This window comes from Halomonas jincaotanensis, assembly GCF_018448785.1.
In the GTDB taxonomy this organism is placed as follows: Bacteria; Pseudomonadota; Gammaproteobacteria; order Pseudomonadales; family Halomonadaceae; genus Halomonas; species Halomonas jincaotanensis.
Genome location: NZ_JAHCLU010000018.1, coordinates 1 through 105,315 on the forward strand (window position 1 = coordinate 1; position 105,315 = coordinate 105,315).

Consider the following 105,315-nt stretch of genomic DNA (forward strand, 5'->3'; position numbering starts at 1 on the left):
CCAACAAGGAAAGGTCATGCGGGTCGGGGGGACAATCTGTTGTGATGATTTACGGACTTATAGCGCCGGCGTCGACAATTAGCCGTGACTCGCAGTGCGGCCATTACTCGCCGCACCGTCGTGACGCTATGCCCAACCGTCGATATGACCCAATGCCAGATCAACAACAATGCCGGTGGAGAAGCCTGGCTAGCCACCCTGGCAGTTTTCGAAGGCCAAGGTGAGCCTGGCGACGAGCTGCTGCGCAGCTTTGGTGAAAGCCAACTGCCATCGCTGACCTACCGCAACGACGACCGACCGGTACGTTACGAGGCACTAGGACGCTCAGGCGGCCACAACGGCACATTCCAACTATGCGGGCGACAGGATGAAGGTGCCAGCGTGATCGTCAACAATGTTGGACGGGTACGCGTAGAGTCTGAACGTCCAGAGTGCTAAGTTAAGTGCTACATAAGCGCAGGTCACACACACTTCTCTAAAGGAACTGCGTAGCCGCCTGCGAGAGTCGGCTCCTCCTCAAAACATCACATGTGAACTACGGATACCTTCCATGCTCGCTAAGAAAACATCTCATAACTAATGCTATCGCCACAGGGAAGGAACTCTACTGTAGACATTTTCAGTGTCGGTTGGGAATAACTCTTCGCGCGCTTCAGAATTCATGTTTATACCAATCAGTGAGTCCCTAACCACATCAATATTAAAGTAAACAGAGCCGTTGGCCCCGCCTCCATTAATAGTTAAATCAACTTCATTAATTTGCTTGGAAAAGTCAGGAACAGAGTTATTGCTATCATCAGATTTACTTGCATAATTGCCTACAATAAGAGTTCCATCAACATTCTCATTTCCACTCAGAGTAGTATCCAAGGCATTATCATCGATGTTCACGTACCCACCCCAAACAATCAAAACACCACAGAATTTTTTGTTATTGGCTGCACTAAATGTCTCCAGAACCGCGACCTGGCTCACACCCTGGTCGGTACAGTTAGCACTTCGATCAATCCACTCAATATTTGAATCATCTGTTACAACCGTGCCTGTAGAACCAGAAATGGAATTATAAAGCAACTCAAATTTATCTCTTGCTTCAGTATTCTCTAGACCTCCGTAGGTAACTCCACCATATAAATGAAGATTTTCGTAGCACTGACTTTTATCAGAAGAATATTCACAATCGTTAGGATCCCCCTCGTAAAAAAGCCCCTCCCCATTTATACCCCCATTAATCCCTGCATTAGCCGACTTGGGAAACCAGGAATTACCATTTACATCTTGAATTCCACCAAAAACGCTAAGCGCACGATTAAAACTAAAAGGACGAAAGTATTCCACAATCACAGGGTCGCCCTGAACTGAAACAACACCATCGCGAAATTGTGCGCCCATACCGACGACATACCGTGTATTGCTTTCGTCTTCTACAAAAACATATCCCCAACTTAGCTCATCGGAGACGCTGGATACTGACAAGCCCCCTTTGGCACTATCTTCACTACTTACACCATGAGTCGTCGAGGCAAAAGCATAGAATTTTTCCCAATTTGCAACCCACTCGGATTCATTGAGACTTCCTGAGATGTCGATATAGGTAACATTGCTATCTGATGAGGCTATTCTAGTTGCACCATAGGAAGCTGCTTCCTCTGCTGCCATCTGAGCTTCAACTGCTGCTTTATAATTTCCAGCCAGCCGCTCATCAATCTGCGAAGTCTGCATGCTTGACAGACCAACCATTAGCGAAACGGTCAATAGAGAAAGAACCACGACCAGCACAGCACCTTGTTGACGTTTCATCTTTCGCTCCCGGGAAGCTGGGCGGCTAACCAAGGCCACCAGCAACCATGATTAATTTGTTACGGCTGCCGTGCGGTTGACGGCAAAGAATTCCAGAATATCTGCTGTGCCACTGCCATCGGTTGGAACAAGACTAAAAGTGACCAACAATCCATAGTCGCCTTCAGCCGTTACCTCGAAACCATTATTGATGAAACCTCCCACTAACTCCTGCGCCCCGGTCGTACAATTACTATCAAGCTGAAGGTAATATTCAGTATCTCCATCTGCTAAAGTTCTTCCACCAAGACTATAGGTCTTATCAACATCATCACCTGGATCTATTGAGGCACAATCTCCACGATTAGTAACAACAAGTGTCAAGTCATAACTCGAACCGGAACTAGGGATTGTTTCATCCCACTTGGCACGCCTGATATCCCGAAGCAGAATATCAACGGCAAAGTTCACTGCCGTCTGCTTTTCGCTAAGTGTCTCGACTTGCCTATTCGTTTGAAAAACGGTAAGAAAAAGCTGGCCCGCACCTAAAATGATAATCAGGCCAATTACCATCGCCACCATTAGCTCGATAAGTGAGAAGCCGCTGTTACGCTTCATCATCATTCCTCTGGTAGCCTGACGGTATATGAGAATTTTTCAGTCGTATCTCCAAATCTTCTTTCTGTCCATATTACGGATATCTGAAACTCACAAACTAAAGAATCCGGCTGTGTAATTATAGAAGCATCACTGAAACCGGGGAGATAAACTAACCATTCGCCATGCCACTGAGCTTGAACTGAAGCAATGTCGCTTGATGGGCAAGCAAGGGCTCCTGCGGTGTCCGTGGCTGCTTTAGCCCATACCCTCTCCTGCGCATCCTGTGCAGCCAAGGAAGCAATCGAGCGCTGATAAGCCGCATGGGCGCCCTGAAGGGCCTCGAGTTGCATAGCCGCCACGCCCAACAGGCCGATGGAGAGCACCAGTAAAGCAACCAGTGCCTCAATTAAGGTAAAGCCACGCTGCCTTGAGAGCCCAAAAGTCATTATGAACCTCCTCGGACTCGCCCTAGGGAGCTAATATCGATAGTGCGACTACTCAATTCTGAATACGTATTACCAAGTGAAAGATTACACCCAGTGGCACAGGAACCTGTAGGCTTACCAAGAGAACCAAAGGTAACAGAAAACCCTTCAGATAATGAGGTACGAGCATCTCTACCGCTACGGTTGCGAAGTACACTACCGTCCGACACTTGATATATCCAGGGTTCGGATTGATTCACTGTAAACGTCACATCGGTGCGTTTTTTGATGGCCTCGCTTCTAGCATAATTAAGGCCTGAAAGTACTTCATTGTAATCAGCGGCTACTCGACTCACAGCCATCATGCGCTGGAAACTTGGAATGGCGGTGGTCATCAAGATAACGGCTACAGCAATGGTGACCAGAAGCTCGATAAGCGTAAAGCCTTTTTTTTTCATGGCATCACCAACATCCCGATGGCCCCCTGACGCCCTGACCATTGAGCGTTATATCGCCAGAGCAGCCATCATCACGGCTTGTAGTTGCGCTGATTATGTATCCAACCGTGCCGTCTACTGAATAGGAAATAGTGTAACTTCCATCGGGTGAGAGTGATGTAATAGAGCAGCCGTCATCACCGTCTTTTTTTTTCTTGTAGCTGTAGGTGCGTGTATAACAGCGCTCCAGCTCACCCGCGGCGATATTAAGCCCGGCATGCGCATCCGACCGAAGCGACCGCTCCACGTACCGCGTATAACTCGGATAGGCAATCGACGCCAGAATGCCAATGATAGCCACGGCGATCATCAGCTCGATCAGCGTAAAGCCGGCGGTGCGCCGAGGGCCGCCCTGGTTGCCTTGCCGTCGATGTCGGGGGCTCGTGAGAGTCACGCAGCGCCTCTCCTGTCGTAGAATTCTAATGCTCAGTATGTGGTAATTTTGTATTAGCTGCCAGTGTCAAGACCGAAAAATGCCGAGCACATGCCCGGCATTTTCTGACTACGTCCTGATGAGCGATGCCCGCCTTACGGGCTGAGACGCTGTCAGCCCCGTACGGTTAGTCGCTGGCGGTTACTCGCTAGCAATCACACGCTCGCGCAGTTCGCGCGGCATCGAGAAGGTGATCGTCTCGGCTCGGCCAGCGAGCTCTTCAGGTGCGGTGGCGCCCAGCTGTTGCAGACGTTCGATCACGCCTTGCACAAGCACCTCGGGGGCGCTGGCGCCGGCCGTCACGCCGATGGCGTTCACCTTGTCGAGCCAGGCGGGATCGATCTGCTCGGCATTGTCGATCAGATACGCGGCCGTGCCGACACGCTCGGAGAGTTCACGCAGGCGGTTGGAGTTGGAGCTGTTGGGGCTGCCGACGACCAGCAGCAAGTCGCTGCCCGCGGCCAGCTCGCGCACGGCGTCCTGACGGTTCTGCGTGGCGTAGCAGATATCGTCCTTGCGCGGCCCGTCGATCGCGGGGAACTTGGCGCGCAGGGCGTCGATCACCCGGGCGGTATCGTCCATCGACAGCGTGGTCTGGGTGACAAAGGCCAGCAGGTCGGGATTGTTGACCTCCAGACGCGCCACGTCGGCCTCGTCTTCCACCAGGTAGATCTGCCCCCCGTAGGACGTGTCGTAGCGGCCCATGGTGCCTTCAACCTCGGGATGACCTTCATGGCCGATCAGGATGCATTCCTGGCCGCGCCGCGCGTAGCGCAGCACCTCCATGTGCACCTTGGTGACCAGCGGGCAGGTGGCGTCGAACACGCGCAGGCCGCGCTGGTCGGCCTCCTCCTGCACGGCCCGCGAGACGCCGTGGGCGGAGAAGATCACGATCACGTCGTCGGGCACTTCGTGAAGCTCCTCGACGAAGACCGCGCCGCGCTCGCGCAGGGTATCGACCACGAAGCGGTTGTGGACCACCTCATGGCGCACGTAGATCGGCGGGCCGAAGACATCCAGCGCGCGATTGACGATCTCGATGGCGCGATCGACCCCGGCGCAGAAGCCCCGCGGGTTGGCCAGCTTGATTTGTATGGGGTCAGCTTGCATGGGCTCGGACTGCGTGGTGTCAGGTTTCATGAGGGCCTTGCCTTGATGCCGGCGCATCGGTGCGTTCGAAGAATCGGGATCGGCTCAGTGCGTCGTTGCCGGCTTCACGTCCAGCACTTCCACCTCGAAGGTCAGGGTACGCCCTGCGAGCGGATGGTTGAAGTCCACTTCCACCTGCTCACCGTCGATACGCTTGATCACGCCCGGCAGCTCGCCACCGCCGGCATCGGCGAACGACATCATCATGCCGACCTCGGGCGCTTCGCTCTCGAAGTCGTCGCGCTTGAGCAGTTGGATGTTTTGAGGGTTGTGCTGGCCGAAGGCGTGCTCGGGGGCAATCTCGAAGCTGCCGGCATAGCCAGCCTCCAGCCCCTTGAGCGGGTGTTCGAAGCCAGGCGGCAAGTTGCCGTCGCCCAGTTGAAAGCTGGCGGGCTTCTTGTCACGGGTGGAGTCCACCACGGTGCCGTCTTCCAGCTTGAGGGTGAAATGCAGGGTGATATCCATGCCCTCGTCGATGCGTAAGGCTTGATGGTTGGAATCGCTCATCGTGTGTCCTTGATCGTCTTGATCGTGTGTTGGCGCTGGCCGCGTGGCATCAGGCGAGATGTTTGCTTGGATATCTCCAGGCACTGCCGGTTCCTTATTGCGCCGTTCCTTACACGCGTCGCCGGGCCCGGCGCTTCTCGCCGATCACCGATTCCCAGATCAAACCGGCGGCGCCCAGGGTAATGCCGATATCCGCCACATTGAACGCCGGGTAGTACCAGCCGGCGGCGTGGAACGACAGGAAGTCCACGACATAGCCATGCACCAGGCGATCGTAGAGATTGCCCAGCGCCCCGCCGATGATCAGCGCCAGCGACACGGCCAGCAGCGTCTCGTCACGCTTGAGGCGGTGCATCCAGATCGTCAAACCAATGCTCGCGCCCACGGCAACCGTGGCGAAGAACCAGCGCTGCCAGCCGGGGTGACCGGCCAGGAAGCTGAAGGCCGCGCCGGTGTTGTGCAGCAGCGTCAGGTTGAAGAACGGCAGCACTTCCACCGGGCGGGCGTAGCTGAGCCAGGCACTGGCGGCGTATTTGGTGGCCAGGTCGAGCACGACGATCGCCACGGCCAGCCACAACCAGCGAAGCGGGCGCTGCATGGGCGGCACGGCAGACGAGGCCGAGTCGTGCCCGCCCGCGTCACGGCGCTTGGCCTCACGCGCGCTCTGCTGGCTGCCCCTTTCCTCATGCATAGTGACGCGTCTCGCCCGGGCCGTCCGGCAGGTTGCTGATACAGCGGCCGCAGAGGTCATCGTGCTCGGGGTGGGTTCCCACGTCCTCGCGGTGATGCCAGCAGCGCTCGCACTTTTGGTTCGGGCTTTCCGCCACGGCTACCTTCAGCCCCTCGAGCTCGGTCGGCTCGGCGTTAGTGGCACCGGGCTGTTTGCTATCGGACAGGGGTGCCAGGTGCACCTCGCTGGTCAGCATCACGAAGCGCAGCTCGTCACCCAGCTTGGCCAGGGTGGCACGCAGGTCGCCACTGACGAAGAGGGTAACCTCGGCGGCCAGACTGCCCTTGATGGTCTTGGCATTGCGGGCATCTTCCAGGCACTTGTTGACGGCCTGCTTGACCTCCAGCACCTGCTCCCAGAAGTCACGCCCCATCGCGGCGTCATCCGCCAGGGTGGCAAGCCCGGGGTAGTAGGTCTCGAGCAGCACGCTGTCGCGGCGCGTGCCGGGAATGTGTTCGTAAATTTCCTCGGCGGTAAAGGAGAGGATCGGCGCCACCCAGCGGCTAAGCGCCTCGACCACGTGATAGAGCGCGGTCTGGGCGCTGCGTCGTGCCAGGGAATCGGCCTGGGTGGTGTACTGGCGATCCTTGATCACATCCAGATAGAAGCCACCCAGCTCGCGGGCACAGAAGCCATGCACCTGCTGGTAGACGTCGAGGAAACGATACTCGTCATACGCCGTCTCGATGCGCGCCTGCAGCTGCGCAGCACGATCGACCACCCACTGGTCGAGGGCGAGCATGTCGTCGAAGGCTACCCGGTCGCGGTCCGGATCGAAGCCGGTCAGGTTGGCGAGCAAGAAGCGCGAGGTGTTGCGGATACGCCGGTAGACGTCGGCGGTGCGCTTGAGGATCTCGTCGGACACCGCCATCTCGCCGGAGTAGTCGGTAGAAGCCGCCCACAGGCGCAGGATGTCGGCGCCGAGCTTGTCCATCACTTCCTGTGGCGCCACCACGTTGCCCACCGACTTGGACATCTTGCGACCCTGGGCGTCGACGGTGAAGCCGTGCGTCAGCAGGTCGCGATACGGCGGATGGCCGTCGATGGCGCAGCCGGTCAGCAGCGAGGAATGAAACCAGCCACGGTGCTGGTCGGAGCCTTCCAGGTAGAGATCCGCGACCGGCCCCTGGTCATGACCATGAGGATGTGAGCCGCGCAGCACGTGGCGGTGCGTGGTGCCGGAGTCGAACCAGACGTCCAGGGTATCGGTGACCTTGTCGTAATCGGCGGCCTCCTCGCCCAGCAGCTCGGCCGGGTCGAGGCGGAACCAGGCGTCGATGCCCGCTTTCTCGACAAGCTTGGCGGCCTCTTCAATCAGCTCGAGGGTGCGCGGGTGCAGCTCACCGCTGGTCTTGTGCAGGAAGAAGGGAATTGGCACGCCCCAGTTACGCTGGCGCGAGATGCACCAGTCGGGGCGGTTGGCGATCATGCTGTGCAGCCGCGCCTTGCCCCAAGCGGGGGTGAATCGGGTGGCCTCGATGCCCTCGAGAGCCCGCTCGCGCAGGGTGCGCCCGTCCTTGTCCTTGAGGTCCATGCCCACGAACCATTGAGCAGTGGCGCGGTAGATCACCGGCGTCTTGTGGCGCCAGCAGTGCATGTAACTGTGGGTGATGGGCTGATGGACCATCAGCGCCCCAACCTCGCGCAGCTTGTCGACGATCTGGGGATTGGCCTTCCAGATCATCTGACCACCGAAGAACGGCAGCTCCTCGGCGTAGACGCCGTTGCCCTGCACGGGGCTCAGGATCTCGTCGAAGCTCATGCCGTGGGCGCGGCAGGTCACGAAGTCGTCGACGCCGTAGGCCGGCGCAGAGTGGACGATGCCGGTGCTGCCGACCTCGGATTCCACGTAGTCGGCGAGATACACCGGCGAGCGGCGATCATAAAACGGATGGCGGAATTCGATCAGGTTCAGCGCCTCGCCCTGGGCGGTGGCGATCACCTCGCCCTGCAGGCCGTAGCGCTCGAGGCAGCTCTCGACCAGCTCCTCGGCGAGCACCAGCCACCGCTCGCCGGTGTCGACCAGCGCGTAGGTGAACTCGGGGTGGACGTTGAGCGCCTGGTTGGCCGGGATGGTCCAGGGCGTGGTGGTCCAGATGACGATGGCGGCAGGCTTGCTGAGCTCGGCAAGACCAAAGGCGGCGGCCAGCTTGTTTTCATCGGCCGCCGGGAAGGCGACATCGATGGCATCGGACTTCTTGTCGGCATACTCCACCTCGGCCTCGGCCAGGGCCGAGCCGCAATCGAAGCACCAGTTGACCGGCTTCAGGCCCTTGAAGACATACCCCGCCTCGGCCATGTCGGCGAGCGCGCGGATCTCGCCGGCTTCGTTATCGAAGTCCATGGAACGGTAGGGATTGCCCCAGTCACCGATCACGCCCAGGCGCACGAAGTCGGACAGCTGCGCCTGGATCTGCTCGCCGGCGTATTCCCGGCACAGCTCGCGGGCCTTCTGCGGCGCCAGATGCTTGCCGTGAGTGGTCTCGACCTTGTGTTCGATGGGCAGGCCGTGGCAATCCCAGCCGGGAACGTAGGGCGCGTCGAAGCCGGCCAGGTTCTTCGACTTGACGATGATGTCCTTGAGGATCTTGTTGACGGCATGACCGATATGAATGCTGCCATTGGCATAGGGAGGGCCGTCGTGCAGCACGAACAGCTCCCGACCACGGCGCTCTTCACGCAGACGGTGGTAGAGGTCCAGCTGCTGCCACTGGGCCACGCGCTCGGGCTCGCGCTTGGGCAGCATGCCGCGCATCGGGAAATCGGTATCTGGCAGGTTCAGAGTGTGCTTGTAGTCGCTCATATCCTGGGGTCAGCCGTCGTCGTGGTCGGCGGGCTTGCCCGCCGAGGAATCGAAAGTCACGGCCTCGCGCGCCAACGGCGCCGATGCCAGAGGAAGAGAATAGTCGGTACCGTCGCCCGCCTGATCTACCGCGACAGGGTGTGCCGCATAATGTGCACCGGCAGCGGGGTGCTGTAGAAAGTAGGCTCGGGCGCGTGCCTGGTCGGCGCGGATCTGCGCCTTGAGCTCGTCGAATTGAGCGAACTTAACCTCGCCGCGCAGCTTGGCGCAGGGGAACACCGTGAGGCGCTCACCGTAGAGGTCACCGTCGAAATCGAAGAGGTGCACCTCGAGCACCGGCCGCTCGCTGCCTACCGTGGGGCGCCAGCCGATGTTGGCCACGCCAGGCAGGCAGCGCCCATCGGGGAGTTCGGTGACCACCGCATAGACGCCCTGCAGGGCCAGCGACAGGGCCGGCTGCGGCAGGTTGGCGGTAGGCACGCCGATGGTGCGACCAAGCTGCTGGTCCGGTACCACACGGCCATCCAGCCGGTAAGGGCGACCCAGCAGACGTGACGCGGCGGCGAAGTTGCCGCTCGCCAGCATGGTACGCACACGGCTGCTCGATACGCGCTCGTCGTCCAGCGTAAAGGTGCGGGTGTGCTCGACGTGAAATCCGCGCGCCTCGCCCACCTCGGTGAGCAGGTGGAAATCCCCGCGGCGGTCGCAGCCAAAGCGGAAGTCGTCGCCCACGACGAGATGCCGTACGCCCAGGCCGTCGATCAGCACCCGTTCGATGAACTCCAGCGCCGTCAGGCTTCGCAATGCCTCGTTGAAAGGCAGGCAGAGCACGCAGTCGACGCCGGCCTCGCCGAGCAGGCGCACCTTCTCGCGCAGTCGCGTCAGCCGGGGCGGCGCCTGGTCGCCGGCGAAGTATTCGCGGGGTTGCGGTTCGAACACCACTACCGTGACCGGCAGATGGAGCGCCGCGGACTGCTCCCGGCACTGCTCGAGGATCGCCTGGTGACCGCGATGGACGCCATCGAAGTTGCCGATGGTCGCCACACAGTCACGATGCTCGTCGCGCAGGTTGTGCAGTCCTCGAATCAATCGCATGCGCTCGCTGCCTGGCCGATGGTAAATCGTCGATTATAACGGACCCAGGGCCCCTTGACAGCCGACGCGGCGTGGTCATTCCCCGATGGTGGCCTATTCGTCATCCAATCACCTCAGCCTTTCATTCGAAAGTGCCGCAGGCGCACCCCGAAGGCCGCCAGCCAGGCGAAATAGACTAGCGCCCCTCCCACGACCAACGCCGAAAGCCAAGCGACGCGAGGCCCGACCTCCCAGCCGAGCCACGCCTGCCAGCCGGGGGCCAGCCACCACAGCCCCAGGCTCATCACCGTGCAGCCACCACCGAGCTGTATGGCATAGCGCCCCCAGCCGGGTTGGAAGACCAGGATGCCCTGCTTTTTCAGCAGCCAGCCCAGCAGGCCGGCATTCAGGAAGGCGGAAAGTGCCGTGGCCAGCGCCAGCCCGGCATGGGCCAGCGGCCAGATCAGAATCAGGTTGAACACCATGTTGGCGACCATGGCGATGATGCCGACCTTGACCGGGGTGGCGGTGTCCTGGCGAGCGAAAAAGCCCGGCGCCAGCACCTTGATCAGCATGAAGGCGACCAGGCCCAGGGCATAGGCACGCAGGCTCATGGCGGCCATGGCGATGTCGTGATCGGTCATCGCGCCATAGTGGAACAGGCTGATCAACAATGGCTCGGCCAGCACGGCCAGCGCCAGCGCCGCCGGCAGGCCCAGCAGCAGCACGGTGCGAATCGCCCAGTCGAGCATGGCGGCGAAGTGCTCGCGTGACTGCTCGGCGTGACACCGGGAGAGCGCGGGCAGGATCACCGTGGCGATGGCGATGCCGAACACCCCCAGCGGCAGCTCCACGAGACGGTCGGAATAATACAGCCAGGATACGCTGCCCGCGGCCAGCAGTGAGGCCAGCACCGTATCGAGCAGCAGGTTGATCTGGGAGACCGAGACGCCGAACAATGCCGGCACCATCAAGCGCAGAATGCGTCGCACGCCCGCGTTGGCGAAATCGGGCCAGGGCCGCGGCAACAGCCCGAGCCGCGCCAGAAACGGCACCTGAAAGGCCAGCTGGGCGACCCCGGCGATCAACACGCCCCAGGCTAGGCCCATGGCCGGCTCGCTCATCAGTGGCGTCAGCAGTACTGCGGCACCAATCAACGACAGGTTGAGCAGTACGGGCGTGAAGGCCGGCACGGCGAAGCGATTCCAGGTATTGAGCGTGCTGCCGGCGAAGGCGGTCAGCGAGATCAGCAGCAGATAGGGAAAGGTCAGCCGCAGCATGTCGGCGGTCATCGCCAGCTTTTCGGGGTCGCGCCCGAAGCCCGGCGCGAAGGCCCACACCAGCCAGGGCGAGGCGAGCATGGCGAGCGCGGTGATCAGCGCCAGCACCGCTGTCAGGCTGCCGGCTACCGCATCTAGCAGCTCACGCACCTCACGTTTCGAGCCGCGGGTGGCATATTCCGAGAGCACCGGCACGAAGGCCTGGTTGAAGGCGCCCTCGGCGAAGAGTCGGCGCAGGAAGTTGGGAATCTTGAAGGCAACGAAGAAGGCATCCGCCCCGTTGCCGGCCCCCAGCAAGGCCGCTATCACGACATCACGGGCGAGACCCATGACCCGCGAGAGCATGGTCATGGCGCCCACCACCAGCCCCGAGCGCATCAGGCCGCCGCGCTTGAGCGCGACGGCGCGGCCATCATCGACGGGGTCGGGTTGTGGAGTCACGGGATGATCGGTCACGACGCTCTTCCTTCTCCCCAGCCACGACGCCCCGTTCAGGGCCACCATGCTGGTCAGGCACAAAAAAACCGGCCTTAGCCGGTCTTTTGCGAGATGCCCTGAACATTCGGCTCAGGGAAACTCGAGGCGTCCGGCGTGCTCAGGCAGCCAGCGCCTTGACCCGCGCATTCAGGCGGCTCTTCAACCGCGCCGCCTTACGCTTGGACAGCACGTCCTTGTCGGCCATGCGGTCAATGATCGGCTGAGCCTTCTGGAAAGAGGTCATTGCCACGGCGTGGTCACCGCCCTCGATGGCCTTGAGCACACGCTTGACGTAAGTACGGACCATGCTGCGCTGGCTCGCCTTCAGGACACGACGGCCTTCTGACTGACGGGCGCGCTTGCGCGCTTGCTTGCTATTTGCCACTGACTGTCTCCTTGGAGAAAGTTGTCGCCGCCGGCATCAGGCGGCTTTTTGATAACGTTTTGATCCAACAGGGAAATGCAACACTCCCCGTCGGCCTGGCCATCTCGCCGACTGCATGATTCAAGGCAGTCGATTATGGGCCGTGTCTGAGAGGATGGCGCATCCTATCACAGCACCCGTGTGCTTGCCATAGCCGGGCGTGTGGCCTACAGGATGATCAGATTGTCGCGATGGATCAGCTCCGGGGATTCCATGTAGCCGAGGATGGCCTCGATACGGTGGCTCGGCTTACCCAGAATCTGCCTCGCATCATCGACCCCGTAATTGACCAGGCCCTTGGCGACACGATGCCCTTGCTCATCCACGCAGAGCACCATGTCACCCCTCACGAAGGTGCCCGCCGCCTGCCTGACACCCACCGGCAAGAGACTGGAGCCCTGACGGCGCAGCATTCCCACGGCACCATCGTCCAGCGTCAGGGTGCCGCGCACCTGCAGCTGGCCGGCCAGCCAGCGCTTGCGTGCCGCCATCGGCGCCTGCTCGGGCAGCAGCAGCGTACCCAGCGACTCGCCAGCCGCCAGGCGCGCGAGCACGGCCGACTGATGACCGCTGGCGATGACCGTGACCGCACCGGACCGGGCCGCGAGCTGGGCGGCCCGCACCTTGGTGGCCATGCCGCCACGCCCCAGTGACCCGCCTTCGCCGGCCACCGCGGCGAGCGACGGGTCGTCGGCACGGCCTTGCCGGATCAGGCGAGCCTCTGGATTGACGCGCGGGTCGGCATCGAAGAGGCCCTCCTGATCGGTAAGGATCACCAGCGCGTCGGCCTCCAGCAGGTTGGCGACCAGGGCGCCCAGGGTATCGTTGTCGCCGAAGCGGATCTCGTCGGTGACCACGGTGTCGTTCTCGTTGATCACCGGCACGACACGCAGGTCGACCAGGGTGCGTAACGCCGAGCGTGCGTTGAGGTAGCGCTTGCGGTTGGAGAGATCGTCGTGGGTCAGCAGCACCTGGGCGGTGAGAATACCGTGCCGTGCGAAATGGCCTTCGTAGCATTCGGTCAGGCTGTTCTGCCCCACCGCGGCGGCGGCCTGCAGCTCGTGCACCGCCGAGGGGCGCCGCTGCCAGCCCAGGCGCACCATGCCGGCAGCCACGGCACCGGACGAGACCAGCACCACCTCGATACCGCGCCGATGCAACTCGGCAATCTGATCGACCCAGTCGCCGATGGCGACGTCATCGAGCCCACGGCCATCGTTGGTCAGCAATGCACTGCCGATCTTCACCACCACACGACGCGCCCTCTTGAGCGCATCGCGACCGACCACCTGCTCGCTGCTCACTATCCTCACCCTCTGCTCAAGCGTTCGCGAAATTATCGGTCAAAGTCGACAGGCTTCTGGTATGGATTGACTAAGGAGAGTATTCGACCTCGACATCATAATCATCATCGTCGAAGTCGTCGTCATCGAAATCATCGCGCTTGCGCTTGCGGCCGAGACGCGCCTCGGTGCGCGCCACCGCTTCGTCTTCCATGCGGGCGCGCATTTCGCGAGCACGCTCGGCGGCTTCCTCGTCCTCGTTCTCCAACCGGCGCTGCTCGGTCAGCCAGCGGTAGGCGGCCTGCACCAGGGCGTCGGTACCCTCGTTTCCGATCGCCGAGATACGAAACACCGGCCCCTCCCAGCCAAGCCGGGAGACGATGGCGTCGGTGCGCGCCAGGCGCTCGTCCTCGGGCAGCAGATCGAGCTTATTGAGCACCAGCCAGCGTGGCAGTTCGGCCAGGGTCGGCGAGAACTCGCCCAACTCGTGGGCGATCGCCTCGGCGGCCTCGACGGGATCGGACTCATCGAAGGGCGCCACGTCGACGACATGAAAGAGCAACCGCGTGCGGGTCAGGTGCTTGAGAAAGCGCAACCCCAGGCCGGCGCCATCGGAGGCGCCCTCGATCAGCCCCGGCACGTCGGCCATCACGAAGTGCTCGTGCATGCCGAGCTTTACTACCCCCAGGTTGGGCACCAGGGTCGTGAAGGGGTAGTTGGCGACCTTGGGCTTGGCCGCGGAGACGGAGCGGATCAGCGTCGACTTGCCCGCATTGGGCATGCCCAGCAGGCCCACGTCGGCCATGACCTTCATCTCGAAGCGCAGGTTGCGGCGCTCGCCCTCGGTACCCGAGGTGGTGCGACGCGGCGCCCGATTGGTGGACGACTTGAAATGGATGTTGCCAAGCCCGCGGCGGCCGCCCTGGGCGACCAGCACTTCCTGGCCGATCTCGGTGACGTCGGCGATTACCTCGAGGGTGTCCTCGTCGATCACCGTGGTGCCCACCGGCACCTTGACGAGTAGGTCTTCGCCGGCCCTGCCGCTCATCTGGCGGCCCATGCCGGGCTGGCCGTTCCGGGCCTTGTAGAAGCGCTGGTATTTGAAGTCGATCAAGGTGTTGAGGGCGTCGTCACCGATCAGGTAGACGCAGCCGCCATGACCGCCATCGCCGCCATCGGGGCCACCCTTGGGCACGTACTTCTCGCGGCGGAAGCTCAGGCAGCCGTTGCCGCCGTTGCCTGCCTCCACGATGATCGAGGCTTCATCCACGAATTGCATCTGTCACTCTCCCGACGGCCATTTCCACCGTCATGATACAAGAAGGCCCCGCCGTGGCGGGGCCCTCCTGGACAAGCTCGGGCGGTCTCAGGCAGAGACGACGCTGACGAACTTGCGATTCTTCGGACCCTTGGTCTCGAACTTGATCACGCCTTCGTTCAGCGCGAACAAGGTGTGGTCGCGGCCGAGGCCAACGCCGGTGCCGGGGTGGAACTTGGTGCCACGCTGGCGCACGATTATATTGCCCGGCACGGCTGCCTGGCCACCAAAGAGCTTGACGCCAAGGCGTTTGGATTCGGAATCGCGACCGTTACGGGTAGAGCCCGCTGCCTTCTTGTGAGCCATTGCTAAGTCCTCGCTCGTTCAGGGGAACTGTCTCTTTGTCACTGACGCCAGCGGCGCAGCGCTTACGCAGAGATCCCGGTGATCTTGACTTCAGTGAACCACTGACGGTGGCCCTGACGCTTCATGTGGTGCTTGCGGCGACGAAACTTGATGATGGTCACCTTGTCGCCACGGCCATGGGAGACGACGTCAGCCGCCACCTTGGCACCGTCGACCAGCGGCGCGCCGATCTTGATGTCGTCGTCGTTACCGACCAGCAATACCTGGTCGAACTCGACGCTTTCACCGGTCGGGATTTCCAGCTTCTCGAGCTTGAGCGTCTGGCCTTCCTGAACGCGGTACTGCTTGCCACCGCTCTTGATAATTGCGTACATCGGTCTCTCCAGAACTCATCGAGATTGGCTCTTCATCGGCCTGCTGCGAGTGGCGCCCCTTTCGGCAACCATCTGACAGGGAGCGTGATGAGTGGGTCGCGGATTATAACCGCCGCCGCGCGCGCCTTCAACCTCAAAAGGCCAGGATGACTACGCGCTCAGAAGGCCCAGTCCTCATCCTCGGTGGCCACCGCCTTGCCGATCACATAGGACGAGCCGGAACCCGAAAAGAAATCGTGGTTTTCGTCGGCGCCCGGCGAAAGCGCGGCAAGAATCGTCGGATCGACGTCAGTGACGCTGCTCGGAAAGAGCGGCTCGTAGCCGAGATTCATCAGCGCCTTGTTGGCGTTGTAGTGCAGGAACGCCTTGACGTCCTCGGTCATTCCCAGCGCGTCATAGAGCGACTCGGCGTATTTCACCTCGTTGTCGTAGAGCTCGAGCATCAGGTCAAAAGCATAGTTCTTGACCGCCTGCTGACGCTCCGGCGATGCCTCGGCCAGCGCCAGCTGGAACTTGTAACCAATGTAGTAACCATGCACCGCCTCATCGCGGATGATCAGACGAATCAGGTCGGCGGTATTGGTCAGCTTGGCGTGACTCGCCCAGTGCATCGGCAGATAGAAGCCCGAGTAGAACAGGAACGACTCGAGAAACACGCTGGCGACCTTGCGCATCAGCGGGTCGTCGGCATGGTAGCGGTCGAGGATCAGCTCGGCCTTGGCCTGCAGCGGCGCGTTCTCCTCGCTCCAGCGAAAGGCATCGTCCACGTCGCGGGTCGTGCACAGCGTCGAGAAGATCGAACTGTAGGAGCGGGCGTGCACCGATTCCATGAAGGCGATATTGGTGTAAACCGCCTCTTCATGCTGGGTCCGGGCATCCTCGATCAGCACGGGGGCGCCGATGCTGCCCTGGATGGTATCGAGTAGCGTGAGGCCGGTGAACACACGAATGGTCAGCCGCTGCTCCTGGGGCGTCAACGTGTTCCAGGAGGGAATATCGTTGGACAGCGGCACCTTTTCCGGCAGCCAGAAATTACTGGTGAGGCGATTCCATACCTCCAGGTCCTTGTCGTCCTGTAGGCGATTCCAGTTGATGGCGGCGACGTGTGATAGACGGCGAGTGGTAGTGGTCATTTTCGACGAATTCCTTGGGTAGCCAGCAAATCTGCGAGCGGGATGCAGCGATTTGCTCTCATAGCGAGCAGGACACGCAGCCTTCGACCTCGGTGCCCTCCAGGGCCGCCTGACGCAGGCGGATGTAATAGAGCGTCTTGATGCCCTTGCGCCAGGCGTAGATCTGCGCACGATTGATGTCTCGCGTGGTGGCGGTGTCGGGGAAGAACAGCGTCAGCGACAACCCCTGGTCGACGTGTCGCGAGGCCTCGGCATAGGTGTCGATGATCTTCTCCGGGCCGATCTCGTAGGCATCCTGGTAGTACGCGAGGTTATCGTCGTTCAGGTACGGCGCGGGATAGTAGACACGACCAAGCTTGCCCTCCTTGCGGATCTCGATCTTGGCCGCCACCGGGTGGATGCTCGAGGTGGAGTGGTTGATATAGGAGATCGAGCCGGTGGGCGGCACCGCCTGCAGGTTGCGGTTGTAGAGGCCATGAGCCATCACCGAAGCCTTCAGGGCACGCCAGTCGTCCTGATCGGGAATGGCGATGCCGGCGCGCTCAAAGAGGCCACGCACCTTGTCGGTCCGCGGTGTCCACGCCTGCTCGGTGTATTGATCGAAGAACGTCCCACTGGCGTAGGTGGAATCGCCGAAACCGGCAAAGCTCTCGTCGCGCTCGATGGCCAGGCGGTTCGAAGCACGCAGCGCATGATAGGCCACGCAATAGAAGTACAGATTGGTGAAATCCAGCCCTTCCTCGGAACCGTAGAAAATGTGTTCGCGGGCCAGAAATCCGTGCAGGTTCATCTGTCCCAGACCGATGGCCCGCGACTGGGCATTGCCCGCGGCGATGGAGGGCACCGAGCTCAGGTTGCTCATCTCCGAGACGGCAGTGAGCCCGCGCACGGCGATCTCCACACTGGTGCCGATATCGCCGGCATCCATTACCTTGGCGATGTTCATCGACCCCAGGTTGCAGGAAATATCCTGGCCGATATGACGATAGCCGAGGTCTTCCTCATACGTGGTCGGCGTGTTGACCTGCAGGATCTCCGAGCACAGGTTGCTCATGTTGATGCGCCCGGCGATGGGATTGGCGCGGTTCACGGTGTCCTCGAACATCAGGTATGGGTAGCCGGACTCGAACTGCAACTCGGCCAGGGTCTGGAAGAACTCGCGGGCCTTGATCTTGGCCTTGCGGATCCGCCCATCGTCGACCATCTCGGCGTATTTCTCGGTCACGCTGATGTCGCCGAAGGGCATTCCGTAAACGCGCTCGACGTCGTAGGGCGAAAACAGATACATGTCCTCGTTGCGCTTGGCCAGCTTGAAGGTGATGTCGGGAATCGTCACGCCCAGCGAGAGGGTCTTGATGCGGATCTTCTCGTCGGCGTTCTCGCGCTTGGTATCGAGAAAACGCAGGATATCGGGGTGGTGGGCATTGAGATATACCGCACCGGCGCCCTGCCGTGCACCCAGTTGGTTGGCATACGAGAAGGCATCCTCGAGCAGCTTCATGATCGGGATGATGCCCGACGACTGGTTCTCGATGCGCTTGATCGGCGCCCCGGCCTCGCGGATGTTGCTGAGCAGGAAGGCTACCCCGCCGCCGCGCTTGGAGAGCTGCAGTGCCGAATTGATCGACCGCCCGATCGACTCCATGTTGTCCTCGATACGCAGCAGGAAGCACGACACCAACTCGCCACGCTGGCGCTTGCCGCAGTTGAGGAAGGTCGGGGTGGCGGGTTGAAAACGACCACTGATGATCTCGTCGACCAGTGCACGTGCCAGGGTTTCGTTGCCCCGGGCCAGATTCAGCGCCACCATGCAGACGCGATCCTCGTAGCGCTCCAGATAGCGCTTGGCATCGAAGGTCTTGAGCGTATAGCTGGTGTAATACTTGAAGGCCCCGAGAAAGCTCGGAAAGCGAAACTTGGCGGCGTAGGCCTGCTCGAAAAGCGACTTGAGGAAGTCCGGGGCGTACTGCGCCAGGACCTCGGCCTCGTAATACCCCTCCGCCACCAGATAGTCGAGCTTCTCCTCCAGCGAATGGAAGAAGACCGTGTTCTGGTTGACGTGCTGGAGGAAGTACTGACGCGCCGCCTCGCGATCCTTGTCGAGCTGAAGCTCACCCTCGGGTCCGTAAAGGTTGAGCATGGCGTTGAGCGCATGATAATCCAGCGTCTTGGCGCCATTTCCGTGAGGTGTCGCCGTCAGGCGTGGGGTATCCAGCATTTAGTCACTCCCTGATAAACAGTGGCCACGTCGTCGGGCGTACCGAAGAGCTCGAATCGGTGCAGCAACGGCACGTGGCATTTCTCGGCGATGATTCGGCCTGCAAGGCAATAGCCTGCACCGAAGTTGGTATTGCCAGCGGCGATGACCCCTCGCAACCGCTGACGATTTTGCTTGTCGTTGAGAAAGCGAATGACCGGGCCGGGCACTGCGCCTTTCACGCCACCGCCACCATAGGTCGGCGTGACCAGCACAAATGGGCTGTCGACCACCAGGCCGGACGCATCGCGGCTCAACGGGATCCGGCTGGCCGGCAACCCCAGCGCCTGCATGAAACGATGGGTATTGCCGGAACGGGTCGAGAAGTAGACCAGCCCGACACCCGCGCTACCGGGTGTGGGCAATGTCGCCGCTTGACTCATCCCAGCGCTCGGATACGATCCGGCCGGAATCCCGACCAGTGATCCTCTCCTGCCACTACCACCGGCAGCTGGCGATAGCCGAGGCGCTCGACAAACTCGCGGGCCACCGCATCAGCAGCGACATCGACAACCGTATAGTCGAGGCCCTGCTTTTCCAGCGCGCGGTAGGTCGCCGTGCACTGCACACAGGCGGGCTTGCTGTAGATTTCGATGGGCATGATTGATCCTCGCTCGGGGGCTGTAGAGAAGCGCTTTCCGGGGTGGCATGGCGCATCTGGCCAATCACGTCACTTCTCGTCTTGAATCTATATCTGGTAGGTTATCCAAGAATTACATCAATATCTAGTATTTAAATAGCGTTGACTTGCTTACTCCCAACAACGGCGACTGAGTGTCACATGAGGCTGAAACACGCCATGAAACGCCCCCTTCCGCCACCTTGCCTTGACGCCCACATGGGCGCCCCATAGCATGACCGGCAATTCATGGCCTTCCTTATTCCCAGTCGATATCGCCTCCATGCCCGCCAATGCTCCGCCGAAAGCCACTACGTCCCTGCCTATCCATGCGGTAGTTGCCGAGGACTTCGATGCCGTCAATCGGACCATTGCCGATCGACTCGCATCACGAATCCCACTCGTCGAAACCATCGGCCACTACATCATCGCCGGGGGCGGCAAGCGGTTGCGCCCGCTGTTGGTACTTCTGGCCGCGCGCGCGCTGGGTTACGAGGGCGACCGCCACATCACCCTGGCTACGCTGATCGAGTTCATGCACACCTCGACCCTGCTGCACGACGATGTGGTCGACGAATCGCATATGCGCCGGGGCAAATCCACCGCCAATGACGCCTGGGGCAATGCGCCCTCGGTGCTGGTAGGAGATTTCCTGTATTCGCGTTCGTTTCAGATGATGGTCGACATCGGCTCGATGCGGATCATGGAAGTGCTCTCCACCGCCACCTGCACCATCGCCGAGGGCGAAGTGCAGCAGCTGACCAATGTCGGTAATGCCGAGATCGGCGAAGCCGATTACTTCCAGACCATTCAGGGCAAGACCGCCATGCTCTTCGAGGCGGCATCACACAGCGGCGCTATCCTCGCGGAAGCCAGCCCGACACAGGAATCCGCCTTGCAATGCTACGGGCGTTACCTGGGCCTGGCGTTCCAGTTGATCGATGATCTGCTCGACTACGAGGGCGATGCCAACGCCATGGGCAAGAACGTCGGCGATGATCTCGCCGAGGGAAAACCGACCCTGCCGCTGATCCATGCCATCGCCACCGGCACCCCCGACCAGGCAGAACTTGTGCGTCAGGCGATTCGCCAAGGCGGCCTCGATCGTCTTGATGACGTTCTGGCGATCGTCCACGCGACCGGCGCTCTGGACTACACGCGCGCCAAGGCCGAGGAAATGTCCGGCAAGGCGCTGAGCCAGCTCGACGCCCTGCCCCCCAGCCCTTACCGCGACAGCATGGCCGAACTCACCCGCATGGCAGTCGATCGCGAAGCCTGAGCCGCTCGGCGAAAGGCTTGCAAAGCCGGTCACGCCGGGTATAATTCAGCCCCGTTGAGGCGCCAGCCCAACGCGTCGGAGTATAGCTCAGCTTGGTAGAGCGCTGCCTTCGGGAGGCAGAGGTCGTAGGTTCGAATCCTGCTACTCCGACCAGAAAACACTGAAAAAACGGTCACTTAGCTCATCGCAGCGGTGGCCGTTTTGCGTTGTCCGGATTCTAGGTTCCAAATAGGTTCCACGCGTCGAGAACAGGCAGAAACGTTAGGCTACCCGCTCTCCCCTATCCAGGAGTCGAGCCAACCAGCGCTCGTGGCCTGTTACCGCCTAGAGACCTGCTCGAGTGGAATGCGAAAAACCCACTTATAGGTCGCTGACACAACTGACAGAACCCAGTCTCGATGGTGAATGGAGCAGTTCCACCATCGTCACAGCTTCAAGGACCAGCGCTTCCTGGCTCGGGGCTGAAACTTCATCTGTTCCCGGGCATCGAGGCCAATCGCTGGAGAAGATCATGTAGCCTAATGGTGACGAACTTCGGTTAGCGATCATGCACCCAGGGAGGGGCGTCAGCTCAGTAGCTCCAGGGCCTCTTCATGGCTGAGCGATAGGTTGCCGGACAGCTCACGCTGCTCCTTCCATGCTTGGACAGAGACGTGCCGCCCGATCATCTCCAGGTTCTTCAGTTTATCGGGCCACTTGATCTTCTTGAGGAGGCCAACGACCTGACGCTCATCGCCAGAGCCTTCTGCCAATTCGGTTATATCAAAGCTAGTAATATAGGTCCGCCAGATCCTCGGCCACTTCCGCAGCGGCTTAACGCTACCGTCATCGTTGAGGATGTCAGCTACATCCATTGCATCAATTTCAGCCAGGCGCTGTAGCACGCGATCAGCGTCCATCTGAACCCGCTGACTACGCTCCACCTTGTACTGATCTATCAGTTGGCGAACCTGAGGTTTCTTGAGGAGATCAGCCCCGGTGCGATATGCCGTCTTGGGACTGTATCCGGCACGGATAGCGGCTTGGGTGGCATTTAGGTCAAGGATGTACTCCTCGACAAAACGGGACTGCTTCGGCGGGAGTGATTCATTGGGCATAAGGCGATCCTCTCGGATGGCATTTCTTCGATTATAATTCAATCAGCTAGCATTATGACAATGGGTCCTCTGTGATATGGCGCCGGTATCGCGGGTCGAACTGACCTGAAACGCAGATTCGGTGAGCCTACTTCACACAGCCATCTAATGTAGGCTCTAGCCGGAATCTTCTCCCGCCTATCGGGATCAGCTCGAAACGAGGGGCCTACCTCTTGGCCAGTCGATGTTGAAATATCGCTCCAGCCAGCGCCGAATCCTGGGCGATCCGCTGTCGCAGAATTCGGTGCACTGGCTCCAGAAGCCGGGCGTAAGCCGGATGGTTTCCCATGGGCCTTCCATCTCCACCTCGACAGTCAACCAGCCCCGGCATAAGCGCTTGAAGTGCAGCAGACGTCTTGAGGGCGACACCGAGTGCGGCGCGGTCATGGCCAGCTTCAATTCGCGGTGCTGGCGGTCGATGCCGACCTGGACGAAGGACGCACCTCACTTCCCCTCGGGGTGCTTATTTTTCATCCAGCCCGGCACGACGGACGACAGCGCCTCGGAATAGGTTGTGGGCAGCAACGCACCTGCCGGCGTTAGCCGGGGGCCGTCGGCCGGTGAGGAATGCCAGAGAAGGATGGTCAAGCGGAGAAAGTGGCGTTCGGCGGCACGGTCAGGCAGGGCGGTATTTCAGAAAGATGTGACTCCGATGTTGCGCGCCTGGAGCCGAATTTAGACTGGATCCCATGGTTTCCAACGCGCTGCGGTGCAGTCCATCACCCAGGAAAAACCGCTGGACATGAGTAAAGAGGGCACCTACTTTAATTATGTATTCATAAGCTCCCGAGAGGTTGTTAGACATGAACGCGCGCAGGACGTTCCTCGCAGGCGCAGTGCTTGCCTGCATCGTGGCAGTCGGGTCGGCATCGCCGGCCTTTGCCTATCCCGACCGTCCGATCCAGGTGATCGTGCCCTATCCCGCCGGTGGAGGCACCGACATCGTCGCGCGCACGCTGGCCGCGGAGATAGAGAAGGAGCTCGACACTCCCATCAACGTCATCAATCGCGGCGGTGGCGGCGGCATCGTCGGTTCGAACGCGATCGCACGCGCACAGCCTGACGGTTACACAATCGGCCTCGTGGCGAGCGACATCAGCCTCTACGAGCCGCAGGGCCTCGCCGACATCAGCTACGAGGACCTCACAGCGATCGGCCAGACCAACGCGCTCGCCTCCAGCATCACGGTCATCGCGGATTCTCCATACCAGACGGTCGGCGACCTACTGACCGCGATCAAGGAGAACCCGGGCGAGCTGAAGGGCACCGGCGCGCCGCAGAATGCCAACTGGCATGTCGGCTTCCTCGGCCTGATGATGGACCAGGGTATCGACCCGAACACCGTGATCTGGGTTCCGACTCAGGGCGGCACTGCCGGCCATCTCGACGTCGCGGCCGGCAACTCGACCTTCTCTACCGCCTCGCTTGCCGAGGCGCGGGCGCTGATCGAGAGCGGCAAGCTGCGCGCCCTCGCGGTGATGGCAGACGAGCCAATCGGCATCTTCCCCGACGTCCCGACGCTGAAGCAGGAGGGTATCGACTACACGTTCGGCCTGTGGCACGGAGTCGTCGCACCGGCCGGCCTGCCAGACGAGGAGCGCCAGATCCTACTCGATGCCGTGGAGAATGCGGTCAACAGCGAGTCTTTCCGCAACACGCTGACGGAGCGTGGCTTTACCATCGTGTGGCGCCCGGGCGACGAGTTCCGCGACTTTATGAAGTCCGATTACGAAGCCGCGCAGAAGATCTTCGGCGACAACTGAGCTGACGGATGGAAAACCGGCATGCGTATAGGCGACGGATTGATGGGTATCCTGGTGACCGCATTGGGAATCGCCATTTTCTGGTACGCGAGCGGTTTTCCGAACACCTCCGGCAGTTATTACGGGCCGGCATTTGTTCCGCAGATCATCGGCATCGGTCTGGTGATCTGTGGCGTGATCCTTACGCTTCGCGGGCTTTGCGCCCGCGAGGCTGGATCCTTCGGGTTCAGCCTCGACTACCCCTTCGACCAACCGCGCGCTGCACCCGCGATCGGCCTGGTCCTGGCGGCCATACTGGCCTTCGTCTTCCTGGGTGAGGCGCTGGGCTTCCAGATCATCACCTTCGCCACCTTGCTCATTGCCTTCATCTGGACGCGGGGCGGCCTCGTCTTCTGTGCATCGCTGGCACTGGGGCTGACGGTCGCTTTCGACCTGATATTCCGGGTGATGCTGAAGGTTCCAGTGCCGTCCGGGCCGCTTATTGAGCTGATCTACTGATGGGCGCAGATCTCCTCGCCGGGCTCGCCATCGTTGCCGAGCCGAGCGTCCTCCTGACCATCATCGCCAGCGCGATGTTCGGCTTCGTGGTCGGCGCGTTGCCCGGCCTTACGGCCACCATGGCGGTGGCGCTTCTGGTCCCGGTCACCTTTCTGCTTCACCCGGTCGCCGCGATCGCCTCGATCGTCTCGGCCTCGGCTATGTCAATCTTCGCGGGCGACATTCCCGGCGCCCTCCTTCGTATGCCCGGCACGCCGGCCTCGGCCGCTTACATGGAGGAAGCCTATGCGCTGACGCGCAAGGGCGAGGCAGGATTTGTCATCGCTACGAGCGCAACGACGGCAGCGATCGGCGGGATCTTCGGCACGGCCGCGCTGATCCTCGCTTCGCCCGCGCTCGCTGACATGGCGCTTCAGTTCTCGAGCTTCGAGTTCTTCTGGCTCGGTTGCCTTGGCCTTAGCTGTGCCGTCTTCGTGTCCGGAGACGACGTGCCCAAGGGCTTGATCGCGCTGCTGATCGGCCTCCTGATCTCGACCGTCGGCATGGACTACGGTACCGCCTATCCGCGCTTCACCTTCGGCAGCAACGAGCTGATGGACGGCGTGTCGTTCATCCCGGCGCTGATCGGCATGTTCGCGCTGCCGGAGATCGTGCGGTCCCTCTCCTCGACGAAGACGATCGATGACGTTCCGCAACTCGGCAGCAAGGAGTCCTGGAGCAAGGTGCGCGTCGCCCTCCGCAAGTACTGGACCGGCGCCTTGCGCGGCAGCTCGCTCGGCACGGTGATCGGTGCACTGCCGGGGGCCGGCGCCGACATCGCCTCGTGGATCTCCTTCGCCGTTGCGAAGCGCTTCTCCAAGGAGCCGAAGAAATGGGGCACAGGCCACATCGAGGGCATCGTCAGCGCCGGCGCGTCCAACAATGCGGCACTGGCGAGCGCGTGGATTCCCGCCCTCGTTTTCGCGATTCCCGGCGACACGATCACCGCCATCGCGATCGGTGTGCTTTACATGCAGGGCATGAACCCCGGCCCGACCATCTTCATCAACAATGCGGACATGGTCTATGCGGTGTTCATTGTCTTCCTCATCGCGAACTTGCTGCTGGTTCCGTTCGGCTGGGCCGCGATGCGCGTGGCCGGGACCATTCTGCGCATCCCCCAGGGCCTGATCGCGCCGACACTCCTGGTCATGGCCTCGATCGGTGCCTTCGCGATCAACAACGACATGTTTGGCCTGCTCGTCATGCTGGCGCTGGGAGTCCTCGCGTTCCTAATGAATGGCGCCGGATTGCCGCTCGCGCCTACGGTGCTCGGCATCGTGCTCGGCCAGATCGTTGAGAAGAACCTGATTCAGTCGCTCATCAGCACGCAGGGCGACGTGTTCGCATTCTTCGAGCGTCCGCTCTCAGCCTTTCTCGGTGTGCTCACCATCCTTGTCTGGACAGTGCCTCTGGTGCGTTTCGCCTATGGGAGGTTCCGCCCGAAGGTCCGGTGAGGTCTCCCCGACCGTCCAGACGCTATAACCTAAGAATCAAGGGTTTCTGATGAACCACCACACTTATTTTTCCGCTGGGCGGGAGCCAGTCGACACCTGCATCGTCGGGACCGGGGACTTCGGACGCAGCTTCCTCGCGCAGGGGCGGCGAGTGCCGCTGATGCGCTGCCGGATCGCGATCGATCTCGACGCCTCGCGTGCAGCGGCCACGATGCACGCCGTCGGCATCGACGAGACGCAGATCCGCATCTGCGCCGATTCCTCGGAAGCGAAAGCCGCCTGGAAAGAAGGTGCCTACATTGCCGCCGACGATCTCGCCACCGTGATCAACCTCCCTTTCCAGGTGCTGGTGGAGGCGACCGGCCACCCCGAGGGCGGCGCGCGCTACTGCCGCATGGCGATCGAGGCGGGGCGTCACGTCGCGCTAGTCTCCAAAGAGGTAGACAGCGTCGTGGGGCCTGGTCTCGACGCCATGGCGCGCCGCCACGGCCGTGTCGTCACGCCCGTCGACGGCGATCAGCCGAGCCTGTTGATCGGCCTCGTCACCTGGGCCGAGACGCTCGGCCTCGAGATCCTCTCGGCCGGCAAGTCCAGCGAATACGACTACGTCTACGATCCCGCGACCGAGACCATCGCCAGCAACGGTCGCGACTATGACGTGACCGGCTTCTCAGCCATTGATAGGCTCGGGGACCGCGACGCCGCCGAGATCGCCGCCCGGCGATCGGAGATCGCTTCGGCCCTCTCCCAGCGCATTCCACCAGATGCCTGCGAATTGACGCTCTCCGCCAACGGCGTTGGATTCGGTGCCGACAAGCCGATGCTGCACGCGCCGATCGCTCGGATCGACGAAGTGCCGAGCTTCCTCTCCCCGAAATCCGACGGAGGGCTGCTGTCCTCGACGCCGGTGCTCGACGTCTTCCACTGTCTGCGCGGCAAGGACGAGATCAGCTTCGCCGGCGGCGTTTTCGTGGTCGTGCGCTGCAACGACCAGGCCACCTGGGCGATGCTGCAGGGCAAGGGCCATGTGCTGAGCCGCAACGGCAGGACGGCGATGCTCTACCTGCCGCGCCATCTCCTAGGGCTGGAGGCGGCGACGAGCATTCTCGAGGCCGCTCTACACGGCGTCTCGACCGGGGCCACCGAGCCGCGGCATCACACCGATCTCGTCGCCTGCGCCGACATCGACCTCGAAGCCGGCACCATTCTCCAGATGGGTGGTCACCACCACGAGATCCCTGGCGTTTCGACCAGGATGGTGCCCGCGGGTCCGATCGCGCCAGAGTCGCCGGTACCGTTCTACCTCGCCGCGCATCGCAAACTCGTCCGTCCGGTCGGAAAAGGCGACTTCATCGTTCTCGCCGACCTCGAGATCGATCCGGGCTCAGAGCTTCTCAGGCTCAGACAGGCGCAGGATGCACATTTTTTCGGTGAACAAGCGCAGTGAGGGAGAAAAGCGTGAACGGGGAAGGCCCATACCCGTTCCCCGCTCTCGGAAAGTTCGACCTTAGTGACTATTAGGATGCTTCCTGTCGGTGGTTACTTTCCTGATACCTTAGCCTGGAAGCGCTCCCTCCCCGCCAACAATTTCAGTATCAACAGCGCAAACTGCCTTCCCGTCTCCTCGTCCTCCAGCAATGGCATGGAGAGCTTCTCGTGGTCGCTCATGGCGTCGAGCACGGCGTCGGTGACCCGCTTGGGGCACAGGCCGTGCATCACCTGATCCTCGTTGTGGCTTTGGACCTGGGCCATTACCGCCTCGTCGCGCTGGATCCGGTCGGCGATGCCGTTGGCGAAGTGCAGCTTGTCACCGTCGCTGACTTCGGCGCCGTAGAGGTCGTTGAGCTTGTCCATCGATGAGATGTTCGTGCGCTTCGATGGCTTTGAGGCCGGCCCGCTGCTCGAGCACGCCCGCGCGCTGCATCACCAGGTGCGCCAGTACACCGGCATTCCGGTCTGCGTGGTGGTGGCCCCCACGCGCACCCTGGCCAAGCTCGCTAATCGCGCCGCGAAGAAAATCCCCGGCTACCAGGGCGTCTGCGTGCTCCACCCCGGTAGCCCGGAGACCCACAGCCTCCTGCAGCGCACCGCGTTGGGCGATGTCTGGGGCGTCGGTCGTCGCCTGGTCGAAAAGCTCGCCCTGAGGGATGTCCGCACGGCGTGGGATCTCGCCCAGCAGGATCATAAACAGATCAAGCGGCGATTCAGCACCACGCTCGAGCGCACCGTGCTTGAGCTCCAGGGCATCGCCGCCATCGACATGAACGATAACGACGCACCCCGCCAGCGCATCATGACCAGTCGATCGTTCGGCAAGCTCACCGGCGACCTGGTCGAGATCGGCGAAGCGATCCGTCAGCACGCCCAACGCAGTGCCGAAAAGCTCCGCCAGCAAGACAGCCTGACCCGAGCGGTCTACGTGTTCCTCAAGACCAACCCGCACCGCCCCGACCTGCTGCAATACTCCCCTAGCGCCGTGGTCGAGCTGGAACGCCCCACCGATGACAGCCGCGAGATCCTCCACGCCGCCAGCCGCACCCTGCAGGCCATCTATCGGCCTAAGTATCGCTTCATGAAAGCCGGCGTGATGCTGATCGACCTCGTCGACGCCAACCGGCAGCAGCTCTCGCTGCTCGATTCGGCACAAAGCGAGGCTGAGCGCGAGCGCAGCGCCAAGCTGATGGCCGCGATGGACGACCTGAATCAGAAGATGGGACGCGGTACCGTCACGCTGGGTCGGCCCAGCCCCCGTGCCGCCTGGCACCTGCGCTGCGCGAACCGCACGCCACGCTGGACGACGCGGTGGAGTGAGCTAGCCAACGTCAAAGCGCGATAGCAACAGGAGAGCAAAATAGAAACGAGAAAGCCCAACCTTCACAGGTTGGGCTTTTGCCTTCTCTTCCATGATGGCTTCTCACGAACATCCTGTCCGCGCGTCCTTGTGTGCAGTGAGCGTCCGTGCTCGATCTTCCCTGATGAGCCCTCCATGGCTCTATGGATTCAACGTAACAGCTCTCAAAAGATTCATAATTAATGCACATTAATTACGCGTGTAGGAAATTGCCGATAGAAAGATGGAGTCATTGGCCATACCAGAGGCTCATGCAGGATTGATCAGCGCCGCATCCTCGTCATTCCCCGACCGGTTCACGCGAGTGCTTACCGGCCAGTGCGTGATCAGCCCGGCATCCAGATGATGCACCACGCTGCGTATTGTCTCGCGGTCGGTCAGGTCGGGGTCGAGCCACGGCTCGAGGCTCTCAGCATCCAAAGCCAGCGGCATGCGCGAGTGGACCTCCTTGGCAGACCCGCGCCGGCTCGGTGATGATCGCGCAGCCCGGCGTGCCATCCGCCCGCTCGGCCCAGATCCCCGCCAGCCAGAGCGGCTCGCGATCCTCGCAGAATAGACATGATGGATTGACCTGCCCCTCCTCAACGTCGTGGGTTACGTTGAGGTTGAGGCACCAACACAGAGCCACTATTGAGGGAGGCAGGTCATGAAACAGTCTAACGCAACTCAGCAAACCATTGTGGAACGCACTGTCGCCGAGCGGCTCAACGCCGCCAGCGACGTTCCATGCCGCCTATATCGGGCTAGATGTCCACAAGGCGAGCATCTCCGTCTCCATCGCCGAGGCGGGGCGGCATGAGCCCGAGTTCCGTGGCGAGATCCCCAACGCGCCCAAGGCCATCGACACGCTGATTCGCCAACTGAGCGAGCGCTTCGACGGGCAGCCTCTGCTGTTCAACTACGAGGCGGGCCCCTGCGGTTATGGGGTCTATCACCAGGTCCAGGCCGGTGGCCATGATTGTGAGGTCGTCGCCCCCACCTTGATCCCCCAGCGGGCCGGGGATCGCGTCAAGACCGACCGCCGTGATGCGCAGAGGCTGGCCCGTCTGTTGCGTTCCGGCGAGCTGACGCCGGTGTGGGTGCCTACCCCGGAGCAGGAGGCGATCCGCGACCTGACACGGGCCCGTGAGGACATGAAGGCCATCGAGCTCAAGGCGCGACAGCGGCTGAGCGCCTTCTTGATGCGACATGGCAAGGTCCATGGCGGCAAGAGCAAGTGGGGCCAGGCTCACTTCCGCTGGCTGGAGACCGTCCGCTTCGACACCCCCGGTTCTCATTCTGATTGTCGCTGGCTTCTCATCCAGATTGACGCGCTACAGACGCCAGGGTGGCATCACCAGGACCGGCAACGCCCATGTGCGACGCGTGCTGGTGGAGGCCGCCTGGCGCTACCGCTTCCCGGCGCGCAAGACGCGCACCATTCAGCGGCGGGCGGAGAAGACCTCGCCAGCGGTGCAGGCCATCGCCTGGGAGGCCCAGAAGCGCCTGTGCGGGCGTTACCGCCGACTGGCCGCCACCGGCAAGGTCAAGCAACAGGTCATCACGGCCGTGGCGCGGGAGTCGGCCGGCTTCCTGTGGGCGATTGCCTGCGAGGCCATGGGCAAACCGCACGGCAGCCGGGCAACCGCATGACAGTGGCGTCCCAGTGCCTACGGGTCAGGGAGCGTTGGGCCGGTGGGAGAACCCCTGACCTCCCGATGAGGTCCCTGCCTTGCAAGGCAGGGTAACCCTCGCTTATAGACCAGGGCAGCTCCGCGACGAAGTGATGACAGGTCGGTACCCAACCCACGAATACCAGAGAGATCCACCGTCGCTGATCGCCCCTCGCTTCCTGGCCCGTAGGTATTGAGGACAACCGCATGCACCCGAGCCAACCGAACCCTTGACAGGTCAATCCATACCAGCGGGAGGTGGCCACTTTTTCCACGGTGGCGTTGATCGGCTGCAGCGCCTTCTCCCTCACCCAGTGCGGCCGATAGCCCCACCACTGCTCATCCATCACCAGCGGCGCCTTCGATACGAGATTTCTCCTGAGAGGGAGACAAACTCGGCAATTTGGACTTCCGCCAATGCCTGAGCGGGCGGGCGCACGTTCTGACCTGTGTCATTAGATCCAGCCGCCTTGCTGGTCGCCTGTGTCAGGGTAGCAAGGCCTGACCTCAAGACGTCACTGGGCTGTTGCCTTACCAGCATAGAGGGACTACAGCAGGACGCTACAGGATACTGACAACGGCTGGTCTCTCATCAAAGACAGCGTGTCGCCGCCGCAAGCCCTTGACGGCCCGCCATGGTGATCGCCAGGTTAAGCCGCCTTGAAGCAGTTTCGGATCCTTCATTGGAGTTCCTGCCGGGGCATCTTCGGTGAGGTGTCGCCATCCCCCCTTCGGGGTGCCGCGGCTTAAGTGTCGTCTCACCCCCATCGAAGGCGCAGCGCTTTCCTCATACCCCGGCTCCTGGAATGTTGCACTGCACAAATTTTCCTGGTAGTGTGCACGTCATCAGGGCGGGGATCTCCCGTTCGTTCAGAACCTTGGAGGTTCTCACCATGACCAACGCATTTGATACCAAGCAGATCACCGAGCAGTTTGAATCCATGTTCTTCGCGCCGGCTCGTGCCTACGCTGAGCTTTCCGTGGACTACACCGAGAAGCTGGTCAACGCCCAGCTCGACGCTGGCAAGGCGTACTCCGACACCAGCCTGGCGCAGCTGCGCAACCTCATGAACGTCAAGGATGCCGAAGGCCTCTGCGACTACATGGAAGGCCAGCAGCAAGTCGCCAAGGACCTGACCGAGCGCCTGAAAGGCGATGCCGAGAAGGTCGTGGCCCTGCAGCAGGACTTCGCCAAGGACAGCCAGAGGCTGACCGAAGAGAACGTCAAGCAGAGCCAGAAGCTTGTCGAAGAAAACGTCGAGAAGACCCAGAAGGCTGCCGAGAGCAAGGCCAAGCAGGCGACTGATACCAGCGCCAAGACTGCCAAGTCTGCCTGATCCAGGCGCCGGCCATGCCGGAGCACTGACAGGGTAAACCCAAGGGCCGCCGATCATTGATCGGCGGCCCTTGTTGTGGGGAAACAGTTTGTTGGTGAACGCAAACGGGTAGTGAAAACAAATGACTCGATTACGCGTGTGGTTCAGCTAACTTCAAAAGCCGGTAGGGCATGGCATCGTCGGTGTTCTCGCGCTCCCAACAGCAGGCGCCGTAAAACGCTTGGCCGGAAAGTACCTGCTGAAGCGCTCGATGAACGACTATCCTTGGCACTATAAGCCAGTATTGCGACGACCCCTTGACCCTTAGCAACGTGGAGCCTTCACAGTGGCCGAACAGAACAGCGTGATCGCCTTCTATGACGAACGAATGCTGGCCCATGAACCGGATATCGAGGTGCCCTTCCTGCCGGGGCGCATGGACAAGCGAATCCGCTCGCTTCTGTCTGGGCTGGGGGTGCCCTGGACGTATCCCGAACACCCCGCCCGGCTCACCGCCATCCGGCACCTGCTGGAACTCGAACCGGTCCCCGGGGTGACCTTCGAGACCGGCAGGCCGGCAACTCGCGAGCAGCTAGGGCGCGTCCACACCAACTCCTACCTGGACAGCATTTACCAGCTGCGCGGAGAGAACGCCTGGCTGGACGAAGATACCACGGCAGTATCACCCGGTAGCGTCGATGCCGCCGAAGTGGCCGCCGGCACGGCGATCGCCGCCGTCGAGGCGGTGGTAGAGGGGCGAGCCGAGAGCAGCTTCGCGCTGGTAAGGCCCCCCGGCCACCACGCCGAACCGGTGCGCGCCCGCGGCTTCTGCTTGTTCAACAACGTGGCGGTGGCTGCCGCCCATGCCCAGGCGGCGCTGGGCTGCCAGCGGGTCATGATCGTCGATTGGGATGCCCATCACGGCAACGGCACCCAGGACATCTTCTGGGCGGATCCGGATGTGCTGTTCTTCGATATACACCGTGCCGCTCCCTTCTATCCCGGCACAGGGAGTCTCGCGGAGGTCGGGGTGGGCCTCGGGGATGGCGCCATCGTCAATGTTCCCCTGCCTGCCGATGCCGACGACGCCGCCTATCTCAAGGCATTCCGCGAGATCCTGGTACCGGCGGCCCAGTGGTTCCGCCCCGATCTTATCCTGGTCTCGACAGGATTCGATCCCCACACCCATGACCTGGCGCTAAATGTCTCCTATGACGGCTTTGCCGCCATGACTGGCATCCTGCAGCGCCTGGCACGCCAGCAGTGCGGGGGCAGGCTGGTCTTCGTGCTGGAAGGCGGCTACAACTTGATATCGCTGTCGCACGGCGTCAGGTCGGTGCTCCAGGTGCTGGCCGGCGACGAGCCACCGGAACCCGGCCTGCGCGGCCTTGCCGAGGTGGAGGCCGCGCAGGCCTTCTATCGCGGTGCCTTCGTCACCGAACCGGAAGCGTCGGCTGCTCCGCCCGACGCCGGTCAGGAGGGGCAATAAAGCCCGATGCCGAGATATGGCGTCCAGGCTGCTCGGGCGGTGGGTGATGTTCCCATTAGGGAGGAGCATGTGATGGGCGTAACACTGAAGAACATCACCCGCGAGAACTTCGAGGACGTCATTGCGCTGGAGGTAGCGACATCACAGCGTGACTATGTCGCTGACAATCTGTACTCCATTGCCGAATCGAGCTTCCATCCGACCTATCAGTCTCGCGCCATCTATTGCGACGGGGAAGCGGTCGGCTTTCTCATGTACGAATCCTTCCACCACGACGACCGGCCGCCTGCCTACAACATCTTCCGTCTCATGGTCGATAGACGCCATCAGGGAAGAGGCATCGGGCACAGGGCCATGCAGTGCGTGCTGGACGAGATTAGGGCACAGGGCCCCTTCGAGAGGATCGCGATCTGCTATGTGTCCACCAACCAGGTCGCCCGGGACTTCTACTCCAGTCTCGGCTTCCAGGAGACGGCGCTGAGCGAGGAAACCGGCGAGGTCATCGCCGAGATCCGGGGGTGACGAGGGACGCCTCCTGCACACCCGGGGTAGCCGGGAGGGGCGGGAGGTCTCGCGAAGGAAGTCGAGGCCAAGCACTGGCAGCACGGTGCGGATCTGCTCCACGAAGAAGGCCATGTCGGCGCGATCCGACTCGGGCAGGTTGATGTAGTCGTGGGCGGTGCCGTTAATCAGCTTGCAGCGGCCGACCTGGCCGGCATTCTGAATCAGCAGGCTCTCCAGATACTTCACATGGGCCTTGGTGAGGTTCTGGTCCTTGCTGGTGATCAGGCAGACTTTCTCCCAGAAGTCCTTGCCGTCCCCAGAACCCGAAACAGCTTCGGGGCGGTTGTGCTGCTTGAGGCGGGTGCCGACATCGTCACTATCGTCGATATAGACCAGCGGGCGAAGGCTGTTCTCGGGGTCGGGGCCGACCAGGAAATAGATCCCGGTACGCCCACACTCTGGGCGCTGCACCAACTCGCTGAGCTTACTGCGCGGCCCGGTGAGCACATGCCCCGTCCAGTTCATGATCTCAGCGGTAAGCAAGCCATTGGGTGTGCCGTCCACCAGAAAGAGCCGGATGCTGCGTCCCTGACTCATACCGCCTCCGTTTGGGTTGCCTCGTTGGCGACAGACACTCCTACCGGAGGCAGCCAGCCACGTACACGGGGCTTGCCGGTGATGCCAGGAGCGAATCGTCCAGGATCTTTTAGACCCCCATTGGGCTTTGCCTGGTGCTCCTGAGCGGCGGCCAGCATCGCGGCCTTGGTGAACTCCAGCACACTCTCCAGGCGGCGCAGCAGAGTGAAGGGAAGAATGATGCGGCCGTACTGGGACTGTTTGAAATCGACACGCAGCAGGTCGGCGACAGACTAGATGAAGGCGGCTGTCTAGGAGTGATTCTCCGTATTCAAGATGCGTCCCCGCGGAAAAGAAGCCGTGATGAGTGTGCGAACCATCATACACAGCGAAGCGGAATGAGGGGGGAAGGTGGAGCCGGAATGCATTAACAATTCTTCGATTAGACTTGGCTCATAGCATAACGCAGGGCAAACTCGACTAAGCTGGCAGGCGATACCAGCTTACATTCCAGGGAATATAGAGAAGAAAAAATGAAAACGATTGCAGCAATAGCAACGACGGCAGCGCTCTCCGCGCTTCTCGCAGGATGTGCAGCGCCATCCGTCACACCGCCGTCTGCAGGAGTCGGTAATCAGGAAAGATCATACGGCGGCGACTTTTCAGATATTTGGGAGGATACCGTCGACTGATTTGCAATGAAAAATATACCGATCAAGAATATCGAGCGCGACTCGGGAATCATTAGCTCCGATTACTCGCTTGGCGCTGGCTTTAGCCAGATCGATTGTGGTGCCGTCGATCCAGGCGAGGTGCATATGCTCATCGACCAAAACGTAATGGCTAACATTAACGTATTGGTGCGCGACCGTTCTGACCAGGTATCGGTACAGCCAAATGTATTTGGGAAAGGTCTCTTCACTTTCCGCAACTCGTTTGATCACAAACTGTTGAAATCAATTCGAGTCGATCGTTGTGTCTCAACCGGTGAGCTGGAACGAAGCTTACATAACCACATTCAGAGTCGGCTCTGAGAGCCAAAGGCCCCGGCTGCCGGGGCCTTCGCTTCTCCTTTAACCGTCGCGCTTCACGTAGCCCAATTTCTTGGTCAGCTCGTTCAGCTGTGAGTGCAGTTGACCTTCCCCTGGTTTAGGTCCGCTATCAATGTGAGAAACCGCTGCCGGCCCATTGTCCTGGCCTTGCTGCGCACGGTGGACTCGGGAACTTCATGCGTGAAAGCGAGGTGGCGGATGGAGAATTGACCCGCGGCAATCGCGTTCGATGGCCTCCCTGCCGTACTTTCTCGTGGTACGAACCTCCCAGATGGCATGAAAGGTGTCTCAACTTAAACCGGGATTGCCCTGTCAGCGGTACCCGCTTCATCGGTTTTATCCCTGATCGCCAGCACCATACCTACCAGGCTTTTCAGTCGGTTCCTGACCAGCTCAGCCAATGTACCGTCCGGCAGATGAGCCTCGATGTGCTCAAGAGCGTCACTTGCGAACTCTAGGACGTTGGTGACGGGATCGTGTTCCAGGGTACACAGCAGCAGCTCGGCCTCGCCCACTGCATCTTCGGTCCTCATGCTTCGCAGGCTGGACAGCAGACGGCTGGCCTCGTGGATCGCGTCATCCATCATCGGTCAGCACCTCCACGTCAGCGCCAGGCCAGCGACCCATTAATCGTCCTCCTCTGGCACGAAGTCCGAATGCCACCAGTAGTCAAGGCGAGGTCTGCCTGCCGTTGGCGTCTCGACTTCCGTCAGATAGCCGTACTCCAACAGCAGATCAATAGCCCCCTGAGCTGCCGCCGTAGTGTCAAGGGCAGACCAGCCGCGCTGTTGGACTTGCTTAGCCTTGAAGGGATTGGGCAGTTTGTTACGGCGCTTCAGGATCAGCTTCGCCCCATCCACGTCGCGGTTCGTGGCGGCGCTGTATAGACGTTCCGCGTGGCTGCGCAGATAGTCCGCCCATTCGAGGGCGCGAGCAGTGGCTATCTTGCCAACGGCCTCGTTGTCGCCGTCGATTAGCGCAAACAGCAAGGCCAAGCTGCCGACCGTTTTTGGCATCTTCAGCAGATGCTCGGCCAAGAGAGGTGAGAGGGAGTCAGACCGGCACTCGAGATTGATTTCTGTGATCCACTCGACAAACAGCTTCTGAGCTTCCGGCGTGAACCGCCAGGCCGGTGGGTTGCCATCTTCATCAACGCCAAGGTCGAGGCTGTGTAGCCGGAAAATGTCTGGGCGAAGCGCTCCTTGGCCCTAGGATCCGGCGTTCTGTCGATCCACTCCCAGCCCCTCACCGGGTCAGGCCATACAGCCAATTGGAAGCGCTGCACCAAACCATCATTCACCGATCCCTTCGAAGCGCTCTGCACCAAGGGGGCCAGCTTACTGGGCTGGATACCGCCTACGATGTTCAGGGCACAGTGTTCGATGGCCACGGTCCCCCTGCCGATCCGGTCATAGGTGAAGCATGAATCGCCGTTGTAGGCTTCGAGGTAGAACGCCCGCTCCCCGGAGTGCTCCTCTTGCTGCATCTTGGCGAGAAGACCAGACAGCTCATCACGCAGGATAGTGAGGTGATGGTCGTTCTCGTTCATCAGCTCTCCCGCCTTCTCGACCGTGCTGTCGTTGAGGATAAAGCGTTCGGTGGAGCCTGGCTCTCTGGGAGCCGCTACAGACTGCAAGGTCTTCTTTGCGCCATCCATGTCGCCCTTCTCTTCCTGGCCCTTGGCCTTCTTCTTGGCGGCAGCCTTGGCGATCTCTGCCAGCTCGCTATCCTCCTTGTACTCGGCAATGGAAGCCTCGTGCCGCTTCAGTGCATCAACCTCGATAACGTCGATGGGAAAGCGGATGGTCTTGATCGCAGGCGTCTTCATCGCAGAATGCCCACCGACCAGCACTGCCCACAGAATCACTGTAATTTCCCAGTCGTCATACTGCTTTGGCCTCATACGGACCTTGTGTCCTACCAGGCTCGCCAGCAGTACTAGGGCGACCACGGCGCAATACTCAGGGGGACATTGGAGACGCCGGGCCACGTCGAGCACATAATCGCGCAGCTCATCGGGCAGCATCTCTGGGGTGAAGCCGATCACTGGGGGGAGGCTGGGCGGCAACGCCTTGGGCTTCATGGCATGGGTAGCTTCCTCGACCTGGCGAGCAATGGTGGTAATGCTCATACAGACACCTCCCCGCCCATGGCAGCCAGGTCATTGAAATCTGTCCCCTCGGCACCCTCGGAGAACGTTGGCCAGATGCAGCGACCACCCACGGCAGCGCCAGCAGCCTGGCCTGCCATGATGCCGGGATTGCCCTCGGTGCCGTGGTCGTAGTCGTAGTCGGCTGCGATGATGATCCTCGCATCGGGGTAGCGACGGTGAAGGTAGCGAGCGACGGGCAGCAGGTTGCCGGCATCCATTGCGCAGGCCACGGCCGAGCCGGTCGCCGCGTGCAGCGTCATGCCGGTCGCCCACCCCTCGCAGATCAACAGCGGCCGGCCGGTGTCGAACTGCCCGATAGGGTGATAGCAGCCCTTCTTGCGGCCGCCTGTCAGAAATCGCTTGGTGCCATCGGTGGCGATGGTCTGCACATTCACCAGTTGAGTGCCATCAGTCAGTGGCACTAACAACAGGTGTCCGAGCTGGCGCGCCCAGCCAGGTGCTACGTCCTTGCGTAGCAGATAGGGGTGCTCCTGAGCAGGCAACGCCCTTCCCCACAGCGCACGGGCACGCTCGGCGGCCTCGCTATGTTGCTGGGAAAGCGCTGCCTGTTGGCGCTCACGAGCCACTTGGACCTGCTGCTGCGCCTCGCGCCGCGCATTGGCGCGCTCCTCATCGGTTGCCTGCTCATCGGCCAGCACGACGAGATGCTGCTCTCCGGTATCCCAGCGGCCAAGCATGGCGGCTTCATGGCCGAGTATCGCCGCATAGCCGTCAAGATCCCGCTTGCCGGGCGGCTTGAATCGCTGCCACTGCCCTCGGCCTTGCAGCGAAATACCTATGCCGTACAGTTCCCTCACCGCCAGCAGCAGAGCACTGTCGATGGTATGATGGCGTTGATCCATCTCGATAACGCTATCTAATCGCGCCCGGCCCCCACAGCCGGGCGCTTTCTTATAATCGATCATTGGCTACCTCCCAGGGCACCATCACCCGAGGTCAGTGCATGTACCCTGTCCGTTTTGTCCGAGAAAGCCACTCAGGTGATGCCAAGCACCGATCAACGAAAAAGCAAGCTCGAACATCACGATACCCTCCCTGCCACGGCCACCTCGGCGGTGCTTCCGTAGTCGTCGGCATCAGCGAGCCAGTCGAGCACATCCTTGAGGCGATAGCGGATTGCCCGACCGCGCTTGACGAAGCGCGGCGCCGGTTTTCCTAACAGGGTGCCGGTGCAACGAGCCTTGCGTGCGGTCGTTGGTTGGGCGGGGATCAAATTAGGGAATACCGCCGCCTCGGGCAGCTCGATGAGTTCTGGGTCGAGGCCATCACGGTACTTGGCCAGCGCATTGGCAAGGATGTCGCTGGGATCTTGCGTCTTGGTGGGCATCGAAGCGCCTCCACGTTGCTTGTGTGGGTTGACGCTTCAAGGCTCGCTGACAAAGCGGATGGTGTATTGCCAGATTTCATCTCGAAAAATGGAAGTCGTTAATGAATCACCGGCGATCTCAATGACCAAGTGCCACACCTTGGCTATCCTCTTTATACCCCTCGCGAAAGAGGTGCTTTTATGGAGGTGCTCTCACAGCGCAGCCGGGATGCGGCAGCAGAGTTCGCCCCGGTGGAGGATTTTTTCCTCCTTTCAATCTACGGGGACGCGAGGAGCGCCGCGGGGGCTTGCGATTTCACCTTCGGGAATCCCCACGAGATGCCACTTGCCGGTCTTTTGGAGGCCCTTTCACGGAACCTTCACCCGCAGAACCCCGAGTGGTTTGCCTACAAGACGAGTGAGCCCGAGCCGCGGGCCTTCATTGCCGAGGCACTTTCTCGCGAACTCGGACTTGATTTCGAACCTGAGGATATCGCGCTGACGCAAGGCGCCTTCGCCGCCATTGCGCTCTCCTTTCGCCTAGTGCTCGACGCGGGTGACGAGGTGATCATCCCGGTCCCCGGCTGGTTCTGCTACGCGTCGATGCTGCGGGTCGCGGATCTCGTCCCGGTCAAGGTCGGCCTGAGTGAACCCGCCTTCGACCTTGACCTGGAAGCGATCGAAGCGGCCATCACGCCGCGCACGCGCATGGTCGTCGTCAACAGCCCGCACAATCCTACCGGCCGGGTGTATTCGCGAAAGCAGCTTCAATCGCTCGCCGATCTACTCGACGCTGCGTCCCACCGCATTGGTGCACGTATCTGGCTGCTCTCGGACGAACCCTACCGACGCATCCGTTTCGACAATGCGCCCTTCGTGAGCCCCGCCGCGCTCTACCCATGGACGCTGATCGACTACAGCTACGGCAAGGTGCTCCTTGCCCCCGGCCAGCGGCTCGGGTACCTGGCGATCTCACCGCGTCTGCCGACAGAGCAGCGTGCGGAACTGCGCGGTGCGACCTTCCCCGTCCAGATGGCGATGGGCTGGACCTTCCCGAACGCGCTCATGCAGTACTCGGTTGCTTCCCTGGAGAATGTGTCGATCGATCTGGTTGCCCTCGCCGCGAAGCGGGATCGAATGCTCCACTCGCTTGAGCAGTGGGGCTATCAAATGGTTCCTCCGGAAGGGACATTCTACCTGTGGGGAGAGGCGCCGGGGGGCGACGCGCTGCGCTTTGTCGAGACCCTGGCCGCGCGGTCCGTGTTCGTGATGCCCGGCACTCTCTTCGAGCGGCCACGCCACTTTCGGATCAGCCTGACGGCCAACGCCAAGATGATCGAGCGGGCATTGCCGATATTTCGGGACGCCGCCATCACTTCCAGCGGAAGATATTAACTTTTTGCCCGGTAATTTCTTCCATAAACTCATAAGACATTCGCCTAAATTTCACCGGGTCACTATAGTATTCGTTGCTCAGAGTAGTCTTCTTCTTCATCTCAAACTTCTCAGCCACTTCTTCAAACAACCCATCGCCCATTGGCTTACCCATTCTCTTATTTTGGTAATACACCTCCATAGTGGCCATCCACCTTTCGTGACGATCTTTTTTCAAATATCCACCAATGACTAAGGGCGGGCTCGCCAGCTCGCCAACCTTTTTATTTTGCGATCTTACTAGAGGCATACCTTGCCTTTGCCCAAACCATTTTGAACCGCCTTCAATGAATTCATGTGCAGCAACTTGCAAGGCCTCGAGGTGGTGCGTTTCGGGGATATTAGACGGGTTAGTCAGCGCAGCGATTGCCGCCACCATTGCTCCAACACTTTCCCCGTAATCAGCCAGATATTTAGCTTCTAGCCGGCCTGCTTCAGCTCTAGAAAGTCTAAAAAACTATCTCTTTGTCGAGATTCATTGGGATGTCTGCTCTGCAATTTGCGCCTGCATAGCTAAATATGACGCTCGCTGCATCCTCTAAGGTTGCACCATCCCAGTCCACACCATTAGTTGGAAGTTTGTCGCCGCCCATATAATCAGCCAATCGATTCAATACATCATTCAAATCAAACTGGATAGACTTCAGCTCTTCATCCATGCAGAACTACCTCTTCGCTGGTGCCATGGATTACGGTCAACGTCTTGTGGCTCCGATCGGCCGTGCCGCCATCTAGCATTGGTGTGGCAATAGCGAACGCCTCCACGGCTTCCCGGGTATGATCGGACCGCAGGTGGGCATAGTGGGTGATCGTGGTCTGGATATCCGAATGCGCCATCAGCTTTGAGACCGCGAGCGGAGCCTGTCAACATAGATGACACATGAAATCGTTCTGGCTCTTTAAAATCCTGCTGCCTGGCATACTGGCTCCCGCTCGGGATTCAGGTGCCGACACTGGCGGCGCTGGTTCGGCAGGATGCCGGCGGTGACGAGACGCCCCGCCACAATACCCCAAGGAGTATGAGCCGGGGTACGTGCACATCGACATCAACCCGGGATAGCCATGAAAAAGGACTGAAAAAAAGATAGCGGATGGCAATCTTTAAAGAAATCAATCAGTTCCGACAAGAACGCGATTCCAATAGGCCAACCGCTATGTAAGCGAGCAGACCCGAAAAAAGGAAATATATGCTCCCCGCTGGACGCAGGAGACGACCATTGGCACATGCTGCGTAGAGCGCCATCTCGTTTCGGGTCGAAGCTCCTATTTGCTTACTTTCAGTAGTGCAGTAGCTCATAGGACGCTCGCCTCGGCTACCCAGGGAAATCAAGTCCAACGCACGTACCGCCCAACCGGTGCTCGACCAGTTGAAGCGGACCCGTACGCCTCTACTGTTTCTCAGTCGGGTTTTCCGTCGGGAATGTAGGTGCTGCGTCGATAACAAGCTCGACGTCCTCGGCTAACATCAGGTTTTCGTCAACAAGATCCTCTGCCGCAGCCCGCACTGCCTCAACGTAGCCCTCCTGACCGTTATAGCGGACGCTGACCGGATACATACCTCTGTTCTCGCTATGACGAACTGCCAAGCAGTTTCTGGGCGATGCTGGCACTGGCCTGTATTGACCGTTGCTTGTGGTGCAACTTTTTCGACATAGAGCAGACGTTGTAATCGTTGCTAGGCCGGGATTTCGCCATGAGCATCAGCGCCGGGCCTATGGCTTCAGGTTGACAATTTCGCAACCCTTGCTGACTTTAGTAATAGGCTAAACAGTTTTTTTACCAAAACCACATTATCCTGATACTAGAATAAAAGGATGTTTTCTAATGAAGGAAAAACGTAAATACATCGGGAATTTTCTAGTGCCGGTGATGCCACTACTGGTGTCGTCTACGATTGTGGGGCAGGCCTATGCCGATGTTCTCTCATCTTCCACTCTTGGGCATCCTAATGAAAAGAGCATCGGCATTTACATCGGCAGCGAGTTGACCGAGAACGGAGAAACCTTCCTTGCAGGGTTCGGCCATGAACCCTCGAGCCACTGGATCGAGATCGTCCCGCGCCAGTCGCATCCTCAGGGCGCCACCTGGAAAGTAGGGGTGACCAACCAGGCACGTATTCCCGGCGAGTTGATCGAGATTCCCCAGGCTGAGGTCACCTACAAATATATATCCTCCAATTATTCTGAATTTGCCGGTTTTCCGCCCCCGTTAACCAACGGTGGCCTTAACGAACATGGTGTGGCCGCACGCGACATCTGGTCTCCATCGCGGCCTGAACTGGTGGAGATGTCGGAAAAGGCCGCCGAGGAATCACCGCAGACCGGTCCACAGTATAGTGACTTGGCAAAGGCCATCATGGAAAGAGCCACCACGGCGCGCGAAGCCGTTGAGATCATCGGTGCGCTGATTGACGAGCATGGGTTCTCGACCTATGGCGGCAACTCACACCTCATCGCCGATGCCAATGAGGGCTGGGCTTTTATCAACTATGCCGGCGCCCAGGGATTGTGGGTGGCCGAACGGTTGGGAGCGGATGAAATTCGCGTGATGTACCCGGGCTATATCCACGACTTTCCGGTGAATCACCAGGAGCATGATGACGTCATGGCCTCCGACAATTTCATCGATTATGCCCGCGAGCAGGGTTGGTGGGACGGCGAAGGAGAGAGCTTCAATGTACAGGATGTCTATGGCCAGCCTTTCCCCGCCGAAGATCCGGGGGACTTCTACCCAGCCTTTTACACGGCGGGTCGCAATCCGCCCGCTCGTGAAGAAGAGCTGAACGAGATGGCGCCGCTGAGCCTGGAAGACATGTTAGCTTACGTTCGCGATCCACGATGGTCGACCGACTTCACCGGCTATGGTCAGGTAGCAGAGCTGCGATCGGAGAGCCATCCGGAGCTTCATACGCTTTGGTTGGCCGTCACCAGCGGGATCACCACGCCATTCGTGGGAATTCCCGTCGGGGCAGAAGACGTGCCGCCGGAGTTTAAACAGCACCGTTACATGACAAAAAATGCGGATTCTCACTTCATCGATCCCGACTATGGCCCTCTGGAGGCGACGCGCTACGCCACTCGCACGTTCAAGCGGCTGCTCTACCACACCTGTGAGCATCCGACGGATTTCCTTCGCCCGGTGACCGGGGAGATCGAGGCCTTTGAGCAAGACCTTCTTGAGGAACGTCGGAGTGTCGAACAGCATGCCCAAGAACTGTTCGAGGCAGATCAGCATCAGGAAGCTCGCGAATACTTGACAACTAATGTCAAACAGCGGCTGCTGGAAGGGCTAGAGCTGGGCGAAGACCTTGTCCGTATGGTGGAACGCGAGACACGCGACCAATACGGTATTCGTATGCCTGAAGGCGAGAAAAGTGAAGGCGATACCACGCCTGCCACCAGTCAACCGATGGCGCGCCATGGTTGGGGAGCGATGATTCACTGCTACGAAGAATCCCTCGATGAATATCCGCGCGAGCATGGTATCTACGAGGAGCAGCGCCGTTTGGGTAGCTGAATCGGACACTCCATGCCGAAAGGTTCAGTCACTACCTCGGATCAGTCAGCGGTATCCAGCACTACACCGGCTGTCGGGACGAAGAAGACCGTCAGCGACTCAGGGGGCATCGCTGCTGATCTGTTCCACTCCGACCAGAGAACAAAGCAAAAACAGTCACTTGCGAGTCATGCCGGGTGGCTGTTTTGGGTTCACTTCTTCCTCAGGTGCCGGATTCCACAACAATCGCATAAGCTGGTGTCCAAAATCGCTGGGTGTGATCACTTTTCCAGCAAGGTGATGTCTGGGTGCCGTCCATACCATACCTCCTGTCGTTGTGGGGGTCATGTCCTGGCCCAGCTCAGGGGGCGAATTCCACACCCAACGTGGAATAGCCTTAATATTTGCCCGGTTGCGTCTCGCGCGATTCTGACGATACTGAAACAGTAGGTTGCAGCAGACAGGATCGTGAACATCCACTCTGAGGCTTCAATCTACGAAATGCCCGCGCCCGACCTGGGGTTGGGCGCAGCTACTGGGTAGTGGACTCAGCGAGGCACAAATCATGAATGACTCACGGCATTCATCGCCGCAGGCGGGTGATCGGAAGACGCCACCCGAGGCGCCGCACGACGTGCTGGCACAACGTTACGCCGAGACCCTCGCGCGCTTGTCGACCGAGTCGTCCCGGGCTCTGCAGGGCTTGCTTGAGCGGCAGGCGCGCGGGGATTTCTTTACCCTGCCCGACCCCGCGGTCGCCGCCAAGTCGCTCGCCAGCCTGGGCCAGCAGTTTCTGCGGCATCCGCAGCGCGCGCTGGACGTCCAGATGCAGTTGTACCAGGGCTACGCGGCACTCTGGCAGGACACGGCGCAGCGATTATGCGGCCAGGCCCCACCGCCGGCCGTCCAGACCGGACCGAGAGACCGACGCTTCAAGGGGAAGGGCTGGGAGGAGAACCTCTTCTTCGATGCGCTCAGACAGGCCTACCAGTTGACCGCCGAGCAGTGGCTGAGTGCGGTGCATGATGTCTCCGACGATCTGGACAGGGAAGAGCGGGTGAAGATCGAGTTCTATGCCCGTCAACTGATGGACGCGCTCGCCCCCAGCAACTTCGCCAGCACCAACCCCGAAGTGATCGAAGCCACCGTCCGAACCGGCGGCGCTAACCTGTTGCAGGGCATGGCCAACCTGATGGACGACATGGCCCGGGGCGAGGGGCTATTGCGTATCAAGCAGAGCGATGCTGCCGGGCTGGAGCTGGGCAAGGACATCGCAGTGACCCCTGGCAAGGTCATCTACCAGAATGAGCTGATGCAACTCATTCAATACGCGCCGACCACCGAGGAGGTCGACCGCCGACCCTTGCTGATCGTCCCACCCTGGATCAACAAGTACTACATCCTGGATCTGACCCCGCAGCGCTCTTTCATTCGCTGGGCCGTCGAACAGGGAATCACGGTCTTCATCATCTCGTGGGTCAACCCGGACGAGCGCTATGCCGAGGTGCCCTTCGACGACTACCTCACTCAGGGCACCCTCAAGGCCATGGAGGTAGTGGAGGAGGTGACCGGCGAAGCGTCTCTCAACACCATCGGCTACTGCATCGGCGGCACCCTTCTGTCCTGCACCCTGGCGCATCAGGCCGCTCGGGGGGATGAACGGGTCTGCAGTGCCACCTTCTTCACCACCCTGCTCGATTTCAGCGAGGTAGGGCCACTGGAGGTGTTCATCGACGAGGAACAGATTGGCCACATAGAGCAGCACATGGCCCAGCGCGGCTATCTGGAAGGCACGCATCTGGCCAATGCCTTCAATTACATGCAGTCCGCCGATCTGGTCTGGAGCTTCGTGATCAACAATTATCTGCTCGGCCGCGACCCCCAGGCCTTCGATCTACTCTATTGGAACTCCGACTCCACCCGCATGCCCCGGCGCATGCAGAGCTTCTATCTGCGCAACATGTACCTGGAAAACCGCCTCGCCGAACCAGGGGGAATTTCCCTGGCGGGGGAGGCCATCGACCTGGGCAAGGTGCGTACTCCGGCGTTTTTCGTGGCGACCGAGAAGGATCATATCGCACCCTGGCAATCCAGCTACCGCGGCGCGCACTTGCTGGGCCGGCGCCCACGTTTCATCCTCGGTGGATCCGGTCATATCGCGGGCGTCATCAATCCGGCCGACTCGACGAAATATGGCTACTGGAGCTATGGTCACCTGCCCCGCAACCCTGAACGCTGGCTGTCCTCCGCCAGTCACCACCCGGGGTCCTGGTGGCCGGAATGGCGCAACTGGCTCAAGCGCCACAGCGGAGGACAGGTGGCGGCTCGCGAGCCCGGCGGCGGCCGCTTATCCCCCATCGAGGAGGCGCCGGGTTCCTACGTCCAGGTGCGTGTCGATGCCCCGGGCACATGATGGCTGCCCTTTCAGTGACATATCGGGTTGCCCCGAGGCACCCCTCCTGCCTCCAGGATTAAACGCTGACGGGCATCCGGCAATGACTTGGATCACGCCGCCCAGCCGAAGCCCAAGATCGGCATGGCCAGGCCGAACACCACCAGGGTGATGACCAGGATCGCCGCCAGGCTCACCAAGGCGCCCGCACGCATCATCTCCGCCACACTGAGCCGACCGCTGCCGAACACCACCGCATTGGGCGGGGTAGCCACCGGCAGCATGAAGGCGCAGCTCGCCGCCATGGCGACCGGCACCGAGAGCAGCAGTGGGCTGGCGCCCAGGCTCACCGTCAGCGAAGCAGTCAACGGCAGAATCGCCGCCGCGGTAGCGGTATTGCTGGTCACGTGACTCATCAGCATCACCACCATCACGACCATTGCCACCAGGGCCCAGCTCGGCCAGGTGCCGAAGGCGCCCAGTCCCTCGGTCACCGCGGCGGCCAGGCCGCTGCCCTCGATAGCCGAGCCTAGGCTGAGCCCGCCGCCCACCATGATAAGCACCCCCCAGGGCAGCAGACGGGCGCTGTCCCAGTCCATCAGGAACTGGCGTTGTCGCCAGCGGGCAGGCACCACGAACAACAACAGCGCCCCGATCACCGCAATGCCGGCATCGCTTAGCGACACCTCCAGCCAGGACTCGAGCAGCGGCCGGGTGATCCAGGCCAGCGCGACCAAGGCGAAGACCACCGTCACCCGCTGCTCGGGACGGCTCATGCGGCCAAGGTCCTCGGCCTGCTCGCGGAGCATCTCTGCTACCCCCGGCAGCTCGTCGTGGCTCACCGGGTAGACCCAGCGGGTCAGCAGCCACCAAGCAAGAGCCAGCAGCAACAGCGCCGGGGGCACGGCCACCAGCATCCACTGGGCGAAGCCGATCTCGATGTCGTAGCTATCGGCCATGAAGCCGGCCAGCAGGGCATTGGGCGGGGTGCCGATCAGGGTACCCATGCCGCCGATGTTGGCGGCCAGGGCGATCCCCAGTAATAGCGTCAGGGCCATGTGGTGGCTGGCACCCTCGCCACCCTCGCGCTCCAGCATGGTCAGCACCGAGAGGCCAATGGGCACCATCAGTGCCGCGGTGGCGGTATTGCTCACCCACATGCTCAACGCCGCCGTGGCGACCATGAAGCCGCCCACCAGCCGATCCGGACGCAGCCCGGCGAAACGCAGCACCACCATGGCGATGCGCCGATGCAGGCTCCAGCGCTGGATCGCCTCGGCCAGCAGGAAGCCACCAAGGAAGAGGAAGATCAGCGGATTGGCGTAGGGCGCCGCGACCTGATCGATCGGGGCCACGCCCATGAGCGGCAGCACGGCCACCGGCAGCAGGGCGGTAACTGCGATGGGTACCGGCTCCAGCACCCACCAGAAGGCCATCCACGCAGTCAGCGCCACCACCTGCCAGGCCGTCGACGGCATGTCCGCTGGCGCCTCCATCAGCGCCAGCAGCAGGAAGGCGAGCGGCCCCAGCGCCAGCCCCAGGGGAACCTTGAGGCGCGCCAGGCGCGATGGCGATGTCTTCGGGGTATCCAAGGACGTCGAGTCGTTCATGGCGCCTCCCTATCGTCGGCTTGCCCTCAGCATACACGGGCATTAGAGCCAGGGCGCCAGCCCCAACAGGCGACTCAGCCAAGCACTGAAGTGCTGCCAGCGGCTGCCCGGCTCACGCTCGATACGTACCCGCTCGCCGTCGATCTGCGTCTCCCAGACGAGCTCATCGCTATCATCCAGTCGCACTTCATAGCTAAGTGCCGGTGTTCTGCCGATCTCGGCCAATGCGTGAAAGTCAGCGGAAAGGCTCTCGCTTTCGACGAGCACGCCCGTTTCGGTATTCCACCAAAGCGAGCGCGGGTCGACATTGAAGGAGCCGACGAACACCTGATCGTCATCGAAGCCCAACGCCTTGATGTGCAATGCCGCCGCGGGTGAGCCCGATAGGCCTGCAGGGCCGTGGTGGGGCTCGTCCTGCACGGCACGCATCTCGAAAAGCCGAACCCCGCTAGCCAGGAGGATGGGTCGACGCGCCGCATAGTCGCCATGGACCCAGGGCATGTCAGAGGCCGACAAAGCGTTGGTGATGACGTCGATCTGGATGCCGGACTCGGCCAGCCCTACCAGCAGCTGGGTCCCGCGTTCCATCGGCAGGAAGTAGGCGGTCATGATCACCAGTCGTGAGTCCAGAGGCATCACTCGCTCGCGCAAGGCACCCACCAGGGTCATTTCGATAGGGGGACGTCCCGGCGTCCTGATCTTCCTCGGTGGGTCCCAAAACGCCTCGCCTTTTCCCCAATGCAGCACGGCCGAGAGGACCTCTTTCGCCGCGACTTTTTGGTCTGCAAGTCGTGTCTCGGAAGTGAGCAACTCGGCCTGCCAGGCGCCAACCGTATCGTGCAGGTGCCGCCAGACGCCGGCCTCGGCCCGATGATAGCGCCCGATCGGCTGTGCCAGGCCGTGATTCCAGTAGAGATCGAAGCTCAGCGACAGCGCGTCCACCACCGGGCCCACCGCCAGCAGGTCGAGGTCGGCGAAGTTACGCGTTTCACCGGCGTTGAAGTACTCATCGGCCAGGTTACGTCCGCCGGTAATCGCCACCGCGTTGTCGGTGATCCATAGCTTGTTGTGCATTCGCCGATGCGTACGGCGCACCTCGGGTGCTGCGGCCAGCACCCAACTCGCCAGGTGCCCGCGCCCGATGGCGACCGTATTGAATACCCGCACCTGGATTCGGGGATGGCTGTCCAAGGCGGCCAGGCGCTCGTTCTGACCGACAGCACTGAGATCGTCCAGCAGCAGACGCACTTCGACGCCACGCTCGGCGGCGGCAAGCATGCGTCGCAACAAGGCACGGGTGGTCTGGCCCTCGTCGATCAGGTAGGCCTGGATATCCAGGCGCCGCTCGGCCTCATCGGCCAGACGAGCCCGCACCGCAAAGGCATCCTCGCCATCGGCCAGCAGAGCGAAGCCGCTGTCGCCACCTTCCCCGCGTGACGCCTCGCGGGTCCAGCTCCCCAGGGCAGTCGCCTCGATCTCGGCCGGGCGCAGCGCAGTGGTATGCTCACGCGTCACCGGGTGCGTCGTGCACCCGGCGGTCAGCGCGAGCAGGCAACAGAGAAGCACCCGCCACAGGTCCGATGATCGTTCAGTCGCCGTCATCGAGATCGGCCCGGCGCCGGTCGAGTGCCTTGCGCGCCCGATTGCGCCGGTAGAGACGCACCAGGGCGATCCACAGCGCCGCCGCTACCATCGCGGCGAGCGTCCAGCCCTGCCAGGGCCTGGCAGCATCTCCCATCAGGGTTTCCAGGGTGAGTATAAGGATGAAGCCCAGCGCCTGGCTGGCGATGGCCAGGGCGCGCAGGGTATCGAAGGTTGATCTGGCCATGCGGGCTCCCGCCGGGGTAAGTGACAGCCTCGCACGCGGGCAGTAGGCTAGCCGTCGAGCCGTCAGTGTAGCGCGGCCACTCGCTGACGCCGACCCCCACCCCTGCTGGAGCCACCCCCCGTCATGGATGCCATCGCCCTCGGCCCCGTATTGATTTCCCTACCGCGCCTCTATGCCATTGGCGCAGCCCTGCTGCTGCTTGCCGCCAGCGCCTGGCTGCTCAGCCTGCCGCGCGGCGAACACGCCCGCTGGTTCAATGGCCTGGTCATCGTGTGGCTGGTGGGCGCCCGCTTGGGTCACGTGGCCCTCAACCTCGACGCCTACACCGACGCGCCGCTGGATGTTCTCAAGTTCTGGCAGCCCGGCTTTCATGGCCTGTGGGGCATGCTGGCCGCGCTGATCTGGACCGGCTGGGCGTTACGGGCTCACCTGCTGCGCCTGATCGGCGGCGCGACGCTGGTGATCGGCGCCTCGACTCTTTGGCTGGTGCTGGTGACGCTGGCGCCCTTCGGCGGAGGCATGCCGGTCCAGGCGCTTCCTGATCTTGCGCTCGAGAATCTCGACGGCGAACGTGTGGCGCTTCGCTCGTTGCAAGGCGAGCGGGTGGTGCTCAATCTCTGGGCCACCTGGTGCCCGCCCTGCCTGCGCGAGATGCCACTACTCGCCGAGGCCGACGCACGCGATGGCGTCACGGTAGTCGTCGTCAATCAAGGCGAAGACCTGTTGCCGGTGGTGCGCTACCTGGACGAACAGGGCCTGTCGTTTCGCCATGCCCTGCTCGACCCCAAGCAGCGGCTCATGGCCTTGCTCGAATCACCGGGCCTGCCGACGACCATGCTCTTCGATGCCGAGGGTCGCCCCGTGGAGCGCCACGTCGGCGAGCTCTCCCGCGCCCAGCTTGACGACTGGCTGGGGCGACCCTGACGCCACCCGCAAGCGCGGATCGGAACGCCAGTCGAATCGCTGCCGCCAGGCTTAAGCCGCGGCCGCCTTTGCGGTAAGATACGTCGCCCCGTCATCGCCAAGTCTGGCGACCCGGCGCCACGTAATCCGCATCCTCCGAGGCATCATGAGCGACTTTTCACCCGGCCAACGCTGGATCAGTGACGGCGAAACCGAACTCGGCCTGGGCACCATCCTCAACGTCGACCCCCGCAGCGTCACCGTGTTGTTCGGCGCCAGTCAGGAAACGCGCACCTACAGCAACCGTCAAGCGCCGCTCACCCGGGTTATCTTCAGCATCGGCGACCGCCTGGAAGCCGCCGATGGCTGGCATCTGACCGTCGATGACAGCAAGGAGGTCGCGGGGCTGATCGTCTATCTCGGCGAGGATGACCAGGGCGAGCGACGCGAGCTGCCCGAAGCGCGGCTCGCCGACAGCATGCAGTTCGACCAGGCGCGTGACCGGCTGCTCAGCGGCCAGGTCGATCGCAACGACTGGTTCGACCTGCGCTTTCGCACCTTGCACCATTACCATCGCGTCGAACAGAATCCGGCCCTCGGGCTCAGCGGACCCCGCATCGACCTGATCCCCCACCAGCTCTACATCGCCGATGAAGTGGCGCGCCGCCACGCCCCACGAGTGCTGCTGGCCGACGAGGTCGGCCTGGGCAAGACCATCGAGGCCGGGCTGATCCTGCACCGGTTGCTGCTCACCGGGCGCGCCGAGCGGGCGCTGATCCTGGTGCCGGCGAGCCTCACTCATCAATGGCTGGTCGAACTGCTGCGCCGCTTTGCCCTCGACGTCACCCTGCTCGACGAGCAGCAGAGCCTGGCGCACGGCGAGACCAACCCCTTCGAGTCCGGCCAGCTGGTGCTGGCAAGCCAGGACTGGCTGTTCGCCAACCCCGAGCGCCAGGCCCAGGTCGAGGCCTGCGAGTGGGATCTGTTGATCGTCGACGAGGCCCACCATCTCGACTGGCACCCCGAGCAGAGCGGCCCCGGCTATCGTTGCGTGGAACGCCTCGCCGGTCGCGTTCCCGGCATGCTGCTGTTGACCGCCACGCCGGAACAGATGGGGTTGACGAGCCACTTCGCCCGCCTGCGCCTGCTCGACCCGGACCGCTATCACAGCCTCGAGCGCTTCCGCGAGGAAGAGCAGCATTACGTCGCGGTGGCCGAAGCGATCGACGCGCTCGAGCGCCTGCCGCAGGCCGCCGCCGAGCGCACGCCGGTCGCCGCGGTGATCGATGAGCCCGACAGCCTGGCACTGCTCGACACCCTCGCCGACCCTCACGCCAGCCCGGAACAGCACGTCGCCGCCCGCGACCAGCTACGCGATCAATTGCTCGACCGCCACGGCACCGGCCGGGTGATGTTTCGCAACAGCCGCCGTCATGTGGGCGGTTTTCCCGAGCGACGCCTGCATGTCAGCCGCCTCGAGCTGCCCGATTCCTATCGTCGTGTGCTGCGACGCCTCGAACGCGACGAGGATTACCTCGACGAGCTCTTGATCGAGACCGGCCTCGACCACCCGGAGGTGCTCGTCTACCCCGACGTCACGTACCGCGCCCTCCCCCATGACCCCTTGAATACCGAGCCATGGTGGCAGTTCGACCCGCGCGTCGCCTGGCTGCTCGAGCGCCTGGCCGATACCGGTGAGGACGGATTCGCCGATGGCAAGGCGCTGCTGATCGCCCATGATCGAGAGACCGCCCTGGGGCTCGCGGAAGGGCTGAGAGTGCTCGGCGGCCTGCATGCGCCGGTGTTCCACGAGGGCCTGTCGCTGGTGGAACGCGACCGCGCCGCGGCCGCCTTCGCCGATGAAGACGAAGGTTGCCAGGTGCTGGTGTGTTCGGAAATCGGCTCGGAAGGCCGCAACTTCCAGTTCTGTCGCCACCTGGTGATGTTCGACCTGCCGCTGCACCCCGACCAGCTCGAGCAGCGCATCGGCCGCCTGGATCGCATCGGCCAGCGCCACGCCATCGAGATCCATGTCCCGGTCTTTGCCGACAGCCCCGGTGAGCGGCTGCTGCACTGGTACCGGCAGGGCATGGACGCCTTCAGCGCGCCGCACGGGATCGGCAGCGAGATCTTCACCGCCTTCGGCGATGCGCTGGCCGAGAGCCTGCTCGACGAGACGAGCCTCGCGGACGTCATCGCGGAAACCCGGGGGCTGTTCGAGGCGCGCCAGACCGAGCGCAACGCCGGTCGCAACCGCCTGCTCGAACTCAACGCCTGTCGCTTTGATCGCGCCGAGGCGGTGATCGACGCGATTCGCGAGCTCGACGAGGACCGTGCCCTGCCTCGCTATCTCGACCAGGCCCTGGATATCTTCGGTGTCGACAGCCAGGAGCTGGGCAGAGGCATTCTGCATCTGCAGCCGGGTTCGCACATGCTCGACGGCCTGCCGGGTCTGGTCCAAGGCGAGGAGGGCTTCTCGGCGACCTACTCACGCTCCCGCGCGCTGGCCCGCGACGACGTCCAGCGGCTTTCCTGGGAACATCCGCTGGTGCGCGAGATAATGGGCCGGATTCTCGACGGACCCATGGGCAACACTGCCCTGGCCCTGCTCAAGCACCCCGCGATTCCCGGTGGTCGGCTGATGGTGGAGCTGATCTTCAGCACCCACTGTCCCGCCCCCCGGCATCTGCACCTCAACCGTTTCATGCCGCCCACCGCCGTGCGCGTGCTCCTCGATGAGTCCGGCGCCAACCTGAGTGGCAAGGTCTCGTTCACCGGCCTGTCGAAGGCCTTGAAGAAGGTCAGGAAAGCCACCGCTCGCGACCTGATCCGCAGCCGTCACGACCAGCTGCGCGACCTGCTCGATCAGGGTGAGGCGGAAGCGGAACGCGAACTGCCGAGCATCATCGAGGCCGCGCACGGCCGCATGCGCGGTGAACTGGACACCGAACTGAGTCGTTTGGAGGCGCTGGCTCGCCACAATCCGGCCGTGCGCGATGATGAGCTAGAGGCCCTGCGCGAGGAGCGCACCGCGCTGGACACCGCCATCGACAGCACCCGGTTGCGGCTCGATGCCGTCCGGGTGATCGTGACGGTGGGCGAGGACGACTAGCCGAGGCGGCTAACCGAGAATATCTGCGAGCGCCTTGTCGAGGGTCGGGAAGCGGAACTCGAAGCCGGCGTCGAGCAGCCGCTTCGGGCGCATGTCGGCGCCGGTCAGCAACAGGCGCGACATCTCGCCGAAGGCCGTCTCGAGCACGATCGCCGGCACCGGAATGCGGGCCGGGCGGCCGAGCTGCTTGGCCAACGTGCGGGTGAACTCGGCGTTGGTCACCGGATGCGGCGCGCTGCCGTTGAAGGCGCCATCAAGTGCCTCGTTGTCGATCAGAAAGAGGATCGCCCGCACCAGATCCTCGCGGTGCACCCAAGGCATGAACTGCTTGCCGTCACCGAAACGACCGCCGAGCCCCAGCTTGAAGGGCGGCAACATCTTCTGCAGGCTACCGCCGCCGGCATCGAGCACCAGCCCAAGGCGCAGGATCGCCACCCGCGTGCCGAAGTCTGCCGCTTCGTTGGCAGCCTCTTCCCAGCGCTTGCAGAGGCGATGGGCGAACTCGTCATGCGGCACAGAGTCCTCGGTGACTATTCGATCGCCTTGGTCGCCGTAAAAGCCCATGGCCGAGGCCGACACCATCACCCGCGGCGCATGCCCGCCGCTCGAGTTCAGCTGCTCGCAGAGCATCACCAGGTCGCGGGTGATGTTGACGCGCGAGTCGATCAGCCGCTCTTTCTGATCATCGCTCCAGCGGTGCGCCGCGATGGGCTCACCGGCCAGGTTGACGATCGCCTGGGGCGGCGTATCGACGAAATCCAGGACCGAGCGGCGGATGTCGGCCCCGTCGGGAAGCCGATCGCGCACCTGCTCGGGCTCCCGTGACACCACCAGCAGGCGATGCCCCGCTTCCTTGAGCCGTCGACACAGACGCTGCCCGACGAACCCGCTTCCTCCGGTGACCAACACGCGCATGGTGAATCTCCCTCGCCTCAATGCGTTATACAGCCGTTGTACGCTTCTGCTAGTCTAGCGGAAAAGCCCACCGACTGCGCGAGCCTCGAATGCCTCCCACTTCCGCTACCACCGCAATCATCGGCGCCGGCATCGCCGGGCTCGCCTGCGCCAGAACCCTGCACGACGCCGGCTGCCCGGTCGTGCTATTCGACAAGGGTCGCGGGCCAGGGGGACGGATGTCCAGTCGTCATCTGCCGGGCGCGGTCGTGGATCTCGGCGCCCAGTTCTTCAGCGTGCGCGATACCACCTTCCGCCAGCAAGTGAATGAGTGGCAGGAATCTGGCTGTGTAGCGCCCTGGCCGCAGACCCTTTGGCAGGCAGATGAGGCGGGCTGGCAACCGCACCGCGATACCCTCGAACGCTTTATCGGCACCCCACGCATGAGCAGCGTCGCACGTCACCTGGCCCGGGGCCTTGACCTCGCGTCCAGCACTCGTATCGAGCGGCTCGACCGCGACGCCGAGCGCTGGTGGCTCAGCGATGCCCGGGGCGAGCGCCACGGCCCTTTCGACCGGGTGGTGATCTCGACGCCGTCGCCTCAAGCCCGGGCGCTCACCGCGCCCCACGACACCGCGCTTGCCGAGGCCTGCGAGGCCGTCATCCAGCGACCCTGCTGGGCCGCATGGGCACGATTCGAGACGCCGCTACCGACCCTGCCCGGCGTTGCTGAGGACTGGCAGGCCGTGCGATTGCCCCCGGGCCCGCTGCGTTTCGTCAGCCGCAACGACCACAAGCCGGGGCGCGGCTCACAAGGCGAGAGCCTGAGCTTGCTGGCGCACCTGGCGTGGAGCGAGGCGAACCTGGAGGCCGAGCCCGACGATATCGCCTCCCAGTTGCTCGCGGCGTTCCGCGACGCCTTGCCAAGCGGAACCCACCTGCCGAAGCCGAGCTCGCTTGGCGCCCACCGCTGGCGATACGCTCAGCCCGATGTCTTCGCCCGGGGTGAGGCCGTCAATCGCGATTATCGGCTGTCCCGCGACGGCCTCGCGCTATGCGGTGACGGCTGGCGCGGCCCTCGGGTCGAGGACGCCTGGCTCTCGGGACGTCATCTCGGCGAGGCCCTGCGCGATGCTGCCACACCGTCGTCAGATAGCGCTTCACGGTAAGGAAGCTTCCATGACTGACGCCCACAACGCCTGTCGTCGACGCTATCCTTGAACGCAACAGTCGCCCTGGATGTTGTACATCACCCCCAAGTTGTACAAAATCACTCCCAGAACTCCAGCCACCTCTATCCGGCGGGATACACGACCACACGAGGTACAGCCGCCCATGAGTGACAAGGCGACCCATCCGGCCGATACGCCGCTTTATCCGATTCGCGAGGTGTCGCGGCTGACCGGTGTGAATTCGGTCACGCTGCGGGCCTGGGAGCGGCGCTATGGCCTGATTCGCCCGCAACGCACCCCCAAGGGCCATCGCCTGTATTGCCGTGAGGACATCGAACGCGTCGAGCGAATACTGCAATGGTTGACCCGAGGCGTGCCGGTCAGCCAAGTGCGCGAGCTGCTCGAACAACCCGAGACGGTAGATGCCCCGGCGCCCACCGCGGGCGACTGGCCGACCCAGCGGCGACAACTGATCGCCGCCGTCGAGGCGCTGGATCTCACGTGCCTGGAAACGCTCTTCAACCAGTCGTTGGCACTGTATCCGGTGGCGACCTGTCTGGCCGAGCTTTGGCAACCGGTGCTCAGTGAGCTCGAAGAAGGCTGGGACGATCAGCTCGGCGCGCTGTTGCAACGCCGTACGCTGGAATCCTTCCTGCGCACCCGCATCGGCACCCGGCTCTACCATGCCGACCTTCTACATCGCGGGCCATTGGTGCTGATCGAGCCGCTGCCGGATGATCCGGGCAATCTCTGGGTGCTGATGGTGGCACTCGCCGCCAGCGATCAAGGCTACCGCGTTCAGTTCTTCGACGCCCCGCTGCCCTTCAACGAGCTGCCCCTGGCCGTGGAGCGTTTCAAGGCCGCGGCACTGCTGCTCGCCAGCGGTCAGGCGGAACGCTCGGACCTGATCCGCCGCCAGCTGCCGCGGCTGGCCGAACAACTGGCGGTGCCTCTCGCCCTGTGCGGCCCGGTCGCGCGCATTCGCGCCAATGATCTGGATCCCACCCGGGTCGAGGTGCTGGGTGACGACCTGACCCAGGCCATCATCCGCCTGGGCTCGCTGCTCAAGGACGCCTGAACCGACCCGCCACTTGCCGGAGCGACCCCATGTCCTCTCCCGTCCTGATGTGGTTTCGCAGCGACCTGCGGATTCACGACAATACGGCGCTGGCTGCGGCCGCCCGCCAAGGCCCTGTGGTCGCGGTATATCTGCGTTGCCTGCCACACTGGCAGCGCCATGGGCACGGCGCCAACAAGCTCGACTTTCGGGCGCGCGGCGTCGCCGCCCTGCATGAGGCACTCGAAGGACTCGGCATCCCCTTGCTGCATCGCGAACTCGACGACTTTGCCGAGGCGCCGCAGGCGCTGCTGGCCATCGCCCGGGAAACCGGGGCCAGGGCCCTACACTTCAATCATGAGTATCCGCTGGACGAGCAGCGCCGCGACCAAGCTGTGGCCGCCGCTTTCGATGCAACCGACCTGACCGCTACCGGCCACCACGATGCAGTGGCCTTCGCCCCCGGCGAACTGCGCACCGGCAAGGGGGATTACTATGGCGTCTTCACCCCTTTTGCGAAGTCCTGGCATCGCCAGCTGACCGCAGAGCGCCTGGCGCTGCGCGAGACACCCGCACCGCAGGCTCCTCTCTCGATCAATGCCGATCCGCTACCACCCCCGCCGGAACTCTCTGACAAGACGGCCGATACGCCTGTCCCGGCGCGATTCTGGCCCGCGGGCGAGGCGGCAGCCGCCGACCGCCTGGAACGCTTCCTGCGCTTTCGCGGCCGCTACTACCAGCGCCAGCGGGATTTCCCGGCGATCCGCGGCACCAGTGAGCTCTCCCCCTATCTAGCGCTCGGCATGATCTCTCACCGGCAATGCCTGCAGGCGGCGCTGACCGAAAACGACGGCGCCCTCGCCGAGGGCGATGCCGGGCTGGTCGCCTGGGTCAACGAGCTGGTGTGGCGAGAGTTTTATCAGCATGTCGCGCATGGCTTCCCGCAGGTGTGTCGTCACCGGGCCTTCCAGGCGCACACCGAGCAGCTTCCGTGGCGTGACGATGAGGCCGGGTTTGCGGCCTGGTGTGCGGGTCAGACCGGTTACCCCATCGTCGACGCCGCCATGCGCCAGCTGGTGGCCACCGGCTGGATGCATAACCGCCTGCGCATGATCACCGCCATGTTTCTTTCCAAGCATCTGCTGATCGATTGGCGCCTCGGCGAAGCCTTCTTCCTGCGCCACCTGGTCGATGGCGAATTCGCCGCCAACAATGGCGGCTGGCAATGGGCCGCGTCCACCGGTACCGACGCCGCGCCCTACTTTCGTATCTTCAATCCCACCACCCAGTCGCAGCGCTTCGACCCCAACGGCACTTTTCTCGCCGAGTGGCTACCCGAGCTCGCCGAGCTGCCGGCCAAGGCACGCCACGACCCGCCTCGCGACCTGCTGGCGGACGTCGATTATCCACCCCCCATCGTCGACCACAAGGCGGCTCGGGCCCGCGCCCTGGATGCCTTCAAGGGTTTGACGTCGGACTGACGACGAGCTGACACCCTCTCATTCTTCGGAGAGCACTCTCATGATCCAGGACTCGGACCTGCAAGTGTTTTGCGCCTTTTTCAATAAGCTCGACAAAACCTGTACAAAAAATCTGGACAAGGTATACTCTGCAGACGTTACCTTCGACGACCCAATTCATCACTTCGAAGGCATAACGGCGCTGGAAGCCTATTACCAGTCCCTGTACAACAACGTGACATCATGCCATTTCATCTTTCACCAGTCGCAACGTCAGGGCGACGACGCCTTCGTTACCTGGACCATGAAACTGGTCCACCCGCGACTCGATAGTGGAAAGCCAATCGAGGTGGAAGGCTGCTCGCACCTGCGCTTCGCTGCCGACGGCCGCGTCGCCCAGCAACGCGATTACTTCGACGTCGGCGCCATGATCTACGAACGCTTGCCACTACTGGGCCGGATGGTGAAGGGCATCAAACAGCGACTGGGCCGGTGAATCCGGATGGCATCGAATTGCGTACATCTTAATGCACCAACGAACGCCGTACGCCAACGCCAAGTCATCTTGACGGACGCCTCCGAAGAGCCTTGCAGAGAGAGCATTGAATGACCGCATCGAGCAATACGCAGCGCATCTGGCTAACTGGCGCCACGTCCGGCATCGGTCGTGCCCTGGCGATGCGACTGCTGGATCAGGGCCACCGGGTGGCCCTCAGTGCCCGCAGTGCAGACGCCCTGGCCGAACTGGCAGGCGAGCGTGACAACGCCCTGCGGGTGCCGCTGGATGTCGCCGACCGCGAGGCGGTGCGCCGTGCCGGTGAACAGATCGACACGCACTTCGGCGGCCTGGATCTCGTCATCCTCAATGCCGGGACCTGTGAGTATCTGGATGCCCGCGACTTTGACGTCGATATGATAGAGCGAGTCTTCGCCCCCAACTTCCACGGTGCGATTAACTGTCTCGAGGCCGCCCTGCCCTTGCTGCGCCGCGCCCGTGCGGCAGGGCATCGACCGCTGATCGCCGCCACTTCCAGCGCCTCGGCCTACCTGCCCCTGCCGCGTGCCGAAGCCTATGGCGCCTCCAAGGCGGCATTGAGTTATTTTCTCGAATCGCTGCGGCTCGACCTTTACGCCGAGGGCATCGACGTCAGCGTTATCCACCCCGGCTTCGTCAAGACACCCCTGACCGACCGCAACGACTTTCCCATGCCCATGCGCGTCGGGGTCGACGAGGCCGCCGAGGCCATCCTGAGTGGCCTGGCCAAGCGCAAGCTGGACATCCACTTTCCGCGTCGCTTCACGTTGCTGGTCAAACTGCTGGGCATCCTGCCGCCGGGGCTGCGCTTCCGTGTCGGGCGCCGCATGGCACGCAGCCAGTCCGCCGACGATTCGCCGGAGTCACGCTCATGACCACCGCCCCGCGCATCGCGGTCATCGGTAGCGGCATCGGCGGCATGGCCGCCGCCTGGTACCTGTCGAGCCGCTACGAGGTCACGCTCTTCGAGGCCGATGACCGCCTGGGCGGCCATACTGCCACGATCGATGTGACACTCGATGGTCGCGACTACGCCATCGACACCGGTTTCATCGTCTTCAACGACTGGACCTACCCGCATTTCCAGCACCTGATGGCGCGGCTCGGCGTGGCCAGTCAGGCCACCGAGATGAGTTTCTCGGTCCACGAGACGGCCGAAGACTTCGAATACAACGGGCATACGCTGGCGACACTGTTCGCCCAGCGCCGCAATCTTTTCAAGCCCCGCTTCTACCGTCTGCTGCACGATATCCTGCGCTTCAATCGCGAGGCGACCCGCGAGCTGGAAGACGGCCGGCTAGACCCGGCCATGACCCTCGGCGACTATCTCGACGCCCATGGTTACGGCGGCGATTTCCAGCGCCGCTACCTGCTGCCCATGGGGGCGGCGATCTGGTCGGCAAGCGTCGAGGACCTGCGCCATTTTCCGCTGACCTTCTTCGTGCGCTTCTTCCACAATCACGGCTTGCTCTCGGTCAACGAGCGGCCCCAGTGGCACACCCTGGTGGGAGGCTCGCGGGCCTATATTCCGGCGCTGACCTCACCCTATGCCGAGGGCATCCGCCTGTCGACACCGGTGCGTGGCATCCGCCGCCATGTCGACCGCGTCGAGGTTCGCACGGATGGCGGCGTCGAGGCCTTCGATCAGGTAGTGCTGGCCTGCCACGCCGACCAGGCGCTGGCTCTGCTCGATGATCCGAGCGCGGCCGAACGGGACGTTCTTGCCGCCATGCCCTACCGCGACAACGAGGTCGTGCTGCATACCGACACCCGCCTGCTGCCTCGCCGCCGTCGTGCCTGGGCAAGCTGGAACTACCGCCTGGACGGCCGCGGCGACGACGCCCGAGTGTCGGTGACCTATGACATGAACATCCTGCAGCGGCTCGAGGCCCCGCATACCTTCTGCGTGACCCTCAACGACAGCGACGCCATCGACCCGCCCCAGGTGCTCGGCCGCTTCCGCTACGCCCACCCCCAGTTCAGCCTCGCCGGCCAGGCCGCCCAGGCGCGACACGCGGACATTTCCGGCCCAACGCGGCGCACCCATTTCTGCGGCGCCTACTGGCGCAACGGCTTTCATGAGGATGGCGTCTGGAGTGCCCTGCGGGTCGCCCGGTCGCTGGGCTGCGACGAGGACGATGCACATCCCGACGCACCGTCCCTTGTCCGGATAAGCGACCTGGAGCTCAGCGAATGATCGCCGCCCCCCGCTCACGGATCTACCGAGGCCGGCTGCGCCATCGCCGCTTCCAGCCGCGCCAGCATGCTTTCGAGTACCGCGTTTGGATGGCCTGGCTCGACCTCGACGAGCTGCCTGAGCTGTTCGACGGTGTGCCAGGGTTCAGCGCCCGACGGCCCGCCCTGGCGCGCTTTCGCCGCAAGGACTATCTCACCCCTCACGACCGCCCCCTCAAGCAGGCGGTCCACGAGGAACTCACTCGCCAGCTCGGCTTCGCCCCGGACGGTCGCGTCTGCCTCTTGACGCAGCTACGCACCCTCGGCATGGGCTTCAACCCGCTCTCGCTCTACTACTGCTTCGATTCGCGGGGCGAGCTGCGCGCGGTGCTTGGCGAGGTGTCCAACACGCCCTGGGGCGAGCGTACCCGCTACGCCTGCGCTGTCGAGCCGCGCCGCCACAGCCACGCCGCCGAGTTTGCCAAGGCGATGCATGTCTCGCCCTTCAACCCCATGGACATGACTTACCGCTGGCGCTTCAACACCCCCGGCGAACAACTTGCCATGCACATGGAGAACTGGAAGGACGGCAGTCGGCATTTCGAAGCCACCCTGACGCTGCAGGCCCGTCCGGCTACCCGCGGTGTGTTGCTCGCCACCCTGGCACGCCAGCCCTGGATGAGCCTGAAGACGCTGGCCGGCATCCATTTCGAGGCGCTGCGGCTATGGGCCAAGCGCGTGCCTATCCACGATCACCCGCCCCGTGAGGAATCCTCGTCGTGAACACGCTTCGCTCCGGCACGACCCGCCCCCTGGCATCAGAACCCGACCTGTTGACCCGCTGGCTCAAGCCACGGCTGATCGCCCAGCTCGATCGCCTGGAGGGGGGCAACATCACCTTGATCGTTGGCCACCAGCGCCACCATCTAGGCCAGGGAGGGCCGCTGCAAGTCAATTTGGTCCTGCGCGACGGCCGAGCATGGAAGCGTATGGCGCTCGGCGGCACGGTAGGCGCCGCCGAGTCCTACATGGATGGCGACTGGGACGTCGATGACCTGGTCTCGCTGGTGCGCCTTTTCGCTGCCAACCTCGAGCGGGTCAACGGCGAGATGGAGAACGGCAGCGCCCGCTTGGGCCGCTGGTTGCTCACCGCGCTTTATCGACTGCAACGCAACAGCCGGGAGGGCTCGAAGCGCAACATCGCCGCCCACTATGATATCGGCAATGACCTTTTCGCCCTGTTCCTCGACAGGGAGCACCGGATGTACTCCAGCGCGGTCTTCCCCCACGCCGCAGCGAGCCTGGAGGAAGCCTCCACCCACAAGCTCGACCTGATGCTCGACCGGCTCGATGTGCGCCCCGAGCATCACTTGCTGGAGATCGGCACCGGCTGGGGTGGGCTCGCCATTCATGCCGCCCGAACCCGCGGTTGCCGCGTCACCACCACCACGATCTCCGAGGAGCAGTACGCGCACACCGCCCGGCGTATCGAGGAGGAGGGTCTGGGCGAGCGCATCACCCTGCTCAAGCGGGATTACCGGGAACTCGAGGGCCGTTACGATCGACTGATCTCGGTGGAGATGATCGAAGCGGTCGGCTATCAGTATCTTGATACCTACCTGGCCACCCTCGACCGGTTGCTGACCGACGACGGCATGGCCATGCTCCAGGCGATCACCATTCGCGACCAGCGCTACGAGGAGGCCAAACGCGAGATGGACTTCATCAAGCGCTACATCTTCCCCGGTGGCTTTTTGCCGTCGCATCGCGCCATCCTCGACGGCCTGTCGCGGCGCACCTCCCTGAACCTGCTGTCGCTCGACGAGATCGGCCCCCACTACGCCCGTACCCTGCGCGAGTGGCGCCATCGCTTCGAGGCCAACCTGGAAACCGTCAGGAAACTCGGTTACGAGGAGCGTTTCATCCGCATGTGGCGCTACTATCTATGCTACTGCGAAGGGGGCTTTCTCGAGCGCACCATCGGCACCAGCCATATGCTACTGGCACGTCCCGGCGCTCGGCCGGCGACCCTGGCGGGCGAGCCGTGAATCGACCCGAGGGCCTCGCGGCCACCTTGCTCAACCTGGCGGCCTTCCAGCTCGGCTGGTTTGCCTGCGTGGTCGGTGGCTCGCTGGTGGGCGCCATGGTGGTCGGGGTGATCCTTGCGCTGCACCTGCGTTTTCTTGCCTACCCAAGGGAGTGGCGCTGGCTGGCCGGTTTCGCGGTGCTGGGGTTGGTGATCGACGGCGGCCTGTCACTGGCCGGCGGTTTCGATCTGGGCGATCAACCTCGCCTGCTGGGCGTTCTGCCGCTCTGGCTATGGCTGCTTTGGCCGCTGTTCGCCAGCCTCCTGCATCATTCCCTGGCATGGCTGTGGCGGTATCCGTGGCTGGCGATGCTCGGCGGGGCGACTAGCGGCCCGCTGTCCTATTTCGCCGGTGCCCGCCTGTCGGGCGTGGAACTCGCAGCTTGGTTATTGCCCCTCGAGGCGCTGGCCTGGGCGCTGATCTGCCTGGCATTAAGCCGATGCCTGGGAGGCTATCGAGGAGGCGGCCGGCGACGTGCATTTGCCAGCCACGAACAGTAGACTAGGTTGGGCCGCCCGGCGGCGGCATGCCGCCCTCGGTACAATAAAGCTCGACAATCGGAATGATTCAGTGACCAAGCAACACTCCTTCGATCGCGACCAACTAATGGCCTGCTCACGTGGCGAGCTATTCGGCCCCGGGAACGCCCAGTTACCGGCGCCCAACATGCTGATGCTCGACCGTATCACGCACATCCATGAAGCGGGCGGAGACCACGGCAAGGGCGAGCTGCTCGCCGAACTCGACATCCATCCCGACCTTTGGTTCTTCGACTGTCACTTCCCCGGCGACCCGGTGATGCCTGGCTGCCTGGGCCTGGATGCCATGTGGCAGCTGGTGGGCTTCTATCTTGGCTGGCTGGGTTATCCCGGCCGCGGTCGTGCCCTCGGTTGTGGCGACGTCAAGTTCACCGGACAGATCCTGCCCGATGCCGGCCAGGTCACCTACCGGATCAATATCAAGCGCATCATCACCCGGCGTCTGATCCTGGGGATGGCCGACGGCACCGTGGCCGTTGACGGGCGCGATATCTATCAGGCCAATGACCTGCGTGTCGGCCTATTCACCTCCACCGCGAATTTCTGATCAGGAGGCTCCCATGCGAAGAGTGGTAGTCACCGGCCTGGGCATCGTGTCCTGCCTCGGCAACGATGCACAACAGGTCCTCGAGGCGCTCAGGAACGGGCGCTCTGGTATTCGTTTCAAGGAGGAATACGCCGAACGTGGCTTCCGCAGTCAGGTTGCCGGGGTGGTGGATATCGACCTTGAAGCGCTCGTCGACCGCAAGCTGCTTCGCTTCATGGGCGATGCCGCGGCCTATGCCTATATCTCCATGGCCCAGGCCATCGAGGATTCGGGGCTGACCGAGGAGCAGGTGTCCAACGAGCGTACCGGCCTGATCGCTGGCTCCGGCGGCGCCTCCAGCGCCAATCAGGTGGAGGCCGCCGACCTGCTGCGCGAGAAGGGGCTGCGTCGCGTCGGCCCCTACCGCGTGACGCGCACCATGGGCAGCACCGTTTCCGCCTGCCTGGCGACGCCGTTCAAGATCAAGGGCGTCAACTACTCGATATCCTCGGCCTGTGCCACCTCGGCACACTGTATCGGCAGCGCCGTGGAGCAGATCCAGATGGGCAAGCAGGACGTGGTATTCGCCGGTGGCGGTGAAGAGGAGCACTGGACGCTCTCGTGCCTGTTCGATGCCATGGGCGCCCTGTCGACCCACTACAACGATGCCCCACAAACGGCCTCACGCCCCTATGACCAGACGCGCGACGGCTTCGTCATCGCCGGCGGTGGCGGTATGCTGGTGCTAGAGGAACTCGAACACGCCAGGGCGCGGGGGGCGAAGATCTACGCCGAGGTGGTCGGCTATGGCGCCACCTCCGATGGCCACGACATGGTCGCCCCCTCCGGCGAGGGGGCCATGCGCTGCATGCGCCAGGCCATGACGGGCCTCGATGGCAAGATCGACTACATCAACACCCACGGCACCTCGACGCCGGTGGGTGATGTGGCCGAGCTCAAGGCGATCCGCGAGGTCTTCGGCGACACCACCCCGGCCATGAGCTCTACCAAGTCGCTGACCGGCCATTCGCTGGGGGCCACGGGCGTGCAGGAAGCGGTCTATTCGCTGCTGATGATGGAGAACGATTTCATCGCCGCCTCGGCGAACGTGAATCAACGCGATGACCAGGCGGAAGGGTTCGATATCGTCACCGAGCGTCGCGACGGCGTGAAGGTCGAGCGCGTGCTGTCCAACAGCTTCGGCTTCGGCGGCACCAACGCTTGTCTCGTGCTGGAAAAGCTCCGCCACTGAACCGCCCGCTTTCAGTGAGCCAATACGCAAGAGGCGCCCCCGCGGGGCGCCTCTTGCGTTCGAGCTTTAACCCGGCTCGACGGGTGTCTCGCAATCAGAGCGGCGGCTTCTCTGCGATCGCCGGTTCGGGGGTCGCCGGACGCGGCACCTCGGAGATCTCGGCGAGTCGTGCCTCGATCCATGCCTCTGTCTCGATCAACACCTCCTCTGCCGTCCGACCGGCCGTCTCGATCGGCTCGCCCACTACCAGCGACAGTCGCCCTGGATTCTTGACCCAGTGCCGAGCCGGCCAACGCTCACCGGCATTGTGCGCGACCGGAACCACCGGCACCCCCGCCCGACAGGCAATTACTGCGCCGCTCTTGGTGTAACGCTTGCGCTGCCCGGGTTCCATCCGGGTACCTTCCGGAAAGATAAGCACCGATAGGCCTTCATCCAGACGCGATTTACCCTGTACCAACACCTGCTTGATGGCACGTGCGGGCTTCGAGCGATCCAAGGCGATCGGGTGCAGCAGGCGCAGCCCCCAACCGAAGATCGGAAAGTTCAGTAACTCCTTCTTGAGGACCGTGCACACCGGGGGCTTGAGCAACTGAAGATAGACGGTTTCCCACTCGCACTGGTGATTGGCCAGGATCACACAGGGGCCGGATGGCAAGCGATCCAGGCCACGAATGTCGTAGCGTACGCCGCACACGAGGCGGAACCAGGCGATGATGAAGTGGTTGTAGAGATTAAGCAGGCGATAGCGATCTCGCAACGGCAACAATGGCGACACCGGCACGAAGAGCAACCCACACACCAGCATTGCCAGGAAGTAGCCCGCGTAAAAGAGCAGGCTTCGCAGCGCATTCATGAGTTCTCCCCGGCCTTGCTGCCCGGTATCAGCGGCTCGTTGACGTAACACCAGCAATCGAGCATGCGCCCCACCTCCAGGCGCCAGGGCTTCTGGTGAACGCCGAACACCTCAAGCACCCGACGACAATTGAGCACGCGGCGAAGCGGCTGGTCGTGGTGTTGCTTGAGAGCCTTCACGGTGCCCAGTTCAAGCCGTTCACCACGACCTTCCAAACGCGTGACCAGTTGGGTACGTACCATGGAAATGAACGTATAAGCGCTGACCGGTTCGGTGCCGGCCAGATGATAGCTGCCCCAGGCACCGGCCCCACAGGCCTGCTGCTGCAACATACCGATCAGTGCCATGGCCACGGCATCGGCTGATGTCGGGCAGAAGACCACATCGGATTCCCCTCGACACTCGCCGCCGGTCACCAGCGTATCAATCAGCTCGCCGAGCCAGGCATGGCTGCCTTCCAGGGCGAACAGGGGCCCCAATCGGACGATCAGGTGTCGTGGCGCCTCGGCACGAATGCGATCCCCGGTCATCACCAGTCGCCGCAGACTCTCGTCACGCGGCCTGGGGACGACGTGTTCACCGATCGGCCCCGCGAAGCCGTCCTCGTAGAGCTGGTCGGAGACGCACCACACCAGCGGCACATCACAGGCCACGCAGGCCTCCATGCACGCCTCCACCGACTCGGCATGGGCCGTGACGGCTGCTGGCTCGGCAATGATCGGCCGTGACAGCGGAGGTATGACCAGTGCCTCCGGCGAAACCTCAGCGAGGCGCTCAGGCGTAGTCGACACCTCGGCCTCGATCATTAGTTCGGTATCGGTGCGCCGATTGGCCTCGCGTGCCAAAGCCAGGCTCAGGCAATGCCCGGCATCCAGTATCAACAGCTTCACTCAGGCGTCTCCGCAAGCGGCAGTGCAACGCATTCCTTGGCGTCGATTCAAAATGGGATCTCGTCATCGAAGTCGTCGAAACTGCCCGGATCGGGAGCGCCATAGTTGCCCTGCTGCTGGCCGCCCTGCTGGCCACTCTGCGCTGGCGCCGGCTGAGGGGTGGGTCGCTGGGGTTGGCCGCCCCCCTGCTGCAGCGCGTTGCCGTAGCCTCCCTGAGACTGCCCGCCCTGGCCCTGGTAGCCGCCACCCTGATTGCCGGACTGTGCCATATCGCCGCCGCCGCGAGAGTCGAGCATCTGCATATCGTTGACAACGATTTCGGTGCTGTAGCGATCCTGTCCGTCCTGCCCCTGCCACTTGCGCGTCTGCAGGCGGCCCTCGACATAGATTTTCGAGCCCTTCTTCAGGTACTGCTGGCCGATCTCGGCGAGCTTGTTGAACATCACCAAGGTATGCCACTCGGTGCGCTCCTGGCGCTGACCAGATTGCTTATCCATCCAGGTATCGGTGGTGGCAAGCCGCAGATTGGCAACCGGATTACCGGAAGGCAGGAAGCGCACCTCCGGATCCTGGCCGAGATTGCCGATGAGAATAACCTTATTGACGCCGCGGGCCATGGTGAACTCCTTGCTCTGTTGATTGAGTGGGTAGGGTCTTGGTACTGATGGAGATAAAAATGAGGGGTGACGCCCCCGCACCATGCGTCAAATCATACGCGGCTCAGGCGCTCGGGTCCCGTGAGGCGATCAATTGCGCCAAGGCCTGCTCATCGAGTCGCCGGCGATCGACCTTGAGATAGGCCAACCGTTCCTCGGGCACCACGAGCACGTCCTCGACACCGGCCACCTCGGCAAAGCGCGCCATCAAGGTGTCCATCGCCGCCTCGGGAGTGTCGGCGTCGAGGGCCACCACCTCGCTGGCCAGATTAGGCGGTGCTGACATGCCGACCATCAGTGCCAGCCACACCATGCCCAGCAACGCACAACCGGCGAACACTGCCGAAAGCCCCCATTGCTGGGCCAGCAAACCGCCCAACAGGCCGCCTAGAAAGGCGCCGAGAAACTGACTGGTGGAGTAAATGCCCATCGCCGTCCCCTTGGCCCCTGCCGGGGCCAACTTGCTGAGCATCGAAGGTAGGGTCGCCTCGAGCAGATTGAAGCCAGTGAAGAACAGCAGCAGCCAGCCGAACAACCCCCACCATCCAGAGGCCAAGCCAGCCAGCCCGGCGAGGCTGAGCGTAATCGCCCCAATCGCCAGCAGGCATATAGCCTTCATGCGGCGCCATTTCTCCGCGACAATCACCAGCGGCACCATGGCGAGAAAGGCCAGGGCCATGACGCCCAGATAGGTGAGACCGTGGCGCTCGACGGCGACGCCCGCCTCGACGAGCCGGAAAGGCACGGCGACGAAGATTGCCATCAGAATCAAATGCAACGAGAAGATCGACAGATCCAACCGCCACAGGTCGCCGCGCCTCAGGATCGAGCGCAACTGCTCGCGGTCGAGACCGACGTCGCGATGGCGTAACCGGCGCGGAGCCGGCGGCACCAGCTTCCACAGCACGACGAGACCCAGCACCGCCAGCCCAGCCGTAAACCAGAAGACCCCGCCAAGGCCGAAGCTTGAGGCAAGCCAAGGACCCAGCACCATGGCCACGGCGAAGGCGACCCCGATGGACAGCCCGATGGTGGCCATGGCGGCGGTACGCACCTGCTCGCGAGTCTGGTCGGCAAGCAGTGCCATGATCGCGGCAGCCACGGCGCCACTACCCTGTAGACAGCGGCCCAGGAGCACCCCACCGATGGTGTCGGCGGCAGCGGCCACCACGCTACCGATCAGAAACAGCCCCAGACCGGCCGCAATCACCGGCTTGCGCCCCAGACGGTCAGAGAGCAGACCGAAAGGGATCTGCAGAATGGCCTGTGTCAGTCCATACACCCCCAGCGCCAGCCCCACCAAAAGCGGCGTTGCCCCGGCAAGGTCGTCGGCGTAGAGCGCCAGTACCGGCAACACCATGAACAGGCCCAGCATGCGGGTGGCATAGAGACCCGCGAGGCCGGTGATGGCGCGCCGCTCTGACACTAACAGCAGTCCTGAGACCTTTCGCATAAACGTTCCGGGATTCCGTAGGCAGACGCATGGCGACCGAAGATGGACCAACTATTCTAGCGGCTCGCCACCCGGCAGGGAAAGCCGACAGCCGGGATGCGCTTTGCCGGTCGGGTGGCGAGACACGTATAATCGATCCTTTGCCGCGCGTCTCGAGGTGAGAATGGACAAGATTCTGGTCAGGGGTGCCCGCACCCATAACCTCAAGCAGATCGACGTGGAGTTGCCCCGCAATCGGCTGATCGTGGTCACCGGCCTTTCCGGCTCGGGCAAGTCATCGCTGGCCTTCGATACGCTCTACGCCGAAGGGCAGCGGCGCTACGTGGAGTCCCTCTCCACCTATGCCCGCCAGTTCCTGTCGATGATGGAGAAGCCCGACGTCGATCACATCGAGGGGCTGTCGCCGGCGATCTCCATCGAGCAGAAGTCGACCTCTCACAACCCGCGTTCCACCGTGGGCACCATCACCGAGATCTACGACTACCTGCGCCTGCTGTTCGCCCGGGCAGGGACACCGCGCTGCCCCGAGCACGGCGAGGATCTCGAGGCCCAGACCGTCTCGCAGATGGTCGACCAGGTACTCGCCCTTCCCGAGGGGACCAAGCTGATGCTGCTCGCCCCCGTCGTCAAGGGACGCAAGGGCGAGCACCTGCAGCTGCTCGCCGAACTGCGCGCCCAAGGCTTCGTGCGCGCCATGATCGACGACCAGGTGCTCGAGCTCGACGATATTGCCCCGCTGGACAAGAACAAGAAGCATGACATCAGCGTGGTGGTCGACCGCCTCAAGGTACGCGAAGGGCTGCAGCAGCGCCTGGCCGAGTCCTTCGAGACCTCGCTTAACCTGGCCGATGGGGTCGCCATGATCCACTTCATGGACGGCGAACAGGCCGACATGGCGTTTTCGGCACGCTTCGCCTGCCCGATATGTGGCTACTCCATCGCAGAACTCGAACCGCGCATGTTCTCGTTCAACAACCCGGCCGGCGCTTGCCCCACCTGCGACGGCCTGGGCGTGCAGCAGGTCTTCGACCCGGACAAGCTGATCAGCCATCCGGCATTGTCGCTGGCCGAGGGCGTGATCAAGGGCTGGGACCGGCGAAGCGTCTACTATTTCAATCAGCTGCAATCGGTGGCCGACCATTACCGCTTCACGCTGGAAACGCCCTGGCAGGACCTGGCACGCCACGAGCGCGAGGTCATCCTACGCGGTAGCGGCAGCGATGACATCGCCTTCCATTACGTCAACGACCGTGGGCGCAAGGTGTCCCGCGAGCACCCTTTCGAAGGGGTACTGCCCAACATGCAGCGGCGCTATCGTGAGACCGAGTCGACCATGGTCCGTGAGGAACTCGCCCGCTTCATCGCCGTGCAGCCCTGTCCGACCTGCCAGGGCTCGCGGCTGCGCAAGGAGTCGCGCAACGTCTTCATCGACGACCATACCCTGCCGGAGATCGTCCATCTGCCCATCGGCGAGGCGTGGGACTATTTCGGTGAGCTCGCGCTGCCCGGTCGCCGCGGCGAGATCGCCGCGAAGATCGTCAATGAAATCCATGCACGCCTGGAATTTCTGGTCAACGTCGGCCTCGACTACCTGAACCTGGAACGCAGCGCCGAGACGCTCTCAGGCGGCGAAGCCCAGCGTATCCGCCTGGCCAGCCAGATCGGCGCCGGCCTGGTTGGCGTCATGTATATCCTCGACGAGCCCTCCATCGGCCTGCATCAGCGCGACAACAACCGTCTGCTGCAGACCCTCGAACGTCTGCGCGACCTCGGCAATACTGTCATCGTGGTCGAACACGACGAGGAGGCCATTCGCGCCGCCGATCATGTCATCGACATCGGCCCCGGCGCCGGTGTGCATGGCGGTCATATCGTCGCCCAGGGCACGCCCGAGGACATCATGGCCGCGCCCGACTCGCTCACCGGCCAGTACCTTTCCGGCACTCGGCGCATCGAGGTACCGCCCTGGCGCATCCCCGGCAATCCGGAGAAGGTATTGCACCTCACCGGCGCCAGCGGCAACAACCTGCAGGACGTGAGCCTGAGCCTGCCGCTGGGGCTGTTCGTCTGCATCACTGGCGTCTCCGGCTCCGGCAAGTCGACGCTGATCAACGGCACCCTGATGCCCATCGCCGCCCGCGAGCTCAACAAGGCCACTAGCCTGACGCCCGCGGCGCACACCGGCATCGAGGGACTCGACCAGCTCGACAAGGTCATCGACATCGACCAGAGCCCGATCGGGCGCACGCCGCGTTCCAATCCGGCCACCTACACCGGCATCTTCACACCCATCCGCGAACTCTTCGCTGGGACCCAGGAGGCGCGTTCGCGCGGCTACAAACCGGGCCGCTTCAGCTTCAACGTCAAGGGCGGGCGTTGCGAGGCCTGCCAGGGCGAGGGGATGATCAAGGTCGAGATGCACTTTCTGCCCGACATCTACGTGCCCTGCGATGTCTGTCAGGGCAAGCGTTACAACCGCGAGACCCTGGAGATTCACTACAAGGGCAAGAGCATCCACGAGGTGCTGGAGATGACCGTGGAGGAGGCTCTCGACTTCTTCAGCCCGGTGCCGGCCATCGCACGGCGACTCCAGACCCTGCTCGACGTGGGGCTTTCCTATATTCGTCTGGGCCAAAGCGCCACTACCCTATCCGGTGGCGAGGCGCAGCGCGTCAAGCTGGCTCGAGAACTGGCCAAGCGCGACACCGGCAAGACCCTCTATATCCTCGACGAGCCGACTACCGGCCTGCATTTCGAGGACATTCGCCAGCTGCTCACCGTCCTGCACCGTCTGCGCGATCATGGCAACACCATCGTGGTCATCGAGCACAACCTCGACGTGATCAAGACCGCCGACTGGCTGATCGACCTCGGCCCGGAGGGCGGCTCCGGTGGCGGGCGCATCATTGCCGAAGGAACCCCCGAGCAGGTGGCGCGCATGGAGGCATCGCATACCGGGCGCTTCCTCAAGCCGCTGCTGGAACGTCAAGTAGCGAGCCATGCGACACGGGCCACGAGCACGGCAGAGACCTGACCGAGCCAGAACCCGCCTCCAGGCGCGCAGCACCGCTCTTCGAGCTTTCAGCTAATAAAAAAACCGGCTCCTCGAGAGGAGCCGGTTTTGCTGTTGCGCTGCCAGGCCGGAGCCCACTGTCGAGCGTTACTCCTCGACGGCGACTTCCTCGTCCTCGACGATCGGACGATCGACCAGTTCGACGAAGGCCATGGGCGCGTTGTCGCCGGTGCGGAAGCCACACTTGAGAATACGGACGTAACCGCCCGGACGCTCGACGTAACGCGGACCCAGCTCACTGAAGAGCTTGCCGACCGCTTCCTTCGAGCGAGTACGGCTGAAGGCTAAACGACGGTTAGCGACGCTGTCCTGCTTGGCCAGGGTGATCAGCGGCTCGATGACGCGACGCAGTTCCTTGGCCTTGGGCAGGGTTGTCTTGATCACTTCGTGCTCGATCAGCGACACGCTCATGTTCTTGAACATGGCCTGACGATGCGAGCTCGTGCGATTGAGGTGACGACCACTCTTACGATGACGCATGGTTGTAATTCCTTACCAAACTTGGACTCGAGATGACGCTCACGCGGAGGCCTTATCGTCCTTCAGGCTTGCCGGCGGCCAGTTTTCCAGCCGCATGCCAAGGGAAAGACCGCGGGCTGCCAGAACGTCCTTGATCTCGTTCAGAGACTTCTTGCCGAGGTTGGGCGTCTTGAGGAGCTCCACCTCGGTACGCTGGATGAGATCGCCGATATAGTAGATATTCTCGGCTTTCAGACAGTTAGCGCTACGAACGGTCAACTCGAGATCGTCTACGGGGCGCAGCAGGATGGGATCGATATGATCCTGCTCCTCCTCCACTTCCTGTTCCTTGTCGGCTTCCAGGTCGACGAACGCACCCAACTGATCCTGCAGGATGGTGGCGCTACGACGGATTGCCTCTTCAGGATCCAGGGTGCCGTCGGTCTCCAGGCTGATGATCAGCTTGTCGAGATCGGTGCGCTGTTCCACACGTGCCGCCTCGACGGAGTAGGAGACACGACGCACAGGGCTGAAGGTCGCATCCAGCTGCAGACGGCCGATGGTACGTGACTCGTCATCGGCTTCGCTGCGAACGTCGGCGGGCTCGTAGCCACGACCTCTGGCCACCTTGAGCTGCATCTTGAGCTCGCAACCCTCGTTGACGTGGGCAATGATGTGATCGGGATTGACGATATCGACATCATGGTCGAGCGCAATATCACCCGCGGTTACGACGGCCGGGCCCTGCTTGTTCAGCGAGAGCACCGCCTCGTCGCGAGTGTGCATCTTGATCGCCACGTCCTTGAGGTTCAGGAGGATCTCGATGACATCTTCCTGAACACCCTCGATCGCGCTGTACTCGTGATCGACGCCAGCAATCTCGACTTCCACCACGGCACAGCCGGGCATGGACGAGAGCAGGATACGACGCAGTGCATTGCCCAGGGTATGGCCGAAGCCACGCTCGAAGGGCTCGAGCACGATCTTTGCGTGGTGTGCGCTGATTTCTTCGACCTTGATGTCGCGAGGACGGAGAAACTCTGTCACTGAACGCTGCATATGAACACCTATCAGGCTGCCAAACGGATACTCGGTACTCTGACCGACCCCCGCTCACGGAGGCCGGAACGACGCTTGATGTCGTTTACTTCGAGTACAGCTCGACGATCAGGTTTTCGTTGATGTCGGCAGTCAGGTCACCGCGTTCAGGCAGAGCCTTGAAAGTGCCTTCCATCTTCTTGGCATCGATCTCGATCCAGGCCACATCGCCGCGGTTGGCGGCAATTGACAGCGCACTCTGGATGCGCGCCTGGTTCTTCGCCTTTTCACGAACCGACACCACATCACCGGGCTTGACCTGGTAGGACGCCACGTTGACGCTGCGGCCATTCACAGCCACGGCCTTGTGGCTGACCAATTGGCGCGCCTCGGAGCGTGTCGAGCCAAAGCCCATGCGATAGACGACGTTGTCCAGTCGGGATTCGAGCAGTTGTAGCAACACCTCACCGGTCGCGCCCTTGAGACGGGCCGCTTCCTTGTAGTAGTTGCGAAACTGCTTTTCGAGTACGCCATACATGCGACGTACTTTCTGCTTCTCGCGAAGCTGCAAGCCGTAGTCTGAAAGACGCTGACGGCGCTGGCCATGCACACCCGGAATCTGTTCGGATTTGCACTTCTTCTCGAAGGGAGTGACACCGCTCTTCAGAAAGAGGTCGGTCCCCTCACGACGAGACAGTTTGCACTTCGGTCCAATGTAACGAGCCATGAATCTGTCTCCTTAAACGCGGCGTTTCTTCGGCGGACGGCAGCCATTATGGGGAATGGGCGTCGCGTCGGTGATACTTTGCACGCGGAAGCCGGCGGCATTGAGTGCCCGCACGGCGGATTCACGGCCAGGACCGGGGCCTTTGACCAGCACGTCGACGTTTTTCACACCATACTCGGCTGCAGCAGTCGCTGCACGCTCGCTTGCCACTTGAGCAGCGAACGGGGTGCTCTTGCGAGAACCACGAAAACCCGAACCACCGGCAGTCGCCCATGACAGAGCGTTGCCCTGGCGGTCTGTGATCGTAATGATCGTGTTGTTAAAAGAGGCGTGGATATGCGCGATGGCATCCACTACCTGCTTTTTAACCTTTTTTCGGTTGCTACGCGGGTTAGCCATGTTGATGTCGTTTCCTGTCTTTACGCCAGAACGTGCGTGTTATTTGCGAATCGGCTTGCGCGGGCCCTTGCGGGTACGCGCATTGGTCTTGGTACGCTGACCACGCAGCGGAAGACCACGACGATGACGCAGACCACGATAGCAACCCAGGTCCATGAGACGCTTGATATTAAGCGTGACATCACGGCGAAGGTCGCCTTCCACGGTGTACTTGCCGACCTCGGTACGCAGGGTGTCAACGTCTTCCGACGACAGATCCTGCACCTTGGTGGTCGGCGCGATGCCGGTCGCGTCACAGATATGACGTGCGCGAGTACGGCCAATCCCGAAGATATAGGTCAGCGAGATCGCCGCATGCTTGTTGTCCGGGATATTGACGCCTGCAATACGGGCCATCAGCTTACTCCGAAATTTGAGCGGCTTGCTCGTTGGATCAACTACAAAAGGCGCAACAGCATACCCCTTTACCCTTGGAAGGGCAAGGGGTATGCCGGCGCCCGGTTCATTACTACGTCAGGATTCAGCCCTGGCGTTGCTTGTGCCGCGGTTCGCTGCAGATGACGCGCACGGCGCCATTGCGACGAATAATCTTGCAGTTACGGCACATTTTCTTCACTGAAGCTCGAACTTTCATCGTTCTTTCTCCAAAATCGACTCGCGGAGCGCCACATCGAAGGCCTCACGGCTACATCATGCCGCCGCTGCCGTAGCCTTTCAGGTTGGACTTCTTCATCACTGACTCGTACTGATGCGACATGAGATGTGATTGCACCTGGGCCATGAAGTCCATGATCACCACCACCACGATCAACAGCGACGTACCGCCGAAGAAGAATGGTACGTTCCAGGCCACGATCAGAAACTGGGGCATCAAGGAAACCGCAGTGATGTACAAGGCACCGAACAGGGTCAGACGCGTCATGACCTTGTCGATATAGCGAGCGGTCTGCTCGCCAGGGCGAATGCCCGGCAGGAAAGCCCCCGACTTCTTGAGATTATCGGCGACGTCCTTGGGATTGAAGACCAGCGCTGTGTAAAAGAAGCAGAAGAATACCACCGCCGCACCGAAAAGCAAGATATACAGCGGCTGGCCCGGCCCAAGCGCCTGGGAAGCACGCTGCAACCACTCCATGCCGTCGCCGGCCCCGACCCACTGACCCAGCGAGGCCGGAAACAGCAGGATGCTCGAGGCGAAGATCGCCGGAATCACACCCGCCATGTTGACCTTGAGAGGCAGATAGCTGCTCTGACCGGCGTACATCTTGTTGCCGACCTGCCGACGCGGATAGTTCACGGTGATGCGACGCTGGCCACGCTCGATGAACACCACGAACGCCACGGTCGCGACACCCAATACGGTCAACCCCAGCAGCGGCAATACGTTCCAGGCGCCTTCGTTACGCGCCAGAACAAACGCCTGACCCACCGCGCCCGGCAGCCCGGCGACGATCCCGGCGAAGATCAGCAGCGAAATACCGTTGCCGATGCCCTTCTCGGTGATCTGCTCACCCAGCCACATCAGGAACACCGCACCGGTGACGAAGGTTACGATGGCGGTGAAATAGAAGCTGAAGTCGGCGGTATAGGCGATACCCTGACTCGCCAGACCCACGGACATGCCGGTCGCCTGGATGAAGGCCAGCACCACGGTGCCATACCGGGTGTACTGACTGATCTTGCGTCGACCGGCCTCCCCTTCCTTTTTCAACTGCTCGAGGTGCGGTGAGACGGCCGTCATCAACTGCATGATGATCGACGCCGAGATGTACGGCATGATCCCCAGCGCCATGATGCTCATGCGCTCCAGAGCGCCACCCGAGAACATGTTGAACATGCCCAGGATGGTACCCTGCTGCTCCCGAAACAAGGCAGCAAGCTGGTCAGGATTGATACCGGGCACGGGGATATGGGCACCGATGCGGTACACCACGATGGCGAGGAGCACGAAGCGCAGACGCGCCCATAGTTCACTCAATCCGCTGCCCATCGCCGGCATGTTTCCTGACTTGGCCATTTAGTCCTCTACCTTGCCACCGGCGACTTCGATTGCGGCACGGGCACCCTGGGTGACCTTGATGCCGCGGACCGTGACCGCCTTGTTCAGTTCGCCAGACAGGATCACCTTGGCATGTTGCGTGGCATCCTTCAGCACGTTGGCCTTCTTGAGGCTTTCCAGGGTGACATCGCCACCTTCGACCTTAGTCAGCTCGCCCAGCCGTACCTCTTCGGAAATCAGGGACTTCGCCGAGGTGAAGCCGAACTTCGGCAGACGACGCTGCAGCGGCATCTGGCCGCCTTCAAAGCCGGGCTTGACGCTACCGCCACTGCGCGACTTGAGACCCTTGTGGCCACGGCCGCCGGTCTTACCCAGACCGGAACCGATGCCACGACCAACGCGCTTCGCAGCGTGCTTGGAACCCGGAGCCGGGCTCAGGCTATTGAGTTTCATGGATTACTCTCCCTCAACACGCACAAGGTAGTTAACCTTGTGGATCATGCCGCGCACGGCAGGGGTGTCTTCCAGTTGAACCGTATGACCAATTCGGCGCAGGCCCAGACCACTCATGGTGGCCTTGTGCTTGGGCAGGATGCCGATGGTACTGCGGGTCTGGGTGACCTTGAGTGTAGCTGTCATGGCATTTACCCCGTGATCGCTTCGACGGACAGTCCGCGCTTGGCGGCGATATCGTCCGGCGATTGGATGGAGGCCAGACCATTCACCGTCGCGCGCACGACGTTCACCGGATTGGTGGAGCCATAGCACTTGGCCAGCACGTCGTGGACGCCGGCCAGCTCGAGAACGGAGCGCATGGCGCCGCCCGCGATGATGCCGGTACCTTCCGAGGCGGGCTGCATGTACACCTTCGAGGCACCGTGACGGGCCTTGACCGGGTACTGCAGGGTGCCACCCTTGAGGTTGACCTTGACCATGTTGCGACGGGCCTGATCCATGGCCTTCTGGATCGCGACCGGCACTTCACGCGCCTTGCCACGACCGAAGCCTACGCGGCCCTTGCCATCGCCGACGACGGTCAAGGCGGTGAAGCCGAAAATACGCCCCCCCTTGACCACCTTGGCGACACGGTTGACCTGCACAAGTTTCTCTTGCAGATCGCCGGTGTTCTGTTCGTTCTTCGCCATCGTAAAACCCTTTAGAATTCCAGGCCGCCTTCACGAGCGGCGTCGGCCAGGGCCTTGACGCGACCGTGATACTTGAAACCGGCACGATCGAAGGCTACCTGAGTGATGCCAGCCTGCTTGGCACGTTCGGCAATCAATGCACCCACCTTGGCTGCGGCGTCCGAGTTACCGGTCGCTCCTTCACGCAGCGCCTTGTCCAGCGTCGAGGCGCTGGCCAGGACCTTACCACCATCTGGCGAGATGATCTGCGCATAGATGTGGCGCGGGGTACGATTGACGCACAGGCGATACACGCCCAGCTCGCGGATCTTGGCGCGAGCACGGCGGGCACGACGGAGACGAGATTCTTTCTTCGCGTTCATAACCCTGCCTTACTTCTTCTTGGCTTCTTTGCGGCGGACTTGTTCGTCGCCGTACCGGATACCCTTGCCCTTGTAGGGCTCGGGCGGACGGAAGGCGCGGATTTCCGCGGCAACCTGGCCGAGCATCTGCTTGTCCGCGCTTTTCAGCACGATTGTGGTGTTCTTCGGTGTTTCCACCGCGACACCGTCAGGCAGTGTGTACTCGACCGGGTGGGAGAAGCCCAGTGTCAGGTTGAGCGTCTGGCCTTTTGCCTGGGCACGATAGCCGACGCCGTTGATCTCGAGAGACTTGGTAAAGCCCTCGCTTACACCCGTGACCAGGTTTTGCACCAAGGCACGGGTAGTTCCGACCATGGCCCAGCTCTTGGCGGACTCGCTGGGCTGGAATGTCAGTTGACCTTCCTCCTGGCCGAGTTCCACATCAGAGTGGACGGTCATGGACAAGGTGCCCTGGCCGCCCTTGACGGTCAGCTGATCGCCGTCGACCTTGATGTCGACGCCGCTGGGCACCTTGACCGGATATTTGGCTACGCGGGACATTCCAAACTCCTAGAATACGGTGCAGATGACTTCGCCACCGATACCCGCCTGGCGCGCCGCACGATCGGTCATTACCCCGTTGGAGGTCGTGACGATCGCGATGCCCAGGCCTTCGGCGACCTTGGGAAGCGCGTCCTTGCCCTTGTAAGAGCGCAGGGACGGCTTGGAGACCCGCTGAAGGTGCTCAATAACCGGCTTGCCCTCGAAGTACTTGAGAGTGACGGTCAGCTCGGGCTTGGCACTTTCGCTGACGGCGAAGTCAGTGATAAAGCCCTCTTCTTTCAGCACGCGGGCCACCTGGACCTTCAATTTGGAGGACGGCATGGAAACCGTCTCCTTGGTGGCCATCTGCGCATTGCGGATACGGGTCAACATATCCGCTAGAGTGTCTTGCATGCTCATTTACGTTGCGCTCCTGATGATTCTGCGTGGCGTTACCAGCTGGACTTCTTGAGTCCGGGCACGTCGCCACGCATGGCGGCTTCACGCAGCTTGTTGCGGCCGAGGCCGAACTTGTTGTAGAAGCCGTGCGGACGGCCGGTGATCCGGCAACGGTTGCGCTGACGCACCGGGCTGGAATCGCGCGGCAGTTGCTGCAGCTTCAGCTGCGCCTCGAAGCGCTCCTCGTCAGAGGCGTTGACGTCCTGGATGACCGCCTTGAGCTCGGCACGCTTGGCGGCATACTTCTCCACCAGCTTGGTGCGCTTGAGCTCGCGTTCTACCATGCTTTTCTTTGCCATGATCCCACCCTTACTTTTTGAACGGGAAGTTCAGCGCGCTTAGCAACGCACGCCCTTCTTCATCGTTGTTGGCGGTGGTGGTGATGGTGACATCCAGACCACGGATTCGATCGATTTTATCATATTCGATCTCCGGAAAAATGATCTGCTCACGCACCCCCATCGAGTAGTTGCCACGACCGTCGAAGGACTTCGGGTTGAGACCACGGAAGTCACGCACGCGGGGGATCGCGATATTCACCAGGCGATCGAGGAAGTCCCACATCCGCGCACTGCGCAATGTGACCTTGATTCCGATCGGCCAGCCTTCACGCACCTTGAAGCCCGCGATGGACTTGCGCGCCTTGGTGACCACCGGCTTCTGACCGGAGAGCATCTCCAGATCACCGATGGCGTTGTCAATCAGCTTTTTATCGCTGGTCGCTTCGCCGATGCCCATGTTGAGCGTCACCTTGGTGACACGCGGCACCTGCATTACATTGGCGTAGCTGAACTGCTCTTGGAGCTGAGCTACTACCTCGTTCTGATAACGTTCTTTCAAGTTCGCCATTTTGCTACCCGACTCGCGTTAGGCGTCGATCTGCGTCTGCGTCGACTTGTAGATACGAACCTTGGTACCGTCTTCGTTCACCTGGAACCCGACGCGATCCGCCTTACCGGTCTCCTGATTGAAGATGGCAACGTTGGACGCGTGAATCGGAGCCTCGCGCTCGACGATACCGCCCTGTTGGCCCGCCATGGGATTGGGCTTGGTGTGACGCTTTATCATGTTCACACCGGACACCACAAAACGCTCCTCACCGAGAACACGCTTCACGGTGCCGCGCTTGCCCTTGTCCTTGCCGGCAATGACGACCACTTCATCGTCACGTTTTATCTTTTGCATATCCGCCTCGCTCCTTACAGCACTTCGGGCGCCAGGGAAATGATCTTCATGAACTTCTCGTTGCGAAGTTCACGAGTCACCGGCCCGAAGATACGGGTACCGATCGGCTGTTCGTTGGTGTTATTCAACAAAACGGCCGCATTTCCATCGAAGCGGATCAGCGAACCGTCGCTACGACGGACGCCACTACGGGTACGAACCACCACCGCCTTGAGCACCTGGCCTTTCTTGACCTTGCCACGCGGTATGGCTTCTTTCACTGTGACCTTGATGACGTCACCGACACGGGCATAACGGCGGTGTGAACCGCCGAGCACCTTGATGCATTGCACCCGGCGCGCTCCGCTGTTGTCGGCGACATCCAGCATTGTCTGAGTCTGAATCATCGGTTTTCTCCAAACCTAATCTGACTGCACTGGTTTGACAGGCGTGAGCCGATCAGCCCTTGGCCTGCTCGACCACCTCGACCAGCGTCCAGGCTTTCTTTCTGGACAGTGGGCGACACTCCTGGATGGAGACCGTATCACCGGCCTTCGCCTGGTTAGCCTCGTCGTGGGCGTGCAGCTTGGTGGAGCGCTTCATGTACTTGCCATAGATCGGGTGACGCTCACGGCGCTCGATCATTACCACGATGGACTTGTCCATCTTGTCGCTCACCACCTTGCCGGTGAGCGTACGGGCTTTCTTTTCTTCAGCCATCTCAGTCACCTGCCTTCTCGTTGAGCACAGTCTTCACCCGGGCGATGTCCCGACGAACCTGCTTGAGCAGGTGTGTCTGGCTGAGCTGGCCGGTGGCCTTCTGCATGCGCAGGTTGAACTGCTCGCGGAGGAGTTCGAAGAGCTGCTCCTGGAGCTGCTCTGCTGACTTTTCACGAATTTCCTGGGCTTTCATCACATCACCGTCCGTTTCACAAAGGTGGTGGAGACCGGGAACTTCTGCGCCGCGAGAGCGAACGCCTCACGGGCCAGCTCCTCGGACACGCCTTCGATCTCGTACAGGACCCGACCCGGCTGAATCTGGGCAACCCAGTACTCGACCGAGCCCTTGCCCTTACCCATACGGACTTCGAGCGGCTTCTTGGAGATCGGCTTGTCCGGGAACACCCGAATCCAGATCTTGCCACCACGCTTGACGTGACGAGTGATCGCACGACGCCCCGCCTCGATCTGGCGAGCGGTGACGCGGCCACGGCCAGTAGCCTTGAGACCGTACTCACCGAAACTCACCTTGCTTCCGCGATGCGCCAGGCCACGATTGCGGCCCTTCTGCATCTTGCGGAACTTCATACGCTTGGGTTGTAACATCGACTCGCTCTCCCCTTATCTGGAACCTTTCTTCTTGGAGGGCGCTGCCTGCGGCTGCTTCGCCTTGGCGCGGACCTCCTCGATGCCCCCGAGGATTTCACCCTTGAAGACCCAGACCTTGACACCGATGATGCCGTAGGTGGTCTTGGCTTCGTAGGCGGCGTAGTCGATGTCCGCACGCAGCGTATGCAATGGAACACGACCTTCCCGATACCACTCGGTACGCGCGATTTCCGCACCGCCGAGACGACCTGACAGCATCACCTTGATACCGCCTGCGCCGAGGCGCATGGAATTCTGCACGGCACGCTTCATGGCGCGACGGAACATGACACGGCGCTCGAGCTGGCCGGCAATGTTCTGGGCCACGAGCATGGCATCCAGCTCGGGCTTGCGAATTTCTTCAATGTTGACGTGCACGGGCACGCCCATCATTGCCGTGACTTCGCGGCGCAGCCGATCGACGTCCTCACCCTTCTTGCCGATCACGATGCCCGGACGGGCAGTGTGAATGGTGATACGGGCGTTGTTGGCCGGACGCTCGATGTGGATGCGACTCACAGACGCATTCTTCAAGCGCTTCTCGAGGAAGCTACGCACTTCGAGATCGCTGTTGAGCTTATCGGCATAGGCGCCGCGCTCGGCATACCAGACTGACGTATGGTCTTTGACGATACCCAGCCGAATGCCTATTGGATTGACTTTTTGACCCATCTGGTCGACTCCTACTTCTCGGCTACCTTGACGGTGATGTGGCAGGTGCGCTTCAAGATACGATCCGCACGGCCCTTGGCGCGCGGCTTGATACGCTTGAGCGTCATGCCCTCATCGACGCAGACGGTCGAGACACGCAGCTCGTCGATATCCATGCCGTTGTTTTCTTCCGCATTCGCAATGGCGGACTGCAGCACTTTATGAACCAGCTTGGCAGCCTTCTTCGGTGAGAAGGTCAGCAGGTCGAGCGCCTCGGCGACCGGTTTACCGCGCACCTGGTCAGCCACCAAACGGGCCTTCTGGGCGGATAACCGAGCGCCACGCAACTTAGCTGTGACTTCCATCTCTGAATCCTCTCTGGCTTACCGTTTGGCTTTTCTGTCCGCCGCATGACCGCGATAGGTGCGGGTAGCAGCGAATTCGCCCAGCTTGTGGCCAACCATTTCCTCGGAGACATGCACCGGGACGTGTTGGCGACCGTTATGGACCGCAATGGTGAGCCCGACCATGTTGGGCAGGATCATCGAGCGACGCGACCAGGTCTTGATCGGTTTGCGGTCGCTCTTCTCCACTGCAGTCTCAACCTTCTTCAAAAGATGAAGGTCAATAAAGGGACCTTTCTTCAGTGAACGTGGCACAGCCGTTACCTCTTGATGTCTTGGCGTTGGATCTTATTTCCGGGCCTTGCGGCGACGGATGATCAGCTTGTCGGTGCGCTTGTTCTTGCGGGTCTTGTGGCCCTTGGTGGGGATACCCCATGGGCTGACCGGGTGACGACCCCCACTGCTGCGGCCTTCACCGCCGCCGTGTGGGTGGTCCACCGGATTCATGGCGACACCGCGAACAGTCGGACGCACACCTCTCCAGCGCTTCGCACCGGCCTTGCCAAGCTGACGCAGGCTGTGCTCGGAGTTGCTCACTTCTCCCAGGGTCGCACGGCACTCCGCCAACACCTTGCGCATCTCGCCGGAGCGCAGACGCACGGTGGCGTAGTTACCTTCACGGGCGACCAGCTGGGCGCTGGTGCCGGCACTGCGAGCGATCTGAGCGCCCTTGCCGGGCTTGAGCTCGACACAATGCACGGTGGAACCCAGCGGAATGTTGCGCAGCGGCAAGGCGTTGCCTTTCTTGATTGCCGCGTTGACACCCGACTCGAGACGGTCACCGACACTCACGCCCTTCGGCGCGATAATGTAACGGCGCTCGCCATCGAGATACTTGAGCAATGCAATGTGCGCACTGCGGTTCGGATCGTGCTCCAGGCGCTCGACGATGGCGGCAACGCCATCCTTGTTGCGCTTGAAGTCGATCAAACGGTAATGATGACGGTGGCCACCACCCACGTGACGGGTGGTGATACGACCGTTATTGTTACGCCCACCGGACTTTGACTGCTTCTCGAGCAGCGGCGCGTACGCGCGGCCCTTGTACAGTTCCTCGCCGACGACCTTGACGACGTGGCGACGACCGGCGGATGTGGGTTTAGTCTTGACGATTGCCATGATCCGTACTCCTGCCCTTATTCGGCGCCAGAGAAGTCTTCAAGGGTTTCGCCGGCGGCCAGTGTGACGTACGCCTTGCGATATCCCTTGCGATGACCCAGACCCTGCGCGGTGCGCTTGGTCTTGCCCTTGACGTTCAATACCTGAACGCTTTTGACCTGCTTGCCGAACAGTGCCTGGACGGCTTTCTTGATCTCGGGCTTGGTCGCGTCGCTGGCCACCTTGAACACGTACTGGTTGCGTTCGGCGGCCATCGCGGCCTTCTCGGTCACGTGCGGACCAAGCAGAACCTTGAATACACGTTCCTGGTTCATGCCAGCTTCTCCTCGAATTTACGCAGAGCGGAGACGGTGACCAGCACCTTGTCGAAAGCCACCAGGCTCACAGGATCGGCGGCCGCGGCGTCGACCACATCCACATTGGGGATGTTGCGAGCGGCCAGGTAGAGCTTCTCGTCGAGCTCTTCAGTGACGATCAACACCCTCTCCAGGCCCAGATCTTCGAGCTTGGCGACTAGCTGCTTGGTCTTGGGCGCTTCAACGGCGAACTCATCGACGACTACCAGGCGCTCTTGGCGCACCAATTCAGAGAGAATGGAGCGCATCGCCGCACGGTACATCTTGCGGTTGACCTTCTGGGAGTGGTCCTGCGGACGTGCCGCAAAGGTCACACCACCGCCACGCCAGATCGGCGAACGGATGGTACCAGCACGCGCACGGCCAGTGCCCTTCTGGCGCCACGGCTTCTTGCCGCCGCCGCGCACGTCGGAGCGATTCTTCTGTGCGCGAGTTCCCTGACGAGCACCGGCCAGATAGGCGGTGACGACCTGGTGCACGAGTGCCTCGTTGAATTCTTTGCCAAAGGTGGCATCGGACACTTCGACGGTTCCGGCGCCTGCACCTGCAAGATTCAGATTCATCGGTCTCTATCCCCTTCAGCGAGCTTTCACGGCGCTGTGCACGACAACGTCACTGCCGGTGGCACCGGGCACGGCGCCCTTGACCAGCAACAGGTTACGTTCGGTGTCGACACGCACGACTTCGAGACTCTGGACGGTGCAACGCACGTTGCCCATCTGGCCGGCCATTTTCTTACCCTTGAACACACGCCCAGGGGTCTGGCACATACCGATGGAGCCCGGCGCACGATGCGACAGGGAGTTACCGTGTGTGTTGTCTTGGGTACGGAAATTCCAGCGCTTGACGGCGCCCTGGAAGCCCTTGCCCTTGGAGGTGCCGGTCACATCGATCATTTGACCAGCTTCAAAGAGGGATACGGTGAGTAGGCCGCCAACTTCGGGAGCCTCGGCACCTTCGGGAAGGCGAAACTCCATCAGCGAACGGCCGGCCTCGACACCTGCCTTGGCGAATTGCCCAGCCTGGGCTTTCGTCAGGTGTTTGGCCTTGCGGGAGCCGGTTGTCACCTGAATCGCAGCATAACCGTCGTTCTCGACGGTCTTGACACGAGTCACGCGATTCGGATCAACCTCGATCACGGTCACGGGCACGGATGCACCGTCTTCGGTGAAGACGCGGGTCATCCCGGCCTTCTTACCGACTAAACCGATAGTCATTCTCAGTCTCCTATAGTGTACGGGGCTATCACCCGCTATGGCTGCCCTTTCCAGAGCATTCCACTAGCACGTTGTATGACGCCGTCTCGGCGTGGCGGCTGCTGAACGCCTCAAGTTCTGAGGTCGGGCGAACGCTGGGCCGCGAGTGTCTAGTGTGGTCTTAGTCGAGCTTGATTTGCACGTCGACGCCGGCGGCGAGGTCGAGCTTCATCAGGGCATCAACGGTCTTTTCTGTGGGCTCGACGATATCGAGAACACGCTTGTGGGTACGAATCTCATACTGGTCGCGCGCGTCCTTGTTGACGTGAGGCGAGATCAGAATGGTATAGCGTTCACGATTGGTCGGCAGCGGGATCGGCCCGCGCACCTGGGCGCCGGTACGCTTGGCGGTTTCCACGATCTCCGCGGCGGACTGATCGATCAGGCGATGGTCGAAAGCCTTCAACCGAATGCGAATCTTCTGGTTCTGCATTCCTAAACTCCAATGGACATCGACGGCGCGAGCCGTCCACCCACGCATTCAAAGGATGCGCATTATAGGCACGTCGTCAGCGAGTGTCAACAGATCGCGACAGTGCGTAGAAAGGGGGTCCCTTGGGACCCCCTTCGATCAAACAGCCGTCGAACGACTTACTTGATGATCTTGGCCACGACGCCGGCGCCGACGGTACGGCCGCCTTCGCGGATGGCGAAGCGCAGGCCGTCGTCCATAGCGATCGGGGCGATCAGGGTGACAACCATCTGCACGTTGTCGCCCGGCATCACCATCTCGACGCCTTCCGGCAGTTCACAAGTACCGGTGATGTCGGTGGTACGGAAGTAGAACTGCGGACGATAGCCCTTGAAGAACGGCGTGTGACGGCCACCCTCTTCCTTGGACAGCACGTAGACTTCAGCTTCGAAGGTGGTGTGCGGGGTGATGGTGCCCGGCTTGGCCAGGACCTGCCCACGCTCGACGTCATCACGCTTGGTACCGCGCAGCAAGGCGCCGACGTTCTCACCGGCACGCCCTTCGTCGAGCAGCTTGCGGAACATTTCCACGCCGGTCACGACAGTCTTGACAGTGTCCTTGATACCGACGATCTCGACTTCCTCTCCCGCCTTGACGACACCACGCTCGACGCGGCCGGTCACGACCGTACCACGACCCGAAATCGAGAAGACATCCTCGATCGGCATCAGGAACGGCTGATCGATGGCACGCTCGGGCTCCGGGATGAAGTCATCCAGGGCCTTGATCAGGTTGGCAACGGCGGTGGTGCCCATACCGTTGTCATCCTTGCCTTCCAGCGCCATCAGCGCGGAACCGGTGATGATCGGCGTGTCGTCACCCGGGAAATCGTATTGATCGAGGAGTTCGCGAACTTCCATTTCGACCAGCTCGAGCAGCTCTTCGTCGTCGACCATGTCGGCCTTGTTCAGGAACACGACGATGTACGGAACGCCGACCTGACGCGACAGCAGGATGTGCTCACGCGTCTGCGGCATGGGACCGTCGGCAGCGGAACAGACCAGGATAGCACCGTCCATCTGGGCGGCACCGGTGATCATGTTCTTAACGTAGTCGGCGTGCCCCGGGCAGTCGACGTGGGCGTAGTGACGCGTTTCGGACTGGTACTCGACGTGCGAGGTAGCGATGGTGATGCCGCGCTCACGCTCTTCCGGCGCATTGTCGATGGCGTCGAATTCGCTCCAGTCACCACCGAACACTTCGGCGGAAACACGGGTCAGGGCCGCAGTCAGCGTGGTCTTGCCGTGGTCGACGTGACCGATGGTACCGACGTTGATATGCGGTTTGGTACGTTCAAATTTTGCCTTAGCCACTGCTATAACCTCTTTACGTTAGCTAAACGGTTAACCGTTCTGGTTGATGACGGCTTCAACGACGCTGGAGGGCGCCTCTTCATAATCCGCAAACTCCATGACGTAGCTTGCGCGGCCCTGAGTCTGAGAACGCAGATCGGTCGCATAACCGAACATCTCAGCCAGCGGGACCGTGGCGCGGATGATCTTCCCGGTTGAGGAGTCATCCATACCCTGCACCAGGCCGCGGCGGCGGTTGAGATCGCCCATGACGTCGCCCATGAAATCTTCGGGCGTCACCACCTCGACCTTCATCACCGGCTCCAGCAGCACGGCCTTGGCCTTCTTGGCCCCTTCCTTGACCGCCATGGAGGAGGCGACCTTGAACGCAGTCTCGTTGGAGTCCACGTCATGGTAGGAACCGTCGTACAGCGTAACCTTGACGTCGATCATCGGATAGCCCGCAATGACGCCATTTTGCAGCTGCTCGTAGGCCCCTTTCTCGACGGCCGGCACGTATTCCTTGGGAACCGCCCCGCCAACGATTTCGGAGGCAAACTTGAAATGCATGTCTTCGTCGTCGCCCTTGTCTTCCGCGGTGAGCGGCTCGATGCGCAGGTAGACATGACCGTACTGACCGCGACCGCCTGACTGACGAACGAACTTGCCTTCCTGTTCGACTTTGCCGCGAATGGTTTCGCGATAGGCCACCTGGGGCTTGCCGATGTTGGCCTCGACCTTGAACTCGCGGCGCATGCGGTCGACGAGAATGTCGAGGTGCAGCTCACCCATGCCCGAGATGATGGTCTGACCGGTCTCTTCGTCGGTCTTGACCTGGAACGAGGGGTCTTCCTGGGCCAGCTTGCCCAATGCCACACCCATCTTTTCCTGGTCGGCCTTGGACTTAGGCTCGACGGCCACGGAAATCACCGGATCCGGGAACTCCATGCGCTCGAGCACGATCTTGTCATTCAGATCGCAAAGGGTATCACCGGTGGTGACGTCCTTGAGGCCGATGCAGGCGGCAATATCGCCGGCCAGCACCTCCTTGATCTCTTCACGCGAGTTGGCGTGCATCTGCACGATACGGCCGACGCGCTCCTTCTTCTCCTTGACGGAGTTGAAGACGCTGTCGCCCGACTTCAACACGCCCGAATAGACGCGGATGAAGGTCAGGGTGCCGACGAAGGGATCGGTGGCGATCTTGAACGCCAGGGCCGAGAAGGGGGCACTATCGTCCGCCTCACGGGTAGCGATGGTGCCATCCTTGTCGTCCAGCTCACCTTCGATGGCCTTGACCTCGGTGGGCGACGGCATGTATTCAATCACGCCATCCAGCACCGCCTGCACGCCCTTGTTCTTGAACGCCGAGCCACAGGTGACCAAGACGATCTCATTGGCCAGGGTGCGCGCACGCAGGCCGGCCTTGATCTCTTCGATCGTCAGCTCACCGCCCTCGAGGTACTTGTCCATTAGCTCTTCTGAGCCTTCGGCAGCCGCCTCGACCATTTCCTCACGATACTTCTCGGCGGCTTCCTGCAGTTCCGCAGGAATATCCACCAGGTCGTAGCTCATGCCGAAGTTGTCTTCGTGCCAGAGAATTCCCTTCATCTGGACCAGATCGATGACGCCCTTGAATTCGTCCTCGGAACCCCAGTTGATCTGGATCGGCACCACATTGGCGCCCAGACGGGTCTTGAGCTGGTCGACGACCATGAAGAAGTCGGCACCTGCACGGTCCATCTTGTTGACGAACACCATGCGCGGCACTTCATACTTGTTCGCCTGGCGCCAGACGGTTTCAGTCTGCGGCTGAACACCGGAAGAACCACATAGCACGACCACGGCACCGTCGAGGACACGCAGCGAACGCTCCACCTCGATAGTGAAATCGACGTGTCCAGGGGTGTCGATGATATTCACGCGGTGTTCATCGAACTGCTTGTTCATGCCCTGCCAGAAGCAGGTGGTCGCCGCCGAGGTAATGGTAATACCGCGCTCTTGCTCCTGCTCCATCCAGTCCATGGTGGCAGCACCATCATGGACTTCGCCGACCTTGTGGGAGAGGCCGGTGTAGAACAGGACGCGTTCGGTAGTGGTAGTCTTTCCGGCGTCGACGTGTGCCACGATACCAATATTGCGGTAACGCTTGAGCGGAGTCTTGCGAGCCACGTTGTAACTCCCCGTTAGTTGGCGATGCGCTTTGATTCGGCACCGCTGAGCGTCGTGCCTTGCGCAGCGGTATGCTCAAAAAACCAAGCACTTAGAAGCGATAGTGGGAGAATGCCTTGTTGGCTTCTGCCATGCGATGCACGTCTTCACGCTTCTTGACAGCCGAGCCCTTACCTTCAGCGGCGTCCAGCATTTCGCCGGCCAGACGCAGTACCATCGTCTTCTCGCCACGGCGACGTGCTGCATCCACTAGCCAGCGCATGGCCAGTGCATGGCGACGCGAGGGGCGAACTTCCACCGGCACCTGGTAGGTCGCACCACCAACGCGGCGGGACTTCACTTCGACCATGGGCTGGATGGCTTCCAGCGCCTTCTCGAAGATCTCCAGCGGCTCTTCCTTGCTGCGCTCGGCAACCCTGTCCAGCGCACCATAGACGATCCGTTCGGCGACGGATTTCTTGCCGCCGTACATCAGGTGGTTCATAAATTTCGCGAGACGCTCGCTGCCGAATTTGGGATCCGGAAGGATCTCGCGCTTCGCTGCAACTCTTCTTCTAGGCATGATAAGCCCTCTGTAAAGGGTCCTTCAGGTAAACCCGAGACGACTGCCGTGGACAGTGCTCGACCTTACTCTTATCAGACCGATGCCATGTTTCTTTCGGGCCGGCCCGAAAGCCAGCCGAGTCACGCCACCCGGTCTCAGACCTTCGGACGCTTGGTACCGTACTTGGAACGGCCCTGCTTGCGGTTCTGCACGCCGGAGGTGTCCAGGGCACCACGCACGGTGTGATAACGCACACCGGGAAGGTCCTTGACGCGGCCGCCACGGATCAGAACCACGGAGTGCTCCTGAAGATTGTGGCCTTCACCGCCAATGTACGAGGACACTTCGAAGCCGTTGGTCAGGCGCACGCGGCAAACCTTGCGCAGGGCCGAGTTGGGCTTCTTTGGGGTGGTGGTATAGACGCGGGTGCAAACGCCGCGCTTCTGCGGGCAGGCCTGCAGCGCCGGCACGTCACTCTTGCTGACGGGGCGCTTGCGCGGCTTGCGCACGAGCTGATTAATCGTTGCCATGTTGTGTCGCTGACTCCAATGGGTTGCCTTGCCGTTACAGCGGGCGCGGGCGTACCCACCCCACTGTCAAAGGCTGCGCATTCTAATGGCTGACGCTGTTCGCCGTCAAGTCCGTCACCCCATCGATGCGGGGCGACGGGCGAACTTGCGGCCGACGGCGTCAGATCTCGTCGTCGTCTGAATCGAGCGCGGTGAGCTGGGCGCCCAGCTCCTGCTCGACCTCTTGAGCCGACGGGTGAAGCAGCCGCTCGGCATCCTCGCGCCTGCGGCGACGCTCCGCATGGTGAGTCAGACCGGTGCCGGCCGGGATCAGACGACCCACCACCACGTTCTCCTTCAGGCCGCGCAGGTAATCGCGCTTGCCGGTGACCGCCGCTTCGGTCAACACCCGCGTCGTCTCCTGGAAGGAGGCCGCGGAGATGAACGACTCGGTGGCCAGGCTGGCCTTGGTGATGCCCAGCAGCAGGCGCTGATATTTCGCCGGAAACTTCTCTTCCTTTTCCAGGCGGGCATTCTGGTCAAGCACACGCACCAGCTCGACCTGATCGCCGGTGATGAAATCACTGTCGCCGGCATCGGTGATTTCCACCTTGCGCAGCATCTGCCGCACGATCACCTCAATGTGCTTGTCGTTGATGCCCACGCCCTGCAGGCGATAAACATCCTGGACCTCCACGGTGATGTACTTGGCCAGCTCTGCCGTGCCCAGCAGCCGCAGGATATCGTGCGGATTGCTCGGTCCGTCTGAGATCACCTCGCCCTTTTCGACGCTCTCGCCTTCGAAGACAGCGATTTGGCGCCACTTGGGGATCAGCATCTCGAACGGGTCGCCGTCCTGGGGCGTGATGGTCAGGCGACGCTTGCCCTTGGTTTCCTTGCCGAAGCTGATCACGCCACCGATCTCGGCGAGAATCGCCGGCTCCTTAGGCTTGCGAGCTTCGAAAAGATCGGCGACACGTGGCAGACCACCGGTGATGTCCTTGTTGGCGGACGCCTCCACCGGAATGCGTGCGACGACTTCGCCGACCCCAATCTTTGAGCCATTGTCGGCGGTGACAATCGCCTTGCCCGGCAGCAGATACTGCACCGGCGTTTCGGTCCCCGTTAGCGTCACCGGCTTGCCGGCTTCGTCGGTCAGCAGGATCATTGGACGCTTGTCGCGACCGGTGATGGGCCGGGCTGCCGCTTCGATCACCTCGATCGACGACAGGCCGGTCATCTCGTCAACACTACGGTGGATCGTCAGACCTTCGTCCATGTCGGCGTACTGCACCTGACCTTCCGCCTCGGCGATGATCGGGTGAGTGTGCGGGTCCCACTTGGCCATGGCCTGGCCGGCGTCGACGGTATCGCCGTCCTTGATCGACAGCTCGGCGCCATAAGGCAACTTGTAGTACTCGCGTTCGCGACCATGATCATCGGCCACCGCCACGGCGCTGGAGCGAGACACCACCACCAGCTTGCCGTCGGCGCGCTCGACGTGCTTGATATTATGCAGACGCACCTTGCCGCCGTGCTTGGCCTGGACACTGTCTACTGCAGAGGCACGCGACGCCGCACCGCCGATGTGGAAGGTCCGCATGGTCAGCTGTGTACCCGGCTCACCGATCGACTGCGCGGCGATAACCCCCACGGATTCGCCGATGTTGACCTGATGACCCCGGGCCAGGTCGCGCCCGTAACACGCGGCGCAGACGCCATGCGAGGTCTGACAAGTGATGGCACTGCGCACCACGATCTCGTCGACCCCCATGGTGTCAAGCTGGGCGCACCAGGCCTCATCCAGCATGGTGCCACTCGCGATGAGCACCTCGTCGGTGGCGGGGTCAATGACGTCCTGAGCCACCACTCGCCCCAGCACGCGCTGAGCCAAGGAGACGATAATATCGCCACCCTCGATGACGGGGTGAACGGTCAGGCCACGCTCGGTGCCACAATCTAGCTCGGTGATCACCATGTCCTGCGCCACATCGACCAGGCGACGGGTCAGGTAGCCGGAGTTGGCGGTCTTGAGTGCCGTATCTGCAAGACCTTTCCGTGCGCCGTGCGTCGAGATGAAATACTGCAGGACATTCAGGCCTTCACGGAAGTTGGCGACGATCGGTGTCTCGATGATCGAGCCATCCGGCTTGGCCATCAGGCCGCGCATACCCGCTAGCTGACGAATCTGCGCGGGGCTACCCCGGGCGCCGGAGTCGGCCATGATAAAGACGCTGTTGAAGGAATCCTGCTCGACCTCGTCACCATGGCGGTCGACAACGGTCTCCCGAGAGATGCCGGCCATCATCGCCTTGGCCACCTTGTCGTTGGCCTTGGACCAGATGTCGATCACCTTGTTGTACTTCTCGCCGGCGGTCACGAGGCCGGAGGAGAACTGATCCTCGATCTCCTTTACCTCGTCCTCCGCGGCCTGCACGCTGGCATACTTGCTATCGGGGATGACGAAATCGTTGACCCCGATGGAGACCCCGGACCAGGTCGCCAGACGAAAACCGGTGTACATCAGCTGGTCGGCGAAGATTACCGTCGGCTTGAGACCCGCACGACGATACACCTCGTTGAGTAGATGCGAGATGGCCTTCTTCTTCATCGGCTTGTCGACCAGCTCGAAGGGCACGCCCTCCGGCAGGATGCGCGACAGCAGCGCGCGACCCACGGTGGTATCGAACAGACGGCGTTGTTCGCGCCTTTCGCCGGTCTCTTCGTCGAATTCCACCTCGGTCAGTCGCACCTTGACGCGGGCGTGCAGCGAAACGCTCTGCGTGCCGAAGGCGCGATCGACTTCATCGAGGTTGGCGAAGATCATGCCTTCGCCCTTGTCGTTGATGCGCTCACGCGTCATGTAATAAAGCCCCAGCACCACGTCCTGGGACGGCACGATGATCGGCTCACCGTTGCTGGGTGACAGCACATTGTTGGTGGCCATCATCAGCGCACGGGCTTCGAGCTGGGCTTCCAGGGTCAGCGGGACGTGAACCGCCATCTGGTCACCGTCGAAGTCGGCGTTGTAGGCGGCACACACCAGCGGGTGCAGCTGAATCGCCTTGCCTTCGATCAACAGCGGCTCGAAGGCCTGGATGCCTAGACGGTGCAGCGTCGGCGCACGGTTGAGCAGCACCGGGTGCTCGCGGATGACATCGGCGAGAATGTCCCACACCTCGGGTAGCTCGCGCTCGACCATTTTCTTGGCCGCCTTGATCGTCGAGGCGTGCCCCAGCAACTGCAGCTTGGAATAGATGAACGGCTTGAACAGCTCGAGCGCCATCTTCTTGGGCAAACCGCACTGGTGCAGGCGCAGCGTCGGACCTACGGTAATCACCGAACGCCCCGAGTAGTCGACGCGCTTGCCCAGCAGGTTCTGACGGAAGCGACCCTGCTTGCCCTTGATCATGTCGGCCAGCGACTTGAGCGGACGCTTGTTGGAGCCGGTAATGGCACGGCCGCGACGGCCGTTGTCCAGCAGGGCGTCCACCGCCTCCTGCAGCATGCGCTTCTCGTTGCGCACGATGATGTCGGGCGCATTGAGATCGAGCAGCCGCTTCAGGCGATTGTTGCGGTTGATCACCCGGCGATACAGGTCGTTGAGATCCGAGGTCGCGAAGCGACCGCCATCCAGCGGCACCAGCGGACGCAGGTCCGGCGGCAGCACCGGCAGCACTTCCATGACCATCCAGGCGGGATTGTTGCCGGAGCCGTAGAACGCCTCCAGCAGCTTCAAGCGCTTGGAGAGCTTCTTGATCTTGGTCTCGGAGTTGGTCTGCGGAATCTCTTCGCGCAGCCGATCGATCTCCTCCTCGAGATCGATATCCTTGAGCAATGCCTGAACGGCCTCGGCGCCCATCCGCGCGTCGAAGTCGTCACCGAACTCCTCGAGCGCCTCGAAGTACTGTTCATCGTTGAGCAACTGGCCACGCTCCAGCGTGGTCATGCCCGGGTCGATGACCACGAAGCTCTCGAAATACAGCACGCGCTCGATATCGCGCAGGGTCATGTCCAGGAACATGCCAATGCGTGACGGCAGCGATTTCAGGAACCAGATGTGGGCGACCGGGCTTGCCAGTTCGATGTGCCCCATGCGCTCGCGGCGTACCGCGGCCTTGGTCACCTCGACACCACACTTCTCGCAGATGATGCCGCGATGCTTCATGCGCTTGTACTTGCCGCACAGACACTCGTAGTCCTTCACCGGGCCGAAAACCTTGGCGCAGAACAGGCCGTCGCGCTCCGGCTTGAAGGTCCGGTAATTGATGGTCTCTGGCTTCTTGACTTCGCCAAAGGACCAGGACCGAATCATGTCCGGCGACGCCAGGGTAATCTTGATCGCGTCAAATTCGTCGGATTGTGACTGCGATTTGAGGACTTTCACCAAATCTTTCATAGGTCGGCTCCGTTGCGGAGTTGTCATGGGCGGGGGCAACCGTGCCCCCGCGGACCGTCATTCTGCGAAGCGTCGGTCGCCTCAGCTCTCCAGCTCGATGTCGATGCCCAGCGAGCGGATTTCCTTCACCAATACGTTGAAGGATTCCGGCATGCCCGCCTGCATGGCGTGGTCGCCATCCACGATGTTCTTGTACATCTTGGTGCGACCCTCCACGTCGTCGGACTTGACGGTGAGCATTTCCTGGAGGGTGTAGGCGGCGCCATAGGCTTCCAGGGCCCAGACCTCCATCTCCCCGAAGCGCTGGCCACCGAACTGCGCCTTGCCGCCGAGGGGCTGCTGGGTCACCAGCGAGTAGGAGCCGGTGGAACGCGCGTGCATCTTGTCATTCACCAGGTGGTTCAGCTTGAGCATGTACATGTAGCCGACGGTCACCGAACGATCGAAGGCATCGCCGCTACGCCCATCATAGAGCGTCATCTGGCCGGACTCGGGCAGGTCGGCGAGCTTCAGCAGATGCTTGATCTCGCCCTCCTTGGCCCCGTCGAAGACCGGCGTCGACATCGGCACACCGGCTTTTAGATTCTTCGCCAGGGTGATGACCTCTTCGTCGTTCAACGAATCCAGATCCTCGACCCGGGTGCCGGAGGTCGAATTGTAGATCTCACCCAGGAACTCACGGATCTGACCGACCTGCTGGTCGCGGGCCTCACGCAACATCTGCTCGATCTTCACGCCGAGGCCGCGTGCAGCCATCCCGAGGTGAGTCTCCAGTATCTGACCGACGTTCATGCGCGACGGCACACCCAGCGGGTTGAGCACCACATCGATCGGCTCGCCGTTGTCGTCGAACGGCATGTCCTCGATCGGCATGATCGCCGAGATGACGCCCTTGTTACCGTGGCGACCGGCCATCTTGTCGCCCGGTTCCAGGCGACGCTTCACCGCCATGTAGACCTTGACGATCTTCAGCACGCCCGGTGCGAGATCATCGCCCTGAGTAAGCTTGCGCTTCTTGTCCTCAAAGCGTTCATCCATCTCCTTGCGACGATTCTCGAGCTGCTCGTCGGACTGTGCCAGGAGCTCATTGAGCGTCTCGTCCTGAAGGCGCAGCTTGAACCACTGCTGGCGTGGCAACTCCTCAAGGTAGCTCTCGGAGAGCACGTCATCCTTCTTGAGCTTCGGCCCGCCGTTGACGGCCTGGCCGCTAAGGGTGCGCTTGAGACGCTCGAAGGTGGCATCCTCGGCGATGCGGTAGGTCTCCTGAAGGTCCTTGCGCACCTCATCGAGCTGCATCTGCTCGATGGAGAGCGCGCGGGAATCCTTCTCCACGCCGTCGCGGGTGAAGACCTGCACGTCGATGACGGTGCCTTTCATGCCGGTCGGCGCGCGCAGCGAGGTGTCTTTCACGTCGCTGGCCTTCTCACCAAAAATGGCACGCAGGAGCTTCTCTTCTGGCGTCAGCTGGGTTTCGCCCTTGGGCGTCACCTTACCCACCAGGATGTCGCCTGGCCCGACCTCGGCGCCGATATAGACCACCCCGGCCTCATCCAGCTTGGCCAGTGCCGACTCACCGACGTTGGGGATGTCCGAGGTAATCTCCTCGGAGCCCAGTTTGGTGTCGCGGCACACGCAGGTCAGTTCCTGGATATGGATGGTGGTGAAACGATCCTCCTGGACCGCCCGCTCCGAGAGCAGGATCGAGTCCTCGAAGTTGTAGCCATTCCAGGGCATGAAGGCGATGCGCATGTTCTGACCCAACGCGAGATCGCCCATGTCGACGGACGGGCCGTCGGCAAGGATATCGTCGCGCGCGACAGTATCGCCAGGGCGCACGATCGGCCGCTGGTTCATGCAGGTATTCTGGTTGGAACGGGTGTACTTGGTGAGGTTGTAGATATCGACGCCGGCCTCGCCGCCGATGATCTCGTCCTCATTGATGCGCACCACGATGCGCCGGGCATCGACAGAATCGATCACCCCGCCGCGTCGTGCCACGGCACAGACGCCCGAATCACGCGCCACGAAGCGCTCCATGCCGGTACCCACCAGAGGCTTTTCGGCACGCAGGGTTGGCACCGCCTGACGCTGCATGTTCGAGCCCATCAGGGCGCGGTTGGCATCGTCGTGCTCGAGGAACGGAATCAGCGCCGCGGCGACGGACACCACCTGACGTGGCGACACGTCCATCAGCGTCACCTGATCGGGACGCATGAAGGTGGTTTCACCCTTGTGGCGCACCTGCACCAGGTCGTCGACCAGCTTGTTGGATTCATCCACGGTGGCCGAGGCCTGGGCGATGATGAAGTCGCCCTCCTCGATCGCCGAGAGATGCACCACATCGTCGGTCACCTGACGATTCACCACCTTGCGGTACGGCGTCTCAAGAAAGCCATAGCTATTGGTGTGGCTGTAGGTAGCGAGCGAGTTGATCAGGCCGATATTGGGGCCTTCCGGCGTCTCGATGGGGCACAGACGACCGTAGTGGGTGGCGTGAACGTCACGCACCTCGAAACCGGCGCGCTCGCGCGTCAGACCACCCGGGCCGAGTGCCGAAATACGCCGCTTGTGGGTAACTTCGGAGAGCGGGTTGTTCTGGTCCATGAACTGCGAAAGCTGGCTGGAACCGAAGAACTCCTTGACTGCTGCCGCTACCGGCTTGGCATTGATCAGGTCCTGCGGCATCAAGCCTTCGCTCTCGGCCATGGAGAGCCGTTCCTTGACCGCACGCTCGACGCGCACCAGACCGACACGGAACTGGTTCTCGGACATCTCACCGACGCAACGGATACGACGGTTACCCAGGTGGTCGATATCATCCACTTCGCCGAAGCCGTTGCGGATGTTGATCAGCTCCTTGAGCACATCAAGGATGTCGCGACGATCGAGGATGCCCGAGCCGGTATCGCTGTCGCGACGCAACCGACGGTTGAACTTCATGCGACCGACGCCCGAGAGATCGTAGCGGTCCTCGCTGAAGAACAGGTTGTTGAACAGGGTCTCGGCGGCCTCCTTGGTGGGCGGCTCGCCGGGACGCATCATGCGGTAGATCTCGACCAGCGCCTCGAGCTGCGACCCGGTGGTGTCGAGCTTGAGGGTGTCGGAGATGAAAGGCCCACAGTCGAGATCGTTGGTATAAAGCGTCTCGAGAGTGGTGATGCCGGCCTGGCCGAGCTTCTCCAGCAGGTCCGGCGTGAGCTCGGTGTTGCAGGGGCAGATCAGTTCGCCGGTATTAGGATCGACCTGATCCTTGGCCAGCGTCTTGCCGAACAGGTACTCCATGGGCACATCGAGACGCTCCAGCCCGGCTTTCTCGAGCTGACGGATGTGCTTCTGGGTGATACGACGCCCCTCCTCGACGATCATGGTGCCGTCGGCATCCTTGATATCGAAGGTGGCGGTCTCACCACGCAGACGCGACGGCACCAGTTCCACGGAGAAGCCGGACTTCTCGACGTGGAAGGTGCTGGTCGCGAAGAACTCCTCGAGCACTTGCTCGGCGGTCATGCCCAACGCCCGCATCAGCACTGTGGCCGGCAGCTTGCGACGACGGTCGATACGTACGAAGACGCTGTCCTTCGGGTCGAACTCGAAGTCCAGCCATGAGCCGCGGTAAGGAATGACCCGCGCGGAGTACAAAAGCTTACCGGACGAGTGACTCTTGCCCTTGTCGTGATCGAAGAACACGCCCGGTGAGCGGTGAAGCTGGGACACGATGACACGTTCGGTACCATTGACGACGAAGGTACCGTTCTCTGTCATCAGGGGGATTTCCCCCATGTAGACTTCCTGCTCCTTGATGTCCTTGATCGCCTTGTTCGACGACTCCTTGTCGTAGATGATCAGGCGAACCTTGACACGCAACGGAGCCGAATAGGTGACACCGCGCAGCTGGCATTCCTTGACGTCGAAGGCCGGCGTGCCGAAGCGGTAGCTGACATACTCGAGAGCCGCGTTGCCGGAGAAGCTCTCGATCGGGAATACGGACTTAAAGGCCGCATGCAGGCCGACTTCCAGACGCTCCTCCGGGGAGCGGTCCTGCTGGAGAAAGTCGTAGTAGGAATCAAGCTGGATGGCCAGCAGGTAAGGCACATCCATCACTTGGGGCAGTTTGCCGAAATCCTTGCGGATGCGTTTTTTCTCAGTGTATGAGTAAGCCATCTGTATTCCCCAGCTTGTTCACCATGGGTGACCGATGCGTGGTCGGCGCCACCCGACGGGAGCGGCTCCGTCAGGCGATGAAGGCAAGCGCCTCGTCGAGTCGCTCGCCTTCGGAATTCGGCTGGCAGCTCTGCACATGCAAAGGCCAGTGACAACAGAAAAAGGCCGGCAGCGGGTGTCCCGCCACCAGCCATGGAAGCTTACGCAGCGCGTGAAGCCATGGGCACAAGAGTTACTTGAGCTCCACGCTCGCGCCGGCCTCTTCCAGTTTCTTCTTGGCCGCTTCGGCGTCGTCCTTGGACAGGCCTTCCTTGATGGTAGCCGGAGCACCGTCGACGGCGCCCTTGGCTTCCTTGAGGCCGAGGCCAGTGATCTCACGAACGGCCTTGATCACATTGACCTTCTTGTCGCCGGCAGCAGTCAGCACAACATCGAATTCTGTCTGCTCTTCCTCGACGTCAGCTTCACCGCCACCGGCGCCAGCCACGACGGCCGCTGCGGCAGAGACGCCAAACTTCTCTTCCATTGCTTCGATCAACTCGGCGACTTCCATTACGGTCATGTCGGCGACAGCGTTGATGATATCTTCTTTGGTCAGTGCCATTGTCACAGTTCCTAACTTTGCGGGAGCCCCGATGAAGCGGTGGCTCGAGGATTCAGTCTTCGATTCGGGCTTCGCGAACGAGTTCGCCGATCAGGCGGCCTGCGATCAGGCGGCCTCTTCCTGCTTTTGATCACGCAGCGCCGCGAGGGTACGAACCAGCTTGCCTGCCGAGGCTTCTTTCATGACGGACATCAGCTTGGCGATCGCCTCATCGTAGGTCGGCAAGGTTGCCAGACGATCGAGATCGGCTGCCGGGATCAGCTCGCCTTCGTAGGCCAGCGCCTTGACCTCAAAGTCCTTCTGATGCTTGCCAAACTCCTTGAACAGGCGGGCGGCAGCGCCCGGATGCTCATAGGAGAAAGCCAGCATGGTCGGACCTGAAAAGGTCTCTTCCAGAATCTCCCAAGGAGTTCCGGATAGGGCGCGACGTGCCAGGGTGTTGCGCACAACACGAATCTGCACGCCATTCTCGCGGGCCTGCTTACGCAGGTCGGTCATTGCACTGACCGCGACGCCACGAGAATCGGCAACGACGACGGAGAGCGCATCCTTGGCCGCTTCACTGACCTCGGCAACGATTGCCTTCTTGCCTTCGAGTGCTAGTGGCACAGTGGTCACTCCTTCGTGCCGGAACCTCGCAATGAGGACTCCGGTGGTTACCATCTCTCCCAGGCCACACGAGCATGCCGCGGGCCGGGAGTCCTGGGTGATGGTGCTCACCAGAGAACTGGCGGCCACACCATCTGCGCAGGCTTCCCGAAAGGAAGATTAAGTCACCTCCCAAGACGAGAGGCGGCGCCTGCGGTCTTTGACGGCGCCCCGCCGACAAGTGACGATTGCCGGAACGGGGACCGCAAAGTTACTGCAAATTGCTCGACGGCTATCATGAGCCATCACGACCTACACTTTGCTGGTGTTCAGACCAGCGCGGAGTGATCGACGGTAAGTCCCGGACCCATGGTGCTGGACAGGGTTACCTTCTTCAGATAGATGCCTTTGGACGTGCTCGGCTTGAGCTTCTTCAAGTCGGCGACCAATGCCTCCAGGTTGCCCTGGATAGCGGCAGCGTCGAAATCGACCTTGCCCAGCGTCGTGTGGATGATGCCATTCTTGTCAGTACGAAAACGCACCTGACCGGCCTTGGCATTCCTCACGGCAGTGGCGACGTCCGGCGTTACCGTGCCGACCTTGGGGTTCGGCATCAGGCCACGCGGCCCCAGAATCTGACCCAGCTGACCGACAACGCGCATGGCGTCCGGCGAGGCGACAACGACATCGAAATCCATGACGCCCTTCTTCACCTGCTCGGCCAGATCTTCCATGCCGACCAGGTCGGCACCGGCTTCCTTGGCGGCATCGGCATTCGCACCCTGGGTAAAGACGGCGACGCGCACGTCCTTGCCAGTACCATTGGGCATGACGGTGGCGCCACGCACGACTTGGTCCGATTTGCGTGGATCGACGCCAAGGTTGATGGCGACGTCCAGCGATTCCTTGAACTTGACGGTAGACAGTTCAGAAAGCAGGGCCACGGCCTCTTCAAGGGAGTAGGCTTTGTTCGCGTCGACCTTTTCGCTAATTTGCTGTGCACGCTTGCTAAGCTTGGCCATGATCAGAGTCCCTCCACATTCAGGCCCATGCTGCGGGCACTACCGGCGATGGTACGCACCGCGGCGTCGAGGTCGCCAGCCGTCATGTCCGGTTCTTTGGTCTTGGCGATTTCTTCGAGCTGCTCGCGGGTCACGGTGCCGACCTTCTTCTTGTTCGGCTCACCGGAGCCGGACTTGATACCGGCCGCTTTTTTCAGCAGTACAGCCGCTGGCGGGGTCTTGGTGACAAAGGTGAAGCTGCGGTCGGAGTAGACCGTGATGACAACGGGCGTCGGCAAGCCCGGCTCGATGTCCTGAGTCGCCGCATTGAACGACTTGCAGAACTCCATGATATTGACACCGTGCTGACCCAGCGCGGGGCCCACGGGGGGACTCGGATTGGCCTTACCAGCCGCTACCTGCAGCTTGATGTAAGCCTGTACTTTCTTGGCCATGTTGAACTCCAGTTGGGTAATAGCGCCTCGCGGCTCCCCGGGTTATGCGATCGACCGTGCGATCGCCCTTCTGGCGCCAGGTCGAGCGATCACTCTTTCTCGACCTGCGCAAATTCCAGCTCGACAGGCGTGGAGCGCCCAAAGATCAGCACGCTGACCTGCACTCGACTCTTGTCGTAGTTGACCTCTTCGACGACACCGTTGAAATCGGCAAATGGGCCATCCACCACGCGCACCGCCTGTCCTGGCTCGAAAAGCGTCTTGGGACGAGGCTTCTCTGTCCCGTCCTTGACGCGACGCAGGATAGCATCTGCCTCTTTCTGGCTGATCGGTGCCGGCTTTTCTTTGGTACCGCCAATAAAGCCCATCACGCGGGGCGTCTCGTTGACCAGGTGCCAGGTCCCGTCATCCATTTCCATCTCGACCAAAACATAGCCGGGATAAAATTTCCTTTCACTCTTGCGGCGCTTGCCGTCGCGCATCTCGACGACTTCTTCGGTAGGCACGAGAATTTCGCCGAAGCGATCCTCCATGCCATACATCTTCACGCGCTCTATCAGCGAGCGCATGACATGCTTCTCGAAGCCGGAGTAAGCGTGAACGACATACCAACGCTTGGACATGAAAGCTCCTAACCAATGACGCCGGACATCGCCCAGCCAAGTAGGGTGTCGATAAGCCAAAGCATCAGACCGACAACCAGCACCGCGACCAGCACGATAGCGGTCGTCTGTATGGTTTCGGGACGCGTTGGCCACACGACACGCTGAATTTCCTTCTTGGCGCTTCTGGCCAACTCGGTGAGCTCTCGACCTTTCGTGGTCGTCAACGCCACCGCGGCAGCCGCAATACTGACGACCACCACACCCAGCACGCGATAGATGATTGCCTGATCGGCGAAGTAGGTATTGCCGACCACGGCAAGAACCAGCAGCGTAACGACAACCGCCCATTTAAGCCCGTCGTGGCGCGACTCCTGCACCTCGGCGCTATGCTTCATGAAAACGAGACTCCTCAGGGCGCAGCAATCGAAACGTGAAAGTATAAGAGATATCTCCAGCCTGGGGAAGACTGGCAGGCCAGGAGGGAATCGAACCCCCAACCTGCGGTTTTGGAGACCGCTGCTCTGCCAATTGAGCTACTGGCCTGTATCTGCCTTGCAACCACTCTTTGCGAATGACTTTCATGACAGCGGGCGCAATTATAGCGAAACCAGCCTCGCCTGGCAACCCCCGACGACTCCACATAACCCACCAAGAAAAAGAAAAGGCGAGCCTGGGCTCGCCTTTTCGATGTGGAGCTCATGGACGGATTTGAACCGTCGACCTCACCCTTACCAAGGGTGTGCTCTACCCCTGAGCTACATGAGCGTAACTGCTCTGACGTGTCACACCACAAACTTTTGATGCAACAGATGGAGCGGGCAGCGGGAATCGAACCCGCATCATCAGCTTGGAAGGCTGAGGTTCTACCATTAAACTATGCCCGCAAACCCACTCAACTTGACTCACCCGACGATCTGGGCGACGACGCAATCTGGTGGAGGGGGAAGGATTCGAACCTTCGAAGCTTTCGCGGCAGATTTACAGTCTGCTCCCTTTGGCCACTCGGGAACCCCTCCAGACGGCCATGCACTGTACCACCTTCGCTTCCGATGTCAAGTTGCTGTTTCTCAAAGCTTCTCGCATGTGAAGGTAAAGAGCTTGGTTCAACCCCGTCACCTCGGAACGCGGCGCATTTTGTCAAAGCAGCATGGAGAATGCAAGCGCTGCACGGATCTTTTCCAGTGAAACCGGTGACGGAATGCGCGGCGCGCCCGACATCTTGCCAGCACGCTCTGCCGCTGTCAGGGGAAAGCAGGCCTCGAGCCCTCCATAGACCATGTCCGGCCACACCGAATGAGGCACTTGGATGCCTCGCGATACCACTCGAGCATCGCCGCCGGTAAGCAACACCGGCAAGGCGACGTCCTCCCGGTCGCAGACCTCACTGTAAATACGATTCACGGCACTCACAGCCGCCATATAGATACCATGGTTAACCGCTTCTACCGTGCGCTTTCCCGGCAGCAACAGGGCTTCCGCCTCACTGTCGGGATCAATGGCGACATTGCGGGTACCAAGCTTTAGACTCTCCTTCATCAACCTCAGGCCCGGTAATATGTAGCCACCTAGATGGCGACCTCCCGGCAGCACAAAGTCGATGGTAATGGCGCTGCCGCAATCAACGCTGCAACAGCCACCCGCCAGCTGGTAACTTGCCAACGCCCCCATCCAGCGATCAACCCCCAGCCGGGCTGGCTCTTCGTAACCATTGACGACACCTAGTGCCTCGGGTGTCGACCGGGCAACGTGAACCACACCGACTTGTCTGCGCAACAGGCTTACCGTTTCCTCGAGCACGGCTCGGCGCGCTACGCTGGAGATGCGCACCGCCTCCACCACGTCCAGGTCGGGGATGTCCGAGCCGGGGCGCCATTCCTCCCGCGTCCAGACCGCCCCACGAGAACGAATCTCACTGCTATCAGCATCCTTCAATCGCCATTTTGACAGCGTGTTGCCGATGTCGAGATCCAGGATCATGAGTATCCACGCACGCTGATCTCTCCTCCCGCAATACGCCGACGCCGATCACCCTGGCGTACCCAGAGATTGCCCGAGCTATCAACGTCCTCTGCGATGCCTGTTTCACGCTCGTCGCCCCTGAGGATATCAATTTGATGACCTGCAAACGCATGGCGAGTATTCCATTCCTCCCGCCAGCAGCTGAATCCCTGGCGCTCGAACTCGGCCAACAGTGGCATCAGCCCCTCCAACAGCTCCACTGCCAGAGTATTGCGAGCAAGCCCGGGCGCCTGATCGTGCACGGCGGCGATTGGCTGAGCGAATCCGGTACGGAACGCGGCAGGCAGGTCGACGTTGATCCCCACGCCGACAACGGCCTCACAAGGCCCGGCAGCGTCACCGCTGATCTCCACAAGAATACCGGCGAGCTTACCCAGCTCACCGTCTGGTGAGGCCAGAAGAACATCGTTGGGCCACTTAAGCAGGGGTCGCGCTCCATAACGCTCTAGCACCTGCGCAACGACGACGCCAACCGCCAGACTCAGCCCCTCCAGCGCAGCGACACCTGCATCAAATCGCCAGCCCACCGAAAACATCAGCGTTCGCCCCCAAAGCGTCGTCCAGACTCGCCCACGACGACCACGCCCGGCGCTCTGCTGCTCCACCAGACAGACCTCGCCATGCCCGGCACCCTGCTCGAAACGTTCGCGGATATAGACGTTGGTCGACGGCAATGTCTCCTCAACGAAGAGACGCACTAAATGCAGACGGGCCTGTCTCGATATTCCTGCAACTATCTGATTGCCATCGAGCAACTCGAGAGGCTGCGACAGGCGATACCCATGGCCCTTTACCACCTCCATGGGTATGCCCAGCGCTTCGAGCTTCTTCATTTGTTTCCAGACGGCAGCCCGAGAGACCCCGAGGTGTTCGCCTAGCTGTTGGCCGGAATGGAACTTTCCATCACTCAGCAGACGAATCAAGTCACCGATGGTCATGCGCATGCCCCAGACCGGAAAAGCCCACATTCTAGCTGAACGATGCCAGTGCCGGAAATGCGCCATTTAGAGAAGGCCGATAGTAACCATGGACTCTTTTTCTTTTCCGCACACGAGAGCCCCCCAGCATCGCGTGATGCTGGGGGGCCGGGAGAGGTGCCTGACGATGACCT

At 61.7% G+C, this 105,315-nt stretch carries 111 protein-coding genes, 5 tRNA genes and 2 pseudogenes; 31 read left to right on the forward strand and 87 right to left on the reverse strand.

The genetic code is table 11. From position 1 onward, the window contains the following. Positions 1 to 84 precede the first annotated feature (84 nt). Positions 85 to 438, forward strand: a complete 354-nt coding sequence (locus KG088_RS14775) for a GspH/FimT family protein (protein ID WP_319941446.1) — start codon at positions 85 to 87, stop codon at positions 436 to 438. 144 nt (positions 439 to 582) lie between these two features. Here KG088_RS14775 and KG088_RS14780 read toward each other — a convergent pair whose 3' ends face one another. The 20 genes from KG088_RS14780 to nrdH all read right to left on the reverse strand — a co-directional run bounded on the left by KG088_RS14780 (position 583) and on the right by nrdH (position 19,450). Continuing rightward, positions 583 to 1,800 carry a PilX N-terminal domain-containing pilus assembly protein gene (locus KG088_RS14780; RefSeq protein WP_213826625.1) on the reverse strand — a complete coding sequence of 406 codons (1,218 nt, stop codon included), beginning with the start codon at positions 1,798 to 1,800 and terminating at the stop codon, positions 583 to 585. Between the two features lie 51 nt (positions 1,801 to 1,851). Then, positions 1,852 to 2,403, reverse strand: a complete 552-nt coding sequence (locus KG088_RS14785; RefSeq protein ID WP_213826627.1) for a PilW family protein — start codon at positions 2,401 to 2,403, stop codon at positions 1,852 to 1,854. Then, positions 2,400 to 2,825: a type IV pilus modification protein PilV gene (gene pilV / locus KG088_RS14790; protein WP_213826628.1), complete on the reverse strand. Its 426-nt coding sequence runs from the start codon at positions 2,823 to 2,825 to the stop codon at positions 2,400 to 2,402. Before pilV ends, KG088_RS14785 begins: the two co-directional genes overlap by 4 nt. Next, complete coding sequence (locus KG088_RS14795; RefSeq protein WP_213826630.1) at positions 2,825 to 3,262, reverse strand: GspH/FimT family pseudopilin; 438 nt, start codon at positions 3,260 to 3,262, stop codon at positions 2,825 to 2,827. Before KG088_RS14795 ends, pilV begins: the two co-directional genes overlap by 1 nt. Positions 3,263 to 3,266: 4 nt before the next feature. After that, positions 3,267 to 3,695, reverse strand: a complete 429-nt coding sequence (locus KG088_RS14800; protein WP_319941447.1) for a type IV pilin protein — start codon at positions 3,693 to 3,695, stop codon at positions 3,267 to 3,269. A 180-nt stretch (positions 3,696 to 3,875) separates the two neighbouring features. Beyond that, positions 3,876 to 4,874, reverse strand: coding sequence for a 4-hydroxy-3-methylbut-2-enyl diphosphate reductase (gene ispH / locus KG088_RS14805; protein WP_250148291.1), 999 nt, complete (start codon positions 4,872 to 4,874; stop codon positions 3,876 to 3,878). A 54-nt stretch (positions 4,875 to 4,928) separates the two neighbouring features. Then, a complete protein-coding gene (fkpB, locus tag KG088_RS14810) occupies positions 4,929 to 5,390 on the reverse strand; it encodes an FKBP-type peptidyl-prolyl cis-trans isomerase (RefSeq protein WP_213826632.1) in 462 nt (153 codons plus the stop codon). Between the two features lie 109 nt (positions 5,391 to 5,499). After that, positions 5,500 to 5,988, reverse strand: a complete 489-nt coding sequence (gene lspA, locus KG088_RS14815) for a signal peptidase II (RefSeq protein ID WP_213826798.1) — start codon at positions 5,986 to 5,988, stop codon at positions 5,500 to 5,502. Between the two features lie 85 nt (positions 5,989 to 6,073). Continuing rightward, positions 6,074 to 8,923: an isoleucine--tRNA ligase gene (gene ileS, locus KG088_RS14820; protein WP_213826634.1), complete on the reverse strand. Its 2,850-nt coding sequence runs from the start codon at positions 8,921 to 8,923 to the stop codon at positions 6,074 to 6,076. Positions 8,924 to 8,932: 9 nt separating this feature from the next. Continuing rightward, positions 8,933 to 10,018, reverse strand: coding sequence for a bifunctional riboflavin kinase/FAD synthetase (gene ribF / locus KG088_RS14825; protein ID WP_213826636.1), 1,086 nt, complete (start codon positions 10,016 to 10,018; stop codon positions 8,933 to 8,935). 113 nt (positions 10,019 to 10,131) lie between these two features. Beyond that, positions 10,132 to 11,655: a murein biosynthesis integral membrane protein MurJ gene (gene murJ, locus KG088_RS14830; protein WP_213826800.1), complete on the reverse strand. Its 1,524-nt coding sequence runs from the start codon at positions 11,653 to 11,655 to the stop codon at positions 10,132 to 10,134. Positions 11,656 to 11,872: 217 nt separating this feature from the next. Next, complete coding sequence (rpsT, locus tag KG088_RS14835; protein WP_213826638.1) at positions 11,873 to 12,139, reverse strand: 30S ribosomal protein S20; 267 nt, start codon at positions 12,137 to 12,139, stop codon at positions 11,873 to 11,875. Positions 12,140 to 12,345: 206 nt separating this feature from the next. Then, positions 12,346 to 13,485 (reverse strand): glutamate 5-kinase, encoded by a 1,140-nt coding sequence (proB, locus tag KG088_RS14840; protein WP_213826802.1) that lies wholly within the window; start codon positions 13,483 to 13,485, stop codon positions 12,346 to 12,348. Positions 13,486 to 13,552: 67 nt separating this feature from the next. After that, positions 13,553 to 14,740 carry an Obg family GTPase CgtA gene (gene cgtA / locus KG088_RS14845; RefSeq protein WP_213826640.1) on the reverse strand — a complete coding sequence of 396 codons (1,188 nt, stop codon included), beginning with the start codon at positions 14,738 to 14,740 and terminating at the stop codon, positions 13,553 to 13,555. Between the two features lie 87 nt (positions 14,741 to 14,827). Next, on the reverse strand, positions 14,828 to 15,085 hold the full coding sequence (rpmA, locus tag KG088_RS14850; RefSeq protein WP_213826642.1) for a 50S ribosomal protein L27: 258 nt from the start codon (positions 15,083 to 15,085) through the stop codon (positions 14,828 to 14,830). 62 nt (positions 15,086 to 15,147) lie between these two features. Then, positions 15,148 to 15,459 (reverse strand): 50S ribosomal protein L21, encoded by a 312-nt coding sequence (rplU, locus tag KG088_RS14855; RefSeq protein WP_213826644.1) that lies wholly within the window; start codon positions 15,457 to 15,459, stop codon positions 15,148 to 15,150. A gap of 158 nt (positions 15,460 to 15,617) precedes the next feature. Then, positions 15,618 to 16,592: a class 1b ribonucleoside-diphosphate reductase subunit beta gene (gene nrdF, locus KG088_RS14860; protein ID WP_213826646.1), complete on the reverse strand. Its 975-nt coding sequence runs from the start codon at positions 16,590 to 16,592 to the stop codon at positions 15,618 to 15,620. A 58-nt stretch (positions 16,593 to 16,650) separates the two neighbouring features. After that, entirely contained in the window at positions 16,651 to 18,810 is a 2,160-nt protein-coding gene (nrdE, locus tag KG088_RS14865) for a class 1b ribonucleoside-diphosphate reductase subunit alpha (protein ID WP_213826647.1), read from the reverse strand. Further along, positions 18,789 to 19,232, reverse strand: coding sequence for a class Ib ribonucleoside-diphosphate reductase assembly flavoprotein NrdI (gene nrdI, locus KG088_RS14870; protein ID WP_213826649.1), 444 nt, complete (start codon positions 19,230 to 19,232; stop codon positions 18,789 to 18,791). Before nrdI ends, nrdE begins: the two co-directional genes overlap by 22 nt. Beyond that, positions 19,229 to 19,450 carry a glutaredoxin-like protein NrdH gene (gene nrdH / locus KG088_RS14875; protein ID WP_213826651.1) on the reverse strand — a complete coding sequence of 74 codons (222 nt, stop codon included), beginning with the start codon at positions 19,448 to 19,450 and terminating at the stop codon, positions 19,229 to 19,231. Before nrdH ends, nrdI begins: the two co-directional genes overlap by 4 nt. 301 nt (positions 19,451 to 19,751) lie before the next feature. On the opposite strand from nrdH, the gene ispB reads away from it, so the two are divergent. Together ispB and KG088_RS14885 are read left to right on the forward strand one after the other, a co-directional pair. Then, a complete protein-coding gene (gene ispB / locus KG088_RS14880) occupies positions 19,752 to 20,747 on the forward strand; it encodes an octaprenyl diphosphate synthase (RefSeq protein ID WP_213826653.1) in 996 nt (331 codons plus the stop codon). Between the two features lie 76 nt (positions 20,748 to 20,823). Continuing rightward, positions 20,824 to 20,900: transfer RNA gene (locus KG088_RS14885), tRNA-Pro, on the forward strand. Positions 20,901 to 21,313: 413 nt separating this feature from the next. On the opposite strand, the gene KG088_RS14890 is transcribed toward KG088_RS14885, so the two are convergent. After that, on the reverse strand, positions 21,314 to 21,844 hold the full coding sequence (locus tag KG088_RS14890) for a terminase small subunit (protein ID WP_213826655.1): 531 nt from the start codon (positions 21,842 to 21,844) through the stop codon (positions 21,314 to 21,316). An 842-nt stretch (positions 21,845 to 22,686) separates the two neighbouring features. Between KG088_RS14890 and KG088_RS14895 the strand changes: the two genes are divergently transcribed. Genes KG088_RS14895 through KG088_RS14910 form a run of 4 tightly spaced genes read left to right on the forward strand, consistent with a single transcriptional unit; the run spans position 22,687 to position 27,087 of the window. After that, on the forward strand, positions 22,687 to 23,646 hold the full coding sequence (locus KG088_RS14895; RefSeq protein WP_213826657.1) for a Bug family tripartite tricarboxylate transporter substrate binding protein: 960 nt from the start codon (positions 22,687 to 22,689) through the stop codon (positions 23,644 to 23,646). Positions 23,647 to 23,688: 42 nt separating this feature from the next. Continuing rightward, entirely contained in the window at positions 23,689 to 24,144 is a 456-nt protein-coding gene (locus KG088_RS14900) for a tripartite tricarboxylate transporter TctB family protein (RefSeq protein WP_213826659.1), read from the forward strand. Then, a complete protein-coding gene (locus tag KG088_RS14905) occupies positions 24,144 to 25,640 on the forward strand; it encodes a tripartite tricarboxylate transporter permease (protein ID WP_213826661.1) in 1,497 nt (498 codons plus the stop codon). The genes KG088_RS14900 and KG088_RS14905 overlap by 1 nt, the downstream gene beginning before the upstream one ends. Before the next feature lie 49 nt (positions 25,641 to 25,689). Then, positions 25,690 to 27,087, forward strand: a complete 1,398-nt coding sequence (locus KG088_RS14910) for an NAD(P)H-dependent oxidoreductase (RefSeq protein ID WP_213826663.1) — start codon at positions 25,690 to 25,692, stop codon at positions 27,085 to 27,087. Positions 27,088 to 27,179: 92 nt separating this feature from the next. On the opposite strand, the gene KG088_RS14915 is transcribed toward KG088_RS14910, so the two are convergent. Further along, positions 27,180 to 27,494, reverse strand: a complete 315-nt coding sequence (locus tag KG088_RS14915) for a hypothetical protein (RefSeq protein WP_213826665.1) — start codon at positions 27,492 to 27,494, stop codon at positions 27,180 to 27,182. Here KG088_RS14915 and KG088_RS14920 point away from each other — a divergent pair. Next, a complete protein-coding gene (locus KG088_RS14920; protein ID WP_250148292.1) occupies positions 27,487 to 28,476 on the forward strand; it encodes a DinB/UmuC family translesion DNA polymerase in 990 nt (329 codons plus the stop codon). The two genes, KG088_RS14915 and KG088_RS14920, sit on opposite strands and share 8 nt — an antisense overlap. A gap of 264 nt (positions 28,477 to 28,740) precedes the next feature. On the opposite strand, the gene KG088_RS19670 is transcribed toward KG088_RS14920, so the two are convergent. Beyond that, complete coding sequence (locus KG088_RS19670) at positions 28,741 to 28,923, reverse strand: SOS response-associated peptidase (RefSeq protein ID WP_250148293.1); 183 nt, start codon at positions 28,921 to 28,923, stop codon at positions 28,741 to 28,743. 257 nt (positions 28,924 to 29,180) lie between these two features. On the opposite strand from KG088_RS19670, the pseudogene KG088_RS14930 reads away from it, so the two are divergent. The 4 genes and pseudogenes from KG088_RS14930 to KG088_RS20060 all read left to right on the forward strand — a co-directional run bounded on the left by KG088_RS14930 (position 29,181) and on the right by KG088_RS20060 (position 33,470). Then, a pseudogene (locus KG088_RS14930) lies at positions 29,181 to 30,123 on the forward strand (IS110 family transposase). A 913-nt stretch (positions 30,124 to 31,036) separates the two neighbouring features. Next, the gene (locus KG088_RS14935) at positions 31,037 to 31,480 is read left to right on the forward strand and encodes a phasin family protein (RefSeq protein ID WP_213826667.1); all 444 of its coding nucleotides are present in this window, start codon (positions 31,037 to 31,039) and stop codon (positions 31,478 to 31,480) included. Positions 31,481 to 31,805: 325 nt separating this feature from the next. Then, the gene (locus KG088_RS14940) at positions 31,806 to 32,948 is read left to right on the forward strand and encodes a histone deacetylase family protein (protein WP_319941449.1); all 1,143 of its coding nucleotides are present in this window, start codon (positions 31,806 to 31,808) and stop codon (positions 32,946 to 32,948) included. A 72-nt stretch (positions 32,949 to 33,020) separates the two neighbouring features. Then, positions 33,021 to 33,470, forward strand: coding sequence for a GNAT family N-acetyltransferase (locus KG088_RS20060; protein ID WP_406565613.1), 450 nt, complete (start codon positions 33,021 to 33,023; stop codon positions 33,468 to 33,470). A gap of 575 nt (positions 33,471 to 34,045) precedes the next feature. Here the strand turns inward: KG088_RS20060 and KG088_RS19680 are convergent. Further along, complete coding sequence (locus tag KG088_RS19680; protein WP_319941451.1) at positions 34,046 to 34,309, reverse strand: type I restriction-modification system subunit M N-terminal domain-containing protein; 264 nt, start codon at positions 34,307 to 34,309, stop codon at positions 34,046 to 34,048. A gap of 417 nt (positions 34,310 to 34,726) precedes the next feature. Here KG088_RS19680 and KG088_RS14955 point away from each other — a divergent pair, with 417 nt between their 5' ends. Further along, the gene (locus KG088_RS14955; RefSeq protein ID WP_213826669.1) at positions 34,727 to 35,062 is read left to right on the forward strand and encodes a hypothetical protein; all 336 of its coding nucleotides are present in this window, start codon (positions 34,727 to 34,729) and stop codon (positions 35,060 to 35,062) included. 311 nt (positions 35,063 to 35,373) lie between these two features. Here KG088_RS14955 and KG088_RS14960 read toward each other — a convergent pair whose 3' ends face one another. From KG088_RS14960 to KG088_RS14980, 5 genes are all read right to left on the reverse strand, one after another. Beyond that, on the reverse strand, positions 35,374 to 35,667 hold the full coding sequence (locus KG088_RS14960; protein ID WP_213826671.1) for a hypothetical protein: 294 nt from the start codon (positions 35,665 to 35,667) through the stop codon (positions 35,374 to 35,376). A 39-nt stretch (positions 35,668 to 35,706) separates the two neighbouring features. Then, positions 35,707 to 36,180, reverse strand: coding sequence for a YfjI family protein (locus KG088_RS19865; RefSeq protein WP_264759062.1), 474 nt, complete (start codon positions 36,178 to 36,180; stop codon positions 35,707 to 35,709). Then, positions 36,099 to 37,211 (reverse strand): DUF3987 domain-containing protein, encoded by a 1,113-nt coding sequence (locus KG088_RS14970; RefSeq protein WP_213826675.1) that lies wholly within the window; start codon positions 37,209 to 37,211, stop codon positions 36,099 to 36,101. The genes KG088_RS19865 and KG088_RS14970 overlap by 82 nt, the downstream gene beginning before the upstream one ends. Beyond that, positions 37,208 to 38,158: a toprim domain-containing protein gene (locus tag KG088_RS14975; protein WP_213826677.1), complete on the reverse strand. Its 951-nt coding sequence runs from the start codon at positions 38,156 to 38,158 to the stop codon at positions 37,208 to 37,210. The genes KG088_RS14970 and KG088_RS14975 overlap by 4 nt, the downstream gene beginning before the upstream one ends. Before the next feature lie 116 nt (positions 38,159 to 38,274). Continuing rightward, positions 38,275 to 38,580 (reverse strand): hypothetical protein, encoded by a 306-nt coding sequence (locus KG088_RS14980; RefSeq protein ID WP_213826679.1) that lies wholly within the window; start codon positions 38,578 to 38,580, stop codon positions 38,275 to 38,277. Between the two features lie 180 nt (positions 38,581 to 38,760). On the opposite strand from KG088_RS14980, the gene KG088_RS14985 reads away from it, so the two are divergent. Beyond that, positions 38,761 to 39,954 carry an aminotransferase class I/II-fold pyridoxal phosphate-dependent enzyme gene (locus KG088_RS14985; RefSeq protein ID WP_213826681.1) on the forward strand — a complete coding sequence of 398 codons (1,194 nt, stop codon included), beginning with the start codon at positions 38,761 to 38,763 and terminating at the stop codon, positions 39,952 to 39,954. Here KG088_RS14985 and KG088_RS14990 read toward each other — a convergent pair. The 3 genes from KG088_RS14990 to KG088_RS15000 all read right to left on the reverse strand — a co-directional run bounded on the left by KG088_RS14990 (position 39,932) and on the right by KG088_RS15000 (position 40,830). Beyond that, positions 39,932 to 40,372, reverse strand: coding sequence for a hypothetical protein (locus KG088_RS14990; RefSeq protein WP_213826683.1), 441 nt, complete (start codon positions 40,370 to 40,372; stop codon positions 39,932 to 39,934). The genes KG088_RS14985 and KG088_RS14990 overlap by 23 nt on opposite strands. Before the next feature lie 70 nt (positions 40,373 to 40,442). Beyond that, the gene (locus tag KG088_RS14995) at positions 40,443 to 40,652 is read right to left on the reverse strand and encodes a hypothetical protein (protein WP_213826684.1); all 210 of its coding nucleotides are present in this window, start codon (positions 40,650 to 40,652) and stop codon (positions 40,443 to 40,445) included. Continuing rightward, entirely contained in the window at positions 40,645 to 40,830 is a 186-nt protein-coding gene (locus KG088_RS15000; RefSeq protein WP_213826686.1) for a hypothetical protein, read from the reverse strand. Before KG088_RS15000 ends, KG088_RS14995 begins: the two co-directional genes overlap by 8 nt. Positions 40,831 to 40,934: 104 nt before the next feature. On the opposite strand from KG088_RS15000, the pseudogene KG088_RS20180 reads away from it, so the two are divergent. Beyond that, a pseudogene (locus KG088_RS20180) lies at positions 40,935 to 41,041 on the forward strand (IS481 family transposase); the annotation flags it as partial. A gap of 340 nt (positions 41,042 to 41,381) precedes the next feature. On the opposite strand, the gene KG088_RS15005 reads toward KG088_RS20180, so the two are convergent. Further along, a complete protein-coding gene (locus KG088_RS15005) occupies positions 41,382 to 41,549 on the reverse strand; it encodes a hypothetical protein (protein ID WP_213826688.1) in 168 nt (55 codons plus the stop codon). Positions 41,550 to 41,817: 268 nt separating this feature from the next. On the opposite strand from KG088_RS15005, the gene KG088_RS15010 reads away from it, so the two are divergent. Together KG088_RS15010 and KG088_RS15015 are read left to right on the forward strand one after the other, a co-directional pair. Next, on the forward strand, positions 41,818 to 43,509 hold the full coding sequence (locus KG088_RS15010) for a C69 family dipeptidase (protein WP_213826690.1): 1,692 nt from the start codon (positions 41,818 to 41,820) through the stop codon (positions 43,507 to 43,509). 544 nt (positions 43,510 to 44,053) lie between these two features. Further along, positions 44,054 to 45,901, forward strand: coding sequence for a PHA/PHB synthase family protein (locus KG088_RS15015; RefSeq protein ID WP_213826692.1), 1,848 nt, complete (start codon positions 44,054 to 44,056; stop codon positions 45,899 to 45,901). A gap of 92 nt (positions 45,902 to 45,993) precedes the next feature. Here KG088_RS15015 and KG088_RS15020 read toward each other — a convergent pair whose 3' ends face one another. From KG088_RS15020 to KG088_RS15030, 3 genes are read right to left on the reverse strand one after another with little or no spacing between them, the layout of a single operon-like run. Next, positions 45,994 to 47,490 carry an SLC13 family permease gene (locus tag KG088_RS15020; protein ID WP_213826694.1) on the reverse strand — a complete coding sequence of 499 codons (1,497 nt, stop codon included), beginning with the start codon at positions 47,488 to 47,490 and terminating at the stop codon, positions 45,994 to 45,996. A gap of 42 nt (positions 47,491 to 47,532) precedes the next feature. After that, entirely contained in the window at positions 47,533 to 49,092 is a 1,560-nt protein-coding gene (locus KG088_RS15025) for a phospholipase D family protein (protein WP_213826696.1), read from the reverse strand. Continuing rightward, positions 49,079 to 49,318 carry a hypothetical protein gene (locus tag KG088_RS15030; RefSeq protein ID WP_213826698.1) on the reverse strand — a complete coding sequence of 80 codons (240 nt, stop codon included), beginning with the start codon at positions 49,316 to 49,318 and terminating at the stop codon, positions 49,079 to 49,081. The genes KG088_RS15025 and KG088_RS15030 overlap by 14 nt, the downstream gene beginning before the upstream one ends. A gap of 123 nt (positions 49,319 to 49,441) precedes the next feature. Here KG088_RS15030 and KG088_RS15035 point away from each other — a divergent pair, with 123 nt between their 5' ends. Both KG088_RS15035 and rapA read left to right on the forward strand, forming a co-directional pair. Continuing rightward, on the forward strand, positions 49,442 to 50,242 hold the full coding sequence (locus KG088_RS15035; RefSeq protein WP_213826700.1) for a TlpA family protein disulfide reductase: 801 nt from the start codon (positions 49,442 to 49,444) through the stop codon (positions 50,240 to 50,242). Positions 50,243 to 50,387: 145 nt separating this feature from the next. Continuing rightward, a complete protein-coding gene (rapA, locus tag KG088_RS15040; protein ID WP_213826702.1) occupies positions 50,388 to 53,333 on the forward strand; it encodes an RNA polymerase-associated protein RapA in 2,946 nt (981 codons plus the stop codon). 9 nt (positions 53,334 to 53,342) lie between these two features. On the opposite strand, the gene KG088_RS15045 is transcribed toward rapA, so the two are convergent. Next, the gene (locus KG088_RS15045) at positions 53,343 to 54,248 is read right to left on the reverse strand and encodes a TIGR01777 family oxidoreductase (RefSeq protein WP_213826703.1); all 906 of its coding nucleotides are present in this window, start codon (positions 54,246 to 54,248) and stop codon (positions 53,343 to 53,345) included. Positions 54,249 to 54,337: 89 nt separating this feature from the next. On the opposite strand from KG088_RS15045, the gene KG088_RS15050 reads away from it, so the two are divergent. The 11 genes from KG088_RS15050 (at position 54,338) to fabB (ending at position 65,030) form a co-directional block, all read left to right on the forward strand. Continuing rightward, entirely contained in the window at positions 54,338 to 55,396 is a 1,059-nt protein-coding gene (locus KG088_RS15050) for an NAD(P)/FAD-dependent oxidoreductase (RefSeq protein WP_213826705.1), read from the forward strand. Positions 55,397 to 55,562: 166 nt separating this feature from the next. Beyond that, a complete protein-coding gene (locus KG088_RS15055; protein WP_213826707.1) occupies positions 55,563 to 56,477 on the forward strand; it encodes a MerR family transcriptional regulator in 915 nt (304 codons plus the stop codon). Between the two features lie 29 nt (positions 56,478 to 56,506). After that, positions 56,507 to 57,937 (forward strand): deoxyribodipyrimidine photo-lyase, encoded by a 1,431-nt coding sequence (gene phrB / locus KG088_RS15060; protein WP_213826709.1) that lies wholly within the window; start codon positions 56,507 to 56,509, stop codon positions 57,935 to 57,937. Positions 57,938 to 57,977: 40 nt separating this feature from the next. After that, positions 57,978 to 58,412 (forward strand): nuclear transport factor 2 family protein, encoded by a 435-nt coding sequence (locus KG088_RS15065; RefSeq protein WP_213826711.1) that lies wholly within the window; start codon positions 57,978 to 57,980, stop codon positions 58,410 to 58,412. Positions 58,413 to 58,522: 110 nt separating this feature from the next. Then, the gene (locus tag KG088_RS15070; protein WP_213826713.1) at positions 58,523 to 59,326 is read left to right on the forward strand and encodes an SDR family NAD(P)-dependent oxidoreductase; all 804 of its coding nucleotides are present in this window, start codon (positions 58,523 to 58,525) and stop codon (positions 59,324 to 59,326) included. After that, positions 59,323 to 60,648 carry an NAD(P)/FAD-dependent oxidoreductase gene (locus KG088_RS15075; protein ID WP_213826715.1) on the forward strand — a complete coding sequence of 442 codons (1,326 nt, stop codon included), beginning with the start codon at positions 59,323 to 59,325 and terminating at the stop codon, positions 60,646 to 60,648. Before KG088_RS15070 ends, KG088_RS15075 begins: the two co-directional genes overlap by 4 nt. Further along, positions 60,645 to 61,409 carry a DUF1365 domain-containing protein gene (locus KG088_RS15080; RefSeq protein WP_213826717.1) on the forward strand — a complete coding sequence of 255 codons (765 nt, stop codon included), beginning with the start codon at positions 60,645 to 60,647 and terminating at the stop codon, positions 61,407 to 61,409. Before KG088_RS15075 ends, KG088_RS15080 begins: the two co-directional genes overlap by 4 nt. After that, positions 61,406 to 62,674, forward strand: a complete 1,269-nt coding sequence (locus KG088_RS15085; protein ID WP_213826719.1) for a class I SAM-dependent methyltransferase — start codon at positions 61,406 to 61,408, stop codon at positions 62,672 to 62,674. Before KG088_RS15080 ends, KG088_RS15085 begins: the two co-directional genes overlap by 4 nt. Continuing rightward, a complete protein-coding gene (locus KG088_RS15090) occupies positions 62,671 to 63,213 on the forward strand; it encodes a DUF2878 domain-containing protein (RefSeq protein ID WP_319941450.1) in 543 nt (180 codons plus the stop codon). Before KG088_RS15085 ends, KG088_RS15090 begins: the two co-directional genes overlap by 4 nt. 70 nt (positions 63,214 to 63,283) lie before the next feature. Further along, positions 63,284 to 63,799 carry a 3-hydroxyacyl-[acyl-carrier-protein] dehydratase FabA gene (gene fabA / locus KG088_RS15095; protein WP_213826723.1) on the forward strand — a complete coding sequence of 172 codons (516 nt, stop codon included), beginning with the start codon at positions 63,284 to 63,286 and terminating at the stop codon, positions 63,797 to 63,799. A 13-nt stretch (positions 63,800 to 63,812) separates the two neighbouring features. Next, positions 63,813 to 65,030: a beta-ketoacyl-ACP synthase I gene (fabB, locus tag KG088_RS15100; RefSeq protein WP_213826726.1), complete on the forward strand. Its 1,218-nt coding sequence runs from the start codon at positions 63,813 to 63,815 to the stop codon at positions 65,028 to 65,030. A 94-nt stretch (positions 65,031 to 65,124) separates the two neighbouring features. Here fabB and KG088_RS15105 read toward each other — a convergent pair whose 3' ends face one another. The 4 genes from KG088_RS15105 to KG088_RS15120 form a co-directional block, all read right to left on the reverse strand. Further along, positions 65,125 to 65,886, reverse strand: coding sequence for a lysophospholipid acyltransferase family protein (locus KG088_RS15105; RefSeq protein WP_213826728.1), 762 nt, complete (start codon positions 65,884 to 65,886; stop codon positions 65,125 to 65,127). Further along, a complete protein-coding gene (locus KG088_RS15110; RefSeq protein ID WP_213826730.1) occupies positions 65,883 to 66,776 on the reverse strand; it encodes a sugar nucleotide-binding protein in 894 nt (297 codons plus the stop codon). Before KG088_RS15110 ends, KG088_RS15105 begins: the two co-directional genes overlap by 4 nt. Positions 66,777 to 66,823: 47 nt before the next feature. Beyond that, the gene (gene ssb / locus KG088_RS15115; RefSeq protein ID WP_213826732.1) at positions 66,824 to 67,393 is read right to left on the reverse strand and encodes a single-stranded DNA-binding protein; all 570 of its coding nucleotides are present in this window, start codon (positions 67,391 to 67,393) and stop codon (positions 66,824 to 66,826) included. A 103-nt stretch (positions 67,394 to 67,496) separates the two neighbouring features. Then, entirely contained in the window at positions 67,497 to 68,885 is a 1,389-nt protein-coding gene (locus KG088_RS15120) for an MFS transporter (RefSeq protein WP_213826734.1), read from the reverse strand. Between the two features lie 163 nt (positions 68,886 to 69,048). Between KG088_RS15120 and uvrA the strand changes: the two genes are divergently transcribed. After that, positions 69,049 to 71,919, forward strand: coding sequence for an excinuclease ABC subunit UvrA (gene uvrA / locus KG088_RS15125; RefSeq protein WP_213826736.1), 2,871 nt, complete (start codon positions 69,049 to 69,051; stop codon positions 71,917 to 71,919). A 126-nt stretch (positions 71,920 to 72,045) separates the two neighbouring features. Here uvrA and rplQ read toward each other — a convergent pair whose 3' ends face one another. From rplQ to KG088_RS15355, 46 genes are all read right to left on the reverse strand, one after another. Further along, positions 72,046 to 72,438 (reverse strand): 50S ribosomal protein L17, encoded by a 393-nt coding sequence (gene rplQ, locus KG088_RS15130; protein ID WP_089797125.1) that lies wholly within the window; start codon positions 72,436 to 72,438, stop codon positions 72,046 to 72,048. A 39-nt stretch (positions 72,439 to 72,477) separates the two neighbouring features. Continuing rightward, positions 72,478 to 73,476, reverse strand: a complete 999-nt coding sequence (locus KG088_RS15135; protein WP_213826738.1) for a DNA-directed RNA polymerase subunit alpha — start codon at positions 73,474 to 73,476, stop codon at positions 72,478 to 72,480. Between the two features lie 85 nt (positions 73,477 to 73,561). After that, the gene (gene rpsD / locus KG088_RS15140) at positions 73,562 to 74,182 is read right to left on the reverse strand and encodes a 30S ribosomal protein S4 (protein WP_213826740.1); all 621 of its coding nucleotides are present in this window, start codon (positions 74,180 to 74,182) and stop codon (positions 73,562 to 73,564) included. 12 nt (positions 74,183 to 74,194) lie between these two features. After that, positions 74,195 to 74,581 (reverse strand): 30S ribosomal protein S11, encoded by a 387-nt coding sequence (rpsK, locus tag KG088_RS15145; protein WP_040183105.1) that lies wholly within the window; start codon positions 74,579 to 74,581, stop codon positions 74,195 to 74,197. A 39-nt stretch (positions 74,582 to 74,620) separates the two neighbouring features. Further along, a complete protein-coding gene (gene rpsM, locus KG088_RS15150; protein WP_089797127.1) occupies positions 74,621 to 74,977 on the reverse strand; it encodes a 30S ribosomal protein S13 in 357 nt (118 codons plus the stop codon). Positions 74,978 to 75,101: 124 nt separating this feature from the next. Beyond that, entirely contained in the window at positions 75,102 to 75,215 is a 114-nt protein-coding gene (rpmJ, locus tag KG088_RS15155; protein WP_008959154.1) for a 50S ribosomal protein L36, read from the reverse strand. 51 nt (positions 75,216 to 75,266) lie between these two features. Further along, positions 75,267 to 76,595 carry a preprotein translocase subunit SecY gene (gene secY, locus KG088_RS15160; RefSeq protein ID WP_213826742.1) on the reverse strand — a complete coding sequence of 443 codons (1,329 nt, stop codon included), beginning with the start codon at positions 76,593 to 76,595 and terminating at the stop codon, positions 75,267 to 75,269. Then, a complete protein-coding gene (gene rplO / locus KG088_RS15165; protein ID WP_213826744.1) occupies positions 76,596 to 77,030 on the reverse strand; it encodes a 50S ribosomal protein L15 in 435 nt (144 codons plus the stop codon). Positions 77,031 to 77,033: 3 nt separating this feature from the next. Then, positions 77,034 to 77,216, reverse strand: coding sequence for a 50S ribosomal protein L30 (gene rpmD / locus KG088_RS15170; RefSeq protein ID WP_213826746.1), 183 nt, complete (start codon positions 77,214 to 77,216; stop codon positions 77,034 to 77,036). A 5-nt stretch (positions 77,217 to 77,221) separates the two neighbouring features. Next, on the reverse strand, positions 77,222 to 77,722 hold the full coding sequence (rpsE, locus tag KG088_RS15175; protein WP_213826748.1) for a 30S ribosomal protein S5: 501 nt from the start codon (positions 77,720 to 77,722) through the stop codon (positions 77,222 to 77,224). 11 nt (positions 77,723 to 77,733) lie between these two features. Next, positions 77,734 to 78,084: a 50S ribosomal protein L18 gene (gene rplR / locus KG088_RS15180; protein WP_089797132.1), complete on the reverse strand. Its 351-nt coding sequence runs from the start codon at positions 78,082 to 78,084 to the stop codon at positions 77,734 to 77,736. Between the two features lie 9 nt (positions 78,085 to 78,093). Beyond that, complete coding sequence (gene rplF, locus KG088_RS15185; protein WP_213826750.1) at positions 78,094 to 78,624, reverse strand: 50S ribosomal protein L6; 531 nt, start codon at positions 78,622 to 78,624, stop codon at positions 78,094 to 78,096. A 9-nt stretch (positions 78,625 to 78,633) separates the two neighbouring features. Then, positions 78,634 to 79,026: a 30S ribosomal protein S8 gene (gene rpsH / locus KG088_RS15190; RefSeq protein WP_089797134.1), complete on the reverse strand. Its 393-nt coding sequence runs from the start codon at positions 79,024 to 79,026 to the stop codon at positions 78,634 to 78,636. 32 nt (positions 79,027 to 79,058) lie between these two features. After that, positions 79,059 to 79,364, reverse strand: a complete 306-nt coding sequence (gene rpsN, locus KG088_RS15195; RefSeq protein ID WP_213826752.1) for a 30S ribosomal protein S14 — start codon at positions 79,362 to 79,364, stop codon at positions 79,059 to 79,061. A gap of 10 nt (positions 79,365 to 79,374) precedes the next feature. After that, entirely contained in the window at positions 79,375 to 79,914 is a 540-nt protein-coding gene (gene rplE / locus KG088_RS15200) for a 50S ribosomal protein L5 (RefSeq protein ID WP_213826754.1), read from the reverse strand. Between the two features lie 18 nt (positions 79,915 to 79,932). Then, a complete protein-coding gene (gene rplX, locus KG088_RS15205) occupies positions 79,933 to 80,250 on the reverse strand; it encodes a 50S ribosomal protein L24 (protein WP_213826756.1) in 318 nt (105 codons plus the stop codon). 14 nt (positions 80,251 to 80,264) lie between these two features. Next, positions 80,265 to 80,636: a 50S ribosomal protein L14 gene (gene rplN / locus KG088_RS15210; RefSeq protein WP_009723896.1), complete on the reverse strand. Its 372-nt coding sequence runs from the start codon at positions 80,634 to 80,636 to the stop codon at positions 80,265 to 80,267. 52 nt (positions 80,637 to 80,688) lie between these two features. Beyond that, entirely contained in the window at positions 80,689 to 80,949 is a 261-nt protein-coding gene (gene rpsQ / locus KG088_RS15215; protein WP_089797138.1) for a 30S ribosomal protein S17, read from the reverse strand. A 1-nt stretch (position 80,950) separates the two neighbouring features. Further along, positions 80,951 to 81,142 carry a 50S ribosomal protein L29 gene (rpmC, locus tag KG088_RS15220; RefSeq protein ID WP_040183129.1) on the reverse strand — a complete coding sequence of 64 codons (192 nt, stop codon included), beginning with the start codon at positions 81,140 to 81,142 and terminating at the stop codon, positions 80,951 to 80,953. Continuing rightward, positions 81,142 to 81,555: a 50S ribosomal protein L16 gene (gene rplP, locus KG088_RS15225; RefSeq protein WP_021819610.1), complete on the reverse strand. Its 414-nt coding sequence runs from the start codon at positions 81,553 to 81,555 to the stop codon at positions 81,142 to 81,144. Before rplP ends, rpmC begins: the two co-directional genes overlap by 1 nt. A 15-nt stretch (positions 81,556 to 81,570) precedes the next feature. Continuing rightward, entirely contained in the window at positions 81,571 to 82,269 is a 699-nt protein-coding gene (rpsC, locus tag KG088_RS15230; protein WP_213826758.1) for a 30S ribosomal protein S3, read from the reverse strand. Positions 82,270 to 82,280: 11 nt separating this feature from the next. After that, a complete protein-coding gene (rplV, locus tag KG088_RS15235) occupies positions 82,281 to 82,613 on the reverse strand; it encodes a 50S ribosomal protein L22 (RefSeq protein WP_213826760.1) in 333 nt (110 codons plus the stop codon). Positions 82,614 to 82,631: 18 nt separating this feature from the next. Next, positions 82,632 to 82,907, reverse strand: a complete 276-nt coding sequence (gene rpsS, locus KG088_RS15240) for a 30S ribosomal protein S19 (protein ID WP_048306673.1) — start codon at positions 82,905 to 82,907, stop codon at positions 82,632 to 82,634. A 33-nt stretch (positions 82,908 to 82,940) separates the two neighbouring features. Further along, positions 82,941 to 83,771, reverse strand: coding sequence for a 50S ribosomal protein L2 (rplB, locus tag KG088_RS15245; RefSeq protein WP_213826762.1), 831 nt, complete (start codon positions 83,769 to 83,771; stop codon positions 82,941 to 82,943). A 17-nt stretch (positions 83,772 to 83,788) separates the two neighbouring features. Next, positions 83,789 to 84,085 carry a 50S ribosomal protein L23 gene (rplW, locus tag KG088_RS15250; RefSeq protein ID WP_213826764.1) on the reverse strand — a complete coding sequence of 99 codons (297 nt, stop codon included), beginning with the start codon at positions 84,083 to 84,085 and terminating at the stop codon, positions 83,789 to 83,791. After that, positions 84,082 to 84,690 carry a 50S ribosomal protein L4 gene (rplD, locus tag KG088_RS15255; protein ID WP_213826766.1) on the reverse strand — a complete coding sequence of 203 codons (609 nt, stop codon included), beginning with the start codon at positions 84,688 to 84,690 and terminating at the stop codon, positions 84,082 to 84,084. Before rplD ends, rplW begins: the two co-directional genes overlap by 4 nt. Positions 84,691 to 84,705: 15 nt before the next feature. Further along, positions 84,706 to 85,344, reverse strand: a complete 639-nt coding sequence (gene rplC, locus KG088_RS15260; protein WP_213826768.1) for a 50S ribosomal protein L3 — start codon at positions 85,342 to 85,344, stop codon at positions 84,706 to 84,708. Positions 85,345 to 85,504: 160 nt separating this feature from the next. Next, positions 85,505 to 85,816, reverse strand: a complete 312-nt coding sequence (gene rpsJ / locus KG088_RS15265) for a 30S ribosomal protein S10 (RefSeq protein ID WP_016419080.1) — start codon at positions 85,814 to 85,816, stop codon at positions 85,505 to 85,507. A 158-nt stretch (positions 85,817 to 85,974) separates the two neighbouring features. Then, positions 85,975 to 87,168: an elongation factor Tu gene (gene tuf / locus KG088_RS15270; protein ID WP_213826771.1), complete on the reverse strand. Its 1,194-nt coding sequence runs from the start codon at positions 87,166 to 87,168 to the stop codon at positions 85,975 to 85,977. A 30-nt stretch (positions 87,169 to 87,198) separates the two neighbouring features. Next, a complete protein-coding gene (gene fusA / locus KG088_RS15275) occupies positions 87,199 to 89,319 on the reverse strand; it encodes an elongation factor G (RefSeq protein WP_213826773.1) in 2,121 nt (706 codons plus the stop codon). 91 nt (positions 89,320 to 89,410) lie between these two features. Then, positions 89,411 to 89,881, reverse strand: coding sequence for a 30S ribosomal protein S7 (gene rpsG, locus KG088_RS15280; protein WP_089797147.1), 471 nt, complete (start codon positions 89,879 to 89,881; stop codon positions 89,411 to 89,413). 137 nt (positions 89,882 to 90,018) lie between these two features. After that, a complete protein-coding gene (gene rpsL, locus KG088_RS15285; RefSeq protein WP_089797148.1) occupies positions 90,019 to 90,393 on the reverse strand; it encodes a 30S ribosomal protein S12 in 375 nt (124 codons plus the stop codon). A 160-nt stretch (positions 90,394 to 90,553) separates the two neighbouring features. After that, on the reverse strand, positions 90,554 to 94,771 hold the full coding sequence (gene rpoC, locus KG088_RS15290; RefSeq protein WP_213826774.1) for a DNA-directed RNA polymerase subunit beta': 4,218 nt from the start codon (positions 94,769 to 94,771) through the stop codon (positions 90,554 to 90,556). A gap of 81 nt (positions 94,772 to 94,852) precedes the next feature. Further along, on the reverse strand, positions 94,853 to 98,932 hold the full coding sequence (rpoB, locus tag KG088_RS15295) for a DNA-directed RNA polymerase subunit beta (protein ID WP_213826776.1): 4,080 nt from the start codon (positions 98,930 to 98,932) through the stop codon (positions 94,853 to 94,855). Positions 98,933 to 99,164: 232 nt separating this feature from the next. Next, on the reverse strand, positions 99,165 to 99,536 hold the full coding sequence (gene rplL, locus KG088_RS15300; protein WP_213826778.1) for a 50S ribosomal protein L7/L12: 372 nt from the start codon (positions 99,534 to 99,536) through the stop codon (positions 99,165 to 99,167). A 105-nt stretch (positions 99,537 to 99,641) separates the two neighbouring features. After that, on the reverse strand, positions 99,642 to 100,145 hold the full coding sequence (gene rplJ / locus KG088_RS15305; RefSeq protein WP_213826780.1) for a 50S ribosomal protein L10: 504 nt from the start codon (positions 100,143 to 100,145) through the stop codon (positions 99,642 to 99,644). A gap of 308 nt (positions 100,146 to 100,453) precedes the next feature. Beyond that, entirely contained in the window at positions 100,454 to 101,146 is a 693-nt protein-coding gene (gene rplA, locus KG088_RS15310) for a 50S ribosomal protein L1 (RefSeq protein WP_213826782.1), read from the reverse strand. A gap of 2 nt (positions 101,147 to 101,148) precedes the next feature. After that, a complete protein-coding gene (rplK, locus tag KG088_RS15315) occupies positions 101,149 to 101,580 on the reverse strand; it encodes a 50S ribosomal protein L11 (protein WP_213826784.1) in 432 nt (143 codons plus the stop codon). Between the two features lie 89 nt (positions 101,581 to 101,669). Next, positions 101,670 to 102,203, reverse strand: a complete 534-nt coding sequence (gene nusG, locus KG088_RS15320; RefSeq protein ID WP_213826785.1) for a transcription termination/antitermination protein NusG — start codon at positions 102,201 to 102,203, stop codon at positions 101,670 to 101,672. 8 nt (positions 102,204 to 102,211) lie between these two features. Further along, entirely contained in the window at positions 102,212 to 102,580 is a 369-nt protein-coding gene (gene secE, locus KG088_RS15325; RefSeq protein WP_213826787.1) for a preprotein translocase subunit SecE, read from the reverse strand. Between the two features lie 72 nt (positions 102,581 to 102,652). Further along, positions 102,653 to 102,728, reverse strand: a tRNA-Trp gene (locus tag KG088_RS15330). 147 nt (positions 102,729 to 102,875) lie between these two features. Next, a tRNA-Thr gene (locus KG088_RS15335) sits at positions 102,876 to 102,950 on the reverse strand. Between the two features lie 45 nt (positions 102,951 to 102,995). After that, a tRNA-Gly gene (locus tag KG088_RS15340) sits at positions 102,996 to 103,069 on the reverse strand. A 48-nt stretch (positions 103,070 to 103,117) separates the two neighbouring features. Next, positions 103,118 to 103,201 (reverse strand) — tRNA-Tyr (locus KG088_RS15345). Positions 103,202 to 103,322: 121 nt separating this feature from the next. Next, on the reverse strand, positions 103,323 to 104,162 hold the full coding sequence (locus tag KG088_RS15350) for a type III pantothenate kinase (RefSeq protein WP_213826790.1): 840 nt from the start codon (positions 104,160 to 104,162) through the stop codon (positions 103,323 to 103,325). Next, positions 104,159 to 105,142, reverse strand: coding sequence for a biotin--[acetyl-CoA-carboxylase] ligase (locus tag KG088_RS15355; RefSeq protein ID WP_213826792.1), 984 nt, complete (start codon positions 105,140 to 105,142; stop codon positions 104,159 to 104,161). The genes KG088_RS15350 and KG088_RS15355 overlap by 4 nt, the downstream gene beginning before the upstream one ends. Positions 105,143 to 105,315: the final 173 nt, after the last annotated feature.

Excerpts from the sequence above, each read along its gene's own strand:
- KG088_RS14780 (WP_213826625.1), bottom strand. The coding sequence starts at position 1,800 with ATGAAACGTCAACAAGGTGCTGTGCTGGTCGTGGTTCTTTCTCTATTG.
- KG088_RS14785 (WP_213826627.1), bottom strand. The coding sequence starts at position 2,403 with ATGATGATGAAGCGTAACAGCGGCTTCTCACTTATCGAGCTAATGGTG.
- pilV (WP_213826628.1), bottom strand. The coding sequence starts at position 2,825 with ATGACTTTTGGGCTCTCAAGGCAGCGTGGCTTTACCTTAATTGAGGCA.
- KG088_RS14795 (WP_213826630.1), bottom strand. The coding sequence starts at position 3,262 with ATGAAAAAAAAAGGCTTTACGCTTATCGAGCTTCTGGTCACCATTGCT.
- ispH (WP_250148291.1), bottom strand. The coding sequence starts at position 4,874 with ATGAAACCTGACACCACGCAGTCCGAGCCCATGCAAGCTGACCCCATA.
- fkpB (WP_213826632.1), bottom strand. The coding sequence starts at position 5,390 with ATGAGCGATTCCAACCATCAAGCCTTACGCATCGACGAGGGCATGGAT.
- lspA (WP_213826798.1), bottom strand. The coding sequence starts at position 5,988 with ATGCAGCGCCCGCTTCGCTGGTTGTGGCTGGCCGTGGCGATCGTCGTG.
- ileS (WP_213826634.1), bottom strand. The coding sequence starts at position 8,923 with ATGAGCGACTACAAGCACACTCTGAACCTGCCAGATACCGATTTCCCG.
- ribF (WP_213826636.1), bottom strand. The coding sequence starts at position 10,018 with ATGCGATTGATTCGAGGACTGCACAACCTGCGCGACGAGCATCGTGAC.
- murJ (WP_213826800.1), bottom strand. The coding sequence starts at position 11,655 with ATGCGCTCGGGGCTGGTGGTGGGCGCCATGACCATGCTCTCGCGGGTC.
- cgtA (WP_213826640.1), bottom strand. The coding sequence starts at position 14,740 with ATGCAATTCGTGGATGAAGCCTCGATCATCGTGGAGGCAGGCAACGGC.
- rpmA (WP_213826642.1), bottom strand. The coding sequence starts at position 15,085 with ATGGCTCACAAGAAGGCAGCGGGCTCTACCCGTAACGGTCGCGATTCC.
- rplU (WP_213826644.1), bottom strand. The coding sequence starts at position 15,459 with ATGTACGCAATTATCAAGAGCGGTGGCAAGCAGTACCGCGTTCAGGAA.
- nrdF (WP_213826646.1), bottom strand. The coding sequence starts at position 16,592 with ATGACCACTACCACTCGCCGTCTATCACACGTCGCCGCCATCAACTGG.
- nrdE (WP_213826647.1), bottom strand. The coding sequence starts at position 18,810 with ATGCTGGATACCCCACGCCTGACGGCGACACCTCACGGAAATGGCGCC.
- nrdI (WP_213826649.1), bottom strand. The coding sequence starts at position 19,232 with ATGAGTCAAGCGGCGACATTGCCCACACCCGGTAGCGCGGGTGTCGGG.
- nrdH (WP_213826651.1), bottom strand. The coding sequence starts at position 19,450 with ATGCCCATCGAAATCTACAGCAAGCCCGCCTGTGTGCAGTGCACGGCG.
- ispB (WP_213826653.1), top strand. The coding sequence starts at position 19,752 with ATGCCCGCCAATGCTCCGCCGAAAGCCACTACGTCCCTGCCTATCCAT.
- KG088_RS14890 (WP_213826655.1), bottom strand. The coding sequence starts at position 21,844 with ATGCCCAATGAATCACTCCCGCCGAAGCAGTCCCGTTTTGTCGAGGAG.
- KG088_RS14895 (WP_213826657.1), top strand. The coding sequence starts at position 22,687 with ATGAACGCGCGCAGGACGTTCCTCGCAGGCGCAGTGCTTGCCTGCATC.
- KG088_RS14900 (WP_213826659.1), top strand. The coding sequence starts at position 23,689 with ATGGGTATCCTGGTGACCGCATTGGGAATCGCCATTTTCTGGTACGCG.
- KG088_RS14905 (WP_213826661.1), top strand. The coding sequence starts at position 24,144 with ATGGGCGCAGATCTCCTCGCCGGGCTCGCCATCGTTGCCGAGCCGAGC.
- KG088_RS14910 (WP_213826663.1), top strand. The coding sequence starts at position 25,690 with ATGAACCACCACACTTATTTTTCCGCTGGGCGGGAGCCAGTCGACACC.
- KG088_RS14915 (WP_213826665.1), bottom strand. The coding sequence starts at position 27,494 with ATGGACAAGCTCAACGACCTCTACGGCGCCGAAGTCAGCGACGGTGAC.
- KG088_RS19670 (WP_250148293.1), bottom strand. The coding sequence starts at position 28,923 with ATGCCGCTGGCTTTGGATGCTGAGAGCCTCGAGCCGTGGCTCGACCCC.
- KG088_RS14935 (WP_213826667.1), top strand. The coding sequence starts at position 31,037 with ATGACCAACGCATTTGATACCAAGCAGATCACCGAGCAGTTTGAATCC.
- KG088_RS20060 (WP_406565613.1), top strand. The coding sequence starts at position 33,021 with ATGGGCGTAACACTGAAGAACATCACCCGCGAGAACTTCGAGGACGTC.
- KG088_RS14955 (WP_213826669.1), top strand. The coding sequence starts at position 34,727 with ATGAAAAATATACCGATCAAGAATATCGAGCGCGACTCGGGAATCATT.
- KG088_RS14960 (WP_213826671.1), bottom strand. The coding sequence starts at position 35,667 with ATGATGGATGACGCGATCCACGAGGCCAGCCGTCTGCTGTCCAGCCTG.
- KG088_RS14970 (WP_213826675.1), bottom strand. The coding sequence starts at position 37,211 with ATGAGCATTACCACCATTGCTCGCCAGGTCGAGGAAGCTACCCATGCC.
- KG088_RS14975 (WP_213826677.1), bottom strand. The coding sequence starts at position 38,158 with ATGATCGATTATAAGAAAGCGCCCGGCTGTGGGGGCCGGGCGCGATTA.
- KG088_RS14980 (WP_213826679.1), bottom strand. The coding sequence starts at position 38,580 with ATGCCCACCAAGACGCAAGATCCCAGCGACATCCTTGCCAATGCGCTG.
- KG088_RS14985 (WP_213826681.1), top strand. The coding sequence starts at position 38,761 with ATGGAGGTGCTCTCACAGCGCAGCCGGGATGCGGCAGCAGAGTTCGCC.
- KG088_RS14990 (WP_213826683.1), bottom strand. The coding sequence starts at position 40,372 with ATGGTGGCGGCAATCGCTGCGCTGACTAACCCGTCTAATATCCCCGAA.
- KG088_RS14995 (WP_213826684.1), bottom strand. The coding sequence starts at position 40,652 with ATGGATGAAGAGCTGAAGTCTATCCAGTTTGATTTGAATGATGTATTG.
- KG088_RS15000 (WP_213826686.1), bottom strand. The coding sequence starts at position 40,830 with ATGGCGCATTCGGATATCCAGACCACGATCACCCACTATGCCCACCTG.
- KG088_RS15005 (WP_213826688.1), bottom strand. The coding sequence starts at position 41,549 with ATGTATCCGGTCAGCGTCCGCTATAACGGTCAGGAGGGCTACGTTGAG.
- KG088_RS15010 (WP_213826690.1), top strand. The coding sequence starts at position 41,818 with ATGAAGGAAAAACGTAAATACATCGGGAATTTTCTAGTGCCGGTGATG.
- KG088_RS15015 (WP_213826692.1), top strand. The coding sequence starts at position 44,054 with ATGAATGACTCACGGCATTCATCGCCGCAGGCGGGTGATCGGAAGACG.
- KG088_RS15020 (WP_213826694.1), bottom strand. The coding sequence starts at position 47,490 with ATGAACGACTCGACGTCCTTGGATACCCCGAAGACATCGCCATCGCGC.
- KG088_RS15025 (WP_213826696.1), bottom strand. The coding sequence starts at position 49,092 with ATGACGGCGACTGAACGATCATCGGACCTGTGGCGGGTGCTTCTCTGT.
- KG088_RS15030 (WP_213826698.1), bottom strand. The coding sequence starts at position 49,318 with ATGGCCAGATCAACCTTCGATACCCTGCGCGCCCTGGCCATCGCCAGC.
- KG088_RS15035 (WP_213826700.1), top strand. The coding sequence starts at position 49,442 with ATGGATGCCATCGCCCTCGGCCCCGTATTGATTTCCCTACCGCGCCTC.
- rapA (WP_213826702.1), top strand. The coding sequence starts at position 50,388 with ATGAGCGACTTTTCACCCGGCCAACGCTGGATCAGTGACGGCGAAACC.
- KG088_RS15045 (WP_213826703.1), bottom strand. The coding sequence starts at position 54,248 with ATGCGCGTGTTGGTCACCGGAGGAAGCGGGTTCGTCGGGCAGCGTCTG.
- KG088_RS15050 (WP_213826705.1), top strand. The coding sequence starts at position 54,338 with ATGCCTCCCACTTCCGCTACCACCGCAATCATCGGCGCCGGCATCGCC.
- KG088_RS15055 (WP_213826707.1), top strand. The coding sequence starts at position 55,563 with ATGAGTGACAAGGCGACCCATCCGGCCGATACGCCGCTTTATCCGATT.
- phrB (WP_213826709.1), top strand. The coding sequence starts at position 56,507 with ATGTCCTCTCCCGTCCTGATGTGGTTTCGCAGCGACCTGCGGATTCAC.
- KG088_RS15065 (WP_213826711.1), top strand. The coding sequence starts at position 57,978 with ATGATCCAGGACTCGGACCTGCAAGTGTTTTGCGCCTTTTTCAATAAG.
- KG088_RS15070 (WP_213826713.1), top strand. The coding sequence starts at position 58,523 with ATGACCGCATCGAGCAATACGCAGCGCATCTGGCTAACTGGCGCCACG.
- KG088_RS15075 (WP_213826715.1), top strand. The coding sequence starts at position 59,323 with ATGACCACCGCCCCGCGCATCGCGGTCATCGGTAGCGGCATCGGCGGC.
- KG088_RS15080 (WP_213826717.1), top strand. The coding sequence starts at position 60,645 with ATGATCGCCGCCCCCCGCTCACGGATCTACCGAGGCCGGCTGCGCCAT.
- fabB (WP_213826726.1), top strand. The coding sequence starts at position 63,813 with ATGCGAAGAGTGGTAGTCACCGGCCTGGGCATCGTGTCCTGCCTCGGC.
- KG088_RS15105 (WP_213826728.1), bottom strand. The coding sequence starts at position 65,886 with ATGAATGCGCTGCGAAGCCTGCTCTTTTACGCGGGCTACTTCCTGGCA.
- ssb (WP_213826732.1), bottom strand. The coding sequence starts at position 67,393 with ATGGCCCGCGGCGTCAATAAGGTTATTCTCATCGGCAATCTCGGCCAG.
- KG088_RS15120 (WP_213826734.1), bottom strand. The coding sequence starts at position 68,885 with ATGCGAAAGGTCTCAGGACTGCTGTTAGTGTCAGAGCGGCGCGCCATC.
- uvrA (WP_213826736.1), top strand. The coding sequence starts at position 69,049 with ATGGACAAGATTCTGGTCAGGGGTGCCCGCACCCATAACCTCAAGCAG.
- rplQ (WP_089797125.1), bottom strand. The coding sequence starts at position 72,438 with ATGCGTCATCGTAAGAGTGGTCGTCACCTCAATCGCACGAGCTCGCAT.
- KG088_RS15135 (WP_213826738.1), bottom strand. The coding sequence starts at position 73,476 with ATGCAGCGTTCAGTGACAGAGTTTCTCCGTCCTCGCGACATCAAGGTC.
- rpsD (WP_213826740.1), bottom strand. The coding sequence starts at position 74,182 with ATGGCTCGTTACATTGGACCGAAGTGCAAACTGTCTCGTCGTGAGGGG.
- rpsK (WP_040183105.1), bottom strand. The coding sequence starts at position 74,581 with ATGGCTAACCCGCGTAGCAACCGAAAAAAGGTTAAAAAGCAGGTAGTG.
- rpsM (WP_089797127.1), bottom strand. The coding sequence starts at position 74,977 with ATGGCCCGTATTGCAGGCGTCAATATCCCGGACAACAAGCATGCGGCG.
- rpmJ (WP_008959154.1), bottom strand. The coding sequence starts at position 75,215 with ATGAAAGTTCGAGCTTCAGTGAAGAAAATGTGCCGTAACTGCAAGATT.
- secY (WP_213826742.1), bottom strand. The coding sequence starts at position 76,595 with ATGGCCAAGTCAGGAAACATGCCGGCGATGGGCAGCGGATTGAGTGAA.
- rplO (WP_213826744.1), bottom strand. The coding sequence starts at position 77,030 with ATGAAACTCAATAGCCTGAGCCCGGCTCCGGGTTCCAAGCACGCTGCG.
- rpmD (WP_213826746.1), bottom strand. The coding sequence starts at position 77,216 with ATGACAGCTACACTCAAGGTCACCCAGACCCGCAGTACCATCGGCATC.
- rpsE (WP_213826748.1), bottom strand. The coding sequence starts at position 77,722 with ATGGCGAAGAACGAACAGAACACCGGCGATCTGCAAGAGAAACTTGTG.
- rplR (WP_089797132.1), bottom strand. The coding sequence starts at position 78,084 with ATGAACGCGAAGAAAGAATCTCGTCTCCGTCGTGCCCGCCGTGCTCGC.
- rplF (WP_213826750.1), bottom strand. The coding sequence starts at position 78,624 with ATGTCCCGCGTAGCCAAATATCCGGTCAAGGTGCCCAGCGGCGTCGAC.
- rpsH (WP_089797134.1), bottom strand. The coding sequence starts at position 79,026 with ATGAGCATGCAAGACACTCTAGCGGATATGTTGACCCGTATCCGCAAT.
- rpsN (WP_213826752.1), bottom strand. The coding sequence starts at position 79,364 with ATGGCAAAGAAAAGCATGGTAGAACGCGAGCTCAAGCGCACCAAGCTG.
- rplE (WP_213826754.1), bottom strand. The coding sequence starts at position 79,914 with ATGGCGAACTTGAAAGAACGTTATCAGAACGAGGTAGTAGCTCAGCTC.
- rplX (WP_213826756.1), bottom strand. The coding sequence starts at position 80,250 with ATGCAAAAGATAAAACGTGACGATGAAGTGGTCGTCATTGCCGGCAAG.
- rplN (WP_009723896.1), bottom strand. The coding sequence starts at position 80,636 with ATGATTCAGACTCAGACAATGCTGGATGTCGCCGACAACAGCGGAGCG.
- rpsQ (WP_089797138.1), bottom strand. The coding sequence starts at position 80,949 with ATGGCTGAAGAAAAGAAAGCCCGTACGCTCACCGGCAAGGTGGTGAGC.
- rpmC (WP_040183129.1), bottom strand. The coding sequence starts at position 81,142 with ATGAAAGCCCAGGAAATTCGTGAAAAGTCAGCAGAGCAGCTCCAGGAG.
- rplP (WP_021819610.1), bottom strand. The coding sequence starts at position 81,555 with ATGTTACAACCCAAGCGTATGAAGTTCCGCAAGATGCAGAAGGGCCGC.
- rpsC (WP_213826758.1), bottom strand. The coding sequence starts at position 82,269 with ATGGGTCAAAAAGTCAATCCAATAGGCATTCGGCTGGGTATCGTCAAA.
- rplV (WP_213826760.1), bottom strand. The coding sequence starts at position 82,613 with ATGGAAGTCACAGCTAAGTTGCGTGGCGCTCGGTTATCCGCCCAGAAG.
- rplB (WP_213826762.1), bottom strand. The coding sequence starts at position 83,771 with ATGGCAATCGTCAAGACTAAACCCACATCCGCCGGTCGTCGCCACGTC.
- rplW (WP_213826764.1), bottom strand. The coding sequence starts at position 84,085 with ATGAACCAGGAACGTGTATTCAAGGTTCTGCTTGGTCCGCACGTGACC.
- rplD (WP_213826766.1), bottom strand. The coding sequence starts at position 84,690 with ATGAATCTGAATCTTGCAGGTGCAGGCGCCGGAACCGTCGAAGTGTCC.
- rplC (WP_213826768.1), bottom strand. The coding sequence starts at position 85,344 with ATGACTATCGGTTTAGTCGGTAAGAAGGCCGGGATGACCCGCGTCTTC.
- rpsJ (WP_016419080.1), bottom strand. The coding sequence starts at position 85,816 with ATGCAGAACCAGAAGATTCGCATTCGGTTGAAGGCTTTCGACCATCGC.
- rpsG (WP_089797147.1), bottom strand. The coding sequence starts at position 89,881 with ATGCCTAGAAGAAGAGTTGCAGCGAAGCGCGAGATCCTTCCGGATCCC.
- rpsL (WP_089797148.1), bottom strand. The coding sequence starts at position 90,393 with ATGGCAACGATTAATCAGCTCGTGCGCAAGCCGCGCAAGCGCCCCGTC.
- rpoC (WP_213826774.1), bottom strand. The coding sequence starts at position 94,771 with ATGAAAGATTTGGTGAAAGTCCTCAAATCGCAGTCACAATCCGACGAA.
- rpoB (WP_213826776.1), bottom strand. The coding sequence starts at position 98,932 with ATGGCTTACTCATACACTGAGAAAAAACGCATCCGCAAGGATTTCGGC.
- rplL (WP_213826778.1), bottom strand. The coding sequence starts at position 99,536 with ATGGCACTGACCAAAGAAGATATCATCAACGCTGTCGCCGACATGACC.
- rplA (WP_213826782.1), bottom strand. The coding sequence starts at position 101,146 with ATGGCCAAGCTTAGCAAGCGTGCACAGCAAATTAGCGAAAAGGTCGAC.
- rplK (WP_213826784.1), bottom strand. The coding sequence starts at position 101,580 with ATGGCCAAGAAAGTACAGGCTTACATCAAGCTGCAGGTAGCGGCTGGT.
- nusG (WP_213826785.1), bottom strand. The coding sequence starts at position 102,203 with ATGTCCAAGCGTTGGTATGTCGTTCACGCTTACTCCGGCTTCGAGAAG.
- secE (WP_213826787.1), bottom strand. The coding sequence starts at position 102,580 with ATGAAGCATAGCGCCGAGGTGCAGGAGTCGCGCCACGACGGGCTTAAA.
- KG088_RS15350 (WP_213826790.1), bottom strand. The coding sequence starts at position 104,162 with ATGATCCTGGATCTCGACATCGGCAACACGCTGTCAAAATGGCGATTG.
- KG088_RS15355 (WP_213826792.1), bottom strand. The coding sequence starts at position 105,142 with ATGACCATCGGTGACTTGATTCGTCTGCTGAGTGATGGAAAGTTCCAT.